Below are 82,286 nucleotides of genomic sequence, written 5' to 3'. Positions count from 1 at the left end.
TTTGGCGACATCAACACCCACGATCGGCTTTGCGACAGAAACCGGCATTGCCATTGAAAATCCTCCGGGCTAAGGTTTGAACACTTGAAGGGTTCACCCAGAGGCGCAGGCTTGTTCCTATCGTCGGTCTAGGCCAGATGCATTCTTTATCGGCGCTTGGGTGAAAGGAGGAGGGGTGAAATCTCCCACGGTCTGTACTGCGGCTAACAGTCAGAATCGAGCTTTGTCCCTCCTCCTCCCTTCAAGTCCTACCATACAAGCGAGCTTGGTGGGAGCAAGGCTTGCTCGCGATCCAGGCACCGCAGCACTCAAGAGACCGCGGTGTTTTCATCGCGGGCAAGCCTTGCTCCCACCAAGCTCGCTCCCACATTGGACCTGCGGTGAATCAGCGGCAATCACACCCGAAACGCATTGATCAACTGCTTGAGCTGCACCACCTGGGCAGACAATTCGCGGCTGGCGTCTTCGGTCTGGTGGGCACCTTCGGCGGTGCGTTCGCCGGCGCGGTTGATTTCGACGATGTTCTGGTCGATGTCATGGGCCACGGCCGTCTGCTGCTCCACAGCGGCGGCGATCTGCTGGTTCTGGTCGACGATCATGCCGACGGCACCGAGGATATTTTCCAAGGCCTGCTGGACCTTTTCCGATTGGCTGACCGTGCCGCTGGCCATCTCATGGCTGGTGCCCATCGCCTTGACCGCGGCACCGACACCACCGTGCAGGCGGGTGATCATCGCTTCGATTTCTTCGGTCGATTGCTGGGTTCGCTTGGCCAGGGTTCGCACCTCATCGGCCACCACCGCAAAGCCGCGCCCCTGCTCACCGGCCCGGGCTGCTTCGATGGCGGCGTTGAGGGCCAGCAGGTTGGTCTGCTCGGCGATGCTCTTGATCACATCCAGCACGCGACTGATGGCCTGGCTGTCGGTCGCCAGTTGATTGATCACCTGCACCGACTGATCGATCTCGCTGGCCAAGCGGGCGATGCTGCCCTGCTGGGATTCCACCAGCCCGCGCCCGCTGAGGGTCTCGTCGTTCACGCTGTGGGCACTGCTCACCGCTGCAGCGGCACTGCGGGCCACTTCCTGGGCCGTGGCCGACATTTGGTTCATCGCCGTGGCCACCAGTTCGATCTGGCTGCGCTGGCCGGCGACGGCCTGGTTGCTCTGGGCCGATACCGTTTCCACCTGCCCGGCCTGGCGTTCGACTTCGGCGACGGTGCGGCCGACCTGTTCGATCAGGTCATGGATCTTCGCCACCGTACCGTTGAACACTTCACCCAGCTCACCCAGTTCGTCTTTGCTGCGCGCGACGAAATTGACCGTCATGTCCCCCGCCGCCACCTTGTCCATCATCTGGCCCAGATGCTGAAGCGTGGTGCGGGTCGAGGCGTAGAAACCGGCGTACAGGTAAAAAATCAACAGGAACACCAGCACCAGCGCCACGGCTTGCAGCACCATGTGACTGCGATTCTGTTCCAGGCGCTGCTGCAACTGCACGCCGAGAAAGCCCTGGGTCGCTTCGTTCAGCCGATAAGTCTGCTCCATCAGGCCGCTGACCTGCTCAAAGAATGCCGGCCAGGGCGCATCGAGGGTGTCGGCCATCACCACCTGCTCCTCGATCAGTTCCGAGGCCTTCTTGAGGGCACTCTTGCTGCCGTTGGCCTGGGCGGCCAGGGTTTGTCCAGCCGCCTGGCTGGAGCCGAGGGCGTCCTGCAGTTTCAAGTCGTACTCGCCCTGGAGCTTTTCGATCTGCGCCAGCAACTCGTCGAAGCGGGTGCTCGACGCCGAGTTGAGAAACCCCAGCCCCAACGAGGACGCGCCCAGCGCCCGGCCTTCACCGAGAATCTGGGTGACCTTGGGGGTCGTGCCGATGATCAGTTCACTGAGCTGGCGGATGTCGCTCTGATTGTCGCGGCTCAGCCCCGCCTGGCTGGCGATGATCTGGCCGAACATCTGGGCGCTGTTGAGCAACTTGCCGATCAGCGCACTTTTGCTCTGCAGGGAGCTTTCGGCCTGCTGGGCCTTGAAAGCACCGATCATTTCGTCGCGCTTGGCCTCGAAGGCACTGACCTGCTCAGGCTCGATGGCCATGGCCGTCATGCCTTGCAGCCGTGCGAGGACCTGTTGTTCCAGGCTGACTATCTTCGCTTCGACATCACCGGCCTTGCCGGATTGGCCCAGGCTGGCGTTGATCTGCACCAGATTATTGAGGGTTTCCAGGTCCCGGCGCAGGGTCAGGCTGCTGCCCAGCAGGTCGAGGCTTTGCAGCTCCACTTGGGTGCCCTGGAATTCCCGATAGGAATCGCGCACCAGAAAGAAGTTGGTCACCAGCATGGGCAGCAGGAACAGCACGCTGATCAGGCTGAACTTCATGCCGAAGCTCAGGCGGTTCATCAGCGCGACGGCGGGCCAGAGCAAACTCTTCACAAGGAAGTCTCCCGGTAGTGTTCTTATTGTTATGAGCTCGCGCACGGAGACAGCAGAAAGCCACTATTCGGGCGCTGCTCTTGTATAGCCTAAATTGGCGGGGAGATTTGTAACTTAAGGTTAACGAGAAGGACTGACACGGTTCAGCTGTGGCTAGGGGATTTATCTGTGGGAGCAAGGCTTGCTCCCACAGAATCCCTCGCCACAAGGAAATGTGTTGGTTGTTCTCAGGCCAACACCGTCCACAACGCAAACCCGGCATACCAGAGCACCGCCGCACGCAGCAACAATTCCCAGAGACGGTCCAGGCTGTTGATGCCGTCCGGCCCGGCGACGGGCCGGGGGATCTCGCCCGCCACCAGGCCGACCTTGTCGATGAGGGCGGCGGCGCTGATGTTCCAGTTCAGCAGCTCATGCAGCATGACCCGGCTGACCGCAACGAAATTCCCCACCAGGGCGAAGCTCGCCGCCAGCAACCGCACCGGCACCCAATCGAAGGCATGGCGCATTTGTGCTGCCCGCTCGGCCACGCCGGGGTTCTGGCTGTGCTCGGCGGCTAGCGCCAGCAGCCGATAACTCAGGGCGGCGACCGGGCCCAACACGAAGTACCAGAAAATTACCGCGAAAAAGCTCTGGTAGGCCTGCCACAACAAATGCCCCTGGACCCGCTCCAGCAACTGCTCACCGTCATCGGCTTCAATGTCCAGGTCGCGCTTGGCCACATGGGCCGCCGCTTGCAGGTCTTCCCGACGCCACGCGTCGCGAAACGGCCCGAGGCCGGCCAGCAGATCACCACGCCCCAGGCTGTAGATCACCACCAGCAAATGCACCGGCAGCGCCAGCAGACCATAGGCCACCGGCTCCAGCACCCACAAAAGCAACGCCAGCAGCGCCACGGGCAGCACCACCATCAGCGTCAGCACCAGCCAGGGTCGGCTGAGCCAACGCGGGCTCGCCTCGAGCTTGTTCAGCTCGAGCAGCCAGCCGCCGTCGCGCTGGACCCGCTGGCGCAAGGCCGAGAACTTCTCGATCCAGACGGCCAGCAGCAACACCAGAAAACTCATTGTCCTTCCCCTTCTGTCAGGGCCGCGCGATAGCGCACCCAGTCGAATGCCGGTCCCGGATCGGTCTTGCGTCCCGGTGCGATGTCGCTGTGCCCGCAGATACGCTGCACAGTGATCGCCCTGAACGCCGCTTGCAACTGCCGGGTCAGGTCCACCAATGCGACATATTGCGCGTCGGTGAACGGCAGATCATCCGTGCCCTCAAGCTCGATGCCCAGGGAAAAATCGTTACAAGTCTCACGCCCCTCGAAGCACGAGACACCCGCATGCCACGCGCGATCCAGACAAGAGACAAACTGGGTCACAGCGCCGTCACGCTCAATCAGAAAATGCGCAGAAACGCGAAGGTCGGCGATACCCAGAAAGTAGGGATGTTCCGTGACATCCAGACGATTCTGGAAGAATTCCTGCACCTTGCCCGTGGCGAACTGTGCCGGTGGCAGGCTGATGTTGTGGATCACCAGCAGGGAGATTTCGCCTTCCGGGCGCGCATTGAAGTTGGGCGATGGGCAATGACGCACCCCCTCGCACCAACCGCTCGCGGAGTCCAACTGCATACAGGTTCCTTCGATGACGACGCTGAATGCCGCCAGTATGCCGTGATCGGACCGGGCTGCGCGATCACTTGCCGCGATTGAGCTGGCGCAGATTGCCCAGCACCGACTCCAGCGCGCGGTCGAACAACAGGGTGTCGTCCAACAGCCGCGCCGCTCCCCGGCGAAATTCCAGGGCCAGGCTGGTGCGGCTATGCTCCAGCACCTTGAGGCCGGTGCGATTGACGAAGACGTATTTGCCGGTGGCCTCGATGATCGCCGCCAGCTTGCAACGCAGGGTGTTGTCATCGTCCTCCTGGAACTCGACCCAGCTTCCCAGGTGCAACTGGTCGACCTGCAGCAGGCCCACATCATCGGCCGGCAAATGCACCGCCACGCTCTCTCCCGCCGATTTCTGCGGGGCACGCAGGACGATTTTTTCCAGCACCTCGACCATGGCCGGCGAATCGAACGACTGGGCCTGATCCGTTGCCTGGCCCATGCGCTCGAGCGCCTGGACATGCAGGAGTTCCAGTTCACTGAAAAACTCGCTGGTGGCAAACGGGTCGAACGCCGAACGGCTCAGGCCTTCACGCAGCGCCTTGAGCAGTTCGGGCACCATTGCCAGCAAGCGCAGGCCGGCGTCGGGTTCGTCGTGAGGCTGGACGCTCCAGATCAATTGCTCCAGGGTCAAGACGTCGGCCTGCCATTCGGCGGAATACTTGCCATGCTTGAAGCACGTCAGCAGCAACACTTGGCTCCAGGCGTGTTGCACGAACTCCACCACGGCTTGCGGCAAGACTTTGCCCAACATCACCTGGTTCAGCGCCCCTTCAACGCGATGGCGCGCCAGTTCGGCCTTGGCCCGGCCCTCTTCGGCGTCGCGAATACGCTGTTCAAGCAATTCGCTGCGGCGGCGCTCGTCACTGGTGAAGGCCAGGAAATCGGCCAACAGCTCGGAGAAAATCGCCGGGTCATCGACGAAGTCGTTCAGCAGGCGCTGCACCACCTGCTCGATGCGCAGGTACAGGCTGTCGCGCTGATGGTCGTCGCAATCGCCCCAGCCCATGGCCGCAGCCGCGATTTCGTTAAGCAGCCGCCGGGCCGGATGGTTGCCGCGGCTGAAGAAGCTCTTGTCCTGCACCGCGACCTTGAGCATCGGGATTTGCAGGCGGCCGATCAGGGCCTTGAAGGAGTCTGGCAGGTTGTGATCGTCGAGGATGAATTCGAACATCATCGAGATCAGGTTGATCACGTCTTCATCGGCGCCTTCGACCACCCGGGACTTGCCACTGCGCACGCTGACCCGGGTCAACAATTGTTCGAGCTGGCTACGCAAATCGAACTCGTCGTGAACGGTAGGCGCCGGTACGTATTGCTGCAAATGAGAGAGCAACCGTAGCAGGTCACGGGTAGAAATCGGCTGGGGCGGTACGCTGGGTTCCAGGGTCGGCGCCACGCTGCCACGCACCTGCATCAGCAGTTTCTGCAAGGCGGCGAACACTTCCTGCACGCTGTCATCGACCTCGGCATCGCCGGGCTTGTCAGCGACCTCGGCGCTGGGCCGCAGAGTTTCCTCGGGGCGATCCGACGTCCGGCGCGCCGGCGTAACCTTGAGCTCCGGCAGCACGCCTGTGGCGGCCAGCAACTGGTTGGCCTCGGTATAGAGTTGGTCGCAATCGCTAAGCACATAACGCTCGAACAGCTTGAGCAGGATCAGCTTGACCTTGATGCCCACGCCCAGGTTGCGCCCGGCCTGCAGGAACTTCTCGCACAGCAGTGCCGGGCTCAGGGGATTGTGCTGATTGGCCAGCGGTCGGCCCAGCAGCGCACCGAGCCGGGCCGTCAGTTGCTCCAGCGCCACGCCATCGCGCCTGAACACCCGAGTGACCATCGCCTCGACCGCCAAATGGCGCTCCAGCTCGTCCTGGGAGCGCTGGGCTTGGCTGTCCGGCGCCAGGGTGGGCGCCAAGCTGGTGTGGGTCAGGTCGTACTGGGCAAGGCTGACGAAGGTCTCGAAAAACTGCTCGATGAATTCACGTTCAATGCTTTTGCGCTTCAGGCGCAGGTCGCGCATGGCCTCGAAGTACAGGTTCTGCTCGACGTCGTCGCGTGCCCGGTCGGCCATTTCAAACAAGGTGTCGTCGGCGTTATCGAACAGCCCTTGCAGGCCCAGGCGCAACTGCTGGGCAGCCTTGTCGCGAACCTGAAGCAGAATCACAGGCAGGCGGGCGAGCGGCGAGGGATTCGCCTGATCGGTAGCGACCTTGTGCAAAGGCACTACATTCCCGTCGTTGTGCATCCTGGCCTCCTGAAACGGCTTTCTTCGGCTCGCAACGTCAAAGCTATGACGTCAATCGAAAGGCGGATTATCGGGTAAAACAACCCTGTCGTACCAGCACACTCTGTGATCCATCTCGAAATACGGCGCAATAAGTGACCCGGGAAATGAGGAAATGTTGCGAGGACGCGACCAAATGCAGGTTTCGACACCCTATAATCAGGCCACTTTGTTTGTGGAGCCCGTTATGCCGAATCTACGTCTCGCCGATCTGACCGCCGAAATCGAAGCCAACGTGCGCCGTGCGTTGCTTGAAGACATCGGCAGCGGCGACATCACCGCGCAACTGATCCCCGCCGAACGCCTGGCCAAGGCCACCATCATTACCCGCGACGCGGCGATCATCAGTGGCACGGCCTGGGTCGATGCCGTGTTCCGGCAACTGGACCCGCGTGTCGCGGTGCATTGGCAAGTGCGCGACGGCGACCGGGTCAATCCCGATCAAGTGCTGTTCCATCTGGAAGGCCCGGCCCGCTCGCTGCTGACCGGCGAACGCAGCGCGCTGAACTTCCTGCAAATGCTTTCCGGCGTTGCCACGCGGGCCCGTTACCTGGCCGACTTTGTCGCCGGTACCCAGGTCAAGCTGCTGGACACCCGCAAGACCCTGCCCGGGTTGCGCCTGGCCCAGAAGTACGCGGTCACCTGCGGTGGCTGCCATAACCACCGCATCGGCCTGTACGATGCCTTCCTGATCAAGGAAAACCACATCGCCGCCTGCGGCGGAATCGCCCAGGCCATCGCGGCCGCCCACAAGATCGCACCGGGCAAACCGGTGGAAGTCGAAGTGGAAAGCCTGGCGGAATTGAAAGAAGCGCTGGCGGCTGACGCCGACATCATCATGCTCGACGAACTGAGCCTGGACGACATGCGTGAAGCCGTACGCCTCAATGGCGGCAAGGCGAAGCTGGAAGCCAGCGGCGGGATCAACGAAAGCACGTTGCGCCCGATTGCCGAGACTGGGGTGGACTACATCTCGATCGGCGCAATGACCAAGGATGTGAAGGCAGTGGATCTGTCGATGCGCTTGAGCCTCTGACAATAAAAAACGCCAGCCTTGAAGGCTGGCGTTTTTTTTCAGACCACCAGATTGTTCATCTCGCAGTACTCATCCCATTCCACACCCAGCACCTCGGCCGCTTCCTTGTGCAACGCAAGACGCTGCGCCTCGAATTCTTCAGGTGGGCTGGTGTACTTGAGCGTCAACTCCCAAGGCTGCAAGCCCTGGGCTTCGGCCTCGTCCTCGAACGCCCATTGGATCTGGTCTTTTTGATCATCGGCAGACAAGTCCTTGATCTCTTCCAGCAACTGGGGCGCATCCAACACATACTTCTTCAGCGCTTCTTCGTGCCTGGCTTCCTGGGTCAATTCTTTAACAGTCATGGCGTTCTCGTTGATCTGGGGAATGGAAGATGGATCTGGATCATCAAGGATCTCTCTGACGCAAAAAAACCGCTTGAAGCCCGGTTTATCTGGCCTTCAGAACCATTCGGGGATCATCTGAAAACTGCTGGGCGATGCACATGCAGGCAATGAATATAGGACGTTTTGCCGATGATTTACACGGTTCTTTACATCTATCCCACAAAAAAACCATGCGCCTGAGAAACCAGGGAAGCTTGGGAACATCTGTCAAAATAACCAGTCATAGCCATGTGCCATGCCGGCACTTCACAAGGAACCCCAGTGATGCGCAGCTTTTCGAAACGTTCGTTGACCCGGCTTGCTACCGCGACCTTGCTGCTCGGCAGCCTGACCTTGACCGGCGTTGCCCAGGCGGCTGTTGAAGTCTCCTCCGATGGGCCGTCTTCCGACGACACCATTCCTGCCCTGCGTTTTGACCGATTTGACAAGTACGTACTCGTCAAGACCAACGTCAACGTCAGTGCCTTGGAAAACCTGCCAAAAACCGTGAAGAACAACGCCGAGGAACTGGAAAGCCAGAAACGCACCCTCAGCGAGCAGGCCCGTCAGATCGAAGAACTCAAGCGCAACAGCGGCTCCAGTTCCACCTCCAGCAGCAAGGAAATTGACGAGCTCAAACGCACCATAAAGGAACAGGAACGCGACCTGAACGATCTGGGCAAGCAAGTGGAAGAACTCAAGCGCAATAGCGGCTCCAGTTCGAGTTCGAGCAACAGCGAGATCTCGTCCCTGAAACGGGAGCTCAGCGATCAGGATCGCGAGATGGATCAGCTCAAACGCACGGTCGAGGAGCTGAGCAGGAAAGTGAAATAACGAGGGGGATGGTGCCCGAGACAGGAATCGAACCTGCGACCTTCGCGTTACGAGTGCGCTGCTCTACCGACTGAGCTACACGGGCGGTGGCTAAACCTAGCACCGTCCCCTGTGGCCAGGCAACCCGCGACACAGGGATTTTCACCGCACAGCAAAACGCCCCGAACCAGTCGGGGCGTTTGCTTGTTCAGCGGTTAGGCTACGGGGTGATTAAACGCCCGATGCCTTGGCTGCTGCGACGTCCTTGATGGACAGTTTGATACGGCCGCGGTTGTCCACGTCCAGTACCAGCACTTCCACTTCCTGGCCTTCTTTGAGGATGTCGGTCACTTTCTCGACGCGAGCATCGCTCAGCATGGAGATGTGAACCAGACCGTCCTTGCCCGGCAGGATGTTGACGAACGCGCCGAAGTCGACGATGCGCTCAACCTTGCCGACGTAGATCTTGCCGATCTCGGCTTCTGCGGTGATACCCAGGACGCGCTGGCGTGCTGCTTCTGCCGCCTCCTTGGTTTCGCCGAAGATCTTGATCGAACCGTCGTCTTCGATGTCGATCGAAGCCTTGGTTTCTTCGCAGATCGCACGGATGGTCGCGCCGCCTTTACCGATGACATCACGGATTTTGTCGGTGTCGATTTTCATCGCGATCATGGTCGGAGCGTTTTCCGACAGTTCGGTACGGGACTGACCGATGATCTGGTTCATCTGGCCGAGGATGTTCAGGCGCGCTTCCAGGGCCTGGCCCAGGGCGATTTCCATGATCTCTTCGGTGATGCCCTTGATCTTGATGTCCATCTGCAGTGCGGTGACGCCTTTGGCGGTACCGGCCACTTTGAAGTCCATGTCGCCCAGGTGGTCTTCGTCACCCAGGATGTCGGTCAGGACGGCGAATTTCTCGCCCTCTTTAACCAGACCCATGGCGATACCGGCAACCGGCGCCTTCATCGGCACACCGGCGTCCATCAGGGCCAGGGAAGCGCCGCAGACCGAAGCCATCGAGCTCGAACCGTTGGACTCGGTGATTTCCGATACCACGCGAATGGTGTACGGGAACACGTCAGCGGCAGGCAGCATGGCCTGGACCGAACGACGGGCCAGACGGCCGTGACCGATTTCGCGGCGACCGGCGCCACCCATGCGACCACACTCGCCCACCGAGAACGGAGGGAAGTTGTAGTGCAGCATGAACGGGTCTTTCTTTTCACCTTCCAGGGTGTCCAGCAGTTGCGCGTCACGGGCGGTGCCCAGTGTTGCAACGACCAGCGCCTGGGTTTCGCCACGGGTGAACAGTGCCGAACCGTGGGTCTTTGGCAGAACGCCGACTTCGATGTTCAGCGGACGTACGGTACGGGTATCGCGACCGTCGATACGTGGCTTGCCGTTGACGATGTTTTCGCGAACGGTGCGGTATTCGATTTCACCGAAAGCGGCTTTGACGTCGCTGGCCGATGGTTGGCCTTCTTCGCCGGACAGCTTGGCAACGACCTGGTCTTTCAGCTCGCCCAGGCGTGCATAACGGTCGGCCTTGACGGTGATGGTGTAGGCCTGGGAGATGGCTTCGCCGAACTCGGCACGGATCGCGCCCAGCAGCTCGGTGGCTTCGGCTTGCGGAGCCCAAGTCCAGGTTGGCTTGGCGGCTTCGGCGGCCAGTTCCTTGACGGCGTTGATCACCACCTGGAACTCGTCGTGGGCGAACAGTACGGCGCCCAGCATCTGGTCTTCGGTCAGCTCTTTGGCTTCGGATTCAACCATCAGCACGGCTTCGGAAGTACCGGCCACGACCATGTCCAGGCTCGACGCCTTCAGTTGCTCGTAGGTCGGGTTCAGCAGGTAGCCGGTGCTTTCGTGGAACGCGACGCGGGCAGCGCCGATCGGGCCATCGAAAGGAATGCCGGAGATCGCCAGGGCAGCCGAGGTACCGATCATCGCAGCGATGTCCGGATCGGTTTTCTTGCTGGTGGAGACGACGGTGCAGACAACCTGCACTTCGTTCATGAAGCCTTCTGGGAACAGCGGACGGATCGGACGGTCGATCAGTCGGGAAGTCAGGGTTTCTTTCTCGGAAGGACGGCCTTCGCGCTTGAAGAAACCGCCAGGGATCTTACCGGCAGCGTAAGTCTTTTCCTGGTAGTGGACAGACAGAGGGAAGAAGCCCTTGCCTGGATCGGCTTGCTTGGCACCGACAACGGTCACCAATACGCTGACGTCGTCGTCAACGGTGACCAGCACTGCGCCGGAGGCCTGACGGGCGATACGGCCAGTCTCGAGGGTAACGGTCGACTGACCGAACTGGAATTTTTTGATTACCGGGTTCACGGTGTCCTACCTTCTTTGTGGCTCTTGGGGAACTTGTCTTCTTGCGAAATTCTTGGGCAATGGCGGGAATCGGCCCGACGTCTGTCCAGGGTAAAACGTGTATCCAGATAAAACTTGAGGCTGGGAGCCTGCCATGCGCCAGCGGGAAACCCACTGACGTACGACAGACCACCAACCTCTAGCGCAATCGCTGATTAGCGACGCAGACCCAGGCGAGCGATCAGAGCGCTGTAACGGCTCAGGTCCTTGCCTTTCAGGTAGTCCAGCAGCTTACGACGCTGGTTTACCATGCGGATCAGACCACGACGGGAGTGGTGATCTTTACCGTTGGCCTTGAAGTGACCTTGCAGTTTGTTGATGTTGTGGGTCAGCAGTGCAACTTGCACTTCTGGCGAACCAGTGTCACCAACAGCTTGCTGGTAGTCAGCTACGATTTGAGCTTTTTCTTGAACGTCGAGAGCCATGAGGCAATCCTTTTAGTCAGGAAACTGTTTCAAGGAAACAGCTTCAACAGGCCAGGGACAAATCCCTGTATCTATAAATGAGTAGTGACCGTGCCTGTTAACAGCCACACTCGCCAACCTGCTGTTACGCAGGCTGGTTCCGGTCATTCCGACCGAATCAGTCGACGCGGCGCAATGCGCCCGTCTTCGCTCACTTCACCGATACCGATGAAGCGACCGTTATGATCCTGCACCCGGACCATGCCGAACTTCGGCGCATCCGGGGCACGTACCGGCTGGCCGTTGAGCCAGTAGAACGCACTGTGTTCCGAGAACTGCAACAGCGGCCAATCCAGCAACCCGCTGTCCGATGGCATCAGGAAACGGTCGACCGCTTCGTTGCCGCCTTCGGCATGTACCGCTTCAAGCTCTTCCAACGTGACCGTCTGGGCCAACGTGAAAGGCCCGGCCTGGGTCCGTCGCAATTCTGCCACGTACGCGCCACAGCCGAGCTGTTCACCAATATCCTCCACCAGGGTGCGGATATAGGTGCCCTTGCTGCAATCCACGACCAGCCGCGCAGTATTACCGTCAAAGGCCAGCAATTCCAAGCGCGCAATAGTAACAGAACGCGGTTCACGCTCCACTACTTCGCCTGCACGAGCCAGTTTATACAGCGGCTGGCCATCACGCTTCAGAGCCGAGTACATCGGCGGTATCTGGCTGATTTGCCCGCGAAATTTCGGCAACACCGCTTCGATATCGGCCTGACCAACGGTCACCGGGCGCTCCAGCAAAACCTCACCTTCGGCATCCGCCGTGGTGGTGGTCTTGCCCAGTTGCGCCAGGGTTTCATAACCCTTGTCGGAATCGAGCAGGTACTGGGAGAACTTGGTCGCCTCGCCAAAGCACAGCGGCAGCACGCCGGTGGCCAGCGGATCGAGGCTACCGGTGTGCCCGGCCTTTTCAGCATTGAGCAGCCAGCGAACCTTCTGCAACGCCGCGTTGGACGTGAACCCCAGCGGCTTGTCGAGCAGGATGATACCGCTGACGTTACGACGGATACGTTTGACCTGAGCCACCGATTACTCCTTGGTGTCTTCGGGTTCAGCCGCAACCGGGTGCTGACTGTCTTCCGCCACGGCGCGTTCGATCAGGGCCGACAGATGCGCACCACGCACGACGCTTTCGTCGTAGTGGAAGTGCAGCTGTGGAACGCTGCGCAACTTCATCTCCCGGGCCAGCTGCATACGCAGGAAGCCGGCGGCCGAGTTGAGCACCTTGATGCTCTGGGCGATTTCTTCGGCGCTGTCCTGGCCCATCACGGTGATGAAAATCTTGGCGTGACCGACGTCACGGCTGACTTCCACTGCGGTAATGGTGACCAGGCCGACGCGCGGGTCTTTGACTTCACGACGGATCAGTTGGGCCAGCTCACGCTGCATCTGATCGCCGATTCGTTGGGTACGGCTGTATTCTTTTGCCATGTCTTGTTACCTGTTACTGCCCCACGGTGAAACCCGCGAGGTCTGAAAGCGGCAAACGCCCGGCCTGGCAAAAGCCAGACCGGGCGTTGCGTTTAGAGTCCGCCAGCAAGGCAGCGCATGTTCATGCGGCTGCCCGGCGCGGCTCTTGAAGTGCGCGAGTCAGAGGCTGCGAGCAACCTGGACCTTCTCGAAGACTTCGATCTTGTCGCCGACCTTGACGTCGTTGTAGCTCTTGACGCCAATACCGCATTCCATGCCAGCACGTACTTCGGAAGCGTCATCCTTGAAGCGGCGCAGGGATTCCAGCTCGCCTTCGAAGATCACGATGTCTTCACGCAGTACACGGATCGGACGGTTACGGTGAACAACACCCTCGATCACCATGCAGCCAGCGATCGCGCCAAACTTCGGCGAACGGAACACGTCACGCACTTCAGCGGTACCCAGGATGTTCTCGCGAACATCGCTGCCCAGCATACCGGTGAGGGCTTTCTTGACGTCTTCGATGATGTCGTAGATCACGTTGTAGTAACGCATATCCAGGCCTTCCTGCTCGACGATCTTGCGAGCGCCGGCATCGGCACGCACGTTGAAGCCGAACAGTACAGCGTTGGAGGCCAGTGCCAGGTTGGCGTCGGACTCGGTGATACCACCGACACCGCCACCGACAACACGCACTTGCACTTCGTCGTTACCCAGGCCGTTCAAGGCACCGTTCAACGCTTCCAGCGAACCACGGACATCGGACTTGAGGACGATGTTAAGCGTCTTCTTCTCTGCCTGGCCCATGTTCTCGAAGATATTTTCCAGCTTGCCGGCGTGAGCGCGAGCCAGTTTGACTTCGCGGAACTTGCCTTGACGGAACAGAGCCACTTCACGGGCTTTCTTCTCGTCCGACAGCACGCTCATCTCGTCGCCAGCGTCCGGGGTACCGTCCAGGCCGAGGATCTCGACAGGGATGGAAGGACCGGCTTCCTTGATTGGCTTGCCGTTCTCGTCGAGCATGGCACGTACACGGCCATAGTTCGAACCGACCAGCACCATGTCGCCTTGGCGCAGGGTACCGTCTTGAACCAGAACGGTAGCAACCGGACCACGACCTTTGTCGAGGCGCGATTCAACCACGACGCCTCGGCCTGGAGCCGAAGGAGTCGCTTTCAGTTCCAGAACTTCAGCTTGCAGCAGAACAGCTTCGAGCAACTCGTCCACACCAGTACCGACTTTCGCCGAAACCGATACGAACGGGGTGTCGCCGCCCCACTCTTCCGACGTCACGCCGTGAACCGACAGTTCGCTACGGATGCGATCGAGATCAGCGCCCGGCTTGTCGATTTTGTTCACTGCAACAACCAGTGGAACGCCGGCAGCCTTGGCGTGCTGGACCGCTTCAATGGTCTGCGGCATTACGCCGTCGTCCGCTGCAACGACCAGAATCACAATGTCAGTCGCCTTGGCACCACGAGCACGCATTGCGGTAAACGCGGCGTGACCCGGGGTATCGAGGAAAGTGACCATGCCGCGGTCAGTTTCAACGTGGTACGCACCGATGTGCTGAGTGATACCGCCGGCTTCGCCAGCAGCTACCTTGGCACGACGGATGTAGTCGAGCAGCGAAGTCTTACCATGGTCAACGTGGCCCATTACGGTCACGACTGGCGCACGGGAGAACGTCTCACCTTCAAACTTCAGGGACTCAGCCAGGGAGTCTTCCAGGGCGGTATCGCTGACCAGGGTCACTTTGTGGCCCAGTTCTTCGGCTACCAGTTGAGCAGTTTCCTGATCAAGCACCTGGTTGATGGTCGCTGGAGTACCCAGTTTGAACATGAACTTGATGATTTCAGCAGCCTTGACCGACATCTGATTGGCGAGATCGCCAACAGTGATGGTCTCGCCGATCTGCACATCACGCACGACAGGGCCGGTAGGGCTCTGGAAACCGTGGGCGTTGCGCTTCTTCAGCTTGGCCTTGCCGCGACCACCACGACGGAAGCCATCGCTTTCTTCGTCGGTAGTACGTGGGGCAACGCGTGGAGCAGGCGCTTTCTCTTTGACCGAGGCACGATGCGGAGCGTTTTTGCGCTCACCATCACCGCTACCACGACGACTGTTATCGTCGGCACGTGGCTTGTCCGGACGGCGCTGTTCGTTCTGCTTGTTGCGAACGTCAGCAGACGGTGCTGGAGCAGCGGCTACAACCGGTGCGCTTTCGCGTACTGGCTCGGCAACTGCAGCAGGCGCTGCAACGGCGTCGTTAGTAGCGGCTTGCGCAGCAGCAGGCTGGCGGCGCGCTTCTTCTTCGGCGCGACGCTTGGCTTCTTCTTCAGCCTTCTGACGAGCAGCATTTTCTACTGCGCGACGTTCTTCCTGTTCGCGTTTGCGCTCGGCTTCGATTTCTTCCGGGCTGCGCTGTACGAAGACTTTCTTCTTGCGTACTTCAACGCTGATGCTTTTGCTACCGGCAACACGCAGGGTGCTGGTGGTTTTACGCTGCAGAGTGATCTTGCGCGGTTCTTCCACTTTCGCCTTGTGACTGCTCTTCAGGTGAGTCAGCAGGGACTGCTTCTCACTGTCGGTCACATGTTCCTCGGCGGCGGTGTGCGGCAGACCTGCCTCACGCATCTGCTGCAACAGGCGCTCTACCGGTGTTTTGACCTCATCGGCCAGTTGTTTCACCGTGACTTGCGTCATGCACTTCTCTCCTCAGGCCGCGCCTAATTACTCGAACCAGTGGGCTCGGGCGGCCATGATCAACTTGCCGGCACGATCATCGTCAATGCCGTCGATGTCGAGCAGATCGTCAATAGACTGCTCGGCCAGGTCTTCGCGGGTAATTACGCCGCGCACCGCCAGTTCCATCGCCAAATCCTTGTCCATACCCTCAAGCGAGAGCAGGTCTTCGGCCGGATGGGCGTCTGCCAGCTTTTCCTCAGTAGCGATGGCTTTGGTCAACAAACGATCCTTGGCCCGAGCGCGAAGCTCGTTGACGATCTCCTCGTCAAAGCCGTCGATGTTGAGCATTTCCTCCACCGGTACGTAGGCAATCTCTTCCAGGCTGGTAAAGCCTTCATCCACCAGCACCTGTGCCAGCTCTTCATCGACTTCAAGCTCTTCGATGAAGTTGCGCAGGATGTCACCGGTTTCAGCTTGCTGCTTAGCCTGGATGTCCGATTCGGTCATCACGTTCAGGGTCCAGCCAGTCAACTGGCTGGCCAGACGCACGTTCTGACCACCGCGACCGATGGCCTGAGCCAGATTGTCTGCGCCAACGGCGATGTCCATGGCGTGGGCATCTTCGTCGACGATAATTGCCGCCACTTCAGCAGGCGACATGGCATTGATCACGAACTGAGCCGGGTTGTCGTCCCACAGGACGATGTCCACGCGCTCGCCGCCCAACTCGCCGGATACGGCCTGGACACGCGAACCACGCATGCCGATGCAGGCGCCTTGCGGGTCGATGCGCTTGTCCTTGGAGCGGACCGCGATCTTGGCACGCGAACCCGGATCACGGGAGGCGGCCATGACTTCGATCAGGCCTTCGGCAATTTCCGGCACTTCGATGCGGAACAACTCGATCAGCATTTCCGGCGCTGTACGCGACAGGATCAGCTGCGGGCCGCGGTTCTCGGTGCGGATTTCCTTGAGCAGCGCACGCAAGCGCACGCCAACCCGGAAAGTTTCGCGAGAGATGATGTCTTCGCGAGCCAGCAACGCTTCGGCGTTGTTGCCCAGGTCGACGATCACGTTGTCGCGGGTCACTTTTTTCACGGTACCGGAGATGATTTCCCCCAGGCGCTCGCGATAAGCGTCGACGACTTGCGCGCGTTCGGCTTCGCGAACTTTCTGCACAATAACCTGCTTGGCAGTCTGTGCAGCGATGCGACCGAACTCAATGGACTCGATTTTTTCTTCTACTACATCACCGACCTTGGCGCCCGGATGCGTTTCTGCAACCTTGCTCGGCCAGGTTTCGATAGCCGGATCGTCCAGGTCGGCTTCCTCGACCACCGTCCAGCGACGGAAAGTCTCGTAGGCACCGGTGTGGCGATTGATTTCCACACGCAAATCAACTTCGTCTTCAAACCGCTTCTTGGTAGCAGTGGCCAGAGCCAGCTCCAGCGCTTCAAAAATAACGTTAGCCGGTACGCCCTTTTCATTGGATACCGACTCAACAACCAGCAGTACTTCTTTGCTCATCGTACGCCTCGCCTTTCGCAAGCCATTGGATCCGCGGGATCCGCAGTATCTGGCACGTATCAGTCAAAACTGGGAATAATGTTGGCCTTGTCGATCATATCGATCGGCAACAGGAACTCATGGTCATCTACCTGCACCACGACGTCCTGCTCTTCTACACCGCGCAGAAGGCCTTGGAAGTTGCGTCGACCTTCGAAAGGCGAGCGCAGCTTGATCTTCACTTGTTCACCGGCAAACGAAGCGAACTGTTCAATTGTGAACAGGGGGCGCTCCATGCCAGGCGAGGAAACTTCAAGGGTGTATTCGGAGGTGATTGGATCTTCTACATCCAGTACACCGCTGATCTGACGGCTGACGATGGCGCAATCATCCACCAACACGCCGCCTTCCTTATCGATATAAACGCGCAACAGTGAGTGGCGACCTTGAGCCGAGAACTCAATACCCCAGCATTCATAGCCAAGGGCCACGACCACCGGGGCCAACAAGGCCTGCAACTGTTCTAGCTTGCTCGACACCTGAACCCCCTCGTGCATGTTTGTGCATGCTGTGCAAATAAAAAAAAATGGGCGAATCGCCCATCCCTGAAACGCCGTCGAACAGCGGCGTTGTAAAGTGTCCAGCTAACAAAAAGCCCCTTGGAAGGGGCCCCTGAAACTGGTTGCGGGAGCCGGATTTGAACCGACGACCTTCGGGTTATGAGCCCGACGAGCTACCAGACTGCTCCATCCCGCGACAAAGCTGGGGCGGAAGTATACGACCGATCCCTTACAGGGTCAATGTAACCCTTCCACCTACAAGAAAGCCCGCAATCGCGGGCTCTCCTGATAATTGGTACCGAGAAGGGGACTCGAACCCCTACACCCTATGGGCACAACCACCTCAAGGTTGCGTGTCTACCAATTCCACCACCTCGGCAATACAGCGTTTGAAACCTTCTTACTTCTGCTCTTGAGCTGGAGGTACGTCAGTCGCCGGGTTGGCCGACTTTTGCTCTTGAAGCACCGGGACATCATCAGAAGCCGGTTGTTGCTTTGGCGCTTCCAGTACCGCTGGGTTTGGCAAACCTACTTGAGTCAGCTCATGAGCTTTCTCTTTAGCAAAGTAACCTAACCCTAAGCTGGTTATGAAGAAACCGGCGGCAAGTATAGCAGTAAACTTACTAAGAAAGGTAGAGGAACCTTGGCTTCCGAACACAGTATTTGAAGCACCTGCACCGAAAGACGCACCAGCATCCGCACCTTTACCCTGCTGCAGCAATACGAGAGCAACTACGCCCAGTGCACCCAGCAGATGAAAAACGACTACGACTGTTTCCAGCATTTTTTCAGTTTCCCGCGGCGCGACAAATCGCACCGAACTCATCTGCATTCAGGGACGCTCCACCAATGAGCCCCCCATCGATATCCGGCATGCCGAACAGTTCGACCGCATTGGCCGCCTTCACGCTGCCGCCGTATAGAAGCCGCACACCTCGTGCCACTTCAGAATTCTCTGCCGCCAACTGTGCGCGGATGGCTGCATGCACATCCTGCGCCTGTTGCGGCGAAGCAGTCAGCCCGGTGCCAATGGCCCAGACCGGCTCGTAAGCAATGACCGCCTTTGCAAAAGCACCGACACCCAGGTCTTCGATGATGCTGCCCAGCTGACGCCCGACAACTTCAAGGGTCTTGCCGGCTTCACGCTGCTCGAGGGTTTCCCCTACGCACAACACCGGAATCAGACCGCAGGCCTGAGCCGCAGCAAACTTGCGGATCAAGGTCTTGTCCTGCTCGCCCATGATCTGGCGACGCTCGGAGTGCCCGACCAGGACCAGGGAGCAACCTGCATCCACCAACTGACTCGGCGCAATCTCGCCTGTCAGCGCACCTTGCATGGATTCCACCGCAGAATTCTGCGCACCGACCGAAATCGATTTACCTTTCAAGCCATCAACCACTTGGTTGATATACAGGCAAGGCGGGAATACCGCGACATCAACACCGCTAGGCAAGGCCAGATGACGAAGGCCATTGATCAGCTCAGCGACGCTGGCGCGGGTACCGTGCATCTTCCAGTTACCAGCTACCATAGGGCGACGCATGCTGTACCTCGTCGGTCAAAGTGGGCGCAGATGTTACCCAACCGATTCATGACTGGCAAGCCGAATTCAGGCAGAAACTTCAGTAACCAGTTTTGCCAGCTCTTCGGCATAACCGCGAACTTGCGCTTCATCCTCTCCTTCGACCATGACACGCACCAAAGGCTCTGTGCCGGACTTGCGCAACAACACGCGCCCACGCCCGGCCATTGCCTGCGTCACACGCTCACTGGCCTGCTTGACCTTCGCATGCTCGAGAGGATTTACACCGCCACCGAAACGCACGTTGATCAACACTTGCGGGCATTTGCGCAATGCCTGGCGCGACTGTGCGAGCCCTTCGTTACGCGCCTTGAGTGCCATCAGCACTTGCAGGGCCGCGATGATCGCATCACCCGTGGTGGTATGGTCGAAGCACACGATGTGGCCGGAGTTCTCGCCCCCGATCACCCAGTTGCGCTCCAACAGCTCCGAAATCACGTAGCGGTCACCCACGTTAGCCCGCACGAACGGGATATCCAGGTCCGCCAGGGCCAGTTCAAGGCCGAGGTTGCTCATCAACGTACCGACCACGCCGCCCTGCAGCTTGCCACGCCCATGCAGGTCGCGAGCAATGATGAACAGCAGCTCGTCACCATCGACGACCGTACCGGTATGGTCAACCATCAGGACCCGATCACCGTCGCCATCGAAAGCGATCCCCAGATCAGCCTGCTCGGCCAGCACCGCAGCCTGCAACGCCTCGGTATGGGTGGAACCACAGTTGTCATTGATGTTCAGGCCATTAGGCTGGGCGGAAAGCACCACCACCTCGGCGCCCAGCTCGCGAAAGACGCTCGGCGCGACCTTATAGGTTGCCCCGTGTGCGCAATCGACGACGATTTTCAGGCCGGAAAAACTGGTGCCGGTCGGCACACTGCCTTTGCAGAACTCGATGTAGCGACCCGACGCATCGTTGATCCGCGACACTTTGCCGATCTTGCTCGACTCAACCACAGTCATCGGCGTGTCCAGCAGCTCTTCGATCATCAGCTCGATATCATCCGGCAGCTTGGTACCCTGGCCGGAGAAGAACTTGATGCCGTTGTCATCATGCGGGTTGTGCGAGGCACTGATCACGATGCCTGCCTGGGCCTGGAACGTACGCGTCAGGTAGGCAATGGCTGGCGTCGGCATCGGGCCCAGCAGCATCACATCGGCACCCGCCGATGTCAGGCCGGCTTCGAGTGCCGATTCGAACATGTAGCCGGAAATTCGCGTGTCCTTGCCGACCAGCACCTTGCACGCGCCCATTTTGCGGAACGCCATGCCGGCCGCCCAGCCGAGCTTGAGCATGAAATCAGGGGTAATAGGGTATTCGCCGACCCGACCACGAATACCGTCGGTGCCAAAGTATTTCTTGCTCATAAGTGCTCCGTCATTCTTATTCGGCTGAATCCACAGCTGCGATCATCCGCACGACATCCATCGTCTCGGCTACATCGTGCACGCGCAATATGCGTGCACCTTTGGCAAGGGCCAAGGCCGCAAGGGCGAGACCGCCATACAGGCGCTCGCCCACCGGGCGGCCCAAGGCATTGCCTATCATGCTCTTTCGCGAGACCCCAACCAACAGGGGCCGCCCCAGGGCATGCAAGGCTTCCATATGCTTGAACAGGCTCAGGTTGTGAGCCAGAGTCTTGGCAAAGCCGAACCCGGGGTCAAGAATGATCCGCTCGGCGGGAATTCCCGCGGCGGCACACTGACCCAGACGCTCCGCCAGGAATTCACTCACCTCCCTGGTTACATCATCATAGTGCGGGTCATTCTGCATGGTCCCCGGCTCACCGAGCATATGCATCAGGCACACCGGCAACCCGGTGGCCGCCGCCGCATCCAGGGCTCCATCGCGCTGCAGGGACCGAACATCATTGATCAGGCCCGCCCCCAGCCGCGCAGTCTCACGCATGACCGCAGGCGTGGACGTATCGACCGAGATAATGACATCAAGTTCGCGATGGATACGCTCGACAATCGGCGCCACTCGCTCCAACTCTTCGGTAGGCGAGACCGCACGTGCGCCCGGCCGGGTCGATTCACCACCCACATCGATCAGCGTTGCGCCCGCGACCACCATGGCCTCGGCATGCCGCAGCGCAGCATCGAGCTGGCTGAATCGACCACCATCGGAAAAGGAATCAGGTGTGACATTGAGAATGCCCATGACATGCGCATGGGCCAAATCAAGAACCCGGTTGCCGCAAGGCAACCGGGTCGAGGACTGAACAGAAGTCATTTCAAGCCTTAGACATCAGCGGCCGGACCGCCAATCGGTGTTTCCGGACGCTCACCCTGTACAGCCGGAGGTGTACCGGAGGTTCCAGTACCACCCGACCAGTCACGAGGCTCGCGAGGTACGCGACCCGCCATGATGTCGTCAATCTGCTCGGCATCGATGGTTTCGTACTTCATCAGGGCATCGGCCATGGCATCGAGCTTGTCACGGTTGTCCGTGAGAATCTGCCGGGCTGTGCCGTAGCACTGGTCGATGATGCTGCGCACTTCGGAATCGATCAGCTTGGCCGTTTCGCCAGAGAAGCTTGCATGCTGGCCACCGCCACCACGACCGAGGAATACTTCCCCCTCTTCTTCGGCATACATCAGCGGCCCCAACTTCTCGGACAGGCCCCACTTGGTGACCATATTCCGGGCGATCTGACTCGCACGCATGATGTCGTTGGACGCGCCAGTGGTCACACCGTCGAAGCCCAGCGTCATCTCTTCAGCGATACGGCCGCCGTACAACGAACAGATCTGGCTGATCAATGCACGCTTGGACAAGCTGTAGCGATCTTCTTCCGGCAGGAACATGGTCACGCCCAGGGCACGACCACGCGGGATGATCGAGACCTTGTAGACCGGATCATGCTCAGGCACGACACGACCGACGATCGCGTGACCCGCCTCGTGATACGCAGTGTTCTGCTTTTCTTTCTCCGACATGACCATGGATTTGCGCTCCGCGCCCATCATGATCTTGTCCTTGGCCAGCTCGAATTCCTTCATTTCCACGACGCGCTTGCCGGTACGAGCAGCGAACAGCGACGCTTCGTTGACCAGGTTCGCAAGGTCGGCGCCGGAAAAGCCTGGCGTACCACGCGCGATGACTGCCGGGGCGACGTCGTCACCCATTGGCACCTTGCGCATATGAACCTTGAGGATCTGCTCGCGGCCGCGAATATCCGGCAGCCCCACCACGACCTGGCGGTCGAAACGACCTGGACGCAGCAGCGCAGGGTCAAGTACGTCAGGACGGTTGGTGGCGGCAATCACGATGATGCCGTCGTTCATTTCGAAACCGTCCATCTCGACCAGCAACTGGTTGAGGGTCTGTTCACGCTCGTCGTGACCGCCACCCATGCCGGCGCCACGGTGGCGACCGACGGCGTCGATTTCGTCGATGAAGATGATGCATGGCGCGTGTTTCTTGGCCTGCTCGAACATATCGCGAACACGACTGGCGCCCACGCCGACGAACATTTCGACGAAGTCGGAACCGGAAATCGTGAAGAACGGCACCTTGGCTTCACCGGCAATCGCCTTGGCCAGCAAGGTTTTACCAGTACCTGGTGGGCCCACCATCAGTACGCCGCGCGGGATACGGCCGCCCAGACGCTGGAACTTGCCCGGATCACGCAGGAACTCGACCAGCTCGCCCACTTCTTCCTTGGCTTCGTCGCAACCTGCGACGTCGGCCAGGGTGGTTTTCACCTGGTCTTCGGAAAGCAGCCGAGCCTTGCTCTTGCCAAAGCTCATCGGCCCGCCCTTGCCTCCACCGCCACCCTGCATCTGGCGCATGAAGAACATGAACACGGCGATGATCACCAGGATAGGGAAGCTGGCGACCAGGAGCTGGGTCCAGATGCTTTGCTGCTCAGGCTGCTTGCCTTCGACCACGACACGGTTGTCCACCAGGTCGCCGATCAGGCCATTGTCCTGGATTGCCGGACGAATGGTCTTGAAGCTGTCGCCATCGGTGCGCTTGCCGGTAATCACATAGCCATCAACGGCTACACGCTCGACCTTGCCATCCTTGACCTGCTGGATGAAGTCGGAATAGTTGAGGGTCTGCGGCTCGTTAGGACTGGAGAAGTTGTTCATCACGGTCACAAGGACAGCGGCGATGATCAACCACAGGATCAGATTCTTTGCCATATCGTTCAATTAACTACCCTCTGAAGCAAGCTCCGCTACTGGCGCGTGCTTCGCATGATATTCACCGGCCTAACTTACTACATTACCTACGACTCTGGCAGGCGCCGTCTGTAACCCTTTGTGAAACACTTTCTACACAGTATTCGCTAATGCTCACGGGACGAAATACGAAAAACCTATCGCCCCGGTCGAAAAACCTCTTATTCCTCACTGCGACCACGGAAACCACGGCCCAGCAGGTACTGCTCACGGGAGCGATCACGCGATGATTTCGGCTTGCGCGTCGTGACCTTCTCGAACTGCTTGCGCACGCTCTTGTGGTATTCGTCGAAGCCTTCACCCTGGAAGACCTTGATCAAAAAATCACCACCTGGCTTCAACACCCGAGTCGCAAGATCCAGTGCCAACTCGCACAGGAACATCGATCGCGGCATATCAACAGATGCCAGTCCACTCATATTGGGGGCCATATCGGAAATCACAAGGTCCACCTCGTTTTTTCCAACCGCTTCAAGGATCTGCGCCAGTACGGCGTCCTCGGTAAAGTCGCCCTGAATGAAGGTCACATCCGGGATGCTGTCCATTTCCAGGATATCGGAAGCGATCAGGGTGCCTTGCCCACCAATCAGACGACTGGTCACTTGGGACCAGCCACCTGGGGCGGCGCCCAAGTCGATCACGCTCATGCCTGGACGGATCAAACGGTCTCTTTCCTGAATCTCCAGCAGCTTGTAGCTGGCACGGGAACGATACCCGTCTTTTTGCGCCATTTTCACGAATGGGTCGTTGAAATGCTCTTGCAGCCATTTAAGACTTGTCTTGGAACGGGCCACGGGCCACCTCAAAAATAAAACGGGTCGTGATTAAGTGGGCGGTCCCGGACTTGCTCGGGTAAACTGGCCGCCGCTTTTTACAAGATCAGACGCAGGGGTCAGATTATGCCGCTCACTCAAGAGCAGAAGAAACAATACAAATCCATTGGCCACCATCTGAAACCGGTTTTGACTGTGGCTGACAACGGTTTGACTGAAGGTGTACTCGCCGAACTGGAACGCGCATTGGGCGATCACGAGCTGATCAAGATCAAGCTCAACATCCTCGATCGCGAAGCCCGCCTGGCTGCCGTTGCCGAACTGTGCAAGACCGGCAAGGCTGACCTGGTGCAGGTCATCGGCAAGATGGCACTGATTTATCGCAAGAATTTCAGCGTCAACAAGCAACTGTCGAACGTTCACCGCTTCAAGTGATGTCAAAGGGTCAAGGGTGTGCTTCGCGCACCCTGCCACTCCAGCCGGGAACCGGTTGCAACACCAGCACCAATCCGGAAAAACCCAGCACCAGGTAACTGAATGCCTGCCACTGGCTCGCATCCGGCCAGCCGAGACGCACCGCGAAGAACATCCCGCACGCGTACAACGACATGAGCAACAATTGCCCACGAATGTCGCGCCATAGACTGGCAAGGCCCTCGGCCTGAACCAGCACCAAAGCCTGAAACATTACGCACGCCGCGGAAAAACCCACCAGCAGCGCCGTCAGCATGCCTGCGATTTCATCGATGAGCAGCGGTGCCAGGCCGACTCGACCCAGCACCGGCAGCAAACCGACGTGCAACAACCAGACACCGCCCACCCACAACATCTGGGTGAGCTGCCAGAGCATGGCGCCCGCTCGCAGCGGGCACCTTCGTTCAGATGTGACGGACTTCGACAATCTCATACTCGATGACACCACCTGGCGTCTTCACCACCACCACATCGCCCTCTTCCTTGGCAATCAAGGCGCGAGCGATGGGCGAACCAACGGAGATCTTGCCGAGCTTGATGTCTGCCTCGTCCTCTCCCACGATCTGGTAAGTGACGCTTTCATCGGTCTCGACGTTGGCGATTTCCACGGTAGTGCCAAAGATCACCTTGCCGGTGTGCGGGATCGTCGTGACATCGATGATCACCGCATTCTGCATGCGACCTTCGATATCACGGACACGCGCCTCGACCATCCCCTGCTCCTCTCGGGCAGCGTGGTATTCAGCGTTTTCCTTGAGATCGCCCAGCTCACGCGCTTCACCAATTGCCTGGCTCAAGCGGGGACGCTCGACCTTGGTCAGGAAAGCGTGTTCTTCTTCCAGGGCCTTCGCGCCCTGAACTGTCATCGGGTACTTGGTTATGCTCATGCCTTCAATCCTGCATGTAGATCCTGCAAGCGACGCACGGTCTTCTCGGGACCGAACTTGAGCGCTTCGCAGATCGCTTCGCCCGCAGCAATGGTCGTGGTGCAGTAGATCTTGTGCTGCAGCGCATTGCGACGGATGGAGTAGGAGTCGGCGATCGACTGGCGACCTTCGGTGGTGTTGATGATCAGCGTGACTTCGTCATTCTTGATCATGTCGACCACGTGCGGACGCCCCTCGGTCACCTTGTTCACGCGGCGCACTTTCAGGCCTGCCGCTTCGATCAGCCTGGCAGTACCGGCAGTGGCGACCACTTCGAAGCCCAAGTTGATCAGATCACGGGCTACGCCTGCAACCAGTGGCTTGTCGTCATCACGCACGCTGATGAACGCCGTGCCGCCAGTCGGCAACACTTCGCTGGCACCCATCTGGGCCTTGGCGAAGGCTTCACCAAAGGTATCGCCCACACCCATCACTTCACCGGTGGACTTCATCTCTGGGCCGAGGATCGGATCGACGCCAGGGAACTTGGCGAACGGGAACACCGCCTCTTTCACACTGTAGAAGTTCGGAATGATTTCCTTGGTGAAATTCAGTTCCTTCAGGGTTTTGCCCGCCATGACCCGTGCAGCGATCATCGCCAGGGAAACACCGATGCACTTGGAGACGAACGGTACGGTCCGGGAAGCGCGCGGGTTGACTTCGATGACGTAGATGTCTTCGCCCTGCAGGGCCAGTTGCACGTTCATCAGGCCGATAACGCCCAGTTCCAGGGCCATTTTCTTGACCTGCTCGCGCATCTCGTCCTGGATGTGCGCCGGCAGCGAGTAAGGCGGCAGCGAGCAAGCGGAGTCACCAGAGTGAACGCCCGCTTGTTCGATGTGCTGCATGATCGCGCCGATCACCACGTCCTTGCCGTCGCTGACCGCGTCCACGTCCATTTCGATGGCGCAGTTGAGGAAGTGATCCAGCAGCACCGGGCTATCGTTGGAGACCTGGACCGCTTCACGCAGGTAGCGCTTGAGCTCGTCTTCCTGATAGACGATTTCCATCGCACGACCGCCCAGTACATAGGACGGACGCACCACCAGCGGGTAACCGATCTTGGCGGCGGCACGAATCGCTTCGTCTTCGCTGCGCACGGTAGCGTTTGGCGGCTGGCGCAGGTTCAGGCGCTCGACCATCTGCTGGAAGCGCTCACGGTCTTCGGCGCGGTCGATCGCATCCGGGCTGGTGCCAATGATCGGCACGCCGGCGGCTTCAAGGGCACGCGCCAGTTTCAGCGGGGTCTGGCCACCGTACTGGACGATCACGCCTTTTGGCTTCTCGACGCGGACGATTTCCAGCACGTCTTCCAGGGTCACTGGCTCGAAGTACAGGCGATCGGAGGTGTCGTAGTCGGTGGACACGGTTTCCGGGTTGCAGTTGACCATGATGGTCTCGTAACCGTCATCGCGCAGGGCCAGTGCCGCGTGTACGCAGCAGTAGTCGAACTCGATGCCCTGGCCGATCCGGTTAGGACCGCCACCCAGGATCATGATCTTGTCGCGAGTCGATGGCGCGGCTTCGCACTCTTCTTCGTACGTGGAGTACAGGTACGCGGTGTCGGTGGCGAACTCGGCCGCGCAGGTGTCGACGCGCTTGTAGACCGGGAACACTTCCAGCTTGTGGCGATGCGTGCGCAGGCTCTTCTCGGTCACACCCAGCAGCTTGGCCAGGCGCATGTCGGAGAAGCCTTTGCGCTTGAGGCGGTACATCATGTCGCGGTCGATACTGGACATGCCCAGGGTCTTGACCTTCTCTTCTTCCTTGATCAGATCTTCGATCTGCACCAGGAACCAAGGGTCGATCATGTTCATGCCGAAGATCTGCTCGACGGTCATGCCGGCGCGGAAGGCGTCGGCCACGTACCAGATGCGCTCGGCGCCCGGCACGGTCAGCTCGCGCTTGAGCACACTCATGCTTTCCGGGTCGGCCAGGTCCAGCTTCGGATCGAGACCGCAGACGCCCACTTCCAGACCGCGAAGGGCTTTCTGCAAGGACTCCTGGAAGGTCCGGCCGATGGCCATGACTTCACCGACCGACTTCATTTGGGTGGTCAGGCGGGCGTCAGCCTTGGCGAACTTCTCGAAGGCGAAGCGTGGCAGCTTGGTGACGACGTAGTCGATGGACGGTTCGAAGGACGCCGGGGTCTTGCCGCCGGTGATGTCGTTCGACAGCTCGTCCAGGGTGTAGCCCACGGCCAGCTTGGCCGCGACCTTGGCAATCGGGAAACCGGTGGCCTTGGACGCCAGGGCCGACGAACGGGATACCCGCGGGTTCATCTCGATGACCACCATGCGACCGGTGTTCGGGCAGATGCCGAACTGGACGTTGGAGCCGCCGGTTTCCACGCCGATCTCACGCAGCACCGCCAGGGAGGCGTTACGCAGGATCTGGTATTCCTTGTCGGTCAGGGTCTGGGCTGGTGCGACGGTGATCGAGTCACCGGTGTGCACGCCCATCGGGTCGAAGTTCTCGATGGAGCAGACGATGATGCAGTTGTCCTTTTTGTCGCGGACAACTTCCATTTCATATTCTTTCCAGCCGATCAGGGATTCGTCGATCAGCAGTTCCTTGGTCGGCGACAAGTCGAGACCACGGGCGCAGATTTCTTCGAACTCTTCACGGTTGTAGGCGATGCCGCCACCGGTGCCGCCCATGGTGAAGGACGGACGGATGATGCACGGGAAGCCAAGGCGTTCCAGGACAGCGTTGGCCTCTTCCATGCTGTGGGCGATGCCCGAGCGTGGGCAGTCCAGGCCGATGGATTTCATCGCCTTGTCGAAGCGCGAACGGTCTTCGGCCTTGTCGATGGTGTCGGCGTTGGCGCCGATCATTTCCACACCGAACTTCTCCAGGACGCCTTCGCGTTCCAGGTCCAGGGCGCAGTTCAGCGCGGTCTGGCCGCCCATGGTCGGCAGCAGCGCGTCCGGGCGCTCCTTCTCGATGATCTTGGCAACGGTCTGCCACTTGATCGGCTCGATGTAGGTGGCGTCGGCCATGGCCGGGTCGGTCATGATGGTGGCCGGGTTGGAGTTCACCAGGATGACGCGATAGCCCTCTTCGCGCAGGGCTTTACAGGCCTGGGCGCCGGAGTAGTCGAATTCGCAGGCCTGGCCGATCACGATCGGGCCAGCGCCGAGAATCAGGATGCTTTTTATGTCTGTACGTTTTGGCATGGGTTTGTCACTCAAATCCGCAGGTCAGTCGGCTAGGCCGTCGAACAATCTTTGAAGCGCCCGAAGGGGCCGCCGCGCTCGGGGCCGCCCTCGGGCTTCTCGCGGTCAGCGTCGCTTGGCCATCTCGTTGATGAAGCGATCGAACAGCGGCGCCACATCGTTCGGGCCCGGGCTGGCTTCAGGGTGGCCCTGGAAGCTGAACGCGCTCTTGTCGGTACGCTCGATACCTTGCAGCGTGCCGTCGAACAGCGACTTGTGAATCGCGCGCACGTTGGCCGGCAGGGTGGCTTCGTCCACCGCGAAACCGTGGTTCTGGCTGGTGATCATCACCACGCCGGTGTCCAGGTCCTGCACGGGGTGGTTGGCACCGTGGTGGCCGTGGCCCATCTTCAAGGTCTTGGCACCCGAAGCCAGAGCCAGCAGCTGGTGACCGAGGCAGATACCGAATACCGGGATCTCGGTTTCCAGCACGTCCTTGATCGCCTGGATCGCGTAGTCGCAAGGCTCCGGGTCACCCGGGCCGTTGGACAGGAACACACCGTCGGGCTTGAGGGCCAGGACGTCGGCAGCCGGGGTTTGGGCCGGCACCACGGTGACGCGGCAACCACGCTCGACCAGCATGCGCAGGATGTTCAGCTTGACGCCGTAGTCGTAGGCCACTACGTGGTAAGGCAGCTCGCAAGCCTCGATCGTCGCGTGACTGTCGGTCTTCAGGTCCCAGACCGTGGAGCGCCATTCGTACTGCTTCTTGGTGCTGACGACTTTCGCCAGGTCCATGCCCTTGAGGCCAGGGAAGCCCTGGGCCGCGGCGATGGCGGCTTCTTCGGAAATGTTGTCGCCGGCCATGATGCAGCCGTTCTGCGCGCCTTTTTCCCGAAGGATGCGGGTCAGGCGACGGGTGTCGATACCGGCGATCGCCACGACGTTGTTGGCTTTCAGGTAGTCGGACAAGGACATCGTGTTACGCCAGTTGCTCGCTACCAGCGGCAAGTCACGGATGACCAGGCCGGCGGACCAGACACGATCAGACTCGGCGTCTTCCGGCGTGGTGCCGGTGTTGCCGATGTGCGGGTAAGTCAGGGTAACGATTTGTTGGGCGTAGGAAGGATCGGTAAGAATTTCCTGATAGCCGGTCATTGCGGTGTTAAACACCACCTCACCAACGGTCTGACCGTCGGCTCCAATGGCTTCGCCGCGAAAAATGCTGCCATCAGCAAGGGCGAGTATGGCTGGCTTAGTCAAGAAGACCTCCCGTAAATAAAGCCTGAAAGGGCGATCGCAGATTGTAAAAAAGCGGAGTGACGTATGGACACGTCACCCCGCTTGTTCACTGAATTATTCTGCGCGCTTTTAGTGGACACACTAAAGCTGTAGCTTACAGAAAAAGGCTTTTTTGGTCCACCGCTAATGAGCCTTAAAGGCAGGGGAATGCGACAGGACGTCGCGAAGCGGTGTAAAACGGGGCCCAGTATAACCTGAACCCCGCACTTAAGGGCATCAACGCAGGTCGAGAACGTCCTGCATATCGTACAAACCAGGCTCGCGGCCATCCAGCCACAGCGCGGCACGTACCGCTCCCTTGGCGAAAGTCATCCGGCTCGATGCCTTGTGGGTGATCTCCAGGCGCTCGCCTTCAGTGGCGAACAGCACGGTGTGGTCGCCCACCACATCACCGCCGCGCACAGTGGCGAAACCGATGGTGCTGCGCTCACGCGCACCGGTGTGCCCCTGGCGCCCATACACGGCCACTTCCTGCAGATCGCGACCCAGCGCATCGGCAATCACTTCGCCCATGCGCAAGGCCGTTCCCGAAGGCGCGTCGATCTTGTGCCGGTGATGCGCCTCGATGATTTCGATATCCGCATCGTCACCCAAGACCCGGGCCGCCATGTCCAGCAGCTTCAGCGACAGGTTCACACCCACGCTGAAGTTCGCCGCGAACACGATCGGAATATCTTTGCCCGCATCGGCCAGCAATTGCTTCTGGGCAGCATCCAACCCCGTCGTACCGATCACCATGGCCTTGCCGTGCTTGCGGCAGATCGCGAGGTTTTTCAGCATCACGTCCGGCAGGGTGAAGTCGATCAGCACGTCGAACTCGTCGAGCACCTTCTCCAGGCCGCCGGACATCGGCACGCCGATACGCCCCAGCGAGGCCAGCTCACCAGCATCGGCGCCCACCAGCGTACTGTCGGGCCGAACGATTGCCGCCGTCAGGCCGGAAAGCGGCGAGCGCTGCTGCACCGCCTCGACCAGCGCCTTGCCCATGCGCCCCGCAGCACCCATCACAGCTATACGTCGCATGCGAACTCCTTACAGGTCGCCGAAGAAGCGCTTCACGCCTTCGAACCAACCGGTGGTTTTCGGGGAGTGACTGTTGTCATCCGCCAGCGAGTTGCGGAACTCTTCCAACAGCTCACGCTGACGCCGACCCAGGTTGACCGGAGTCTCCACCGCCACGCGGCACATCAGGTCGCCCGCACCACCGCCACGCACTGGCGCGACGCCTTTACCGCGGATCCGGAACTGCTTGCCGGTCTGCGTGCCCTCGGGGATCTTCAGCTTGACGCGACCGTCGAGGGTCGGGATCTCAAGCTCGCCACCCAAGGCCGCATCGACGAAGCTGATCGGCACTTCGCAGAACAGGTGCTTGCCGTCGCGCTGGAAAATCGCATGTTCGCGCACGTTGATAACCACATACAGATCGCCGGTCGGGCCGCCCTGGGCACCCGCCTCGCCTTCGCCGGACAGGCGAATGCGGTCACCGGTGTCGACACCGGCCGGCACTTTGACCGACAGCGTCTTGTACTCTTCGACACGCCCTTCGCCGTGGCAGGAGTCGCACGGGTCGGAAATGATCTTGCCTTGGCCATGGCAACGCGGGCAGGTCTGCTGCACCGAGAAGAAGCCCTGCTGCATGCGAACCTGGCCAATACCGCCGCAGGTTGGGCAGGTAACAGGCGAGGAGCCCTTCTTGGCACCCGAGCCATCGCACGGCTTGCAATTGACCAGTGTCGGAACACGGATATTGACGGTGGTACCGCGCACCGCTTCTTCCAGGTTCAACTCCAGCGTGTAGCGCAGGTCACTGCCACGCTGGGCGCCACCACGGGCACCGCCGCGACCACCGCCGAAGAAATCGCTGAACACATCACCGAAAATATCGGAGAAGTTCTGGCCGCCAAAACCGGCACCGCCGCCGCCCATGCTCGGGTCGACACCGGCATGCCCGTACTGGTCATACGCCGCGCGCTTGCTGGAATCAGACAGTACTTCGTAAGCCTCGTTGGCTTCCTTGAACATCTCTTCCGACGCTTTATCGTCGGGATTACGGTCCGGGTGGTGCTTCATCGCCAGGCGACGATAGGCCTTTTTCAGGTCCGCCTCGCTGGCCCCCCGCTCGACACCCAATACTTCGTAAAAGTCACGCTTTGCCATTGGTCTTTGCACTCTCATGGACGTCCGGCAAACCTCTCCTGAACCTTGCCAAACTCGTTGAGCCCCAATACAGGCCCGGACCCAACTCACGTCAATTCAACGATCCTGGTCATATTTCTTTCAGCCAGGGACCCGGCCAAAACGCGGTGCATGTCGCTCGGAAAGCAGGAGCATTCCCGAACACACCGCCAGCACCCGAACACTGTCGCATGCTGTAAAAATTCATTAGCTCCAGACACGCCAACGCGGGAGCAAGCTCCCGCGCGGCGACATCCTACCAGCCACCGCACAAATGCAGTCAACCGGCCGACCAACAAGCGATTACTTGTGGTCTTTCACTTCTTCGAACTCGGCGTCAACGACGTCGTCGGCTTTCTCGGCCGATTCGCCCTGCGCAGCCGCGCCTTCGGCAGGCTGAGCCTGTTCGGCGTACATCTTCTGAGCCACTGGCGCGGAGACCTTGGACAGCTCTTCGATCTTCGCCTCGATGGCCGCCTTGTCGTCGCCTTTTACAGCAGCTTCCAGGGCAACCACGGCCGCTTCGATGGCGGTTTTCTCTTCCGCGGTCACTTTCTCGCCAGCATCAGCGATCATCTTGCGGGTCGAGTGCACCAAGGCATCGCCCTGGTTGCGGGCGCTGGCCAGCTCTTCGAACTTGCGGTCTTCCTCGGCGTTGACTTCAGCATCGCGAACCATCTGCTGAATTTCTTCCTCGGACAGACCGGAGTTGGCCTTGATCACGATCGACTGAGTCTTGCCGGTAGCCTTGTCTTTCGCGCCGACGTGCAGGATGCCGTTGGCGTCGATGTCGAAGGTCACTTCGATTTGTGGCACGCCACGTGGTGCTGGTGGAATCTCGGCCAGGTCGAACTTGCCCAGGGACTTGTTCTGTGCGGCTTGCTTACGCTCACCTTGCAGTACGTGAATGGTCACTGCGCCCTGGTTGTCGTCGGCCGTCGAGAACACTTGCGATTTCTTGGTAGGAATCGTGGTGTTCTTCTCGATCAGCGCGGTCATCACGCCGCCCATGGTTTCGATACCCAGGGTCAGCGGGCTGACGTCGAGCAGCAGAACGTCTTTCACGTCACCAGCCAATACCGCGCCCTGGATAGCAGCACCCATGGCAACAGCTTCGTCAGGGTTGACGTCTTTACGTGCTTCTTTACCGAAGAAATCGGTCACCAGCTTCTGAACCAGTGGCATACGGGTCTGACCGCCAACCAGGATCACGTCGTTGATCGAACCAACGTCGATACCGGCGTCTTTCATGGCGATGCGGCAAGGTTCGATGGTGCGCTGAACCAGGTCTTCCACCAGCGCTTCGAGCTTGGCGCGGGAGATTTTGACGTTCAGGTGCTTAGGACCGGTGGCGTCTGCAGTGATGTACGGCAGGTTCACGTCGGTCGACTGGCTCGAGGACAGTTCGATCTTGGCTTTTTCAGCGGCTTCTTTCAGGCGCTGCATGGCCAGCGGGTCACCCTTGAGGTTCATGCCGCTTTCTTTCTTGAACTCGTCGACGAGGTAGTCGATCAGGCGGATGTCGAAGTCTTCACCACCGAGGAACGTGTCACCGTTGGTTGCCAGTACTTCGAACTGGTGCTCGCCATCGACTTCAGCGATCTCGATCACGGAGACGTCGAAGGTACCGCCACCCAGGTCGTAAACGATCACGGTGTGATCGCCTTTGGCCTTGTCCATGCCGTAGGCCAGAGCGGCCGCGGTTGGTTCGTTGATGATACGTTTTACGTCCAGGCCCGCGATGCGGCCGGCGTCTTTGGTCGCCTGGCGCTGGCTGTCGTTGAAATAGGCAGGAACAGTGATGACCGCTTCAGTCACCGCTTCGCCGAGGTAATCTTCGGCGGTTTTCTTCATTTTCTTGAGGATTTCAGCCGAGATCTGTGGCGGTGCCATTTTCTGGCCGTTCACTTCAACCCAGGCGTCGCCGTTGTCAGCCTTGGCGATTTTGTAAGGCACCATCTTGATGTCTTTCTGGACGACTTCTTCGTCGAACTTGCGACCGATCAGACGCTTCACCGCGTACAGGGTGTTATGCGGATTGGTCACTGCCTGACGCTTGGCCGACTGGCCAACCAGAATCTCGCCATCATTGGCGTAAGCGATGATCGACGGCGTGGTACGCGCGCCTTCAGCGTTTTCGATGACTTTGGCCTTGCCGTTTTCCAGCACGGAGACGCACGAGTTGGTGGTCCCCAGGTCGATACCGATAATCTTGCCCATGTTAACTCTCCCGGAACTTGGATTTGGTTGCCGCAGCAGTGGTGGCTAACTGCGGTAGCACTTAAACGCTTGACATATAGATGGGGCCGCTACGACCGATTTCAAGCCTGCTCATCAATAGAAGGCGAAACCGGCGCTGGCGTCTTGCTGACCACGACCATGGCCGGGCGCAGCAGGCGACCGTTGAGCAAATAGCCCTTCTGGAAAACCTTCAGCACACTGTTTGGCTCGACGTCGGCACTTTCCTGCATCGCCATGGCCTGGTGATGCTCGGCGTTGAACGGTTCGCCATGCGGATCAAGGGTTTCGAGCTGATAACGCTTGAGAGTGTCCTGGAACATTTTCAGGGTCAGCTCGATGCCTTCACGCATCGGACGAATGTTTTCGTCATCCGGGTTGGACAGCTCAAGGCCGCGCTCCAGGCTGTCGATGATCGGCAGCAGGTCGCCGGCGAAACGCTCCAGGGCGAATTTATGAGCCTTCTCTACATCTTGCTCGGCGCGACGGCGGACATTCTGCAGGTCGGCTGCTACACGCAACGCCTGATCCTGCGCACCGGCCAGTTGCTCCTCGAGCACTTGTACACGTGCCGCCAGGTCTTCACCGCAAACCTGGGAAGCCTGATTGGCGTCTTGATTTTGCGTGTCCTGAGTCTGTTCGTCAGCCATAGATTTCTCCTCTCAACTTCGTCCGCGAGCTCGACTCGCGCTTCTGCCCCGGTATATGGGGTCGGGTTTTTCAGCTTCAAGGGCCACCTGACGAATTAACCTTACAAAAAACAGCTGCATAACCATTCCTCGCCGCGCTAAGAAAATCATTTGCCCAAGCAAATCGAGCTAAGCGAGGGCATTGTCAGGCCGAAACAAAACACTGTATAAATAACCAGACCTAAAGCCTGGGAGCGGCCTTATGCTGGTGCACCTGTCCGTACACAACTACGCCATCGTCGAACATCTCGACCTCGAACTCGATCGAGGCATGAGTGTGATCACCGGTGAAACCGGCGCGGGCAAGTCGATCATGCTCGACGCCCTGGGCCTGACGCTGGGCGACCGCGCCGACAGTGGCGTGGTGCGCCCCGGAGCGGACAAGGCCGACATCCTGGCGACGTTCGACCTGGTCGACATCCCCGAGGCCAGCGCCTGGCTGGCTGAACGCGACCTGGACACCGACGGTTTGTGCATCCTGCGCCGGGTCATCACCGCCGAAGGCCGCTCCCGAGGCTACATCAACGGCACGCCCTGCCCCTTGGGCGATCTCAAGGCCCTCGGCGAGCTGCTGATCGACATTCACAGCCAGCATGAACACCAATCCCTGCTCAAGACCGACACCCATCGCCGCCTGCTGGATGAATACGCCGGCGCCACGGACCTGGCCCGGCAAGTCCAACTGGCGGCCCAACGCTGGCGCCAAACCCGGCAGGAACTGGATCGACTCTCCAATTCCGGCGACGAGCAGCGCGCCCGCCACCAGTTGTTGAGCTACCAGCTCGAAGAGCTGGAGAACCTGGCCCTGGGTGAAAATGAACTGGAAGAACTGGAGCAGGAACACAAGAACCTGACCAACGCCGAAACCCTGCTGGGCATCTGCCGCCAGGTGGTCGAACAATGCAGCGAGAGCGATTCGGGCAATGTCCTCAATGCACTGACAGCGAGCCTGAACCGACTCTCCAGCGTGAACAATTCAGTGGGCGCCTTGAACGAAGCGACCAACCTGCTGACCAGCGCGCAGATCCAGGTCGAAGAGGCCGTCGGGGAGCTGAATCGGTTCCTCGATCATTTCGATGCCGACCCGGCACGCCTGCAATACCTGGAAGAGCGCCTGGACACCATCTATACACTGGCGCGCAAGCACCGCATCCAGCCGACCGATGTTGCCGAACTCCAGCAGCGGCTGCTGGAAGAACTGGAAACCCTGAACGCCAACGATGAGTCCATCGAGCGCCTGGGGGACGAACTGGCGTCCTATGCCCGTCATTACCAGGAAAAGGCCAGGGAGCTCAGTGAATTGCGGCAGCATGCCGCAACAGGGCTGGCCAGTGCCGTCGAGCAGGAAATCCAGCGCCTGGGCATGCCGGGCGGGCGCTTCACCATCGAATTGCGCCCCAACGCTGGCGACGAGCTCCAACCCAATGGGCTGGAACAGGTGGAATTGCTGGTCAGCGCCAACCCCGGACAACCGCTCAAAGGCTTGGCCAAAGTCGCCTCCGGCGGTGAGTTGTCGCGAATCAGCCTGGCCATCCAGGTCATCACCGCACAAACCTCTCGCGTACCGACGCTGGTATTCGACGAAGTGGACGTGGGTATCGGTGGCCCTACAGCGGAAATTGTCGGCCAGTTGCTGCGTCGGCTGGGGGAACGTGGCCAGGTGTTGACCGTCACTCACCTGCCTCAGGTCGCCGCCCAGGGACACCAGCATTTATTTGTGCACAAGGTGCGCGGCGAGGACGCGACTCGTACCGCCGTGTCCAAGCTCAACAAAAACGAGCGCGTGGAAGAGGTGGCACGAATGCTCGGGGGCATCGACCTCACCAAGGAATCCCTGGCCCACGCGAAAAAAATGGTCGTTACCGCGAAAATCTGAGAACGGCAGAAAGCACGAAGGCGACCCTGGGGTCGCCTTCGTTCGTTTCGCGAACCTTAAGTCCGCGCGACATGCTTACTTTTTCTTGCGTACGTACAGCACAAGATTGTGATCAACCATCTCGAAGCCATACTTGTCGACGATTGCTTTCTGCAGCCGCTCGATTTCTTCGTCGAAGAATTCGATCACTTCACTGGTCTCGACGTTGACCATATGGTCGTGATGCTTGCCGTCGTCCAGTTCGAAGACCGCATGGCCTCCGTCGAAGTTGTGTCGCACCACAAGGCCAGCTGCCTCGAACTGGGTCAGAACACGGTAAACCGTGGCCAGACCGACGTCCTCGCCAGCCTCCATCAGCGCCTTATAGACATCTTCAGCACTCATGTGGCGTTGCTCGGCGGAATCGAGCATTTGTAGAATCTTGACCCGTGGCAGGGTCACTTTGAGGCCGGCTTTGCGTAGTTCGCTATTTTCAACCATGGTCAGCTTTCTCGCGATGCTGCTTCGCAGCTTCTCTTAATGCGGGTATGATCGGCGTTTACGTTGTCCCAGCCAAGATAGTGGAAGTCGCCCACCGATGCAAAACACCAAGCTCTTGCTAACCAGTTTCACCTTTGTGGGACTGCTCGCACTCGCCGGTTGTTCATTCCCCGGGGTTTACAAAATCGACATCCAGCAGGGCAATGTCGTCACGCAGGACATGATAGACCAGTTACGCCCGGGAATGACCCGCCGGCAAGTACGGTTTATCATGGGCAACCCCCTGCTGACCGACACGTTCCATGCCGATCGCTGGGATTACCTGTACAGCTTGCAGCCAGGCGGCGGTGAGCGCCAGCAGGAACGCATCAGCGTTATCTTCAGCCCTGACGACCAACTCGTCAGCCTCTCGGGCGATTTCATGCCTGGCGTGAGCCGCGACGAGGCCATCATGGGCAAGGACAGCGGCACCACCGTGACCGACCCGGCCCAGAATGCCGAACAGCCAAAACCGGAAAAACCGGCCAAGCCAGGTTCGTTGCAGGACCAGATCCAGAAGGACGTGGACCAGGTCGAGACTGTACCCGTCCCGACGCCAGAGCCTCTGGACACCTCGCCGCAATAAATCGCGACAATAAAAAACCCGGCATGCCGGGTTTTTTATCGCCTGCCATTGCGGCCAGGTTATTGCTCCGATTGGCGCGCCTGGGCAGCCTTGGCCGCGCGCAGGCGCCGAATTTCCTTCGGATCGGCCAACAACGGGCGATAAATCTCCAGTCGATCAGCCGCCTGCACCACCTGGCGCTCTGGATCGGCAACCTGCTTGCCAAAAATCCCCACCGGGCAAGTCGCCAGGTCCAGCTCCGGGAATGCATCGGCAATCCCCGAGGCCATCAGCGCTGCGCGAACACTGGTGCCTTCCTGCACCACGCATGCGCGCAAGACCTGACGCTCCACCGAGGCATACACCACTTCTATCTCAATCAACGCTTGAGCTCTGCATTCTGCTTGGCCCGCTGGCAGAACGCGTCGACCAGGGTATTGGCAGCCTGATTGAACAGCGGCCCCAACGTCGCCCGCACCAGTGGGCCGGCGTAGTCGAACGACAGGTCCAGGCTGATCTTGCAGGCCTTTTCACCCAACGGCTTGAACACCCAGACACCGTGGAGCTGATTGAAAGGCCCTTCTTCCAGGTTCATCTCGATGGAATGCCCCGGCACCAGCGTATTGCGTGTGACGAAGCGCTGGCTCAAGCCACTCTTGGCAATGTTGAGGCTGGCGCGCATATGGGTTTCAGAGCTCTCCAGCACCTCGGCCGACGAGCACCACGGCAAAAACTCCGGGTAGCTCGCCACATCGTTGACCAGGTCATACAGCGCCTGCGCCGGGTAGGGCAGCAAGGCCGAGCGTTGAATATGTGTCGTCATGTAAGCGTCACTTCCACAGCTGGGCGGCAAACACTACAAGAATGCCAATGGGCGCCACGTAGCGCATCAAGAACAGGCTCAAACCAAACAATACCGGGCTGCGCAGCGACAATTCATCACGCACCGCTTCACGCCCCATGATCCATCCTGCAAACACTACGAAACACAAACCACCCAATGGCAGCATGATCCGCGAGGTGAAGAAATCAATCACGCCGAAGAAATCCAGCCCTCCGGTTGCGCCCCACTGGTAGAGATGGAACAGCCCGTCTTCGTTCACGAAAAACTTCGCCTGCTTCCATATATTGAAGGAAAACACCGTACCCAGGCCGACAAACCAGCAGGTGAAGGCCAACCAGAAGGTTACCCAGGCGCGGCTGAGCCGGGTCCGTTCAACCAGGTAAGCCACCATGGGCTCCAACAGGGAGATGGCCGAACTCCAGGCCGCGATGGCCACCAGGAGGAAAAACACCACGCCCATCACTTGACCGAAGGCCATGCTGCCGAAGGCAAAGGGCAGGCTGACAAACATCAACCCCGGCCCTTCGCTGGGGTTCAGGCCGGCCGCGAACACAATCGGAAACAATGCCACACCCGCCAGCAGCGACACGAAGGTGTCCAGCAGCGCGACGCCGAAGACAGTCCGGGTCAGGGAGGCGTTCTTGGGCATGTAGGCGCCGTAGATCATGATCGATCCCACGCCGACGCTCAGCGAAAAAAACGCATGCCCCATGGCCGGCAGCAGGCCGTCGAGGACTTTCTCCGGCTGGAAGTCGAACATGAAATGCACGCCTTCCATGAAGTGTCCGGTGGTCATGCTGTAGCCCAGCAACACCAGGATCATCACGAACAGCAACGGCATCATGATCCGCAGGCTGCGCTCAAGCCCGGCCACCACGCCCCGGGCAATCACCACCGCCGAGAGCACCATGAAGATCGTGTGCCAGAGGGTCAGCCGCCAGGGATCGGCGATCACATTGCCGAAGTAGGCGCCCACCTGATCCGGCGTGGCCCCTTGGAAATCCCCGCGGCCCATGTCGATGATGTAGTCCAGCGACCAGCCACCGACCACGCTATAGAAAGACAGGATCAACAGCGCCGTGATCATTCCGGCGAAGGCGCCCCACGACCACTTGGGCGAATGCCCTGCTTCCACCGCCAGCACCTTCAGGGCATTGGCCGGGCTTTGCCGGGCACGACGACCGATCAGGGTTTCGGCCAGCATCACCGGCGCGCCGATGAGCGCAATGCACGCCAGGAACATCAATACGAAGGCACCGCCACCGTAGACGCCGACCATGTAGGGGAATTTCCAGATACTGCCCAGCCCCACGGCGGAACCGGTGGCCGCGAGTATGAAGACCCAGCGGCTAGCCCAACTGCCGTGGACAGAAACCTTGTCTGTCGACATCGTGATCACGCCCAAGCGTTCGAAAAAGAGGCCGCATTGTCCGGGATTCACTCAACGTGCTCAAGCACGCAGCTTCACCGTAGCCGACACGCACGCAACTGCCTATAATGCCGCCCCTATGGCTAAACAGAAGAAACACCCCACAGGGACCATCGCGCAAAATAAAAAGGCGCGACACGATTACTTCATCGAACAGCGTTTCGAGGCTGGCATGGTCCTGGCCGGCTGGGAAGTAAAGAGTCTGCGTGCCGGCAAGGCGCAACTGGTCGACAGCTACGTGCTGCTCAAGGACGGCGAGGCCTGGCTGCTGGGCAGTCATTTCACGCCGCTGACCACCGCCAGCACCCACGTGATCGCCGACCCGACGCGCTCGCGCAAGCTGCTGCTCAACAAACGCGAGCTGGAAAAACTCTTCGCCTCCGTGCAACAGAAGGGTTACACCTGCGTCTGCACGTCGTTGTACTGGAGCAAGCACTTGATCAAGTGCGAAATTGCCCTGGGCAAGGGCAAGAAGGAATACGACAAGCGCGACACCGAACGCGAACGCGATGCCGGCCGCGAACTGCAGCGCGCGGTGCGCAACAAGGGCAAGGAAGACTAGCCCGGGATCAACTGTGGGAGCCGAGCTTGCTCGCGATGGCGTCGACACATCCGGCATTGATGTGTCAGACAGACCGCTATCGCGAGCAGGCTCGCTCCCACAGGGTTCGTGCGCTACATGCCTTTACGCCGTTCCGCCCGCGCCACGCGCTGCACTTCCTGACGCACCTCCTCCAAGACTTCCTGCACATACAAGATATGCCGGCTGGACACTTCCCGCGCCTGTTCGGCGTGCCCGTCCATGATGGCTTGGTACAGCTCTCGGTGCTGGCTGATCAGCATGTCGCGAGTTTCACTGCGCTGCTTGTACATGCCGCCGATGTTGGTGACGACGTTGCGCTTGAGCAGGTCGAACAAGCCGCGGATGGTGTGCAGCAACACCGCGTTATGACTGGCCTCGGCGATCGCCAGATGAAACCGGGCATCCGCCGCGCCCTCCTCCGCCCGGCTTATCTCGTCGTGGCGCGAGTAACAATCCTGGAGCTCGTCGAAGGCCGCCGTCAGCCGCTCGCGATCCACCTCCGTAGCCCGCAATGCCGCGTAATAAGCGCAGGACGCTTCCAGGGTGTGACGGAACTCCAACAAGTCACGCTGCGCCTCGGGATTGCTTTCCAAGAGCTGCAGCAGCGGATCACTGAACGTCGAGCCCAGCGACTCCACCACATAGTTGCCGCCGCCCTGACGACTGACCAACAAGCCTTTGGCCGCCAGTTTCTGGATCGCCTCGCGCAACGAAGGGCGTGACACGCCGAACTGCTCAGCCAGGGTCCGCTCGGCAGGCAACCGCTCACCGGACTTGAGCGTGCCCTCAAGGATCATGCCTTCAAGCCGCTCGACAATATCGTCAGACAAACGGCGCTGACGAATCTGATCAAACCCCATAACTCAATTCTCCACGATCCCGACGGCTCGCCGGGCTCTCTATTCTGGCCCATCCGGGCCTTGTCCACACCCATCAAAAGCTGTTTTCACCACCGGATCAGATGCCCTCTGCACCGCTTATTCGACGAAAGTTTCAGGGCGGCAAATTGACACACGACAACCAAGGCTTTTACCCTAGCCAACAGCGCTTGTAAATTGGTATTACCAATTGCCCAAAACCGCTGACCAGTGCCTGACCAACAACAATTAGGGGCCCACCCATTATGCAAACCTGGCAACAGCTCTACAGCCCGCTCGGCAGCCTCGGCTTGTCCGCCCTCGCGGCCGTTATTCCCATCGTATTTTTCTTCCTGGCCCTGGCGGTGTTTCGCCTCAAGGGGCATGTGGCCGGCAGCATCACCCTGGCGCTGGCGATTGCCGTGGCGATCTTCGCGTTCCAGATGCCGGCAGACATGGCCTTTGCCGCCGCCGGCTATGGCTTTGCCTATGGCCTGTGGCCCATCGCCTGGATCATCGTCGCCGCCGTATTCCTCTACAAACTGACGGTCAAGAGCGGCCAGTTCGAGGTGATTCGCAGCTCGGTGCTGTCGATTACCGATGACCAGCGTCTGCAAGTGCTGCTGATCGGCTTCTGCTTCGGCGCATTCCTGGAAGGTGCCGCCGGTTTCGGCGCACCGGTGGCGATTACTGCCGCCCTGCTGGTCGGCCTGGGCTTCAACCCCCTGTACGCCGCCGGCCTGTGCCTGATCGCCAACACCGCCCCAGTGGCGTTCGGCGCGCTGGGCATTCCGATTATCGTGGCCGGCCAGGTCACCGGAATCGACGCCTTCAAGATCGGCGCCATGACCGGCCGCCAACTGCCCTTGCTGTCGTTGTTCGTGCCGTTCTGGCTGGTGTTCATGATGGACGGCCTGCGCGGTGTGCGGGAAACCTGGCCAGCTGCACTGGTGGCAGGTTTGAGCTTCGCCATCACCCAATACTTCACGTCCAACTTCATCGGCCCGGAACTGCCGGACATCACCTCGGCCCTGGCCAGCCTGGTTTCCCTGACGTTGTTCCTGAAAGTCTGGCAACCCAAGCGCACCGCAGGCGCCCAGATTGCCGGCGCCACTTCCAGCGCAGCCATCACCGCCAGCGCCGGCGGCTTCGGCCAGCCTCGTAGCACCGTGGCCTCGCCCTACAGCCTGGGGGAAATCATCAAGGCCTGGTCGCCGTTCCTGATTCTTACCGTGCTGGTGACGATCTGGACCCTCAAGCCGTTCAAGGCGATGTTCGCCGCTGGCGGCTCGATGTACGGCTGGGTGTTCAACTTCGCCATCCCGCATCTGGACCAGATGGTGATCAAGGTCGCGCCAATCGTCGTCAACCCGACGGCGATTCCGGCCGTGTTCAAGCTTGACCCGATTTCCGCCACCGGCACGGCGATTTTCTTCTCGGCACTGATCTCGATGCTGGTGCTCAAGATCAACATTAAAACTGGTCTTACCACTTTAAAAGAGACCTTCTACGAACTGCGCTGGCCCATTCTTTCCATTGGCATGGTGCTGGCATTCGCCTTCGTCACCAACTTCTCCGGCATGTCCTCGACCATGGCCCTGGTCCTGGCGGGCACGGGCGCGGCGTTCCCGTTCTTCTCGCCATTCCTTGGTTGGCTGGGCGTGTTCCTGACCGGTTCCGATACCTCGTCCAACGCGCTGTTCGGCTCGCTGCAAGCCACCACCGCGCATCAGATAGGCGTCAACGACACCCTGCTGGTGGCGGCCAATACCAGCGGCGGCGTGACCGGCAAGATGATTTCGCCACAATCGATCGCGGTGGCCTGCGCCGCGACCGGGCTGGTGGGCAAAGAATCGGATCTGTTCCGTTTCACCCTCAAACACAGCCTATTCTTTGCAACGATTGTCGGCCTGATCACGTTGGCCCAGGCCTACTGGTTTACCGGCATGCTGGTTCATTAAGTCCTACACGTAATACTGGAAAAACCGACGCCGAACCGTGATTCGGCGTCTGCTATTCACAACCGGGTCTGCAAGGCTGCCGAAAGATTTCCTGGCTATATTCAGCAGCCTCAGCGGACGGATAACCGGGACCACCCGGAGACACGCCTGATGAGCGAGCTTTTTTACAACGCCGTGCCGAACGCGACCCGTGTCGCCCCGCCATTGCCCGAACCTCGGCAGTACCCCAGCGAAAAACCGCAACGGGTCTACCTGTTCGGCACTTGCGTGGTGGACCTGTTCTATCCCGAAGCCGGGATGGATGCGATTCATCTGCTGGAGCGCGAAGGAATCCGGGTGGACTACCCGCAAGGGCAAAGTTGCTGCGGCCAACCGGCCTACACCTCGGGCTACACCGAGCAGGCGCGGACGGTGGCACGGGCGCAGTTGGCCCTGTTTGCCGAAGACTATCCGGTGGTCGTGCCCTCGGGCTCCTGCGCCGGCATGCTGCGCGAGCATTACGCCGACCTGTTCAAGGACGAGCCGCAAACCCTCAAGCAGGTCCAGGCCCTGGCGGCCCGGACCTATGAGTTGGCTGAATTCCTGCTGTTTGTCTGCAAGGTGCAGTTGAACGACAGCGGTGAGCCAGTGAAGGTCGCGCTGCACACGTCCTGCTCGGCACGGCGTGAAATGAACACCCACCTGCACGGCCGCGCGTTGTTGGCGCAGTTGCGCAATGTGGAGCGAGTCGAACACAGCCACGAAAGCGAATGCTGTGGTTTTGGTGGGACATTCAGCGTTCGCATGCCGGATATTTCCGGCGCGATGGTGGCCGACAAGACCCGAGCGCTGAAGGAATCCGGCGCGCACAAGGTCATCAGCGCCGATTGTGGCTGCCTGATGAACATCAACGGCGCACTGGAAAAACAGCAGGAGGCGTTACGCGGCCAACACCTGGCGAGCTTCCTCTGGCAGCGTAGCGGAGGTGTCGCATGAGCACGCCGACGCTGATTCCGACCGTTGAGGTGCAGGAAGATTTTCGCGCCCGGGCCCACAAGGCCCTGGGCGACACGCAACTGCGAAACAACTTTCGCAGCGCGATGGATTCACTGATGACCAAACGGGCAACGTCCTTCAGCGATGCCCACGAAAGAGAACACCTGCGTGTGCTGGGCAATGCCGTCCGCGCCCGTGCGTTATCGAAGCTGCCCGACCTGCTCGAGCAACTTGAAAGCAACCTGACCCGCAACGGTGTGAACGTGCACTGGGCGGAAACGGTGGACGAAGCCAACGGCATCGTCCTCTCGATCATCCGCGCTCACGAGGCGCGGCAAGTGATCAAGGGCAAATCGATGGTCAGCGAAGAGATGGAGATGAACCATTTCCTCGAGGCTCGAGACATTGAATGTCTTGAGTCCGACATGGGGGAATACATCGTCCAGCTCGACCACGAGAAGCCTTCACACATCATTATGCCGGCGATCCACAAGAATGCCGGTCAGGTCGCGTCCTTGTTCCACGACAAACTCGGCGTGGAGTACACCAAGGACGTTGACCAACTCATTCAGATCGGTCGCAAGGTATTGCGGCAGAAATTCTTCGAGGCCGACATCGGCGTCTCCGGCGTCAACTTCGCCGTCGCCGAAACCGGCACGCTGCTGCTGGTGGAAAACGAAGGCAACGGGCGGATGTCCACCACCGTGCCGCCGGTGCACATTGCCGTGACCGGCATCGAAAAAGTCGTCGAGAACCTGCGCGACGTCGTGCCGCTGCTGTCGCTGCTGACCCGTTCGGCCCTCGGCCAGCCCATCACCACCTACGTCAACATGATCTCCGGCCCGCGCAAGGCCGACGAACTGGACGGCCCCCAGGAAGTCCACCTGGTCCTGCTCGACAACGGTCGCAGCCAGGCGTTTGCCGACAGCGAACTGCGCCAGACGCTGAACTGCATCCGCTGCGGCGCGTGTATGAATCATTGCCCGGTCTATACCCGAATCGGCGGTCATGCCTACGGCGAGGTTTACCCGGGACCCATCGGAAAAATCATCACGCCGCACATGGTCGGCCTGGCCAAGGTGCCGGACCACCCGAGCGCGTCTTCACTGTGCGGTGCCTGCGGTGAAGTGTGTCCGGTGAAGATTCCGATTCCGGCTTTGCTCCGGCGGCTGCGGGAAGAAAACGTCAAGGCGCCGGACAGCCCCCATCAGGTGATGCGCGGCCAGGGCAGCAAATACTCGCCCAAGGAACGCTTCATCTGGAATGCCTGGGCTCGGCTCAACAGTTCGCCACGGTTGTATCGGCTGTTCGGGTTCCTCGCCACGCGCCTGCGCGCCCTGACGCCCAACAACATCGGCCCATGGACCCAGAACCACAGCGCCCCCAAACCCGCCGCCCGCTCATTGCATGACCTGGCCCGCGAACACCTGAACCAGCAGGGAGACCGCCGATGAGCGCCAAGGACAATATCCTCGCCAAGCTGCGTAAAAGCCTGACCGGCGCCACGCCCGTTGCCGACAACTTCGACGTCGAGCTGGTGACGCAGACCTACCGCTATGCGCCCGAGGAACGCATCCCGCAACTGCGCAAATTGATGGAAGCGGTGCACACCGAAATCCACCTGACGTCCAACGAGGGCTGGCCGGCCCTGCTCGCGCAATTGCTGCGCGACCGTCAATTGCCGAGCCTGCTCATCGCCCCGACCACCGCGCACGGGGAAAAAATCACACAGTTCTGGGCGAACCATCCGGACCTGCCAACCCTCAAGGCCTACGACCGCCCGGTAGAAGAGTGGAAGGCCGAGTTGTTCAACGACACCCCCGCCAGCCTCACCGGAACCCTTGGCGCCATCGCCGCCACCGGCAGCCTGATTCTCTGGCCAACCCGGGAAGAGCCGCGACTGATGAGCCTGGTGCCACCGGTGCATTTCGCCCTGCTCAAGGCCAGCGAAATCCGTGACAACTTCTATGAAGTGCAGCAGGAATTCGAGTGGGCCCAAGGCATGCCCACCAACGCCCTGCTGGTATCGGGCCCGTCGAAAACCGCCGACATCGAGCAAATCCTGGCCTATGGCGCTCATGGTCCGAAGGATCTGGTGGTTTTGATTCTGGAGGACCAATGACCCTTCCGGCCCCTTTCCTACACGACGTCCAACAACTGATCCCGCAGAAACGCCGTTTCGACGATCCGCTGTCGACCTTGGCCTTCGGCACCGACGCCAGTTTCTACCGGTTGATTCCGAAACTGGTGGTGCGCGTCGAATCCGAAGATGAAGTGATTGCGCTGCTGAAACTGGCCCAACGCGACCAGGTCCCGGTCACGTTCCGCGCCGCCGGCACCAGCCTGTCCGGGCAAGCCATCAGCGACTCGGTGCTGATTGTGCTCGGGGATAACTGGAACGGGCGCGAGGTTCGCGAGCAAGGCCTGCAGATTCGTTTGCAGCCCGGCGTGATCGGCGCCCAGGCCAACGCCTGGCTGGCGCCGTTCGGGCGCAAGATCGGCCCAGATCCGGCGTCGATCAATGCCTGCAAAATCGGCGGCATCGTCGCCAACAACGCCAGCGGCATGTGCTGCGGCACGGCGCAGAACACCTATCACACCCTGGCCGGCATCCGCCTGGTGCTGGCCGATGGCACGCGCCTGGATACCGAAGACGACAGCAGCGTGGCGGCTTTTCGTACGAGCCATGGCGAACTGCTGGAACGCCTGGCGACTTTGGGCCGCGAGACCCGCGCCAACACTGAACTGGCTGCGCGAATCCGGCATAAATACCGTCTGAAAAATACCACCGGCCTGTCACTCAATGCCCTGGTGGACTTCGACGAGCCTGTGGATATCTTGAGCCACCTGCTGGTCGGCTCCGAAGGCACCCTCGGCTTCATCAGCGCGGTGACCTACAACACCGTTATCGACCATCCGAACAAGGCTTCGGCCCTGATCGTGTTCCCCGATGTGGAGACCTGCTGCAACGCCGTCACCGTGCTGAAAAGCCAGCCAGTCTCGGCCGTGGAGCTGCTGGATCGCCGCAGCCTGCGCTCGGTGCAGGACAAACCGGGCATGCCGGATTTCGTACAGCATCTGTCGACCAATGCCTGCGCCTTGCTGATCGAATCCCGCGCCGCTTCCTCGTCTTTACTGCAAGAACAACTGGCCCGGATCATGGCCTCACTGGCCGGTTTCCCGGTGGAAAAACAGGTCGACTTTACCGAGGACCCACGGGAAAACGCCCGGCTCTGGGCGATCCGCAAAGACACCTTTCCAGCCGTCGGAGCAGTACGCAAAACCGGAACCACGGTAATCATCGAAGACGTGACCTTTCCGGTGGAACAACTGGCCATTGGCGTGAACCGCCTGATCGAGCTGTTCGACAAACATCACTACGACGAAGCGATCCTTTTCGGACACGCGCTGGAAGGCAATCTGCACTTTGTCTTCACCCAAGGCTTCAACAACCCTGAAGAAGTCGCACGCTACCAGGCGTTCATGGACGACGTGGCGCAGTTGGTGGCAGTGGAATTCGGCGGCTCGCTGAAAGCCGAACACGGCACCGGGCGCAACATGGCGCCGTTCGTCGAGCTGGAATGGGGCAGCGATGCCTACCAGTTGATGTGGCAGCTCAAACACCTGCTCGATCCCAACGGCATCCTCAACCCGGACGTGGTGCTCAGCGAAGACCCGCAGATCCACCTCAAGCACCTCAAACCGCTGCCGGCCGCCGACGAGATTGTGGATAAGTGCATCGAGTGCGGTTTTTGCGAGCCGGTGTGCCCGTCCAAGGACCTGACCTTGAGCCCGCGCCAGCGCATCGTGATCTGGCGCGATATCCAAGCCAAAAAACGCGCTGGCACGGACACCACCGAACTGGAACGTGCCTACCAATACCAGGGCATCGATACCTGCGCCGCCACGGGCCTGTGTGCACAGCGTTGCCCGGTAGGCATCAATACCGGCGAACTGGTGAAAAAACTGCGCAGCCGTGACGCGACGAAGACGAAAACCGCCAACTGGATTGAAGGAAATTTCGCCACCACCCTGCAAGGCGCGCGCTTCGCCCTCCACGTCGCCAACGGTGCGCGCATGCTGCTGGGCGCGCCTCGCCTGGCGAGACTGTCGGCCTCATTGACGCGCCTGTCCAAGGGCCAGGTGCCACAGTGGACCAACGCCATGCCCCAGCCGGAAAAGGCCATCCGTTTCAGCCCCGCCGTGTCGGACGAACGTCCGAGAGTCGTGTACCTGGCAGCATGCGTGTCGCGGGTCATGGGCCCGGCAGCAGCGGACAAGGAGCAGATGTCGCTGTACGACAAGACCCGCGGCCTGCTGGAAAAGGCCGGTTATCAAGTGGTCTTTCCAGACAATGTGGACAGCCTCTGCTGCGGCCAGCCCTTTGCGTCCAAAGGCTACACAGAACAGGCCGAGCATAAACGCCAGGAACTGATCGGCGCCTTGCTGCACGCCAGTCGCGGCGGGCTCGACCCCATCTACTGTGACACCAGCCCCTGCACATTGCGGCTGGTCCAGGACCTTGGCGACGTGCGCCTGGATCTGTATGACCCGGTGCGCTTCATCCGCACCCATCTGATGGATCGTCTCGACTTCACCCCCCAAGAAGCGCCCATCGCCGTGCACGTCACGTGCAGCACGCAGCACCTTGGCGAAAGCCAGGCGCTGATCGACCTGGCGCGCCAGTGCAGTAAAAACGTGGTCATCCCCGAAGGCATCCATTGTTGCGGTTTCGCCGGCGACAAAGGCTTCTCCACGCCAGAGCTCAATGCCCACTCGCTGCGCTCACTGAAGGACGCGGTACAGCATTGCAGCGAAGGGATTTCCACCAGCCGCACCTGTGAGATCGGTCTTACCCAACACGGCGCAATTGACTACCACGGGCTGGTGTATCTGGTAGACCGCGTCACCCGTCCCAAACCCGCCAACGGTGAGGACCCTGCGATGGGACTCGAAGAAAAATCGAATTCCTGCGCGTCGCTGTAGTCACTTGAATAGGCCCGGCTGCGCTGGGCCATCCACCGACTCGGCCTGGCCGCGACTGTCCAGCGGCACCGAGACCCTACGTTCAAGGAGATACACATGAAGCGCACCGCACTTGCTGGCTTGTTCATTTCCGCTGCGATGTTGGCCTCTCCGGTGTTTGCAAATAACCAGGCAGACCTTTGCCAGATCAATCTGCAAAAAATCAGGGATGCGAAAGTCAGCACCGAGCAGATGAGCGAAAGCATGAAAACCGATATCGACGCCACCGTCGGACAGGCCACGGCCGAACAAGCCAAAGGCACCGAGGAAGGCAGCAAGAATTGCATCTCGCTGACCACCCAAGCTCTTCAGAAACTGCAGAACAACACCAAAGGCGATCAGCAGTAATGTCACGTGCGGCCAACCTTCGGGTTGGCCTCAGACGCGGATTGGCGTACACTGCAAATGCCTGCCACTCCTCCAGCTTCATGGAGTGACAGGTTCGGGGCCGTTTAGGATTCGACGCCGGTTGCGAAACTTTAGGTGCATGCCGAGTTGGTAACAGAACTCGTAAATCCACTGTTGCAACTTCTATAGTTGCCAATGACGAAAACTACGGCCAGGAATTCGCTATCGCTGCGTAAGCAGCCTTAGACCTGAGCTTCTGGTACCTTCGGGTCCAGCAATCATTAGGGGATGTCCGTAAACCCAAAGTGATTGTCATATAGAACGGAATCGCCGTGCAGTACGTTGTGGACGAATCGGCTAAAACTTACACAACTCGCCCAAAGCACCCTGCCCGTCGGGTCGCTGAGGGTTAACTTAATAGACACGGCTACGCATGTAGTACCGACAGCGGAGTACTGGCGGACGGGGGTTCAAATCCCCCCGGCTCCACCAAATAAGCTAAACAAATCAGGCACTTAGCGATTATCGCAAGTGCCTTTTTTGTGCCCGAAAGAATGAGTCGCCCCGCCCCTCTCAAACTCCAGCAGCAGGTTTCACCGCTATAGCCATAATCTCCACCAGCACCTCAGGCCGCGCCAGACGTGCCTGAACAGTGGCCCGTGCCGGAGCACTGTCCGCTGGCAGCCAGGCGTCCCACACTGAATTCATCAGCGCGAAGTCACGATCAATGTCTTTGAGCCAGATCTGTGCGCTCAAAAGCTGGCCCTTGTCGCTGCCCGCCAGCGACAACAAGGCTTCGATCTTGGCCAGTACCTGCTGCGTCTGTTCTTCAATGCCAACCTGCAGATCAGTGGGCACTTGGCCGGAGAGGTAAAGCAGGTCGCCATGGCTGACCACACCGGACATCCGCACGCTGCTCTGAAAACGTTGAATCGTTGCCATCGGGTTTATTCCATGAATTGAGAACGTTAAGGTGCTGCGCTACCGATCAACCGGACCAGACGCTGGGCACTACCGAATGCCAAGGTCATGCCCAGCGCACCCTGGCCGCAATTGACGTACAGGTTGTCACAACCACTGACCGCCAGAATCGGCCGCCCGGTGGGGGTCGCCGGACGCCAACCGGTCCAGGGCTGACAATCATCGGTGTTCCATCCCGAACCGAACAATGCCTGCGTCGAGGCTTTCAGTTGTTCGATACGCTTAACGGGAATCGACGCATCCAGCCCACACAACTCCACCATCCCCGCGACGCGCAAGCGATCACCGATCCGGGCGAACACTGTTTTACGCCGCATGTCAGTCACGCTGACCGTCGGTGCATTCATCGAATCAGTGATCGGCAACGTAATGCTGTATCCCTTGAGCGGGTAGACCGGCATGCGCACACCGAACGCTGATAACAACCCCGCACTGTAAGCACCAGCCGCCAGCACGACCGCCTGCGTTCCTAAAAGCGCTGGGCCTTCGATGGCGTGGTGGATCTCCAACGCGGTGATGCGCCCGCGTTCACGTCGGAAAGCGGCAACCTCACTGTCGAACAGAAAACGCACACCCTGCTTGCTCAATAATCTCGCAAGCTCCTGACAAAGCTTGCGCCCATCGACCGCGCATTCGCTGTCGGTATGGATCGCGCCGTGAAACGCCTTTTTATAGCCCTCAAGTGCAGGTTCGATCGACAAGGCTTCGGCGGGGCTGACGATTTTTTGTTGCCTGGCGCCTTGGGCGGCCTGGAATTTCACCTGATCGCCGGCCTTGCGCAGGCTTTCAGCATCGGGGTAGAGAACCAGTTTTCCGGTACGGGCGAAATCGCATTGCACCTTTTCCTGACTGATGAAGGCGTCCAGCGCCAGCCGACTTTCCTGCGCCAGTTCCAGTAACTCGACAGTGGTCTGGCGCGAAATGGACGTACGGCAGGCCGCGAGAAACGCCACACACCAGCGCCATTGTTCCACGCTCCATTGCGGCGAAAACTTCAGCGGTCCGTTGCGCGCCAACAGCATTTTCGGAATGCCCGGCAACAGAGAGGGATCAGCCAGCGGTTGCACATAGCTGTAACTCAATTGCGCTCCATTGGCAGCGCTGGCGCCCATGCCTGCCTCCCCCGCACGATCGATGACGGTGACGTTATGACCGGCCTTGTGTAAAAACCAGGCACTGCTCAAGCCAACGATTCCAGCGCCGACGACACAGATTTCCATTACGCCACCACCCTGTCCGACAGGTCCCAACCCACAGGCCGCCGTTGGTGCCAATCACTGACTTGCTGGTAAGCGTGGGCGATCCGCAGGGCCAATGGTTCGGCGAAAGCACGCCCGACGATCTGCATCGAGACCGGCATACGTTGTTCGTCGAAGCCCACCGGCAGCGCCACTGAACAGAGATTGAGCAGGTTGGCGAAACGGCCGAGCAAGGCCAGGGGCGTACCGTACTCATCGACCTGACTCAACGGCACACTGCCAATGGCGTTGGTCGGGAATGCACAAGCATCGACATCGGACATGGCCTCGTCCATGGCTTGACGGGCAACACGTCGCTGGTTGTGCAAATCGATATAAGCCGCCGCGTCGATGGCGCGCCCGCTCAGCACCCGACGCTGCACATGAGGATCGAAGCGCAGATCATCGCGCTCGAACAGGCTACCAAGGCTGGCGTAGCCTTCGGCACTCATGAGGCCACCGGCGACACGCATGCACTGCTCCAGCGAAGTCGGTAGCGGCTGTTCGACCAGATGCATGCCCAGTGCGGCCAATTGCTCAAGCCCCTGGTCATAGGCTGCCAATACGCCAGGCGCGATGTGTACGCGTTCGGTCTGTGGCAGCACCCAGATGCGCAGACCGGCCACCGGAAGATTCAAACCTGCCGCGGCGCTGAACACTGGCGACTTGGCCGAGACCGGATCCAGCGGGTCCGGCCCCAGCAGCGCGTCAAGCATCCACGCGGCGTCTTCGACGGTGTGGGTAATCGGCCCCACCGAATCCAGCGATGGACACAATTCAATCAAACCGTGACGGCTAATCAACCCACGCGTGGTTTTCAGGCCAACCAGACCACACATACCCGCGGGAATCCGCACCGAGCCGCCGGTGTCGGTGCCCAATGCCGCGCTTGCCAATCCGCCGGCCACGGCCACCGCTGAACCACTGCTGGAACCCCCTGGAGCACGATGCACTTCGCGGTCCCATGGGTTCCACGGCGTGCCCATCACGGCATTTGTGCCCCACCCTCCGAAAGCAAATTCAACGGTGTGGGTCTTGCCCATGATGATCGCCCCGGCACGCTCCAGTCGCTGGACTGCCGTGGCGGTGAGCCGCGAGATACGCGGCTCCTGCGCCAGCGAACCACCGGTTATGGCCTTGCCGTCGATCTCGAACAAATCCTTGATCGCAATTGGAATGCCATGCAATGGCCCCAGGTTGACACCGGCAGCCCGCTGCCGATCGGCCGCGATGGCGGCACCGAGCGCACGCTGGGGATAGGCCTCGACATAAGCATTGAGTTGACCGTTGAAGCGCTCGATCCGCTCCAGTTGCGCGCAAACCAGGGACTCGCTCGTGAGCGCTCCGGACTCCAGCGCTTGCCGCAACTGGCCAATACTGTGGGAAGCGGTTCGATCCATGATGTTCATGTGTTCAACCTCGAATGGTTTTGCGTCCGCGAGAAAATCGTACTTCCAGCACTCGCGATAACAGAGAAAGAGGGAAAGCGATGACGAAATAGAACAGCCCCACCAGCAGGAAAATATGCATTGGCAAAAAGGATTCGGACGCGATGGCCCGGGCCGCCAGCATCAACTCATCGGTGGCGATCAGGGCGCACAGGGAGCTGTCCTTCAGAATCGACACGTAGGCATTGAGCAACGGCGGCAACATGCCGCGAATGGCTTGCGGAAAGATCACGGCGGTGAAGGCTTGCAATGGCGTCAGGCCGGTGGCGATGGCCGCCTCACGCTGGCCTCGATGCAAGGAGTCCAGTCCACCGCGCAGGATTTCCGCGACGTAGGCCGAGCCCTGCAAGCCCAGACCGATGGCGCCGGCCCAGTAACCCGACAGCGTCAGCCCGAGGCTGGGCAAGGTGAAATACAGTGCCAGCAGCAACGCCAGGAGCGGCACCGCACGCATCCCCTGGATGAAGAACACGGCCAGACGCTTGAGCAGTACGCTGGGGCTCTTCATCGCCCAGGCCAGTAACGCGCCCAACATCGCCGCCAGGGCGAAGCCTGCCAGGGACAACTCGGCGCTGACCCGTGCGCCGAGTAGCAGGCGCGCGATCCAGTCGCTCCAGTATTCCGGGTACTGCTGGAAAAAACTGATCATCGCGCCGCCCCCAGATGACGTTCAAGTCGGATGAAGCCCACGCCAATTGGCAGGATCATCGCCGCATAGATGCACATCACCGCCAGATAAATCAGCGAGGTCTGGAACGTGGATGTCACAAGATTGCGGGCCAGGAACATGATTTCCGGCACGGCAATGGCCGAGGCGATGGACGTGTCCTTGATCAATTGCGTGACGTAGTTGGCATAGGCCGGCAACGCAACGCGCAGGGCCTGGGGCAAGAGGATGTAGCGCAGAATTTGCATACGGTGCAGGCCGATGGCCTGCCCGGCTTCATGCTGGCCGACGTGCAGCGATTGCAAGCCGGCTCGGAAAGTATCGGCTAGCACGGCGCTGCCTACCAGGCTCAAACCGACGATGGCCGCCAGCCACGCGGGCAGATTGATTCCCAGATAGGACAGCCCAAAGTAGATCAGAAACAGATGCGCCAGCGCAGGCACGTTGCGCATCCATTCGATGAAACAGGCGATGGCGCCGTGTACCAGTCGAGATCGGCTGAATGTCAGTAAAACTGCCAGCACCAGACCGCCCGCGCTGGCCAGCACCAAGGTGCAGAGGGCGATTTCCAGCGCGTTCATTGCGCCTTTCAACAGCAAGGGCAGCAGCCCGAGGAAAGTTTCCAGATTCGCCATCAAGCGCTCTCCACAGCCATGCGCCCAAGAAAACTGCGGGTGCGTTCGTGACAAGGGTTGTCGATCACTTGCGCCGACGGCCCCTGTTCGACAATGCGCCCGCCGTCCATGAAGATCACCCGATCCGCCACATCGCGGGCGAACCTCACTTCGTGGGTGACCATGATCATGCTGCGGCCCTCTTCCGCCAGCTCGCGAATCACGGCCAACACTTCGCCGACCAACTCGGGATCCAACGCCGAGGTCGGTTCGTCGAACAGAATCACTTTCGGTTGCTGGGCCAAAGCCCGGGCGATGGCGACCCGCTGTTGCTGACCACCCGACAATTGCTCGGGATAAGACTCAGCCTTGTGCCGCAGATGGACTTTTTCCAACATCGCGTCGGCCAACTCATACGCCTGCTTGCGCGGCATGCCTTGGGCCTTGATCGGACCGAGCGCGACGTTATCGCGCACGTTCAAGTGCGGCCAGAGATAGAACAACTGGAACACCATGGCGATCTCGCGGCGCTGCGCAGCCATCTCCCGGTCACTCATCAGGCGTAAACGCTGACCGTCCTTGACCTGCCCGATCAGCTCGTTCCCCAGCCAGATCTCGCCACTGGTCGGTTTTTCCAGGTAATTGATGCAACGCAGGCAGGTGGACTTTCCAGATCCGCTTGGGCCAATCAGCGACAGGGTCTCACCGGGCTTCAACTCCAGGCTGATGCCCTTGAGCACTTCCAGATCGCCATAGTTCTTGTGTAATTCGTGCACGCGCAGCAACGCGGCGTCAGACGGGCTCGACATCTTGGCTAACCTCTTTTTGTTATAGGCATGGCGATGAGTCGGTGCATCCGCAGGAGTCCGCCCCATCGCCGCACACACTTATTTGCAGCCGGGCAGCGTCCAGTCCGCCGGGCGGTCGACGCCCAAGCGCAGGTCCTTGCCTTCGGGCATGAACCAGACATCCTGAGTCAGGCCGTAGCGAGCACCGATCTTGCGCATCTCACAGTTTTTCCAGAGCGTCTGAATCTGCGCGTTGACCGCCGCCACCAGTTCCGGACTGGCCTTGTTGAAGCCGAACACCACCTGACCCAAGCCAGTCAGCAATGGGAAATTCGGATCGTTGTCGACGAAGGCGTTGAAATGCAGGTGCCATTGCTCATTGCGGGAAATGGCGTATTGCATGACCGGTGGGTCGCCGATCACCGCATCGATGCGTCCGGCGAGCAGATCGCGAACGGCCGCATCAGACGTGTCGTACAGGGCGACTTGCAGGCCATCGATCTTGCGCATCTCAGGGATGAACGAAAAACCTGTGATGGTGCCAACTTTCTTGCCTTGCAAATCCTTGAGGCTGTTCCAGTTGGTCTTGTCTGTCTGAGTGATACCGTTCTTGAAGTAGTGGATCGGGTCGCTCAAGGCCATGATTTTCGAGCGTTGTTCGGTCCAGCCCATGGTGCCTGCCATGACATCCACGCGCTTGGACTGCACCGAGGCAATCGTCCCTGACCACTCCATTAATGCCGGTTTGACCTTAAGGCCCATTTTTTCGGAAATTTGTTGAAGGATTTCACCGTCATAGCCGACCATCCGACTATCTTGATACCCTGTTCCTGGCATATCACCACTGAAGGCGATGGTCAGGCTTCCCGGCGCTACTGTCTCCAACGCGAACACCGGTGCCGCAGCCAGCACGGACACCATAAAACCGGCACAAATAGCGGAAAAACGCTGAACTTTGGACGTCTTCATCGGATGCTCCTCGATCGTTTTTTATGGTGGCAGCAGAACGTTTCGCATCGGCCCATCGTAGTGGGAGCGGCGGTATAACTTGTTGGATGCTTTGCACGAATGATTGAACATTTGCGACATTCTGGCGGCACAGAGCCTGTGGCATCCCAGGAAAGCCTCGTGGACGGGCTCGATCATGGGCAGGCGCGTCATCCACCCATGCGCCGCGGCACCGCCGAGTTGTCTATTGGCATCATGTTGTGGCCACGCTTCCCCTTGCTGTCGCTGTCAGGGCTGACCGATGCGTTGCGGCATGCCGCCGATACGGGTGATCAAAGCCGCCCCATCCGCTGCCAATGGAAAGTACTCGGCACGCCCGGGCAAAGAGTCATTTCCAGTAGCGGACTGGACGTACCGATCGACAGTGAACTCGCTGACCCGGAGCGTTTCGACTACATCGTGGTGATTGGTGGATTGCTCGATTCCATCGAGGCGGTGCCGAAAACCTATCCCGCGTTCCTCCACCAGGCCGCGGCCGCACAGGTGCCGTTGATCGGCCTGTGCACCGGCAGCTTCGTGCTCGCGCAACATGGCCTGATGGAGGGGCGAACGGCGTGTGTCCACGCCTACCATGGCGACGACTGGAAGCACCGCTTTCCTACGTTGCGCTTTGTCATCAACAGGGACTTTCTGATCGACGGGGAGCGGATTACCTGCGCGGGCGGTGTTTCAGTCATCGAGTTGGCGCTTCATCTGATCGGCCTGCATTGCGGGCCGGATCGTGCGGGCAAAGTTGTGCATCAGATGACGGTGGCAAAGAACACGTCCAACAGTTTCGTCGACCGACGCAAGGCGCTCGGGTACGCCAGTTCATCCAATCGTCGATTGCACGAAGCCGTGATGTTGATGGAAAAACACATGGCCCACCCCCTGGATATCGAGGCCATTGCGCATCTGGTCGGCACCAGTAAACGGCAATTGGAACGCCTGTTTGTCGCTGAAACCAACAACAGCCCAGCCCAGTTCTACCGTCAGGTCCGACTCCGGTTCGGCAGATGGCTGCTGGTGAGTTCCGATCGCCAGATCGGCGAGATCGCCTTTGAATGTGGCTTCGCGGATGCGCCGCATTTTATTCGGCACTTTCAGAGTATGTTTGGCATGTCGCCAGGGAAGTTACGCAAGGCCCTGATGCAACAAGATGGGAAATAGCGCGGCAAGTAATCGACACCGACGTAGACCTCGCCTTGGCGACCCAGGAATAAAAAGACCACGGTGGCAGTGAACAGCGTGAACATCGCCAGCAGTTGCAACAAGGTGTTGAACCCGGCGGTATAGGCCGAGCGCCGTATCGTCAGCGGGATTTGGCTGGTGTCGATGCTCGACGGTCACAGCGAAGATCAGGGCAGTTCTGCGCATTGTGGCCGTCCAGTCGCCATCTTTCACCGAAAATCCGCGTATAAATCAGCGTGTTGAAATGAGGCTGCCCGGCCCACTCGCCAATAAAATGGCGAAACGATCACGACGACCGTTTACGCTCAATATTTGAGCTAATTTATTACAATTTATTGACACTATCAGTCCGACGTCATCACAATTGCGCGCCGTCACCGAGGCATAAGAGAGTCTGGCAATGGTGATCGGCGGAGAATGCGATGTTTCGTCCTCTTCCAGCCGCTCGATACTGCTTTGAAAGCTTGCGTCCTGAACATCATGGGGGCTGCTTGGCAGTGCAACATCCTATTCATGCTGACTAAGTCTGACACTGAGCCCGGCTCGGAGAGCTTGTGCTAGTCGTCAGAAACGTGACGCATTGAAAAACTGTAACGCCAGGGAAGGTGCTGATCGCGCCGCATCCGATTTAAAGGAAAAGGGAGTTTCATTTGAGTCAGGTCACCTTAGACATCCGCCATCTGCGCGATGAGCAGATCTTGTTACGTGACGGCGGGCTCTATTGGGTGGCAGTGGATCAGGCGAGCGACTCTGCCGCGCTGGCGGTCCAGTGCCTGGCAGCGATGCCGGCCCATGCGCAAGGGATGTTAGTGTGCTGCGGACATTCAAGTCAGGACCTGGCCCAGGAACTGGCGGCCGATACCGGTCCTGGTCAGCTGAAGCTGTTTGACATCAACAAAGACGACATTGGCCTGACCCTCAAATCGCTGGTCGGCGAGCTGACCCGTGCTGCTCCGGTTGCCGGCACTACCATTGTGTTGATGCTGCCGGGGAGCGCATGGCAGGACGACGTCGCGCCGCAGCTGCGGCATTGCTGTCTGTCCCTGAGGCAATGGCTGGGCGCACGCCAATGTTCCCTGTTGGTGATCAGCCATGGCCAGACACCTCAATTGCATGACGGTTTGTTGCGGCTCAACGATACGATCTCCGGGCTCGCTCAGCTCTATCGCCGTGATGGTGGTATTCGCTATCAATTGCACTACTGGCGCAGCGAACTGGGCGTGTGCAGCGGGCAGGAGTTCGAGCTCGAATTGCTGGTGGACGGGTTTGCGCTGTCGGTCAATGAGCAGGCCAATGTGCAAGCGCCCCATACCGACGACCAGCGGATCTACCTGACCCAGCGTTCTGTGCTTGAAGGCTCGCCGCCGTTGTCGGATCAGTGGAGGCTGTTCGAGAGCCGCGAGGACTTGCTCCAACAAGCCAGTCACGCGCGTGCTGCCAGTATCATCGTGGCCATCGACAGCAACCTGCACGTCGAAGCGTTGGCTCGTCAGATTCACGCCCTGCGCGAGCGCTGCGGTATCGCACTGAAGATCATCATCCGCGAGATGGAGCCCTGCCTGCGTTATCGGGACGAGCGTTTGCTGGTGTCCTGCGGTGCCAACATCACCGTGCCCTATGGGACGACGCTGGCGCACTTCTTCAGCATCATCGACAGAGCCCAGGGCCAGACCTGGCGCCAGAGCCGCACCACCAACTTCCAGTCTCTATTCGAACGTCTGCGGCCGCCCCCCGAGCGCGGTCTGTTAACGCCCCAGGAATTCATCGGCATGGTGGAGCGCGTCTATAACGGCGCCTCTGGAGAAATCAGCCACCAACTGCTCAAGCTGATGCCGCGCGGTGGCCTGGAAATCGAGCAGTACTTTAGTCAAATCGGCTTGCGTCGTTTCGGTGACGTCGCCTGCGTGGTCAACGGTGCCTTTTATCTGTTCTTGTTTGGCTGTCGCGCGGACGGACTGGAACCGGCATTGGGGAATATCTGTCGGCTCGCCTGGCGCGATCTTTTCAGCAGTTTCCAGATTCTCCAAAGCGTTGAAGCGTTGCCGCGCGAGGACTTCCTTGCGGCGCCCTTGCTGCCTCCCACGTTCGCTCTGGCAGAAGAACGCACGGCCAGTAGCGCCGCCGAAGCTGCCGGCCGTGTTGCCTATTCGCCTCGACGCACCACACTGCCCATTACGGACCCTTGTTCATGAGTTATTCCCAGCTGATCCAGGTGATTGGCCTCAGCAGCCTGCTGACCCTGGCACTGATCGTAGTACTGATCAGGTTCGGTCGCCATTTTCTATCTGTCGTGCAGGGTCTCTTGCCCCCGCGTTACCTGAAGTCCCGTGGTGTGCGTCGTCGTGCCCCAGCCCAGAGCGAGCCCAATGAGCCAGTTTGAAGTCATTAACCCGGCGTCAGTGCGCGTCTGGCCGGGCCTGGGCCCCTGGAATCTGTATTTCATCCTCAAGTTCGTATTGCTGTGGGCGGGTTACCTGAACTTGCAGGTATTGCCCAACCTGGTATTCGCGGCGGCGTTGCTGCTGCCGTTGCCGCATCGTTATCTGCGTATCCTGCGCACAGTCATCGCGATCCCCGTGGGTGTTGCGCTGTTTTACCAGGACACCTGGCTGCCGCCCTTCAGCCGCCTGCTGAGCCAGCCAGGCGTGCTGGATTTCAGCGGTGCATACATCGTCGAACTGATGGGTCGTTTCATTGACTGGAACCTGTGTGCGCTGCTGGCGCTGTTGGTGGTGGTCTACGCTTTCGTCCGGCACTGGCTGCGCCTGACCACTCTGAGTGTGCTGGGTTTAGCCTGGCTGGCCAGCGCGAATGTGCTAGCCCTGAGCCCCAGCAACGAGCCGGTCGCGGCGGCGGCCAGTGGCGCTGCCATTGCAGCGGTGAGCACGGCCCCCCCGGACAGCGCGACACTGGAAGCCTACCTGCAGAAGTTCTATAGCACCGAGGCTGGGCGGCAGGTGGAGTTCAAGCCTGCGACCTCTGCAGCGCAGCCTTTCGACCTGTTGCTGATCAATATCTGCTCCATGGCCTGGGATGACCTGGAAACCGTGGGGCTGCGTGATAACACGCTGTTCCAGCAGATGGACGTTATTTTCGACAACTTCAACTCGGCCACTTCCTACAGCGGCCCGGCGGCGATCCGCCTGTTGCGCGCCAGTTGTGGACAGGTTCCGCACAAGCAGCTCTATGGCACCGCCCCGGAGCAGTGCAGGTTGATGGACGACCTGAGCAAGCTGGGCTTTTCCAGCGAAGTCATGCTCAACCACACGGGGCAGTTCGAAGGCTTCCTTGACGAAGTCCGCGCCCAAGGGTCATTGCCGAGTCCCGCGATCAGTACCAGCAAATTACCGCGTGCCTTGGTGGGTTTCGACGGTTCACCGATCCTGAGCGATGCCCAGGTACTGGACGCCTGGTGGAAGCACCGCGAAGCAGAAAAGAACGATCGCGTGGCGCTGTTCTACAACACCACCACACTGCATGACGGCAACCGTGTGCTGACCGCTGATGGCGGCACCAGCAGCAGCGATTACAAACAGCTCGCCCAAGGGCTGATCGATGACCTCAATGGCTTCATCAAACAACTGGAACTCAGTGGCCGTCGGGTAGTGGTGGTGATCGTGCCGGAGCATGGTGCGGCGCTGCATGGCGACCGTATGCAGATCGCCGGCATGCGCGAGATCCCGAGCCAGGCCATTACCCTCGTGCCGGTCGGCATCAAGTTGGTGGGCATGGGGCATAACCCCGGTTCTGCCCCCCTGCACATCACCGATCCGAGCAGTTTCCTGGCCCTGTCGGAAATCATCAGCCGCTTGTATAGCGCCCAGCCCCAGGGGGATGGCCAGGGTCTCAACTGGTCGGCCCTGCTGAGCAATCTGCCGCAGACAGCGGCAGTCTCCGAAAACGCTGGCACGGTGGTCGTTGACTACGCCGGGAAACCTTACATACGAATCAAGGAGAAAGCAGAATGGCTGCCTTACCCACAGCGCTTCAAGTGAAAGCCAGGGTGCAGTCGCGTGCGGATCGTGCCGATGACATCGCCCGCCTGAAACTGACGCTTGAGCTGCCCGAACTGGACTACGTGGACACCTCCGCTCAGATCGAGTTGCAAAAGGCCCTGCATCGCTGGCCGCTGCTGGCAGAGATGGAACGCCAGCAGCCGGCGGCCCTGCCGATGATACGTGAGTGCGCACTGGAGATGCTGTCGTGACCGCACTTAGCCTGCGTGGTCTGCGCGGCGGTGTCGGCACCAGCTCGCTGCTGGCGGCCACAGGTTATGCATTGCATAGCCTGGGCGAGCGCGTGCTGCTGGTCGACATGAGCCCGGAAAACCTGCTTCGCCTGCACTTCAGTGTCAGCTTCGGCGAGCGCGGTGGCTGGGCGCGCGCCATGATCGAAGGTAAGGGCTGGAACACCCAGGCCTGGAGCGTGGAACCGGGATTGAGTGTGTTGCCTTACGGCCGCCTGAAACGGGACGAGCAGGACCACATCGAGCAGCGCCTGCTAAACGAGCCGAATCTATGGCGCCGCCGACAGGCCGCCCTTGCCGAACACTTTGACTGGATCCTGTTCGATGTGCCCTTGCGACTGCCCGGTCATGCTTGTGTCGGACCCTGTGCGTTGCGCCTGCAGATTGTCGAGGCGGATGCTGCCTGTCACGTGCTGTTGCAGCAGGATGAAGACCCCCGCGAGCATCTGCTGATCAACCGCTTCGACCCGGTCAGCCAATTGCAGCGCGACCTGCTGCTGATCTGGCGCAAACAATATGGTGCCCGCCTGCTGCCTCTCAACGTGCATCAGGATGAAGCGATGCGCGAAGCCCAGGCGTTCAAGATGCCGGTGGGGGCTTATGCCCAGGCCAGTCTGGTTGCCCAGGATGTGCTGAGCCTGGCCACCTGGTGCCTGACCCAACGCATGGGGACGGCATGATCGCTCGCATTTTCCCTTACGCTCACCTGCGTCGGCGCTATGACTGTACTCCGCCAGTTGCGTTGCTGCTGGCGACAATGAACGCCCTGGCATGGCTGTTGTTGCGCCTGGAGTCATCGAGCTGGCGTGCAGTGCTCAATCAGCCAAAGCGCTGGTATCCACAACTGAGCAACAAGGCGCCGAGCCTGGGCGATCCGTTGCGCTATGCGGTACAAAGCCTCTGGCTACTGCTGGTTCGCCCGGCCAGGCCGCGGGTGTGGACACTGTCGCCCCCTGCCTGGCTCAAACGCGTCGGAGCGCTGTACCTGCGGCAGTGGACGCGGATTGGTAAGGTGCTGGAAGCGTTGCCCCAGCGCGCCGAGTCCAGCCAGCACATTCGTCAGAGCAGCCATTGGTGGAAAGGCCTGGACCGTCACAGCCAACGATTGATCAACGCGGCCATCGGTGTCGTCGCCTTCGTTTTTACGTTGCTTTGCATCACCGAGCCCTTCGGCTACGTCTCCCAGTTGGTATTCGTCTTGCTGCTGTGGGGCTTGGCCCTGCTGGTGCGGCGGGTTCCGGGCCGCTTTGCGACGTTGTTGATGGTAGTACTGTCGACCATCGTCTCGTGCCGTTACCTGTGGTGGCGCTACACCTCGACCCTGAACTGGAACCAGCCCCTGGACCTGATATGCGGGATGATCCTGCTGGTGGCCGAAACTTATTCCTGGGTAGTGCTGATCCTGGGGTACATCCAGACGTGCTGGCCCTTGGGCCGAAAACCGGCGCCGCTGCCGCGCGACACGCGCCTGTGGCCGAGCGTCGACCTGTTGATCCCGACCTACAACGAAGACCTGTCGATCGTGCGAGGTACGGTGTACGCGGCCATGGGCATCGACTGGCCGGCCGACAAACTGAACATCTACATTCTCGATGACGGCAAACGCGAGAGTTTCCGCCAGTTCGCCGCCGAAGTGGGGGTGGGCTACATCACTCGCAGCGACAATCGTCATGCCAAGGCCGGTAACCTCAACCACGCGCTGAAGCAACTGAACGGCGAACTGGTCGCCATTTTCGACTGTGACCACATACCTGTGCGCTCTTTCCTGCAGATGACCACCGGGGGCTTTTTGCGTGATCCGAAACTCGCGCTGGTGCAGACCCCGCACCATTTCCTGTCACCGGACCCTTTCGAGCGAAACCTCAATGTATTCCGCGAGCACCCCAACGAGGGCGAGTTGTTCTACGGGTTGATTCAGGACGGCAACGACATGTGGAACGCGGCGTTTTTCTGCGGCTCGTGCGCGGTGCTGCGGCGCTCCGCGCTGGATGCGATTGGCGGCTTTGCCGTCGAGACGGTGACCGAAGACGCCCACACGGCGCTACGCCTGCACCGCAACGGCTGGAACTCGGCCTATATCAAATTGCCGCAAGCGGCTGGCCTGGCGACCGAAAGCCTGTCAGCGCATATCGGCCAGCGCATTCGTTGGGCCCGTGGCATGGCGCAGATCTTCCGCACCGACAACCCCTTGCTCGGAAAGGGCCTGACCCTCTTCCAGCGCATCTGTTACGCCAACGCGATGATGCACTTTTTGGCCGGCCTGCCGCGTTTGGTGTTTCTGATGGCGCCGCTGGCGTTTTTGTTCCTGCATGCCTACATCATCTACGCCCCGGCGCTGATGATCCTGCTGTACGTGCTACCACACATGATCCACGCAAGCCTCACCAACTCGCGGCTGCAGGGCGACTATCGTCGGACTTTCTGGGGGGAGGTGTACGAGACCGTCCTGGCTTGGTACATCGCGCGCCCTACCACCGTGGCACTGTTTAACCCCAGCAAAGGCAAGTTCAATGTCACCGCCAAGGGCGGCCTGATGGAGCAGAACCAGTTTGACTGGAAAATCGCCCAGCCGTACCTGCTACTGGCGTTGCTGAACATTACCGGCCTGGGTTTTGCCGTCTGGCGTCTGATCTGCGGCCCCCGCGACGAGATTGTCACCGTTGCGGTGAGTATTCTCTGGGTGATCTACAACCTGCTGATCATCGGGGGCGCCATGGCGGTCGCCGCTGAAGTACGCCAGGTTCGCCAGACCCACCGGGTATACGTCAAGTTGCCCGCTGCAGTGCGCCTTGAGAATGGTCACTGTTATCCAGGCATGTTGCAGGACTATTGCGACGGTGGCGCAGGCATCCAGCTCGACACCCCACAGTCGCTGGCGGTGGGTGGGAGCATCTCGCTGATGATGCAGCGCGGCACCCGTGAATTCGTGTTCCCGGGCTATATCAGCCGCAGCCACAAGCACTTCATCGGTATCAGCTTCACCGGCCTCAATGCACAACAGAATGTCGACTTTGTGCAGTGCACGTTTGCCCGCGCCGACGCGTGGCTCAACTGGGGCGAGAAATTCACCCCGGATCGCCCGCTGCACAGTTTTGTGGACGTTCTCAAACTGGGCGGTACCGGTTACTACCGCCTCTACGAATACCTGCCTGCCTGGATCCGCCGCATCGCCGGCCCGCCGTTGCGAATATCGCGCTGGCTGGCCAGTTTTCTGCCGCGCATGCCGGCAGTTGCCCCAACTCCCAACTCTCGATCAGTGAGCGCACCATGAGCCGCTACTTCAGCAAAACCCTTGTTGCCAGTCTGGCGCTCCTGGCCACCGTTTGTGCCCAGGCCGCCACCGCACTAGCGCCGGCCGCGCCAGCCGCGGTCAGCAACGTACCAAGCTGGAACACCGCGTACAGCTTCGAACAGCTGGGCCGTCCCGCCGACAGCCTATTGCTGGGCATCCACAATAGCGACCAGATCGAGTTCAGCCTGCGTCGTGATCGTATTGCCAGTGACGCGAAACTGCAGCTGGAGTACACGCCATCGCCTTCGCTGCAGCCACAGATCTCGCATTTACGTGTGTATCTCAACGACGTGCTGATGACCGTTGTACCGATCGAAAAGGACCAATTGGGTAAGAGGGTCAACCAATCGGTAGCCCTGGACCCGCGACTGATTTCGGACTTCAACCGCGTACGCTTGGAGTTCGTCGGCCACTACACCGATGTCTGCGAAGATCCGGCCAACAGCACGCTATGGCTGAACGTTGCGCGCAGCAGCCAGATCCAATTGCAGGAGCAGGCACTCACACTCAAGAACGACCTGGCCTATTTTCCGATGCCCTTCTTCGACACTCGGGGCCAGGACAAGCCGGTCCTGAATGTGGTCTTGGCCGATGCGCCGACCTTGGGCGAGCAGCGTGCAGCCGGAATCCTGGTGTCCTATTTCGGCAGTCTGGCCGCTTGGCGTGGTGCGCAGTTCCCGGTTCTGTTCGACCAGCTGCCGCCCGCTGATGAACACCATCGCGCCAAGTCGGCCATTGTCTTTGCCACCAACGATCATCGTCCGTCCTTCCTGGCTGACACAGACAAGTTCCCGGCCGTGGATGCACCCGTTGTACAGATGATCGACAACCCGCAGGATCCCTACAGCAAAGTGTTGCTGGTATTGGGTCGCAATGAAGATGACCTGGCTGTAGCGGCCCGCGCCCTGGCCTTGGGCGCAGGCGCGTTCCGAGGCTCGAGCGTGACGGTCAACAAGGTCGAGCAGCTCAAGCCTCGGGTGCCTTATGACGCGCCGAACTGGATGCGCACGGACCGCTCGGTACGTTTCGCCGAGTTGATCAAGTACCCCGAGCAGCTTCAGGCCAACGGGCTGCAGCCACGGCCCATCACGGTGGACGTGAATCTGCCGCCTGACCTGTTCGTCTGGCGTAACCAAGGGATTGGGCTGCAAACCAAGTTCCGTTACACACCACCGTCGGTCAACGACGAATCGCGCTTGAGCATCAGCCTGAACAACCAGTTCATCACCAGCCTGGCGCTGCAAAGCAAGACCGACAGCCGTCTGGAGGAGCTGCGCCTGGCGGTGTTGTCCAACGAGTCGGCTAACCACAGCGACAAGTTGCTGGTGCCAGCGCTGAAGATTGGCGACCGTAACACCCTGCGTTTCGACTTCAACTTCGCCAGCACCTTTGGCAGTGCCCAGCGCGACCGTTGCCAGACTTCACTGCCGGTGAACAACCAGGCCGTGATTGATGAAGAGTCGACCATCGACCTGTCTGGTTACTATCACTACATCGCCATGCCCGACCTGCGCGCCCTTGCCCGAAGCGGTTTTCCATACAGCCGTATGGCTGACCTGTCGCAAACCCTGGTGATGGTGCCGACCCACAGCAGTGCTGTGCAACTGAGTACGGTGTTCGAGACCATCGCCGGAATCTCTGCGCGCTCAGGCCTGCCAGCGTTTGGCCTGCGGCTGTCGGATAACTGGGACGACGCCAAGGCGGATGTCGATCTGCTGGTGTTCGGCGCCATGGCGCCGGGCGTGGGCGATGGTGCCGATGCCAATCTGGTGCTGGACAAGACGCGTGCCTGGCTACTCAAACCGTCCCACGAACAGAGCGGCAAGTCGACCCGCGCCGGTCAGTTCAGCGATGAACGCGACCTGGGTGCCAACCGCATCGACGTCAGCGCCCAGGCACCGATCGCCGCCATCGTTGGCTTGCAGTCGCCGTATCACCCACAGCGCAGCATCGTGGCCTTGCTGGCGAGCGATGACGCCGATTACCAACTGCTGCGCGACACCCTGGGCGACGTGGGAAAAATGGACGCCGTTGCCGGTTCCGTGGCGCTGATCCGCAGCAGTGGCGTAGACAGCAGTTGGGTGGGCCAGCAGTACTTCGTCGGCCACCTTCCGTGGTGGCTGCTGCTCTGGTACCAATTGTCCGAGCACCCGATCCTGCTAGCGGTCATGGCCACCATCAGTGTGCTGCTGACGGCATTCCTGCTGTGGCGCGCACTCCGTTGGGCTGCCCGTCGTCGCCTGGCTGGTCAGGAGTAGTCGGGTGAAAGCTTTCTTCGCGCTGGCCTTGGCCGCGTTGATCGTAGCGCCTGGCTTTGCCGGTGCTACTGAATGCGCTTGGCCGGCCTGGCAGAATTTTCGTCAGGCGATGCTCAGCTCGGACGGACGGGTCATTGACCACTCCTCGGAGCAGTTGATCTCCACGTCCGAAGGACAGAGCTACGGGCTGTTTTTCGCCCTGCTGGGTAATGACCGCGATAGCTTCGCCAAAGTGCTGCGCTGGACTCAGGACAACCTGGCCGGCGGAGACCTTAACCGGCAGCTTCCGGCATGGCAGTGGGGCCGCGACAACGCTGGCCGCTGGCAGGTACTGGATAGCAATAACGCCACCGATGCCGACTTGTGGATCGCCTATAGCCTGCTGGAAGCCGGGCGTCTGTGGCATCAACCGGATTACCTGGCCTTGGGCCGCAACCTGCTCTGGCGCAGCGCGGCACAAAGCCTGCGCAAGCTACCAGGCCTGGGCCTGATGCTGTTGCCCGGCGACTCCGGATTCGAAAACGCCGAGGGTTGGCGCCTGAATGCCAGCTATCTGCCGCCGCAATTGCTGGCACGCTTCGCCCTCGAAGCACCGATCTGGGCGGAGCTGGCCAGCAACACCGAGCGTCTGCTGATCGAAAGTTCACCCAAGGGCCTGGTACCCGACTGGCAACTGTGGAAACCCGGGCAGGGTTGGGCCGTGGACAGTCAGAAAGGCAGCGTTGGTAGCTATGACGCCATTCGTGTCTACCTCTGGCTGGGCATGCTGGACAAGGATACCCCCGGGCGCACCAGGTTGATCGAACACTTCAAACCCATGCTGGACCTGACTGCGCGGCGGGGCCACGTTCCGGAAAAAGTCGACACACTCACCGGTCTTGACAATGGCGCCGGCCCGGTTGGTTTCAGTGCTGCATTGCTGCCCTTGCTGGCTGCCAGCCCGGACAGCGTGGCGGCCCTCAAGACCCAACGCCAACGCCTGCAACAACAGCCGCCCTTGGCAGATGCCTATTACAACCAATCGCTGATGCTGTTCGGGCAGGGCTGGGACCAACAACGTTATCGCTTCGATAAGAACGGACGCCTCGTGCCAAACTGGATTGCCGCATGCAAAAAATGATCGGTTTCGGGCTGCTGCTGAGCAGCGTTTATGGGGTCGCCCTGGGCGAGCCTCTCAGCCCGCCCGACCAGCAGCAATGGCTGCTGGAGCAGGTCCGCATTGGTGAGGCGCTGTACCGCGAAGACCTGGTCCATGACTCGCTGGCTCGTCTGGAGCTGATCGCCCCGGACAATGCGCAGGTGAAAGTTGTCGAAGTCCGCCAGGCACTGCTGCAAAAAAATCAACCGGAAGCCGAACGCCTGGTCGCCCAACTGCGCCAACAGGCGCCAGGCACGGCGGCCCTGCGTCAGGCCGAGAGCTTGCTGAAAATGCACGGTGCCGACGGTCAACGGGCCCTGCAGGAGGCGCGCCTGCTGGCCGTCGCCGGTCGCTTTGAAGACGCAATCAAGGCCTATCGACAGTTGTTCGGCGATGACATGCCGGACTTTGCCACGGCTCTGGAATATCTGAATGTGCGTAGCGGCATCAAGGCCGAGCGCCCTGTCGTGATCGAGCAGTTGCGCGAACTGGACCGGCAGTACCCCGGCAATGCCTCGCTGCGCCAAACCTTGGCCGGCCTGCTGTTTGCCGAAAAGCGTGATCCTGAGGCGCTGGACGTCCTGCATCAATTGGCTGGCGATCCGAACGCCAGCGACAACGCTGCCGAGCGCGAATACAACTATTGGCTCGAACAACCGGTAGGGCCCGAAACCGCGCAGGGCTGGCGTGTGTTTCTGAAGCTCTATCCCAATACCAGCTTGCGCCCTGACGCGACTAAACAGTTGCAAGAGCAGGAGCAATACCTGGCTGATCCGGCCTGGCAGGCCGGAGTCAAAGGCAAGGCATTGCTTGAGGCCGGCAACAACGTCGGCGCTGAAGCCAGTTTGCGTCGGGCGATCAAGCGTTACCCGCAAGACTCCAGCCTGCTGGGCTCGCTGGGTGTTTCGCTGATGCGCCAGAACAGGCACGAAGCGGCATACCACGCTTTCATCAAAGCCTCGTCCATCGAGCAGGACACCTTCTGGATGACCAAATGGCAGGATCTCAAGGCCGCCAACCATCAGTGGATGCTGCTGCAAAAGGGTGATGAAGCCCTTGAGCGAAAGGATTATCCCGTTGCAAAAAAATGGTACCGGCAGGCGAACCAAGCCAAGCCAAACGACCCTGCGCCGCTGATCGGCTTATCCTACGTTGCCCGGGGCGAATCCGATGACATCACCGCAGAAGCCTTGCTGGTGCGCGCGCGCAAGCTCGATCCGAGCAATGCAAGCACGGTGCGTGCGATGGTCCGCCTGTACCAGTCGCAATCACCAGAAAAGGCCGAGCACTACCTCGACAGCCTGACGCCCAAAGAACAACAAGAGTTCCAAAGCGTGCGTCGGGAACTGACGCTGGATCGCCTCAATGCGCAGGCCGATGGCGCTACCCGGCGCAGCGATTGGGCGCAGGTGACGGTAGCCTTGAGCAAGGCTCGCGTGCTGGACCCGGACAATCCCTGGTTGGTGTACCGCTTGGCCAATGCCCAACGCGAACTTGGTCTCAATGCCGAGGCCGATCAAAGCTTCCACTGGCTGTTACAACGTCGCGGCCAGAACGCCGACGCGCGCTATGCCCACGGCCTGTTTCTGGCCAATGCCGAGCGTGACGGCGATGCCATGGGCACTCTGCAACAGATCCCCCGTGCCGCCTGGAGCGACAACATGAACGCGCTGTGGGCTCGTCTGCAGCGTCGCCAGTTGCTCGCGAAGGCCCGAGCGCTACGCGACGGCGGCCATGAGGCCCAGGCCGAAGCGCTGCTGATGCGCGCACCGACCACTGACGACTACCTGACCCTGGCCGACTGGGCTCAGCAGCGTGGCGACCTGGTACAGGCCGAAAGCCGCTATCGCAAGGTGCTGACCAGCGTGCCGAAAAATGCCGAGGCCCAACTCGGCCTGAGCGAAGTGCTGATCGCCAGCGGTCAACCGAACGCCGCCAAGGTCAGTCTAATGGCCGTGTCGGCGCCGGTACCGGCGGATGTGTCGTTTCAGCGCCGGCTGGCCAATGCCTGGGCGTCGCTGGGCGACAAGACGCGTGCGAACGCGCTGTTCGCGCAGTTGCTCAATACCCCGCAAAGTGATCCGTTGGTCTATCGGGATGCGGCGCGCCTGCTGTCCCGGGAAGATCCGCAGCGGGCCCTGGATGACTATGCGCGCAGCATGGGCGCGGCAAGGATGATCGAACCGCCACAGGCCGAACCGCGCGACAACCGCGCCATGACCTTGGCCAGCCGTGCCAGCGACAGCGATGACTGGTTGAAGCGCAGCATCCGCAGCGACGTCGACGAGCTGTACCAAAAGCAGAATCCGACGGTGAACCTGTACCACGACCTCGCCTGGCGCACCGACAACAGTTCCTCGGGGGTCTCGGACCTGACCACCCAAACCACCATCCTGCGCATCGACGCGCCGGTAGCGCAAGGGCAGGGCTTTGTCCAGGCGGAAGACATAAATCTGGATGTCAGCAATTTTTCCAGCAGCGACCGGTTCGGCTTGTGCGCGGTGGTGGCGAATGGCTGTACCAGCGCTTCGCAGAGCGTGCGCGGCACCCAGCTGGGCATGGGCTGGCACGATGATCGATGGGCCTTCGACCTTGGCCACACGCCACAAGAATTCACCGTGTCGAACTGGGTGGGCGGTGTCACCTACAGCGGCGACTGGAGCAGCCTGGACTACCGTCTCACGGCATCGCGGCGCCCCCTGACCAACTCACTGGTGTCGTATGCCGGTGCGGTCGATCCGGTCACCGGAACCCAGTGGGGCGGCGTCACCGCCAACGGCTTCACCTTGGGCCTGAGCCATGACCGAGGCGGCAAGGATGGCGTGTGGGCAAGCCTGAGCAGTCATTGGTTAGTGGGGCAGAACGTTGAGAACAACCAACGGCGCACAGCCATGGGCGGTTACTACTATCGCCTGGTGGAACGTGCCGACGAACGTCTGCGCACTGGCCTGACCCTGATGTACATGGGCTTCGACAAGGACTTGAGCGAAGACACACTCGGCCAGGGCGGCTACTACAGCCCACAGCAGTACTACTCGGTCAGCGTGCCGGTGAACTACGCCTGGCGTAACGCCGACTGGTCGGCCCTGCTCGAAAGCTCAGTGGGTTGGTCGTTCGCGAAAATCGACGGCTCTGATTTCTACCCCAAAGACAATCGCGAAGCTGATCTGCAGAGCCTGCTGGCGCAATCGAACAAGACGCTGGTGGACAACCCGTCCCTGACCAAGAGTGGCAGTAGCAGCAACGGCTACAATTTACGTGTCCAGGGCCTCGTGGAGCGTCGCCTTTCCGATAACCTGGTCCTGGGCGCCGGCATCACCTGGCAGCACAGCGAAGGCTACGCCCCGAGTCGGGCCTTGCTTTACTTGCGCTACACATTTGACCCTTGGCAAGGCAACCTGCCGCTACCGGTGGAGCCGATCTCGCCTTATGCGGATATGCGCTAGAGCGCCACAGCAGCGGCGCCGGGCTGTACACGCAACCCTGTCAGCAAGGCACCGCAGCGCGCATCACGCTGAGCAGCCCCAGGCGCGATGCGTGATTGACGGCGCTTGTCACCGCCTTGAGCGACGCCAACAAGCTACTGCCGTCGCGCGCGGCGCCAAATAGCAGCCGGTTATTCACGCGAATCTCGACATAGGCCAGTGCTTCGGCCTGAGCCCCATCGCGAGCAGCGTGCTCATGATAATCGGCGATATCGAAGTGAACGCCACGCCGGGCAAATGCATCGACCAGCGCCGCCAGCGGACCGTTGCCCTCACCGCTGAGGTCGAACTGGGTGCCGCCCATGTCGAGCACGCCCTCCAGGTAAGTCACAGCGCCTTCGCTGACCAATTTAGGCGGCAACAACGTGTAGGGCTTGCCCTCCTCCAGATAATGCCGGGTAAAGCACGCAAGGATCATCTCGCGACTGATCTCCTGGCCCGATCCATCCGCCTCTTGCTGGACCAGGTTGCTGAACTCCATCTGCAACCGGCGCGGCATCACGACCCCATGCTGTTCCAGCAGATAGGCCACGCCGCCCTTGCCGGATTGGCTATTGACGCGAATGACCGCCTCATAACTGCGCCCCATATCCGCCGGATCAATAGGCAGATAAGGCACTTCCCAGAAGCCATCGGGATTGGCCTGGCGCACTGCAAAGCCTTTCTTGATCGCGTCCTGATGCGACCCTGAAAAGGCCGTGAACACCAGCTCGCCCGCGTAAGGATGGCGAGGATGCGTGGGCAACTGATTACAGTATTCCACCTCGCGCTGGACGTGGAGGATGTCCGAGAAATCCAGCTGCGGATCGATACCGCTGGTGTAGAGATTCATGGCCAGGGTGAGGATATCGACATTGCCGGTTCGCTCGCCGTTACCGAACAGCGTGCCCTCGACCCGTTCGGCACCGGCCAGGCAGGCCTGCTCGGCGGTGGAAACCCCGGTGCCCCGGTCATTGTGCGGATGGACGCTGATGATCACGCTGTCACGACGGCTGAAATGCCGGCAAAACCATTCGATCTGATCGGCGAAGACATTGGCCGTGGAGACTTCGACGGTCGTCGGCAGGTTCAGGATCATCTTGTTGGAAGGCGTTGGTGCGAAGACGTCCGTCACCGCCTCGCAGACTTGCAATGCGAAATCCAACTCGGTGAAACAAAAAGTCTCGGGGGAATACTGGAAGGTCCACTGCGTCTCGGGATTGTTGTCCATGTGCTGTTTGATTTCGCGAGTGGCCTGGGTGGCAATCTCGATGCACCCGGCGCGGTCAACGCCGAATACCACGTCTCGAAACACCGGTGCGGTCGCGTTGTACACATGCACGATAGCGCGGGGAACGCCCTTCAATGCCTCAAACGTGCGCTCGATGAGATGGCTGCGGGCTTGAGTCATGACCTGAATCGTCACGTCATCGGGAATCGCACCCGTTTCGATAAGTTCGCGCACGTAATCAAAGTCGGTCTGCGAAGCGGCTGGAAAGCCTACTTCGATTTCCTTGAAACCGACCTTGACCAACAGGTCGAAGAAACGACGCTTGCGTTCGGCATTCATCGGCTCGATCAAGGCCTGATTGCCATCGCGCATATCGACGCTGCACCAGCTAGGCGCAACGGACTGGACCCGACCGGGCCATGCGCGATCCGGCAGATCCACGGTGGTGAAATGTCGATATTTGCTGGAAGGATCCTTCAGCATCATGGCGTTTATCCTTTTTGATACGTCCATAGGTGGGCCGGTTCGGCATCTGACGCCACCGAACATTGGATCCAATCATAAATGAACATAACTTGAGGCAAATTGCGTAGTCACATCAACCGCACCGTGAAATCCACAAAAAACGCTAATAATGTTTAATTTTTTGGTTATTTGTGCTCTACACCTAAACGCTAGAGCAATTTTTACTCTTGCGAGTCGGAGTCACCCTACTGCTCTGGTTGCTGGGGAAGGAATAAGCGGTATCAGAGAGAGGACACGACGATGTAGGAGCATCCAGCCCCCTAGCGCGACGATCGAAACTGGCGTCGTAGTCGGTCATGCTCCGTGGAGAGCGCTTCGAAGGCCTGCTGCAAGCGCTGCTTGCGCCAGGGTGTTGTCCAAGCCACAGCCTATTCCTATCAGCGCGTCAGATGCCCGGACCGGTCACGTGGGCTGGCAACCTGGCCAAGCGATCCCAACCGTTTGCATCGATCCCGGCGCAGTTGGGCAACCACAGTGTTTGCAGCGGCAGTTGCTCCAACACGGGCACCACGGCCGACGTGATCCGCGATTCCCCTGGATCCGCCCCAAGCGTCAGGTCCCGCAGCGGCATGCCGGCAAGATGGGCCACCCCGGCGTCAGTCAGCCAAGGGCTGTCATACAAACCCAGGCGCTGCAGGGGCAGCCCCCGCAAACAAGCCAGGTCGGCATCGCGCAGGTTCAGGCCGCTTATTTCAAGCTCCTCCAATGGCAATCCCAACTCGACGAGCTTGCGCAAAACCTTACCGTCGACGCCCTGGCAAAAGCTCAGGTTGAGCCGCTTCAGCGGCAGGCCAGCCAGTTGTTTCAGCTCCTTCCAAGTGATCTCGTTCAAGGACAGGTCCAGGGACTCCAACGCCAACCCGCGCAGATCACTCAACGTACTGGCGCTGACGCCCTGCACATCGGAGAGTCCCAATCGCTTGAGCGGAAACTCGTGCAGCACGTCGAGCCGCTCGATCACTTGGCGTAGGCACTTGAGGTCCAGCTCCATGAGCGGCATTCCCTCCAGCACTTCAAGATCGTCTTCGCAGATGAACGCAGATTGGAGCGAAAGCTTTTCCAGGGGCAGCCCCCGAATCGCCTGCAACACGCTCTCGCTTGCATAACAGTCATCCAGACTCAACGCGCGCAACCCCGTCAGGTCGCGAAGCCAGGACGGATCGTCGAGGATCGCGCCGCTGCCACTGAGGGACAACTGCTCAAGGGGATGACTTGCCAAGTGCGCCATGCCACGAGACGTCAGCTCGCCCACGCGTTGCAAGGTCAGGGAGCGCAGCTTGAGGCGCGACAGTGCGCGAAGGCCGTCGTCGGTCATCTCATCGCAACGGTTCAACGACAGTTCCTGCAACGGGCTGTCGCTCAGTTGGCGGAGGAAACTGTCGTCAAAGTCCTCGCCGTAGGTTTGCAACTTCAGCCGACGCAAGCGTGCGAGCGACGGGAGGCAATTGGCGTTATCGTCGCGGGAAAAATTACTAACCTCCAAGGTTTCGAGGGCATTGGCGGGCAAACGCGGCCACGTTTCCGGGCCGCAGATAAACCTCGGGCTGTTGAGCACAAGCGTGCGCAAGGGCAGCCCGGCCAGGGCGTCACACCAATCCGGCTCGGCGTTGTTCAACTCCAGATGGTCTACCGGCAGGCCACGCAGTTGCGACAGCCATGGACCGGGGCGATTTGTATGGGCCGTGGTGTTCAGTTGAGCCATTACCACGTTAGCCGCCGGATCGCCCAGGCCCGCCGCGACGCGTAAACCTTCCAGTGAGGCCTCCCCGCTGTCGAGCAGATCGAGATAGAGCGATGCGCGTGCGGCGATGTCATCGGGGTTGGCCGCGAGTTGGGCGATAAGAGCGTTGCGGTTGGGGGTTGCCACGGTTTACTAGTCCGAATTGAGCGGGCGCAGGGTGTGCTGCGAAACGGGGTTCATCTGCCTGTTGTTTGTGGGTGCACAGCGCCCTGAGATATCAATCCAGGATCAGGTTCCAGATCACCAGCAACAGCAAGCTCGGCATTTTCATGATGTGAAGCTTCACGAGCTTTTTTATGATTTGGGATATCTGCTCGGCGGATAACAGCAGTTCCTTGCTGAAGTATTTGCGGCCGAAAAACATAACCCTCTGGAAGAAAAATCCTCCATCAATGAGAACGGCGGTTCGCTTCACTGGCTTTTCCTTGGGCAAAAAAAAGCCCAGGACTGCTGGGCAGGTTCTAACAATTGCCTGCGCGCTGTACTGAGCTGCTGGGCGAAAATCTATTCGCCTATGCAGCCTATGTCAAGGTCGAAAGTGACGCAGAAAATACAACCATTGATGGGCCAGAATTCCTACATGAAGCTCGGAAAGTGACGTCTTGTAGCGCTCGGATGGAGGGGCCTATAGTCCCTCGTCGCTCCAATGGCGACTCGGGTTTGGCGACCCGGCAACGAGGTAGCTCCTTTCAACTGAATGAGGTCCTACCGATGAACCGATACATGCCCATCACCGGCGTCGACTGCGTCCCCGCCACCCTGCTGATCGACACCGAAGCTCCCCTCGACGTCCTCTTCGAAACCGCCGACTACCGTATCCGCACGGTGACTCAACTGCTGGAAAATATCGCGTTCCGTTCAGAAATCAGTTCCGACACGCTGGTGCTTTCCGACTTCTGCAAAATGCTGACGATCGCGCTGCGCGATGGGTGTGATGTGATGGATGTGATTGGCCGACGATTGCGGGCGCAGGCGGTTGAATAAATAAAAACGGGCGACGATAAGGTCGCCTGTTTCACGATCCGTTAGAGACACTGCCACTGCTGGCATCGATGATGTGGTGAAGGACTGGAAAACGCTGGGGGAGTCAATCTGCTAGGTTGGTCGATAACCCAATGCCACCCATTTAAACGGAGCAGCATTGGGTTTTATCTGTGGCCATAACGTAGCCCCGGCCGTCGGGAGCAACTACATCCATCTGCTGCGATGAGCTGTGGCGCAGTTCGTCAAGAACTGCGCCACATTTTCAACCCAAAATGGCGCGATTCTGAGAACTGCGCCATAATCGCGCCAAATCTTCTCTAACAGCGCCAACATAACCATGCCTTCGACCACCGACATACTGAACAGTATCCTGGCATCCAGGAGCGGGGCGAGCCTCTCAGAGCTTTTGACCAAGCACCCGGAAATCGCCCGGCGAACGGCGCAGCGCATCCTTGCAAACCTGGTCGAAAGCAGCCAAATCACTGCACAGGGAGAAGGCAGGGCACGGCGTTATTTCGCAATAGAACACCAGGCCGAAACCCACGCCCTGAATACTGACACCGATGCCTTCCCTGCCTTCATTCCATTATCTGCAGACAGCCGGGACATACTCGCCTATATCAACCAGCCCACAGAAGCGCGCAAGCCGGTGGGCTACCAGCGTGACTTTCTGGACGCCTATCGTCCTAACGAGACAGGGTACTTACCTGAGTCGTTGCGGCGCCAATTGCACAGGATGGGCAAAACCGCAGATGCGACGGAGCCAGCAGGCACTTACAGCCGGGCGGTCCTGAATCGCTTGTTGATTGATCTGTCGTGGGCATCAAGCCATCTGGAAGGGAACACCTACTCACGGCTCGACACACGACAACTCATTGAGCAAGGTAAGGCAGCACAGGGCAAGGCCGCTATAGAAACGCAGATGATCTTGAACCATAAGACAGCTATCGAGCTTTTGGTCGAGAACATCGAGAGTGCCGAGTTCAACCGTTACACATTGATGAACCTGCATAGCGCCTTGGCCGAAAACCTGCTGCCCAACCCAGCAGACGAGGGCCGAATTCGCCAGCACGCCGTCGACATCGGGAAAGGCACCTATCGCCCGCTCTCAACGCCACAGCAAATTGAAGATGCACTGGACGTCCTGCTTGGCAAAGCCAATCAGATCGCTGATCCGTTCGAGCAGTCTTTCTTCATGATGGTGCACCTGCCCTACTTGCAGCCCTTTGCCGACATCAATAAACGCACATCCCGACTGGCAGCGAATCTCCCTTTGTTCCGGGCCAACCTTTGTCCGCTGACCTTTCTGGATGTACCGGAGCAGGCGTACAGCCGAGCCACATTGGGTGTGTACGAAATGACCCGTGTAGAGCTGCTTCGCGACCTGTATATCTGGGCCTACGAACGCTCGACACAGGAATATCTGGCAATCAAGCAAGACCTTGCGGAGCCGGACCCTTTACGCCTGGCATGGCGAGACTTCATCAAGAAGACCATTCGGGAAATCATCACTCACCCAGAACTTGACCCGTTGTCATGTATTCAACGCTCGGTAGCGGAATATGTTTCAGAAAGAGAGCAGCCGGAGGTGCAAGCACTGATCGTCGAAGAACTCCGTCGACTGCACGAAGGGGTGCTCGCACGCTACGGGTTACGACCATCGGAGTTCATGTCCTGGAAGTCGCTCCATGGCCACTGATGGATGATCACTGAGGTGATGTTTGCAAAAAAAGGGGACAGATCTATTTATAAACCAAGAAAAGCAATGGGGCTGCCCCTCTGCACCTAACAAAATAAATCTGCCCTTTTTTTTAGTTGAGGCACAGAAGGTCCCATCTCCACTGAGGCTGTATCGTTGGTCCCAATTGTCGCTTTTGGACCTATTAGATCACAAAGTAACCATTAGCGTGCCACGCGTCGCTCAACCATGGACTTTATACACTTAAGCTTCTCTAAGATAAAGTCAGAAAAGTTCGATGCTAACACCTCAAACCCATCCAGCTCTGAGCTAACCTCTACAACTTGCCAATTATTCTTTGCGTCAAAAGCATATAGCACGTCGCTCGAACTCCCACCGATTATATAAACTCCTTCATAACCCTCAACTTCCCGACCGCATATAGTTGAATATTTTTCCGGACTATCATCAACGTAAAAAGCAGCGTCGAGCTCACCGAATCCAAAATCCGCAAGAAATTCAAGATAATCAGCAGGCACACTTTTTCGGTCCGTTTCTTCAACACCGCTCAGTATGGCATCAACATTAAAAACACAGTCACCATAATCCCCCTCAAAAAGCTCAGCGGATGTTATTTCGTCTATAAGACGTCGTATTTCTACTGAATTCATCATGGTTATTTACCAAATAATTTTTCTGCTCATAGCGCAAAAAGTCGCAAAAAGTGGACAGATTTATTTATGAACTGAGAAAAACCAATAAGCCCGCTCCCTATGCGCCTTACTGCCCCCTTTTTCCCTTTCTCAGAGTACTAGCACATTCAATAACTTCCAGCACTATCATCAGCAAACGATAGCCAAGACGCAGCAACACAACCGAAAACCTCATCGCTGGTGCGAGCTTGCAGTTCTATAATTGCCCGTCTTGCATCAGCAATTAACCAGCCAGTCGAGTTCAATGTCAGCCAGGCATAGTCCAAGCGACCCGCCAACATAAAATTTTCGAATAGCGTCGTTTTTACCTGAACAGGATCAAACCAGCCAGGCAAGCTCGCGCTCTCTGGTATTCGCATATTCGTATTGAGAACCTCAAAGGAACAGCTAGTTTCCCACCAGTTCCCTCTGGCAAACTCACTGGGGAAGCCCCCCATATATGGATTGCCGTCATAGGAAATACAGTCACGAGGGGTTAATGTTCTAAACAGCTCTGCCTTGGGAAACCCCTTTGGATCGTCACCTGTTTTCAGAGAGACTGCATCAAGCTCCGATAAGCTTTCAAGCCCTACCCTCGCCGCAAACTGTTCAAGATCTAACATCACCCCATCATCCAAACTGATCGCCATCATCGCGATTACTCCAAACAATTGGGAAGGAGTTCTCGCGATCTCAGTCGTCATGCGATCGGAGCTTACGAACATCTTTACAAAACAAGGCTCCCGCTCCACGAACCAGTGCTTCCAATACCCAATATAGGTTGGACGAGAGCCGTCACTCCAGATTGGCACCAGCGCAGGTGGAAAACCAAACCATTGAGCAGGTGCCTCTAGAGTGCAAATAGGCGACCTGATTCTTCCGGCAGCACACGCTACCACTGCATCCGGCAGACTGAGAGCTTTAAGCGCGTTTTCAAAGTTCATATTCTTACCGTTTTGGCGCCAGAGGAGTGGACCAGTCAGGAATTTCTATTCTGCGCAAAGGTGAGATGGGGCCAACCGCAACCAAAAAAAGAGGAGACAGATTTATTTAAGCACTTAGCAAAAAAATAAATCTGTCCCCTTTTTTCTATACGCCAATCAACCCAGCAAAATATCCTGCGCATCAACAGCTTCTACTGAACCATTAGTAACCAGAACCCCCAAACCAAGCTGGGGGTCGAAGGTGGCATCAAAGATAAAACCGATTTCGCGCGCACTGGTATTAAAAGCGGACATTACCTTAATGCACTTCAAAGAAACTAATCCATGCATATCGTCAACTGCATGGACTCTGGGCGCCTTGATATCGACCTCTTCAGCACCAAAGCATCCTCGGTATTCCTCAACTCTACCAAGGTAATAGTTGAAAACAGTTTCTTCTATCAATAAAGAAATCGCGATTTTATTTGAATCAAACTCTCGAAACGCAAGCCGCTGAGTTTCAGAGATTGGGTCGCCATCAAACGTTTGAACAACAAGCGGCACCTCATGGTGGCATCCAAAAATCACTACATCGCACAGCCCGGTCCAAACCCCATCAAAAAGCAGCTCACCAAAATCACTACCTGAGACAAAACTCATTTTTAACCGCCTCAATAAAAAGGGGACAAATTTATTTATAAACCGAGCAAAACCAACAAATCTGCCCCTCTGCGTTCCACAAAATAAATCTGTCCCCTTTTTTGTTGTGCGCTCAATCCATTGCCGATCTTTTGTTTCACGACCGCGCCAGTATTGTTCATCTCCCCAAGGTGCACGAATCATGAAAGGCTCCCCCCAAAAAACGTTTTGCTCTTGGACAGAAAACCAAATAGAACACTCCGAAGGCCGGTCTTGTCGACATAGTCAACAATGTAGTCAATAGCCCCCTCATTCGCCTCGGCTATTGACGCTGACATCTTTTCTTGTTGACCTGAAAACTCATAAGCCCGATGAGCAAAAAAACCTACAACTAAGAGAATTAGAATCAAGCTATTCTGTTGCAGACTATCCGATTCAAAATTTTGCTCTGCCAACGGACCATTTTGCATTTCATCAGAGTCCAGATAATACGCCAAATGGTCCCCATCCACACTGCGATCAGACATCCACTGCCAGCAGAGTTCGATAGCTTCCTCACACCTATCGTGAGTTAGGTTCGCGGACTCTAGATTCACTAAAGCGCGATCCAGCAATAGAAGAAAAATAGCGGCCTTCTTAGTCCAAGCCATGCTATCGATAACACCTAAAACCTCGCTATCCTCCATGGACAACCTCTCACACCAGAACCGGAAGATCACTTAGTAGCGGAGACCCAACCCAAGCACTTTCATAAAAACAACTTCCATCCATTCATTCACACTTCCAAATAAAAATCAAACAACGCGCGACTGACCACGCCCCCATCGAAAGAGCATCATACTCAAAATTTTAGTCAGCCCACCACCTCAGCAATCAGCTCAGCCTATCATATAAAAATTCAGAGAATGTGTTACTCAACTTCCTACATGAGATATCTGAGGAGCCTATCTCTACCACAGCCCAATGATCGTTTTTATCGAACCCAATGCAGCGCCCCTGCATATCATCTCCAAAAATGAGAATATCACTCAACGACACTGCAGTCTCCGCATCAAAAACTTCGCCAACCTCTAAAAACCCGTTATATAGCATCAAACCTGCGACCTCAATTTCTCCACATCCGTACTCCTTCAAGAATCCTATATAGTCAACGGGTACTTTCGTCTGCACATTAGTTATCGCACTCAACGAAACATCATCCACAGGAAATAAACCATCAAACAAATGCTCGTCTTTCTTATTACTCATAAACTCCTGAAAATCATTTACCATTTTATCCCTCCTAGTTTTTATAGAAAAAAATTCTCGCAAAAAGGGGGGCAGGCCACGCACTATAAAAAATCCGCTTACGAGAAAAAGGAAAAAGGGGACGGATTTATTTAATAACTGAGCAAGCAAATAAATCCGCCCCCTTTCTCCTACATGAATTACTACTCCTTAGGTATATAGATACAGAATTAGCAACGAAAACAAATGAAAATATTATGGA

At 59.2% G+C, this 82,286-nt stretch carries 70 protein-coding genes, 3 tRNA genes, 1 other RNA gene and 1 pseudogene; 26 read left to right on the top strand and 49 right to left on the bottom strand.

The window, feature by feature from the left end; all coding sequences use genetic code 11:
• Window positions 1-395: 395 nt before the first annotated feature.
• The 4 genes from AD662_RS30060 to AD662_RS04130 form a co-directional block, all read right to left on the bottom strand.
• Window positions 396-1,100, bottom strand: a complete 705-nt coding sequence (locus AD662_RS30060) for a methyl-accepting chemotaxis protein (RefSeq protein WP_373366791.1) — start codon at window positions 1,098-1,100, stop codon at window positions 396-398.
• 1,553 nt (window positions 1,101-2,653) lie between these two features.
• A complete protein-coding gene (gene ampE, locus AD662_RS04140; protein WP_018612834.1) occupies window positions 2,654-3,490 on the bottom strand; it encodes a regulatory signaling modulator protein AmpE in 837 nt (278 codons plus the stop codon).
• Entirely contained in the window at window positions 3,487-4,047 is a 561-nt protein-coding gene (ampD, locus tag AD662_RS04135) for a 1,6-anhydro-N-acetylmuramyl-L-alanine amidase AmpD (RefSeq protein ID WP_018612836.1), read from the bottom strand. Before ampD ends, ampE begins: the two co-directional genes overlap by 4 nt.
• A gap of 64 nt (window positions 4,048-4,111) precedes the next feature.
• Window positions 4,112-6,325, bottom strand: a complete 2,214-nt coding sequence (locus tag AD662_RS04130) for a DUF1631 domain-containing protein (protein WP_053185659.1) — start codon at window positions 6,323-6,325, stop codon at window positions 4,112-4,114.
• A 226-nt stretch (window positions 6,326-6,551) separates the two neighbouring features.
• Here AD662_RS04130 and nadC point away from each other — a divergent pair, with 226 nt between their 5' ends.
• Window positions 6,552-7,400, top strand: a complete 849-nt coding sequence (nadC, locus tag AD662_RS04125) for a carboxylating nicotinate-nucleotide diphosphorylase (protein ID WP_018612840.1) — start codon at window positions 6,552-6,554, stop codon at window positions 7,398-7,400.
• A gap of 38 nt (window positions 7,401-7,438) precedes the next feature.
• Here nadC and AD662_RS04120 read toward each other — a convergent pair whose 3' ends face one another.
• Complete coding sequence (locus tag AD662_RS04120; protein ID WP_018612842.1) at window positions 7,439-7,744, bottom strand: DUF6388 family protein; 306 nt, start codon at window positions 7,742-7,744, stop codon at window positions 7,439-7,441.
• Window positions 7,745-8,050: 306 nt separating this feature from the next.
• Between AD662_RS04120 and AD662_RS04115 the strand changes: the two genes are divergently transcribed.
• Window positions 8,051-8,599, top strand: coding sequence for a hypothetical protein (locus AD662_RS04115; RefSeq protein WP_018612844.1), 549 nt, complete (start codon window positions 8,051-8,053; stop codon window positions 8,597-8,599).
• Between the two features lie 9 nt (window positions 8,600-8,608).
• Here AD662_RS04115 and AD662_RS04110 read toward each other — a convergent pair.
• The 16 genes from AD662_RS04110 to rlmE all read right to left on the bottom strand — a co-directional run bounded on the left by AD662_RS04110 (window position 8,609) and on the right by rlmE (window position 24,149).
• Window positions 8,609-8,684: transfer RNA gene (locus AD662_RS04110), tRNA-Thr, on the bottom strand.
• A 125-nt stretch (window positions 8,685-8,809) separates the two neighbouring features.
• Window positions 8,810-10,915 (bottom strand): polyribonucleotide nucleotidyltransferase, encoded by a 2,106-nt coding sequence (gene pnp / locus AD662_RS04105; RefSeq protein ID WP_003197725.1) that lies wholly within the window; start codon window positions 10,913-10,915, stop codon window positions 8,810-8,812.
• Between the two features lie 194 nt (window positions 10,916-11,109).
• The gene (gene rpsO / locus AD662_RS04100; protein WP_018612847.1) at window positions 11,110-11,379 is read right to left on the bottom strand and encodes a 30S ribosomal protein S15; all 270 of its coding nucleotides are present in this window, start codon (window positions 11,377-11,379) and stop codon (window positions 11,110-11,112) included.
• A 143-nt stretch (window positions 11,380-11,522) separates the two neighbouring features.
• Entirely contained in the window at window positions 11,523-12,440 is a 918-nt protein-coding gene (gene truB, locus AD662_RS04095) for a tRNA pseudouridine(55) synthase TruB (protein ID WP_018612849.1), read from the bottom strand.
• Window positions 12,441-12,443: 3 nt separating this feature from the next.
• Window positions 12,444-12,845 carry a 30S ribosome-binding factor RbfA gene (gene rbfA / locus AD662_RS04090; protein ID WP_003177871.1) on the bottom strand — a complete coding sequence of 134 codons (402 nt, stop codon included), beginning with the start codon at window positions 12,843-12,845 and terminating at the stop codon, window positions 12,444-12,446.
• Between the two features lie 159 nt (window positions 12,846-13,004).
• Window positions 13,005-15,533 carry a translation initiation factor IF-2 gene (infB, locus tag AD662_RS04085; RefSeq protein ID WP_018612853.1) on the bottom strand — a complete coding sequence of 843 codons (2,529 nt, stop codon included), beginning with the start codon at window positions 15,531-15,533 and terminating at the stop codon, window positions 13,005-13,007.
• 27 nt (window positions 15,534-15,560) lie between these two features.
• On the bottom strand, window positions 15,561-17,042 hold the full coding sequence (gene nusA, locus AD662_RS04080; protein WP_003177868.1) for a transcription termination factor NusA: 1,482 nt from the start codon (window positions 17,040-17,042) through the stop codon (window positions 15,561-15,563).
• Window positions 17,043-17,101: 59 nt separating this feature from the next.
• Window positions 17,102-17,560, bottom strand: a complete 459-nt coding sequence (gene rimP / locus AD662_RS04075) for a ribosome maturation factor RimP (protein WP_024617718.1) — start codon at window positions 17,558-17,560, stop codon at window positions 17,102-17,104.
• Between the two features lie 140 nt (window positions 17,561-17,700).
• Window positions 17,701-17,777, bottom strand: a tRNA-Met gene (locus tag AD662_RS04070).
• Between the two features lie 97 nt (window positions 17,778-17,874).
• Window positions 17,875-17,960: transfer RNA gene (locus tag AD662_RS04065), tRNA-Leu, on the bottom strand.
• Window positions 17,961-17,981: 21 nt separating this feature from the next.
• Window positions 17,982-18,365 carry a preprotein translocase subunit SecG gene (secG, locus tag AD662_RS28090; protein WP_025211789.1) on the bottom strand — a complete coding sequence of 128 codons (384 nt, stop codon included), beginning with the start codon at window positions 18,363-18,365 and terminating at the stop codon, window positions 17,982-17,984.
• A gap of 4 nt (window positions 18,366-18,369) precedes the next feature.
• Window positions 18,370-19,125 carry a triose-phosphate isomerase gene (gene tpiA, locus AD662_RS04055; RefSeq protein ID WP_018612860.1) on the bottom strand — a complete coding sequence of 252 codons (756 nt, stop codon included), beginning with the start codon at window positions 19,123-19,125 and terminating at the stop codon, window positions 18,370-18,372.
• Window positions 19,126-19,191: 66 nt separating this feature from the next.
• On the bottom strand, window positions 19,192-20,529 hold the full coding sequence (gene glmM, locus AD662_RS04050) for a phosphoglucosamine mutase (RefSeq protein ID WP_018612862.1): 1,338 nt from the start codon (window positions 20,527-20,529) through the stop codon (window positions 19,192-19,194).
• Window positions 20,530-20,545: 16 nt separating this feature from the next.
• A complete protein-coding gene (gene folP / locus AD662_RS04045; RefSeq protein WP_053185656.1) occupies window positions 20,546-21,397 on the bottom strand; it encodes a dihydropteroate synthase in 852 nt (283 codons plus the stop codon).
• An 8-nt stretch (window positions 21,398-21,405) separates the two neighbouring features.
• Window positions 21,406-23,316 (bottom strand): ATP-dependent zinc metalloprotease FtsH, encoded by a 1,911-nt coding sequence (gene ftsH / locus AD662_RS04040; protein WP_018612866.1) that lies wholly within the window; start codon window positions 23,314-23,316, stop codon window positions 21,406-21,408.
• A gap of 200 nt (window positions 23,317-23,516) precedes the next feature.
• Complete coding sequence (rlmE, locus tag AD662_RS04035; protein WP_003177853.1) at window positions 23,517-24,149, bottom strand: 23S rRNA (uridine(2552)-2'-O)-methyltransferase RlmE; 633 nt, start codon at window positions 24,147-24,149, stop codon at window positions 23,517-23,519.
• 105 nt (window positions 24,150-24,254) lie between these two features.
• Here rlmE and AD662_RS04030 point away from each other — a divergent pair, with 105 nt between their 5' ends.
• Window positions 24,255-24,563: a YhbY family RNA-binding protein gene (locus AD662_RS04030; protein ID WP_003177852.1), complete on the top strand. Its 309-nt coding sequence runs from the start codon at window positions 24,255-24,257 to the stop codon at window positions 24,561-24,563.
• 10 nt (window positions 24,564-24,573) lie between these two features.
• Here AD662_RS04030 and AD662_RS04025 read toward each other — a convergent pair whose 3' ends face one another.
• The 8 genes from AD662_RS04025 to grpE all read right to left on the bottom strand — a co-directional run bounded on the left by AD662_RS04025 (window position 24,574) and on the right by grpE (window position 35,051).
• Window positions 24,574-24,978, bottom strand: coding sequence for a hypothetical protein (locus AD662_RS04025; protein ID WP_018612870.1), 405 nt, complete (start codon window positions 24,976-24,978; stop codon window positions 24,574-24,576).
• A gap of 28 nt (window positions 24,979-25,006) precedes the next feature.
• Window positions 25,007-25,483 (bottom strand): transcription elongation factor GreA, encoded by a 477-nt coding sequence (gene greA / locus AD662_RS04020; protein ID WP_027911987.1) that lies wholly within the window; start codon window positions 25,481-25,483, stop codon window positions 25,007-25,009.
• A gap of 2 nt (window positions 25,484-25,485) precedes the next feature.
• Window positions 25,486-28,707, bottom strand: a complete 3,222-nt coding sequence (gene carB, locus AD662_RS04015) for a carbamoyl-phosphate synthase large subunit (protein WP_014336571.1) — start codon at window positions 28,705-28,707, stop codon at window positions 25,486-25,488.
• 105 nt (window positions 28,708-28,812) lie between these two features.
• Window positions 28,813-29,949 (bottom strand): glutamine-hydrolyzing carbamoyl-phosphate synthase small subunit, encoded by a 1,137-nt coding sequence (gene carA / locus AD662_RS04010; protein WP_018612875.1) that lies wholly within the window; start codon window positions 29,947-29,949, stop codon window positions 28,813-28,815.
• A gap of 255 nt (window positions 29,950-30,204) precedes the next feature.
• Entirely contained in the window at window positions 30,205-31,011 is an 807-nt protein-coding gene (gene dapB, locus AD662_RS04005) for a 4-hydroxy-tetrahydrodipicolinate reductase (RefSeq protein ID WP_014336570.1), read from the bottom strand.
• Between the two features lie 9 nt (window positions 31,012-31,020).
• Window positions 31,021-32,145 (bottom strand): molecular chaperone DnaJ, encoded by a 1,125-nt coding sequence (gene dnaJ / locus AD662_RS04000; RefSeq protein WP_014336569.1) that lies wholly within the window; start codon window positions 32,143-32,145, stop codon window positions 31,021-31,023.
• 321 nt (window positions 32,146-32,466) lie between these two features.
• Window positions 32,467-34,419, bottom strand: coding sequence for a molecular chaperone DnaK (dnaK, locus tag AD662_RS03995; protein ID WP_256211756.1), 1,953 nt, complete (start codon window positions 34,417-34,419; stop codon window positions 32,467-32,469).
• 65 nt (window positions 34,420-34,484) lie between these two features.
• Entirely contained in the window at window positions 34,485-35,051 is a 567-nt protein-coding gene (gene grpE, locus AD662_RS03990) for a nucleotide exchange factor GrpE (protein WP_018612879.1), read from the bottom strand.
• A gap of 241 nt (window positions 35,052-35,292) precedes the next feature.
• Between grpE and recN the strand changes: the two genes are divergently transcribed.
• On the top strand, window positions 35,293-36,966 hold the full coding sequence (gene recN / locus AD662_RS03985) for a DNA repair protein RecN (protein ID WP_018612881.1): 1,674 nt from the start codon (window positions 35,293-35,295) through the stop codon (window positions 36,964-36,966).
• Between the two features lie 75 nt (window positions 36,967-37,041).
• Here the strand turns inward: recN and fur are convergent, their stop codons facing one another.
• The gene (gene fur / locus AD662_RS03980) at window positions 37,042-37,446 is read right to left on the bottom strand and encodes a ferric iron uptake transcriptional regulator (RefSeq protein ID WP_003197684.1); all 405 of its coding nucleotides are present in this window, start codon (window positions 37,444-37,446) and stop codon (window positions 37,042-37,044) included.
• Window positions 37,447-37,543: 97 nt separating this feature from the next.
• Between fur and AD662_RS03975 the strand changes: the two genes are divergently transcribed.
• The gene (locus AD662_RS03975) at window positions 37,544-38,071 is read left to right on the top strand and encodes an outer membrane protein assembly factor BamE (protein ID WP_053178149.1); all 528 of its coding nucleotides are present in this window, start codon (window positions 37,544-37,546) and stop codon (window positions 38,069-38,071) included.
• Window positions 38,072-38,130: 59 nt separating this feature from the next.
• Here AD662_RS03975 and AD662_RS03970 read toward each other — a convergent pair whose 3' ends face one another.
• From AD662_RS03970 to AD662_RS03960, 3 genes are read right to left on the bottom strand one after another with little or no spacing between them, the layout of a single operon-like run.
• On the bottom strand, window positions 38,131-38,433 hold the full coding sequence (locus AD662_RS03970) for an RnfH family protein (protein WP_053178147.1): 303 nt from the start codon (window positions 38,431-38,433) through the stop codon (window positions 38,131-38,133).
• The gene (locus AD662_RS03965; protein ID WP_014336563.1) at window positions 38,430-38,873 is read right to left on the bottom strand and encodes a type II toxin-antitoxin system RatA family toxin; all 444 of its coding nucleotides are present in this window, start codon (window positions 38,871-38,873) and stop codon (window positions 38,430-38,432) included. Before AD662_RS03965 ends, AD662_RS03970 begins: the two co-directional genes overlap by 4 nt.
• Before the next feature lie 7 nt (window positions 38,874-38,880).
• Window positions 38,881-40,284, bottom strand: a complete 1,404-nt coding sequence (locus AD662_RS03960) for a sodium-dependent transporter (protein ID WP_033062903.1) — start codon at window positions 40,282-40,284, stop codon at window positions 38,881-38,883.
• 118 nt (window positions 40,285-40,402) lie between these two features.
• Between AD662_RS03960 and smpB the strand changes: the two genes are divergently transcribed.
• Window positions 40,403-40,885 carry an SsrA-binding protein SmpB gene (smpB, locus tag AD662_RS03955; protein ID WP_003197663.1) on the top strand — a complete coding sequence of 161 codons (483 nt, stop codon included), beginning with the start codon at window positions 40,403-40,405 and terminating at the stop codon, window positions 40,883-40,885.
• Between the two features lie 113 nt (window positions 40,886-40,998).
• Here smpB and AD662_RS03950 read toward each other — a convergent pair whose 3' ends face one another.
• Window positions 40,999-41,766, bottom strand: coding sequence for an FCD domain-containing protein (locus AD662_RS03950; protein ID WP_018612898.1), 768 nt, complete (start codon window positions 41,764-41,766; stop codon window positions 40,999-41,001).
• Window positions 41,767-42,029: 263 nt separating this feature from the next.
• On the opposite strand from AD662_RS03950, the gene AD662_RS03945 reads away from it, so the two are divergent.
• The 7 genes from AD662_RS03945 to ssrA all read left to right on the top strand — a co-directional run bounded on the left by AD662_RS03945 (window position 42,030) and on the right by ssrA (window position 50,564).
• A complete protein-coding gene (locus AD662_RS03945; RefSeq protein ID WP_018612900.1) occupies window positions 42,030-43,724 on the top strand; it encodes a lactate permease LctP family transporter in 1,695 nt (564 codons plus the stop codon).
• 150 nt (window positions 43,725-43,874) lie between these two features.
• Window positions 43,875-44,699 (top strand): (Fe-S)-binding protein, encoded by an 825-nt coding sequence (locus AD662_RS03940; protein WP_018612901.1) that lies wholly within the window; start codon window positions 43,875-43,877, stop codon window positions 44,697-44,699.
• Complete coding sequence (locus AD662_RS03935) at window positions 44,696-46,153, top strand: LutB/LldF family L-lactate oxidation iron-sulfur protein (protein WP_018612903.1); 1,458 nt, start codon at window positions 44,696-44,698, stop codon at window positions 46,151-46,153. The genes AD662_RS03940 and AD662_RS03935 overlap by 4 nt, the downstream gene beginning before the upstream one ends.
• On the top strand, window positions 46,150-46,821 hold the full coding sequence (locus tag AD662_RS03930) for a LutC/YkgG family protein (protein ID WP_053185653.1): 672 nt from the start codon (window positions 46,150-46,152) through the stop codon (window positions 46,819-46,821). Before AD662_RS03935 ends, AD662_RS03930 begins: the two co-directional genes overlap by 4 nt.
• On the top strand, window positions 46,818-49,685 hold the full coding sequence (locus AD662_RS03925; RefSeq protein ID WP_053185648.1) for an FAD-binding and (Fe-S)-binding domain-containing protein: 2,868 nt from the start codon (window positions 46,818-46,820) through the stop codon (window positions 49,683-49,685). The genes AD662_RS03930 and AD662_RS03925 overlap by 4 nt, the downstream gene beginning before the upstream one ends.
• A gap of 96 nt (window positions 49,686-49,781) precedes the next feature.
• Entirely contained in the window at window positions 49,782-50,072 is a 291-nt protein-coding gene (locus AD662_RS03920) for a hypothetical protein (RefSeq protein WP_053185645.1), read from the top strand.
• 96 nt (window positions 50,073-50,168) lie between these two features.
• Window positions 50,169-50,564: a transfer-messenger RNA gene (gene ssrA, locus AD662_RS28085) on the top strand.
• Window positions 50,565-50,645: 81 nt separating this feature from the next.
• Here the strand turns inward: ssrA and AD662_RS03915 are convergent.
• From AD662_RS03915 to AD662_RS03885, 7 genes are all read right to left on the bottom strand, one after another.
• On the bottom strand, window positions 50,646-51,014 hold the full coding sequence (locus tag AD662_RS03915; RefSeq protein ID WP_053185642.1) for a RidA family protein: 369 nt from the start codon (window positions 51,012-51,014) through the stop codon (window positions 50,646-50,648).
• Between the two features lie 26 nt (window positions 51,015-51,040).
• Window positions 51,041-52,273: a D-amino acid dehydrogenase gene (locus AD662_RS03910; protein ID WP_053185639.1), complete on the bottom strand. Its 1,233-nt coding sequence runs from the start codon at window positions 52,271-52,273 to the stop codon at window positions 51,041-51,043.
• Window positions 52,273-53,700, bottom strand: coding sequence for an amidase (locus AD662_RS03905; RefSeq protein ID WP_053185635.1), 1,428 nt, complete (start codon window positions 53,698-53,700; stop codon window positions 52,273-52,275). Before AD662_RS03905 ends, AD662_RS03910 begins: the two co-directional genes overlap by 1 nt.
• Window positions 53,701-53,704: 4 nt before the next feature.
• On the bottom strand, window positions 53,705-54,388 hold the full coding sequence (locus AD662_RS03900) for an amino acid ABC transporter permease (protein WP_053185632.1): 684 nt from the start codon (window positions 54,386-54,388) through the stop codon (window positions 53,705-53,707).
• Window positions 54,385-55,041 (bottom strand): amino acid ABC transporter permease, encoded by a 657-nt coding sequence (locus AD662_RS03895; RefSeq protein WP_053185630.1) that lies wholly within the window; start codon window positions 55,039-55,041, stop codon window positions 54,385-54,387. Before AD662_RS03895 ends, AD662_RS03900 begins: the two co-directional genes overlap by 4 nt.
• Window positions 55,041-55,829: an amino acid ABC transporter ATP-binding protein gene (locus AD662_RS03890; protein ID WP_018612941.1), complete on the bottom strand. Its 789-nt coding sequence runs from the start codon at window positions 55,827-55,829 to the stop codon at window positions 55,041-55,043. Before AD662_RS03890 ends, AD662_RS03895 begins: the two co-directional genes overlap by 1 nt.
• A gap of 78 nt (window positions 55,830-55,907) precedes the next feature.
• Window positions 55,908-56,777, bottom strand: a complete 870-nt coding sequence (locus AD662_RS03885) for a substrate-binding periplasmic protein (protein WP_053185627.1) — start codon at window positions 56,775-56,777, stop codon at window positions 55,908-55,910.
• Window positions 56,778-56,936: 159 nt separating this feature from the next.
• Here AD662_RS03885 and AD662_RS03880 point away from each other — a divergent pair, with 159 nt between their 5' ends.
• From AD662_RS03880 to bcsC, 11 genes and pseudogenes are all read left to right on the top strand, one after another.
• The gene (locus AD662_RS03880; RefSeq protein WP_235862385.1) at window positions 56,937-57,965 is read left to right on the top strand and encodes a GlxA family transcriptional regulator; all 1,029 of its coding nucleotides are present in this window, start codon (window positions 56,937-56,939) and stop codon (window positions 57,963-57,965) included.
• A gap of 156 nt (window positions 57,966-58,121) precedes the next feature.
• Window positions 58,122-58,216: pseudogene (locus AD662_RS30055) on the top strand (LysR family transcriptional regulator); the annotation flags it as partial.
• 420 nt (window positions 58,217-58,636) lie between these two features.
• Window positions 58,637-60,178, top strand: a complete 1,542-nt coding sequence (locus tag AD662_RS03875) for a BcsE family c-di-GMP-binding protein (protein ID WP_024617764.1) — start codon at window positions 58,637-58,639, stop codon at window positions 60,176-60,178.
• Window positions 60,175-60,366, top strand: a complete 192-nt coding sequence (bcsF, locus tag AD662_RS03870; RefSeq protein WP_018612952.1) for a cellulose biosynthesis protein BcsF — start codon at window positions 60,175-60,177, stop codon at window positions 60,364-60,366. Before AD662_RS03875 ends, bcsF begins: the two co-directional genes overlap by 4 nt.
• Window positions 60,353-61,981, top strand: coding sequence for a cellulose biosynthesis protein BcsG (bcsG, locus tag AD662_RS03865; protein ID WP_053185619.1), 1,629 nt, complete (start codon window positions 60,353-60,355; stop codon window positions 61,979-61,981). The genes bcsF and bcsG overlap by 14 nt, the downstream gene beginning before the upstream one ends.
• Window positions 61,951-62,193 carry a cellulose biosynthesis protein BcsR gene (gene bcsR, locus AD662_RS03860; RefSeq protein ID WP_053185616.1) on the top strand — a complete coding sequence of 81 codons (243 nt, stop codon included), beginning with the start codon at window positions 61,951-61,953 and terminating at the stop codon, window positions 62,191-62,193. The genes bcsG and bcsR overlap by 31 nt, the downstream gene beginning before the upstream one ends.
• Entirely contained in the window at window positions 62,190-62,912 is a 723-nt protein-coding gene (gene bcsQ, locus AD662_RS03855; RefSeq protein ID WP_053185613.1) for a cellulose biosynthesis protein BcsQ, read from the top strand. Before bcsR ends, bcsQ begins: the two co-directional genes overlap by 4 nt.
• Window positions 62,909-65,503, top strand: a complete 2,595-nt coding sequence (bcsA, locus tag AD662_RS03850) for a UDP-forming cellulose synthase catalytic subunit (protein WP_053185609.1) — start codon at window positions 62,909-62,911, stop codon at window positions 65,501-65,503. Before bcsQ ends, bcsA begins: the two co-directional genes overlap by 4 nt.
• Window positions 65,500-67,782 carry a cellulose biosynthesis cyclic di-GMP-binding regulatory protein BcsB gene (bcsB, locus tag AD662_RS03845; protein WP_053185606.1) on the top strand — a complete coding sequence of 761 codons (2,283 nt, stop codon included), beginning with the start codon at window positions 65,500-65,502 and terminating at the stop codon, window positions 67,780-67,782. The genes bcsA and bcsB overlap by 4 nt, the downstream gene beginning before the upstream one ends.
• 4 nt (window positions 67,783-67,786) lie before the next feature.
• Window positions 67,787-68,902 carry a cellulose synthase complex periplasmic endoglucanase BcsZ gene (gene bcsZ, locus AD662_RS03840; RefSeq protein ID WP_053185603.1) on the top strand — a complete coding sequence of 372 codons (1,116 nt, stop codon included), beginning with the start codon at window positions 67,787-67,789 and terminating at the stop codon, window positions 68,900-68,902.
• The gene (bcsC, locus tag AD662_RS03835; RefSeq protein ID WP_053185600.1) at window positions 68,890-72,366 is read left to right on the top strand and encodes a cellulose synthase complex outer membrane protein BcsC; all 3,477 of its coding nucleotides are present in this window, start codon (window positions 68,890-68,892) and stop codon (window positions 72,364-72,366) included. Before bcsZ ends, bcsC begins: the two co-directional genes overlap by 13 nt.
• A gap of 40 nt (window positions 72,367-72,406) precedes the next feature.
• Here the strand turns inward: bcsC and leuA are convergent, their stop codons facing one another.
• The 3 genes from leuA to AD662_RS28080 all read right to left on the bottom strand — a co-directional run bounded on the left by leuA (window position 72,407) and on the right by AD662_RS28080 (window position 76,296).
• Window positions 72,407-74,101: a 2-isopropylmalate synthase gene (gene leuA / locus AD662_RS03830; RefSeq protein WP_053185597.1), complete on the bottom strand. Its 1,695-nt coding sequence runs from the start codon at window positions 74,099-74,101 to the stop codon at window positions 72,407-72,409.
• Window positions 74,102-74,525: 424 nt separating this feature from the next.
• Window positions 74,526-76,007 carry a leucine-rich repeat domain-containing protein gene (locus tag AD662_RS03825; protein ID WP_053185594.1) on the bottom strand — a complete coding sequence of 494 codons (1,482 nt, stop codon included), beginning with the start codon at window positions 76,005-76,007 and terminating at the stop codon, window positions 74,526-74,528.
• Window positions 76,008-76,098: 91 nt separating this feature from the next.
• The gene (locus tag AD662_RS28080; protein WP_235862384.1) at window positions 76,099-76,296 is read right to left on the bottom strand and encodes a hypothetical protein; all 198 of its coding nucleotides are present in this window, start codon (window positions 76,294-76,296) and stop codon (window positions 76,099-76,101) included.
• A 296-nt stretch (window positions 76,297-76,592) separates the two neighbouring features.
• Between AD662_RS28080 and AD662_RS03820 the strand changes: the two genes are divergently transcribed.
• Window positions 76,593-76,865, top strand: coding sequence for a hypothetical protein (locus AD662_RS03820; protein WP_053185591.1), 273 nt, complete (start codon window positions 76,593-76,595; stop codon window positions 76,863-76,865).
• 337 nt (window positions 76,866-77,202) lie between these two features.
• Window positions 77,203-78,564, top strand: a complete 1,362-nt coding sequence (locus AD662_RS03815) for a Fic family protein (RefSeq protein WP_053185588.1) — start codon at window positions 77,203-77,205, stop codon at window positions 78,562-78,564.
• A gap of 203 nt (window positions 78,565-78,767) precedes the next feature.
• On the opposite strand, the gene AD662_RS28075 is transcribed toward AD662_RS03815, so the two are convergent.
• The 5 genes from AD662_RS28075 to AD662_RS03795 form a co-directional block, all read right to left on the bottom strand.
• Window positions 78,768-79,217, bottom strand: coding sequence for an SMI1/KNR4 family protein (locus AD662_RS28075; protein WP_074849545.1), 450 nt, complete (start codon window positions 79,215-79,217; stop codon window positions 78,768-78,770).
• Window positions 79,218-79,363: 146 nt separating this feature from the next.
• Window positions 79,364-80,179, bottom strand: coding sequence for a hypothetical protein (locus tag AD662_RS29175; RefSeq protein ID WP_139213059.1), 816 nt, complete (start codon window positions 80,177-80,179; stop codon window positions 79,364-79,366).
• 156 nt (window positions 80,180-80,335) lie between these two features.
• The gene (locus AD662_RS03805; protein WP_074849543.1) at window positions 80,336-81,001 is read right to left on the bottom strand and encodes a DUF6985 domain-containing protein; all 666 of its coding nucleotides are present in this window, start codon (window positions 80,999-81,001) and stop codon (window positions 80,336-80,338) included.
• Entirely contained in the window at window positions 80,998-81,483 is a 486-nt protein-coding gene (locus AD662_RS03800; protein ID WP_053185578.1) for an Imm6 family immunity protein, read from the bottom strand. Before AD662_RS03800 ends, AD662_RS03805 begins: the two co-directional genes overlap by 4 nt.
• A gap of 187 nt (window positions 81,484-81,670) precedes the next feature.
• A complete protein-coding gene (locus AD662_RS03795) occupies window positions 81,671-82,069 on the bottom strand; it encodes an SMI1/KNR4 family protein (RefSeq protein ID WP_053178073.1) in 399 nt (132 codons plus the stop codon).
• Between the last annotated feature and the right edge of the window lie 217 nt (window positions 82,070-82,286).

The sequence above is a fragment of the Pseudomonas kilonensis genome, from assembly GCF_001269885.1.
GTDB lineage: Bacteria > Pseudomonadota > Gammaproteobacteria > Pseudomonadales > Pseudomonadaceae > Aquipseudomonas > Aquipseudomonas kilonensis.
The sequence above is the reverse complement of the archived record's forward strand: the minus strand, read 5'-3'. Positions and strand labels throughout refer to the sequence as shown.

What these genes read in the sequence shown, in the direction of transcription:
- AD662_RS03890 (WP_018612941.1), bottom strand. Translation starts at nt 55,829, where the DNA reads ATGTCGAGCCCGTCTGACGCCGCGTTGCTGCGCGTGCACGAATTACAC.
- AD662_RS03795 (WP_053178073.1), bottom strand. Translation starts at nt 82,069, where the DNA reads ATGGTAAATGATTTTCAGGAGTTTATGAGTAATAAGAAAGACGAGCAT.
- fur (WP_003197684.1), bottom strand. Translation starts at nt 37,446, where the DNA reads ATGGTTGAAAATAGCGAACTACGCAAAGCCGGCCTCAAAGTGACCCTG.
- bcsA (WP_053185609.1), top strand. Translation starts at nt 62,909, where the DNA reads ATGATCGCTCGCATTTTCCCTTACGCTCACCTGCGTCGGCGCTATGAC.
- AD662_RS03920 (WP_053185645.1), top strand. Translation starts at nt 49,782, where the DNA reads ATGAAGCGCACCGCACTTGCTGGCTTGTTCATTTCCGCTGCGATGTTG.
- grpE (WP_018612879.1), bottom strand. Translation starts at nt 35,051, where the DNA reads ATGGCTGACGAACAGACTCAGGACACGCAAAATCAAGACGCCAATCAG.
- ampD (WP_018612836.1), bottom strand. Translation starts at nt 4,047, where the DNA reads ATGCAGTTGGACTCCGCGAGCGGTTGGTGCGAGGGGGTGCGTCATTGC.
- glmM (WP_018612862.1), bottom strand. Translation starts at nt 20,529, where the DNA reads ATGAGCAAGAAATACTTTGGCACCGACGGTATTCGTGGTCGGGTCGGC.
- bcsG (WP_053185619.1), top strand. Translation starts at nt 60,353, where the DNA reads ATGAGCCAGTTTGAAGTCATTAACCCGGCGTCAGTGCGCGTCTGGCCG.
- rpsO (WP_018612847.1), bottom strand. Translation starts at nt 11,379, where the DNA reads ATGGCTCTCGACGTTCAAGAAAAAGCTCAAATCGTAGCTGACTACCAG.
- AD662_RS03960 (WP_033062903.1), bottom strand. Translation starts at nt 40,284, where the DNA reads ATGTCGACAGACAAGGTTTCTGTCCACGGCAGTTGGGCTAGCCGCTGG.
- tpiA (WP_018612860.1), bottom strand. Translation starts at nt 19,125, where the DNA reads ATGCGTCGCCCTATGGTAGCTGGTAACTGGAAGATGCACGGTACCCGC.
- AD662_RS03940 (WP_018612901.1), top strand. Translation starts at nt 43,875, where the DNA reads ATGAGCGAGCTTTTTTACAACGCCGTGCCGAACGCGACCCGTGTCGCC.
- AD662_RS03895 (WP_053185630.1), bottom strand. Translation starts at nt 55,041, where the DNA reads ATGGCGAATCTGGAAACTTTCCTCGGGCTGCTGCCCTTGCTGTTGAAA.
- AD662_RS04130 (WP_053185659.1), bottom strand. Translation starts at nt 6,325, where the DNA reads ATGCACAACGACGGGAATGTAGTGCCTTTGCACAAGGTCGCTACCGAT.
- leuA (WP_053185597.1), bottom strand. Translation starts at nt 74,101, where the DNA reads ATGATGCTGAAGGATCCTTCCAGCAAATATCGACATTTCACCACCGTG.
- ftsH (WP_018612866.1), bottom strand. Translation starts at nt 23,316, where the DNA reads ATGGCAAAGAATCTGATCCTGTGGTTGATCATCGCCGCTGTCCTTGTG.
- AD662_RS03965 (WP_014336563.1), bottom strand. Translation starts at nt 38,873, where the DNA reads ATGACGACACATATTCAACGCTCGGCCTTGCTGCCCTACCCGGCGCAG.
- AD662_RS04120 (WP_018612842.1), bottom strand. Translation starts at nt 7,744, where the DNA reads ATGACTGTTAAAGAATTGACCCAGGAAGCCAGGCACGAAGAAGCGCTG.
- AD662_RS28075 (WP_074849545.1), bottom strand. Translation starts at nt 79,217, where the DNA reads ATGATGAATTCAGTAGAAATACGACGTCTTATAGACGAAATAACATCC.
- AD662_RS03975 (WP_053178149.1), top strand. Translation starts at nt 37,544, where the DNA reads ATGCAAAACACCAAGCTCTTGCTAACCAGTTTCACCTTTGTGGGACTG.
- AD662_RS03885 (WP_053185627.1), bottom strand. Translation starts at nt 56,777, where the DNA reads ATGAAGACGTCCAAAGTTCAGCGTTTTTCCGCTATTTGTGCCGGTTTT.
- recN (WP_018612881.1), top strand. Translation starts at nt 35,293, where the DNA reads ATGCTGGTGCACCTGTCCGTACACAACTACGCCATCGTCGAACATCTC.
- AD662_RS03935 (WP_018612903.1), top strand. Translation starts at nt 44,696, where the DNA reads ATGAGCACGCCGACGCTGATTCCGACCGTTGAGGTGCAGGAAGATTTT.
- nadC (WP_018612840.1), top strand. Translation starts at nt 6,552, where the DNA reads ATGCCGAATCTACGTCTCGCCGATCTGACCGCCGAAATCGAAGCCAAC.
- AD662_RS03805 (WP_074849543.1), bottom strand. Translation starts at nt 81,001, where the DNA reads ATGATTCGTGCACCTTGGGGAGATGAACAATACTGGCGCGGTCGTGAA.
- AD662_RS29175 (WP_139213059.1), bottom strand. Translation starts at nt 80,179, where the DNA reads ATGAACTTTGAAAACGCGCTTAAAGCTCTCAGTCTGCCGGATGCAGTG.
- AD662_RS03945 (WP_018612900.1), top strand. Translation starts at nt 42,030, where the DNA reads ATGCAAACCTGGCAACAGCTCTACAGCCCGCTCGGCAGCCTCGGCTTG.
- AD662_RS30060 (WP_373366791.1), bottom strand. Translation starts at nt 1,100, where the DNA reads ATGTCGGCCACGGCCCAGGAAGTGGCCCGCAGTGCCGCTGCAGCGGTG.
- ampE (WP_018612834.1), bottom strand. Translation starts at nt 3,490, where the DNA reads ATGAGTTTTCTGGTGTTGCTGCTGGCCGTCTGGATCGAGAAGTTCTCG.
- bcsF (WP_018612952.1), top strand. Translation starts at nt 60,175, where the DNA reads ATGAGTTATTCCCAGCTGATCCAGGTGATTGGCCTCAGCAGCCTGCTG.
- AD662_RS03950 (WP_018612898.1), bottom strand. Translation starts at nt 41,766, where the DNA reads ATGGGGTTTGATCAGATTCGTCAGCGCCGTTTGTCTGACGATATTGTC.
- AD662_RS03815 (WP_053185588.1), top strand. Translation starts at nt 77,203, where the DNA reads ATGCCTTCGACCACCGACATACTGAACAGTATCCTGGCATCCAGGAGC.
- AD662_RS03915 (WP_053185642.1), bottom strand. Translation starts at nt 51,014, where the DNA reads ATGGCAACGATTCAACGTTTTCAGAGCAGCGTGCGGATGTCCGGTGTG.
- secG (WP_025211789.1), bottom strand. Translation starts at nt 18,365, where the DNA reads ATGCTGGAAACAGTCGTAGTCGTTTTTCATCTGCTGGGTGCACTGGGC.
- AD662_RS04115 (WP_018612844.1), top strand. Translation starts at nt 8,051, where the DNA reads ATGCGCAGCTTTTCGAAACGTTCGTTGACCCGGCTTGCTACCGCGACC.
- folP (WP_053185656.1), bottom strand. Translation starts at nt 21,397, where the DNA reads ATGACTTCTGTTCAGTCCTCGACCCGGTTGCCTTGCGGCAACCGGGTT.
- rbfA (WP_003177871.1), bottom strand. Translation starts at nt 12,845, where the DNA reads ATGGCAAAAGAATACAGCCGTACCCAACGAATCGGCGATCAGATGCAG.
- dapB (WP_014336570.1), bottom strand. Translation starts at nt 31,011, where the DNA reads ATGCGACGTATAGCTGTGATGGGTGCTGCGGGGCGCATGGGCAAGGCG.
- AD662_RS03905 (WP_053185635.1), bottom strand. Translation starts at nt 53,700, where the DNA reads ATGAACATCATGGATCGAACCGCTTCCCACAGTATTGGCCAGTTGCGG.
- AD662_RS04025 (WP_018612870.1), bottom strand. Translation starts at nt 24,978, where the DNA reads ATGCTCTGGCAGCTCACCCAGATGTTGTGGGTGGGCGGTGTCTGGTTG.
- AD662_RS03800 (WP_053185578.1), bottom strand. Translation starts at nt 81,483, where the DNA reads ATGGAGGATAGCGAGGTTTTAGGTGTTATCGATAGCATGGCTTGGACT.
- AD662_RS03925 (WP_053185648.1), top strand. Translation starts at nt 46,818, where the DNA reads ATGACCCTTCCGGCCCCTTTCCTACACGACGTCCAACAACTGATCCCG.
- bcsR (WP_053185616.1), top strand. Translation starts at nt 61,951, where the DNA reads ATGGCTGCCTTACCCACAGCGCTTCAAGTGAAAGCCAGGGTGCAGTCG.
- nusA (WP_003177868.1), bottom strand. Translation starts at nt 17,042, where the DNA reads ATGAGCAAAGAAGTACTGCTGGTTGTTGAGTCGGTATCCAATGAAAAG.
- dnaJ (WP_014336569.1), bottom strand. Translation starts at nt 32,145, where the DNA reads ATGGCAAAGCGTGACTTTTACGAAGTATTGGGTGTCGAGCGGGGGGCC.
- infB (WP_018612853.1), bottom strand. Translation starts at nt 15,533, where the DNA reads ATGACGCAAGTCACGGTGAAACAACTGGCCGATGAGGTCAAAACACCG.
- AD662_RS03900 (WP_053185632.1), bottom strand. Translation starts at nt 54,388, where the DNA reads ATGATCAGTTTTTTCCAGCAGTACCCGGAATACTGGAGCGACTGGATC.
- smpB (WP_003197663.1), top strand. Translation starts at nt 40,403, where the DNA reads ATGGCTAAACAGAAGAAACACCCCACAGGGACCATCGCGCAAAATAAA.
- bcsC (WP_053185600.1), top strand. Translation starts at nt 68,890, where the DNA reads ATGCAAAAAATGATCGGTTTCGGGCTGCTGCTGAGCAGCGTTTATGGG.
- AD662_RS04030 (WP_003177852.1), top strand. Translation starts at nt 24,255, where the DNA reads ATGCCGCTCACTCAAGAGCAGAAGAAACAATACAAATCCATTGGCCAC.
- bcsB (WP_053185606.1), top strand. Translation starts at nt 65,500, where the DNA reads ATGAGCCGCTACTTCAGCAAAACCCTTGTTGCCAGTCTGGCGCTCCTG.
- AD662_RS03820 (WP_053185591.1), top strand. Translation starts at nt 76,593, where the DNA reads ATGAACCGATACATGCCCATCACCGGCGTCGACTGCGTCCCCGCCACC.
- AD662_RS03930 (WP_053185653.1), top strand. Translation starts at nt 46,150, where the DNA reads ATGAGCGCCAAGGACAATATCCTCGCCAAGCTGCGTAAAAGCCTGACC.
- carB (WP_014336571.1), bottom strand. Translation starts at nt 28,707, where the DNA reads ATGCCAAAACGTACAGACATAAAAAGCATCCTGATTCTCGGCGCTGGC.
- AD662_RS03910 (WP_053185639.1), bottom strand. Translation starts at nt 52,273, where the DNA reads ATGGAAATCTGTGTCGTCGGCGCTGGAATCGTTGGCTTGAGCAGTGCC.